This is a genomic window from Priestia sp. YIM B13486 (assembly GCF_042787865.1).
Taxonomy (GTDB): domain Bacteria; phylum Bacillota; class Bacilli; order Bacillales; family Bacillaceae_H; genus Priestia; species Priestia megaterium.
Genome location: NZ_JBHZOZ010000003.1, coordinates 109,312 through 221,363 on the forward strand (window position 1 = coordinate 109,312; position 112,052 = coordinate 221,363).

A 112,052-nucleotide genomic window follows, 5' to 3' on the forward strand; every position below is an offset into this window, starting at 1 on the left:
GGACTGTTAGGGCCAAACGGTGCTGGTAAAACGACCTTAATTCGTTTGTTGACGGGGTTGATTAAACCAACTGGGGGAGAAGTTTTTATTAATAGCAAAACCATTCTTTCACAAAGAAAAGAAGCGCTGCAAAGCGTTGGTGCGATTGTAGAGTCGCCCATCTTTTTTCCTTATATGACGGGAAAAGAAAACCTGACAAACTTAGCTCGACTGCATCCATTTTCGACAAAACAAGAAAGGCAGCAAAGAGTAAAAGAAGTGCTTGATATTGTGGGGTTAACCGGCAGAGAAAAAGATAAAGTTCGAACGTATTCTCTTGGGATGAAGCAAAGACTTGGCATTGCTCAAGCGCTTTTAGGCGACCCGGATTTGTTGATACTAGATGAGCCAGCCAACGGCTTAGATCCAATGGGCGTACGTGAACTGCGCGAGCTGCTTTTCACCTTAAAACGTGACTATAACAAAACGATTTTAATCTCTAGTCATTTGCTGGATGAATTACAGCGAGTATGTGATCAAATTGTTGTGATGAGAGAAGGAGAGTTAATATGGGACGGCGCTCTGGACCAGTTAGCATCTGGTAAAAATCTTGAAGATGCGTTTGTAGAGCTGGTGTCGCAATGAAGGAGCTCTTAGTAGCGGAGTGGGAAAGACTTTGGAAAAGAAAAGTGGCGTGGCTGACCTTTCTATTAGTGCCGGTGGTACTGTTAGCTGCTTCATCCTATCTCCAAAAAGAAAACGGAGCACTCACAGTCGATTTACCACAGTATACGTTTGCAGGAAACTTTCCTGTACTGAGCTTAGCTGAAATGTTATTTACCGTTTTTAATGCCATGTTCTTAGTTTTTATTACGCTCGTGGTTACCGGCGAATACCGGTCAGGACAGCTGCGAATGGTTATGATACGATCATATTCGTTTAAAGAAATCATCCTAGCAAAAGCCGCAGTGATTCTGCTGTTTAATTTACTGTTTTTTATTACGTATTTTTGTATGAGCTATGTGATAGGCTTTCTGATGTTTGAACAGCCTCAAAGCTACTTTGTGTTTTATCACAGTCATGCTTTTAACATAAAAGAAGCACTAGTATATAATCTTTCGTTTTATGGATATGCCTACTTAACGACTATTGCGATATGCTGTGTGCTGTTTTTTATCTCTGTTATCAGCAAAACGACCACTACGGCTGTTGGAATCGGCGTGGCTTTTATACTAATCTCGTTTTCGTACCCGACTTTATTAACGGGATTTAAGCAGTGGATGAGTGAAGAGCTTTTTGGACAGCTTTTCTTTACTTCTGTACCGATGATTCAATGGCAGGGGATCACAGTCATGATGGCAGAGAAACCGCAGTTTGTAGGCTGGAATTTCGGCGTGTTAGGTTTTTATGTTCTGGTTTTTAGCAGTTTAACATATGCAGCGATTCGAAAAAAAGAATCATTTTTATAAAAGGAGAGAAGACATGATGACAGGACTTTTTATCAGTGAATTAGAGCGAACGTTTAAACGGAAAAAGACAGCGGTGGTACTAGGTGTGTACATAGGATTACTTGCTTTTATTTGGTTCATTTTCTTTCAAAGGGGAGGCATTTCGTTTTTTGATGCAGACCATGACGTGAAAATTGATTCTTTAAATGCAGCACCGCTGCTTCTTCGAGACCTATCGTTTGTGATTACGTTTATTGTCATTCCTATGTTTGTGGCAGATAGCTTCAACGGTGAGTACACGTCGGGAGCGCTGCGCATGGTACTAATTCGGCCGCACGATCGTGTGAAGCTGTTTTTTGTAAAGTGGGCGGTTCAATGTTTACTAGTTTTTATTATTCTTTGTATTACGTGGGTAGCGGGGACTTGTCTTGGAAGAATGGTTATGCCTCATGTAAATGAAACAACGTTTTTAGGCGGACATACGCTAGGGACTTTAGGGGCGTTACTATATTCGCTGAAATTTTACGGCATTTGTTTTTGCATCTTTATAGCGGTTATTAGTATCGGGAGTATCCTGAGTGTTCTTATGCCTAATTCCATTTTATCTTATGTAGCAACTATTGGTGCTTTAATTGGAAGTGTGTATGTGTCAGATAAACTAAGCTTCTTTTTCTCGGTAACCGATTCTGTTTTTCATGAATTAAGCAGACCAAACTCTGAATTTTTAGTGAACCTATTATTTCCAATTTTGCTTATTAGCCTTATAATAAACCTATTCGTATGGAAAAAGAAAGAATGGGTAGGGTGAGCTGGAGATGAAGCAAACAATTTTACTAGTAGACGACGAAAAAGACATTATTTCGTTTATGAAAGATGCGCTGCAAGATGAAGGATATGAGGTGATGTTCGCTTACGAAGGTCAAGAAGCGTTAAAGAAGCTAAAAGTAAATCCAGACTTAATTGTGCTGGATGTGATGATGCCAGGCATGGACGGCTTTGCTCTTTGTGAATTGATCCGAAAAAGCATATCATGTCCCATCATCTTTTTAAGCGCCAAGCAAACGGAGCAGGACAGAGTAAAAGGACTATTAGTCGGTGGAGATGATTATTTAGTTAAGCCTTTTAGCATGAAAGAACTAAAAGCCCGGATTTACGCCCATCTGCGCCGGGAGCAAAGAATTAATAGTAACTCCTATAACAGGCTTCATTTTGGAGAGTTAACCATTGATTTAAACGGCTATCAAATTTTACATAACAATGAAGTGATTCCGTTTACTTCAAGAGAATTTGAGATTATTCATTTCCTCGCTCTTCATCCAGGTCAGGTTTTTACACGCGAGCAGCTGTATGAAAAAGTTTGGGGCTACGACGCGGAAGGGGATTCGTCTACGATTACAGAACACGTGAAAAAAATTAGAGCAAAACTATTAAAATATGACGAAACGCCTTACATTTCAACGGTTTGGGGAATTGGCTACAAATGGGTAAAATAAAAAAATGGATGAACCGGGCAACGTTAAAAGCGCAGTTTGTTTTATCTTTTCATTTGATTTTGCTGTATAGCCTGCTTGCGACACTTTTAACGTGGGGAATTGTCATCTCAGTGAACTGGTTTTTTATGCCCGGAGCACTGAATCCGGCGAATTATTATGAAAAGAAAATCCCAGAAATTATCCAGTTTGTGAACGAAAAGGAAGATGCGCTTCTTTCTAAAAGTGCTAAAAACCAAGTAGAATCGGTTATTCCGCTAGAAGGAATGGATTATCAAATTATGAATAAAGAAGGACAAATCGTGTATGGCTCCATGTCCACTTCATACATAAAAAATAAACGGAATCTTTATTCTCAGGTCAATACAAATATCCATTCAGGTAAATATATTATAAAAGTGTATCCGCTTTTTAATTCAAAAGACGAAGTAAACGGGGCCATTGCGCTGAGATATCAATTAAACATGGCTTCGACTAACCCAAATATTAAATGGATAGTTGCGCTTGTAACGTTTTTATCTCTAGCCAGTCCGTTTCTTTATTTTTATTTGTTTGCTTATTTATTTGGAAGACGATTTAGCAAAAAAATTGAACGGCCTTTTAACGAGCTGATGGCAGCCGCAAAGAATATTCAACATAATAATTTGGATTTTTCGCTGTCCGTGACTCAAGACGCCAAAGAATTAAGTCAGCTGCTTCATGCCTTTGAAGAAATGCGAAAAGAATTAAAGCAATCGCTAGCTAAACAGTGGCAGCTAGAAGAAGACCGTAAAGATATGACGGCTGCGATTGCGCATGATTTACGAACGCCTCTTACGATTATTCACGGTCATACCGAAATTTTAGTAGAAGGAAGCAAAAAGGACCCGGAGAGGCTTAATCGATATTTACATACGATCTACACGAATACACTTCGTTCTATTCAACTATTAAATCAGCTGCAAGAAGTATCAGTCATAGAAAATCCAGGCTTTTCCGTAAAGAGTGAGCCTATTGATATCAACACATTTGTTCATGAGAAAGCAGACGAGTTTCAGCTTTTATGTCAAAAAAAAGAGATTACATTTATATCTTCGATTAATGAAGTAGACGGATCAAATCAATTTTACGGAGATCCCCAGCGCATTTCTCAAGTGTTAGATAATATCATCACAAACTGTATTCGCTACACGCCTGAACGAGGAGAGATAGCTTGGAATACCGTGATTCATCACAACGAAGTAATCTTTGAAATACATGATACGGGTCCTGGGTTTACACTATCCAACAAAGAACAGCTGTTTAAAAAGTTTTACAGAGAAGATGCGTCGAGAACAAGCGGCCACGGAAACTTGGGGCTAGGTCTTTACATTGCTCATTCCATTGTGAAAAACCACGGGGGAAGCATCACGGCCGATAATAAGGAGACGGGAGGAGCAGTGTTTAAGATTGTTCTTCCAATGGGAAAGAAGTAAACGCGTAAAAAAAAGAACCCTCAAAAAAGAGAGTTCAAAAAAGGGTAAGTAAGAAAGAAATGTATATGTTCCTTTGGGGGACTGCATCTGTACAGTAAAATTTATACCCCATGTACACTTGTTGAAACGTTGAAAAATAATCTAATAATAGAAATGAATAGTTGATAATATGCTTTATAATCTATAAAAAAGACTGCAAAGCGGTTGTATACCGTACTTTGCAGTCTTTTTCGGTTCTATTTGCGTAAGAAGTCTCTTATAAATTCATTCACCTTTTGGGGCTGCTCATGCTGAGGGGCATGTCCTACACCGTCTAAGCGGTGGATCGTTACATTTGGAACGTACTCTTCAATGCCATCTAAATTACTGTTTTCAAACGCTTCGTCCGCATTTCCCCATACAATTAAAGTCGGAGACTGAAATACTTTATGCGGCAATGCTACGGGTTTATGAACACGCTCTTCAAATGGGTAAAGAGAAGACGCACGATAGTAGTTAAGCATGGATTTCATTGCATTTGGCTGATTCCAGGCCTCTACATATTTAGCTTCTTCTTCTTTAGTTAAATAGCCTTTTTTAATGCCGGGCTCCGTCAGCATATTTCTTAGCTTTTCACTATTATTGGCGAGTAGCTCATCTTGAGAATTTGGCTGTTGGAAAAAGCTCATATAGCTGCTTGCTTCTCGTTGAGCAGGATTTTCAGCAAGTTCTCTTATAAATGTGTAAGGGTGCGGTGCATCAAACATCACTAACTTTTTGACATACTGCGGATATGTATAAGCAAATGCCCATGCAACAGCGCCGCCCCAATCGTGTGCCACTAACACACATTCTTTTTCACCAAACGCTTCAATCAACTGTTTTACATCTTCCATGAGAAGGGGCATGCTGTAAGAAGAAATTTCTTCTGGCTTATCTGATAAGTTATAGCCTCGCATATCTACAGCTACCACGCGGTAATCTTTCGAAAACTCTTCTAACTGATGGTGCCACGTATACCAAAAGTAAGGGAATCCGTGTAAAAACAGTATAAGCTCGCCTTCACCTTTTGTCACGTAATGGAGGTTTACATTATTCACTTTTACATAACCGTCTTTAAACATGTTACTCATCCTTTCGCTTTTACTCCTTATTATAGAAAAACTTTACTCTTTATTAGTTGATGTATCAAATAATAAGGTTTCTTTACGCGATAAATGAGCTATAAAGCTCTTTTAAAACCCTTATTTTGGTTATTGTTTGTGAAATATAACACCGATATCCCCAGGTTATATGTGATGCTTCGCTTGACTTAGAAAAAGCGAATATGTACAAAACGTAAGGAGTAAAAACTTGAGCTTGTAATGAATACAGCAAAAAAAGCTCTCTAAAAGTACTTTTAGAGAGCTTTTCTAAAAATCACCGGCCTTGGCGATTCCTAAATTAGATTCAAAGTCGGTAATGTACACACAGGCATTGGTATACTTTTCAGATGCTTTATAGCTGAATTCTCTACTTACACTATAATCTTCACCTATAGGTTTATAAGCTTGAATAGATTTAATTTGGTTGTCTAAAGACAAATCAAAATTATGAGTGGCTTTTTTTAATTGTTCGAGCTGCAGCTTGGTGAAACTATCGCGATGCTTTTGGATTTCATCTTGCATGAGCTCTATTTTATATTTAGATACGGTGTTAATATGATCAATCGCAGGCCCCATATCTTTTTTTATTTGTGCTTCAGAAGAATGGAAGTGTTTATCATCAAATGAATCTGACACGTTATGGCTTCCTTCCGAAGTCTTGGTTGCATCTATAACATCATACATGTTGTTCATGAGCGTAACTTCATAGATAGTCTTGCTTGAATTAAATCTTTTATAGGATTTTACGTATTCTTTTTCTGTTAATGCATCTACATCTCTTTTTAATTGCGCTATGCTTTCTGTTAATTCCCTATCACTTTGTGTTTCTACTTTTGACGTACTATTAATAGACGCAGACAGCAGGTTAAAATCATTTTTGTAGCTTTGAAACGTTTTATCGTCTGATTTTCCATCTTTATTGATTAACCGTTCACACTCGTTTTGCAGAAATTTCAGCTCTATGGCCAGCTCTTTTTTTGCTTCGCTTCCATCTATGCTTTCATTGTTTGAACGTGCGTGACTGCACCCCATTAACCCCAGCGCTAAAGCGATTGTAATGGTTCCCGTTGTTATCTTGCTTATGTTCCTCATGTTGAAACTCCATTTCTATTTGTTTATTACTTACATATAAAAACTATATCATATAAATGGAATATTTATCTAATTATAGTTTTAGCAAATTCTAATTAGGTGTGAAATCCCCTTTAGATAAATCCAAAAAAGTATTATAATGGAATTTGTGAAAAAAATAGTATTAAATGGAGGAATCATCATGAAAGTAAGACTGCTGCTAGGAATACTCCTAGCATTCTTGTTCATTCTGGCTGGATGCAACAAGGAGACGGACACTGCCCAGCATAAGAAAGAGAAAACAAAGGATGAAAAAATAAAAATAGTAGAAGAAAAAAGTTATACACTTGCAGATTCGATCACTCATGATAACGTACTGAGCTATTCTGCGGTTATAAAAAATGAAAGTGACAAAACGCTTAATGTAAACGATACAACAATAAAATATGTAAACAAAACTGGAAAAGTCCTTGATCCGCATATTATTCCAAGTGCCCCCGACGTTCATCTTGCTCCCTATGTACTAAAGCCGGGCGAGGAAGGGTACATTTCAGCAGAAGGAATTATTAATAAAGAACCAGATACATATAATGTAAAGGTCAAGATTAATCCGATAAAGCCTGCAAGTAATGTACAGAGCTTGAAAATTAAAGGCGACGCAATGAGTCAGGAAAAAGAGAATCACATCCTACATATCAAAGGAACAGCTACAAACAATACCAAAGAACCTACTGAATACATTCTGGTTGGTGGAGCCTTATATGGAAAACAAAATGAGTTTATAGGAACTATATTTCAATCCGAAGAAGCGCAGCTGACTCCTGGAAAATCCATTCCTTTTGACGCTACTTCATCACAAATCCCTGATAAAGAACTAGCAAAAGTGAAAAAATATAAAGTAGTAGCTTCTACGTATCAAGAGTAAAAGAGTCTTCACATCAGACTCTTTTTGTTATTAATTTGACTTTATTTAAAGGAGGAAATCAATATGTCTGGAATTGCTAAAACCCCCGAACCGCCTTATTCTGCCGTTATTTTTGCTTCTGAAAGAACAGAAGGTGAGAAGGGTTATGGAATCATGGCAGACAAAATGGTAGAGCTTGCATCTAAACAAAAAGGCTTTCTAGGAATAGAAAGTGCCAGGGACAAAGACTTAGGCATTACCATTTCATATTGGGATTCCTTAAAATCAATCAAAATGTGGAAAGAAAACTCAGCCCACCGCGCAGCCCAGCACAAAGGAAAAAAAGAATGGTATCAAAAGTTTTCGCTTAGGATTTGTAAAGTGGAAAGACATAGCTTTTTTGAGATGTAGGGCGTATATGCTTAATTGTTTTAAAAAGGGGAGAAGCCGTTATGTTTTATGGCGTTATAGGATTTATAGCCGTTTTTATCACGTTGTGTTCATTAGAAGCAAAGCTAAAAACAATCGTTAAGCAAAATGATAGAATCATTGATTTACTTGAGAAACAGAATAGAAAGTAAGAAAACACTAATGAACTCAACGTTTATGATATCATCTCCTGACTTTAGCTACGGGAGATGTTTTATTTTAAGAGTGCATAAAAAAAACCTCAGTAGGAGGTCTAGTTATTACTTTTAAAAGCACTTATAACAAGCTCATTTACTGTCGGATGTCATCTAGAGGCTGTATTAAAAGCTAATTATAAAGTGAGGTTATATTTATCGTTTCATCAGAAAATATGAGCTCAATTTCTTTATTTCTTACTTGTGATCGTTCATTTAATCACCGTATTTTTTTCTGTACGCGAGAAACGTTATTAAATATATAACTGAAATCATCGTCAGAAATATTAGCGGCGAAATGCCAATGCCATCATAAGAACTTTTCCCTTGAAAAGTCCGATAAATGGACTCTATAACTTCTAAAATCAGCATACCTATAACTACCACAAATGCGTATGATTGAGCCTTCTTGCTGATAAACTTCTTCCTTTCATCACCTTTTGGAGAAGATGATGAAACAAAAATCAAAATTCCGCAAACTAACAGGATGAATGAATACACAATTTTAACCCAATCCATTCTTACTCCTCCTTGTTAAAAATGTAAAAAGTGTTTTACATTATCATTGTATCATCAGTTCCAAAAATGTCAAACTCTTTTTACATTTTTAGTTATTTGTATATAAGAACCGCTATAGAAGAGTGGATATCTTTAAATGGATTTTATAACACAAAGTCATGTTATGAAGTGACTTAAATCAACTCCATTGCTAAAATGGAAGTAACAGGAATTTTTGTGTTTCGCCAACTAAAAGTGAGGTGGGTTGTTTGGTTCTTCATAAAAAACCAGTTTCTTTTGTCGCTCTTTTCTTACTGCTGTTAGTAATAAGCTCAAATTACGTGTTGTATTATTCTTCTTTTGGACTTCAGTCTTTGCCTGCTAATCTAACCGGAGTGGTAGTAGGTTCTATTTTAGATTTAAGCCTTGTCGCTCCGCTCTTGTTTTTAGCCTGGCAACGTAAGTTTAGCGTGAAATATTTTATCGTATTAATGGCTACAGGCCTTATTGCTGCGCGTTTTATCATTTCAAGTGAATACTTGGCTTCTTTTCAGTCGGTTATGTGGCTAGGAGTTGGCATAGAAGGACTACTTATTTTGTTTGAACTTTCACTACTGTTTATGCTAGTTAAAAACGTACCGCCTATTTTGATAAGGATCAAATCAAGCTCTTTGCCGCTTTTATTTTCTTTTTCGCGGGCTGTAAACGAAAAGTTCCCCAAACAAACTTTTATACACATCCTTTGTTCAGAAATGCTGATGTTTTACTATGCGTTTGGAACGTGGAAGAAGCAGCCGAGTACTGAAGGGAATACATTTACTCTGTATAAACGCTCAAATTTTATTACGTTTCAAATTATGATTATTCATGGGATTGTCATTGAAACATTAGGTCTTCACTGGCTGCTGCACAATACGTCTATCATTCTTTCAATCGTTTTACTGATCCTTAATATTTATAGCATTGTTTTCTTTTTAGGAGACATTCAAGCATTAAGACTTAACCCTTAACCCTTTACGAGTCGATGATGATCATCTATACATTTCATTTGGTTTAGCTAAGCGTATGGAGCTACCATTTAGAGACATTGCTGAGATAGTAGAAGACGCTCACATTCTCGAGAAAAAAATACCTAACACCACGATTGAATTTATCGCACGCGATTTTGAAACCGTTCATCCTGATCTTTTACTAATACTAAAGTCTCCAATTGAAGCAACGCTTTTTATGGGAATCAAAAAGAAATACCAGCAGGTCGCTATTCGCGTAGATGATCCTCATGCGTTTAAAAAAATAGTTAAAGAGCATTTGGAGAAAGCTCAGAAGGGCTTAATCTAGGATTCTAGAAAGCCAGGACCTTATAGATATATAAGGTCTTTTTGTTGCTGATCAGCTATTGGACATAAATAGTGAAGTATTAGATGTATTTCAGTAAGATGGAAGTAATAGGTAATGTAGTAAAGGAGGATGAGGATAGGGTGTGGGAATTTTTTTTAGAGGAAAAGAGAAGTATTTAAACTCTGTGGAGTGGCTAGCTGAAAACTCAATCCAATTAAGAGAACCAACTGAATGTATGCCTGAAGAGTTTGAATTTCTCCGTCATATAGTAAAAAATAAAAGAATTGTGTGGTTAGGAGAAAACGGTCACAACATAAGAGAACATAATATGATGAAGTCAAAAATAATAGAATTTCTACATAAAGAAATGAATTTTACCGTACTGGCATTTGAAAGCGGATTAGCGGAATGCTTCAGCGCTAATGAGTTAAAAGAGGAGTTTACAGATGAAGACTTTTTAAAAAACGCGATTTATTCTTTATGGGCAACAAAAGAAAATCTGTCTTTGTTTCAGCTAATGAAAAAATCAGATTTAAGTTTAATAGGAATAGATATTAATCCCTCTTCTAATCCTGACCTTTTCCTGAAATTCGTTCAGCAGCTGAGTTCCGTAGTGTCTGAAGACATGATAGAAAAGATAGAATACATTGAAGCAGGCGTGTATAAATGGTATTACCAACTAGGGCAATATAAAGCGAGAAGAAAAAAAGTTCCAGCAGAAATGCTACGTGAGTTTGCAGAGTTTAAAGAAAAAGCAAGCGTAGTAATAGGAGATTTAGAAGCTTATCTACTTGAAGAATACGTTTTGCATCTTGAAAATCAAGAGCTTGTATGTAAAGTTAAAATAATTATTCGATGCCTGCAAAACCGTTTGTATTTTATCAATTATATTCACCATAATCACCGGACGTATAAAAAACTAAGAGAAAAACGAATGAAGGAAAATTTAGAATGGATTTGTCAAGAACTGTACCCTAATGAAAAGATTATTATCTGGGCACATAACCTTCATATTTTCAAACAATATAAAACGTTTACAGGCTTTGAACCACTAGGAGCAATCGTTTCTAATGAAATAAAAGAACAGTCTTATTACTTAGGGTTATTTATGTATGAAGGTGAAATACATACGGACACGGGACAGCCATATAAAATAGAGAAACCGCCTAAAAAAAGTCTGGAGGACTATATGCATCAAGTGCAGTCACCAGCTTTATTTACAGATTTTTCACAGCTTGAAAAAACTTCAGGAAACAAGTGGATATTCACTAAAACTATCTTTTTAGAAAGTGGTACCATGCCAACTTTATTTGTACCGCGTGATCAGCTAGACGGTGTTTTACTTGTTGAGTCTGTTTCTCCGCCCGAGTATCTTAAACGCAATAAAAATAAATAAGAAAACGTAATAAACAAAGAGGGTATGCACATTGAAAATCTACAAATTCAGTAAAGAACATGGCAAAAAAGTAGAAAAATATCAGTTGCATTTAGCCACTTACGTAAAAATGGCACGAACAAATGAAGCAGCTACGATCGGCTATATGTATATAGAAGGAGAAGAAACAGTAGGATATCACGAAGCGCCTATACCTCAGCTATTTATCGTAGTCGAAGGTGAAGGATGGGTAACAGGAGAGAATCAAAAACGAATACCCATTAAACGTGGAGAAGCAGTACTGTGGGAAAAAGGAGAGTGGCATACGTCGGGAAGTGAAACCGGCATGACAGCCATTGTCATTCAATCGGAGGAGCTACATCCTGAAACATTTATGGAAAGAAAAAAGCACGCTTAGATAAGTTGTCTAGGCGTGCCACTTTTCTATAGGACTTTAAATTTTTTAAGGGCAAACTCAATCCCGTCTTCACCCGATTTCTTCGTGACAAAATCAGCGGCGTTTTTTAACTTATCAGATCCGTTGCCCATCGCAATTCCAAGACCGGCTAATTCTATCATATCGATGTCATTTTCTCCGTCTCCGAATGCGATAGCCTCGGATTGATCGATGTTAAAATAGTCTAAGACCTTCAGGATAGCTACCGATTTTGTAATTTCTTCTTGAAGAACACTTACGACAAAAGGGTGCCATCTTTTAAATAGTAACTGAGGAAATCGCTGCGTATACTGCTCAAAGGTTTTGTCATCACCATACAGACACATTAAATAAATATCTTCATCATAAATACGCTCATTAATTTGAGGATAATCACTGAGCGATAATGTTTCCTTCAGGGCTTTTAAAATATTATCATCTTTAATTCCATTCATGCTGAGCTCTTTTGTATAAAATGAAAGACCGCGATTTTGCGAGGCTGCGTATTCAAAGACTTCGCGCGCGACGTGCTTGTCCATGGACAGCTTATGAATGACTTCTTCATTATGTACAGTAAACGATCCGTTTGCGGTAATAAGCGTATCTATGCCTAATTCTTTAATTTCTTCACAGAGAGACAAAGGTCTGCCTGTTGCGGCAACAACTTTTATTCCTTTATCTTTTAAGCTTTTTACAATCTCTCGAGTTTTGGTGGAAATAATCCCGTTTTCGTGATGAGTAAGAGTTCCGTCCACGTCAAAGAATACGATTTTATAGCTCATAGTAATCTCCTTGCTTAAACAGCTTTATCTCTTTTTACATTTACAAATAATAGCGCACAAATTAAAATAGCAGCTACATATAAAAACGCAGAAACAACCGGGTTATGTAAAAAAGCAGTATGATTGTATGAAGAGTCATACAAATAAAGAGCGGCTAGAAATAGAAAAGACAGTAGTTTCTTCATGTTGTCACCTCCTGGTTTTATTATACATATTTTTCTTGTATTTGTATGTAATCTTAATAAGAGTGATAGAATAATAGTATTTTACATAAGCAAAGAGAAAGCGAAGTGACCAATATGACGATACATCATTATATAGGTTCTCCTTATGAATTGCCTACAGGAAGCTTTGGCACAAAAGAAACGCGGGTGCCTTTATCCGAAGTTTCTCCTTTTAATCAAAATCAAAAGAAAGATAAGCTAATTACAATCTACGAGAAAGAAGAAGATGCGTACGGTATTAGTATCAATCACTTAACCGACGGGTACAGTGACATAGAGCACGCATTCACCTTGCCATATATCTACGAAGTATCTTGTGATGCACATTCTAAATCAATAAGAGAGTTGTTTACTTATATTGAAGAACACCTGATAGAGGGCTGTCACATTGAATTATATTCTTGCTTGGACGGTGATGAAGCGGAAGAAAAAGATTCAAGTCTAGATACGTTTATTAACTTAAAAACGCTTTATTTTGGAAAGCATTATAAATTAGATAAAAAGAAGTACATCTATGAATTAGGAGAAATGTTTACATTTGAAGATAAACAATTTGTAGTGGTGGTTAAGTGAGTTGGTTAGCCTGTAACTTTTGGGTAAGAATTACAGGCTAACCAGTTTAAGCAGACTGATATTTATAAAAAAGGCTTGATATATGGAAGGCTTAAACCGACGTAAATAACAAATGACATAAGCAAGTAGCAGCCGATAACACTTCTTCTAACTGGTTTAGAAGCTTTTTTTAGCCAGCCCCAATGCTTATCATCATGGTCAAAGATGAAGTAATCCAAAATGACGGATAACGTGATAATAGCAGCCATCATTAATAGGCCCATATGTATCCTCGCTTTCAGTTTATGAAGTAATTTCCTATTTATAACAATATACCTTGTTATCCAATTAATTACAAATAGATAAAAGTACTATGAATGGTTTATTGTAACTACTATATTATGGTAAAATTCACAGAGTATAGCATTATAGTATGATGATTTTTTTAAGAAAGATGTGAAGAAGTTGGACGTAGTAAAAGAAGTAAAGCTATTAAAATATCAAATGAGTTTGATGAAACATATGATTAACGCTGAGGAACATCCTTTTTTTATGTTTGCGATTGATCATGAGTTTGAAGAAAATCAAGTTCAGGCATTTTTAAAAATACTAGGTGTGTTTAGCTGCCGAATAAAAGGTGAAGATATTTCCGTCTGGTATCAAGATGATCAGCTGTTTTCTCCATTTAACCTTGCATTAGATAAACTATATGTGTCAGAACAACCAACTGTAGAAGAATTAAAATCGGTTGTTGCTAAGATCTTTTATCAGGAATTTGAATTAGAGTATTTATTGTGCAGTTTAAAGAAGCAGTTTATTCAAACTGCAGTTTGCGATTTTTTCTTGCAGTGTTTAAAGCCAGGTTCGAAATAAATGATTTAAGAATGTGTTTAAACGTGAAAGTTTCAAAAGTAGGGGAGGTTAGTTGAAGTGGCACGAGTTATCAATTTTTGGTCATTTATCTTGACACTACTGTGCGTTGCGTTCTTTTTCATCGCATTTTATCATTCATTATTATTGAATATAAATTTATGTTTAGCAATTATTCTATTTTTCATCGGCATCGCAGGTTTCTTCGGCATAAACAATTGGGCATCGGCTCTAAGAAGTATTCTAACAGTGGTAATTAGTGCTGGGTTAATTCTAGTGACAGGATTTATTATCTTCATCGGCAATCTTTTTTCATAGCACATACATAAGAAGTACAGCGAAAGGTTCTCGTGTAGAGAATCTTTTTTTATGTACATGCAATTATCCAGAAAATAAAAATGAAAATATAAAAACCTTTTGACAACAAGCTTCGTCTAAGAACAAGAAAGGAGAGGCAGAAGTGAAAGAACTGACCGTAGAATGGATACACGTACAAGACAAAGAATTAGTTATAGATGAAATCATGGATCGATATGGACAAGAAATTTTGCAGCTTGCTTACTCGTACGTAAACAGCGTAGCAGTTGCGGAGGATTTGACGCAGGAGATTTTTATTAAATGCTACAGAAATCTTTACAAGTACAGCGGTAGATCCAAGTTTCGGACGTGGTTATGGCAAATCGCAATTAACCACTGTAAAGACTTTCTGAAAAGCTGGTACAACAAAAACATCATACCGGCGACAGACTATTTTCCAAATCATATAAGTGAAAAAGAAAACATAGAGGAAGCTGTTATTCAAAACGAAGAAGACCACGAGCTGATGTCAGCTATTATGAAGCTGCCGACTAAATATAAAGAGGTGATTTACCTCTTTTATTATGAAGAATTATTGATTAAAGACATTGCGTTAGTAACCAAAACCGGAACAAATACAGTAAAAACGAGACTGAGACGGGCCAAATCACTTTTAAAAGAAATGCTGGAGGAATGAGTCATGGATAAACGTCTTAAAAACCTTAGAAAAACAATGGATCGTGAAGTGTTTGCTCAGCTGAAATTTACAGAAAATCATAAGAAAAGTATTCGAGAAAAAATAATGCAAGAGACTCATAGTGATGAAGAAATTTTGATTGCTATGATGCAGTTGCTCGTGCAGGAGAAAACAGGCTATCAGTTAGTCAGCTTACTGCAAAGCCGAGGAATTTTAAACTTTAAAGAAAACGAAGGTTCTTTATATGTCATCCTGCATCGACTAGAGCTAAAAGGTATATTGACGAGCAGTTGGCAAGAAGACGGAGCTAAGTTTTATCAATTAAATAAAAAGGGCTGCAGGCTACTTAAAAAAGTGGAGAAGCAGCCGTTATCTAATCATATGAGTTTTAAAGAAATATTAGAGGGGTGAAGAAGGGTATGAGTGAACAAAGAAATTCATTCTTGGAACAAGTAAAGGCACAAATAAAATCAAAAGAAGCCAAGGTATTTGTTTCCGCAGAATTGCACCATCATTTAAATGAAGTAAAAAGCTATTGGCTGCAAAAAGGGATAAGCAAAGACCAAGCAGAAGCCAAGGCCGTTACTCAAATGGGAAATCCCATCAGCATTGGTCAAAGCCTTAATCGTATTCATCGTCCAAAAGTAGACTGGATGACCTTAATTTTATTTGCTGCCGCTCTACTATTAGGGTTTTTGCCACTGTTGTCTCAAGGGTATATGAGTGGTAATCATTTTCCTATGTATAAGGCTATCTTTGTGGTTTTGGGTGGAGTTTTAGCTCTTGGCATGATGTTTATAGACTATAGAAAGATGGCCAACAAGGGATGGATATTCTATTTACTAGGTACCTTACTCTTATTATTTTTGACAAGATATTTTAATACGCTCGTAGAAGGACAAGCCGTTTTAAAGATAGGTTCTTTGAAGATAGAAGGTTTAATGGCCATTCCTTTTTTCCTTATGGCATGGGCAGGGTTCTTCCAAAGCAATCGCTTTAAAATGTGGCAATTCTTGCTTTTATTTGTTCTGTCATCGTATTTCTTTTTACAATTTAGCCTTACAACGCTCTTTATATATGTAGCCATGACGTTTACGATGATCTGGTGGAGTAAGCTAAATAAAAAGAAAATAGCCATTGTCCTAGGAGCTGGCTTTGCGTTAGTTGTTACTTGGGGAATAATTGGATGGATGACCGTTGCTTATTATCAAAAGCAAAGACTACTCTCATTTATAAACCCTTATAATTCAGAAGAGTACTTTGGTCTTTCAAAGGTTCATCAGTTATTTATGGATGCAGGATGGTTTGGAAAACATTTATTTGTTGATCAAATGATTCCTCAAGCGAATACGAACTTTGTATTCCTAAGCTTTACTTATTATTACGGGTGGCTATTTGCAACAATTCTTTTTCTAGTTCTTTCTTTAGTTGTTGTTAGAGTCATGTTTATTGCTAAAAGAATTGATGATTCGTATACTAAACTGCTGCTAGTGGGGGTTATAATAATTTATACGATACAACTTGTTGGACATGTAGGAATGATTGTCGGATTCTTTCCTATGACAAACATGTCGTTACCGTTTATTAGCTACGGATTGATGCCGGTTTTGTTAAATGCATTCTTAATAGGAATTGTGTTAAGCATTTATAGACGCAAAGATCTATTTGCTACAAACACCTTACAGGTTAATCAGCAATAGATTATAGATCGTGAGACTTTAAAATCTGTTGGTGTTATAAACTGATGATGAATGATTGATTTCATAAAGACAAGTAAAACAAACGCTGGAAAATGAATGCCAGGGTTTGTTTTATACCTAGAGTGGTTATAGGTCTCTTACTTAACCCGTTGGTGTAGCTGCTCTGTTCCCGTATCTCTTTTCAATAATTTTATACGTAACTCCAGTTAAAACGGACAGGGTTAGCACCTTTCCTATAAGGTTAAGACCATAGTTATATTTTAACGTATAGAAGAGGGCTAAATCGTTAGCCCTCTTTTAAGTAAGCTTGTTAAGTGACCAGCTGTTTTATAACTCAGTTATTTACATTCAAAAGAATAGTCATTGGTAATTGGATTATGTATTTCTACCATGGCTTCTCCGCCGTTATCATAACATCTTGAGGTCAAAGTTTGTATCTCTGTACTATTAAAATAGCTAGAACAGTTAATCAACACAGAGATTACTAGTAATAATGTAAGTAAAACAATTACTATTTCTTTTATTTTGGATTCAACGATGGGTTTAATTTTTTATTCTCCTTTGCAATTTACATTAAAAGCTATAGATGTAGTAACCATAAATCATAATAAATGTTTAGCTTTCAAGAGCTTGATCTTCGGATAGTGGAAAATCAAGCTTTTATTCTTTTATATAGAAATTTCAATAATCCTGTCTAAATCACGATTTTCTTACATTTTTTAATTTACCTGTTTTATTCATAGTCTACAGTCGTTCCCCCAAATACAAACGTAATAATCCCCAATACAAAGAACAGCTGAGAAATTACACCTACTATACTGCAAATCAGCCCGGCAATCGCGAGTCCTTTACCGCCTTGATTGGAAGCAGCTATTTCGTTTGATGCTTTTTTGTAGAGGATAATGCCGATAATACCTGTAATAAACCCGATGATTGGAATAAAAATGGATAGGATACCTAGAGTTAGAGAAACAATAGAGTTGGTGTTTACTTGAGGTTTTGTATTAGTTTCCAATAGTTTCACTCCCTATAAATGATATTTTTTGATTATAACATAAAAAGGAATAATATCCTTTTTACTAATAAAAATAGAAATTTTTAGAATTACATGTGTCCCGGTATATTTTCTATGTGCCGTTTCGTCAAACGTATGATGACATGTACAAAAAGAAACCTGTTCTTTGACTTCTATAAGGAAATCGATTTTGTGGGCTACCTTAGATTAAATCTGCTTCACAAAAATAACCTAAAATAAGGAAAATACGATACAATAATCCATAAGGATGTGAATAAATGGAATTGTTTACACCAGATGCTTTTCTGTATTTATCATTTGCGATTATGACGGCATTCTTTGTGCATGCTGCTATTAAATTAGCGCATCATCTTTTTTGTGGCTTGACTTAGGACATGCAGATCCGTATTTTATTCTTCCAATCGCGGCGGCAGTTACTACGTACTTACAGTCAAAAGTTATACAAAGTGATGTAGAAGGAATGAATCAATCGCACGTGGTGTTATCTCGAATTCTTTCGCCCCTCATGGTGCTTTCATTTGGAATATTTTCACCGTCCGGTCTCGTTTTATACTGGATGACGGGAAGTTTGTTTATGATTTTTCAGTCTCTTGTATTAAAGAAGTTTTTTCAAGAAAAGGCAGTGTTTGAAGTGGAATAAAGAAACTAAGAGGTTGCTCCGTTGGGATTAGCCTTTTAATGAAAGGAGGGGGTACAGTGAAGAAATACATCATTTCATTCGGCGTAACATTTGGCACGATAGCACTTTTGTTTTTTATCGGAAACACATTTCATATTTCGTTACTGTCAGTTCAGTGGATTTATGTAAATGAACCGGAAAATTTTCAAATGGAAGCAAAAGGCGGTTTAATACCGGTAGCCCTTGGACTTATTCTTGGTTTTATAACCGACTACGTATTAAGTGAAAAAGAAAAAAAGCAGGGTTATCAATTATAGTGAAGAAAAAAGGATCTTATATAGCAGATCCTTTTTTTTATTTGTGCTTTCAATAAGTGAATATAATAGTACAGGCAGATGTTGTCATACATATTACGGTCATCAAAAACAAACGAAGGGGCAGCAAACCTTTATGTTATCATCGACTTTTTATAGTTTACTAGCTATAATTGGTATTAAATAGTAATTTTTGTAAATAAAAGGTGATTTCGTGTGCCGTCAAAATGGCTAAATCAGTTACTTTCTATGATTACACCTAACTACTAATAGAGAAAGTGAAGTGAGCAAATGACAAATCTTTTAGAAGTTAGAAACATGGCAAAATCGTTTGGCCAAAATGAGGTTTTAAAAGATGTTTCATTTCATGTACCTCCTGGATCGATTGTGGGATTTATTGGTAATAACGGAGCGGGGAAATCTACGACGTTTAAAGCAGTACTAGGATTAATTTCGAGAGATAGCGGTACTGTCGAAATATTTGGTGAAGACAATTTGAATACAGATGCGACAATTAAAGAAGATATTGGCGTCGTGTTTGATGCGATTAATCTGCCGGTTTCTTTGACGATAAAACAGCTAAACAATGTTTTTAAGAAACTATTTAATTCTTGGGAAGAAGCTGATTTTCACCGGTTGATTCAATCTTTTTCACTGCCGGAAGATAAAAAAATACATACGTTTTCACGCGGCATGTCGATGAAATTATCTCTAGCGGTAGCGCTGTCTCATCGTGCTAAATTATTGCTGTTAGATGAAGCGACAGGAGGATTGGATCCTTCGTCTAGAGAGCAAATACTAGATGAATTAAAAGCATTTGTCAGCGATGGAAACAGCGGAATATTGCTTTCGTCTCACATTATGAGCGATGTCGAAAAAATAGCGAGCCACCTTGTTGTGATTAAAAACGGTGAGGTTTTATTAAATGAAGAAAAAGAGAAAGTTTTTCAGGAGTATGCAATTGCCGTTATGAATGAAGAACAGCTGAACTTACTTCCAGAAGATGTAATAGTGGCAAAAAGAACGTATGATACGTCTATCCGCGTATTAGTATCAGATAAGCATCAGCTGCCAGATGAAACTATAACTGAACCGATGTCTATGGAAGAACTAAGCGTGCTTTTAACGAGGAGTGAAACGTAAATGAGGGGTCTATTGTTAACGAACTACTACCTCATTCACCGAAGCTTTTTGACGTACACAGCGCTTGCGATAGTTATTTCTGCGGTCATCTTTTATTTTGCGGATCCTTCATTTTACCGTATTATAGCGATGTTAATTATTTTATTAATGGCAATGCCAGCGCTTGAAGTGATCAAATTAGAAAGTAAGACCGGCTATGACAAATACGTGCTTACTCTTCCGATTAGTCGAAAAAATGTGGTGCAAAGTCACTATGTTTTTTATTTTTTAATTGTCGTCAGCGGAACCATCTTATCCTATGGTGTTTTTTCAATGTATTCGCTTATTTCCCAGAGTGCAGTAGAGGATATCATAAATATCGTTTCGTTTGGTACATTTATCGTACTTTTCGCTGGTGCAATTGCTTATCCGCTTCTTTACCTATTCGGAGCAGAGAAATCTGACGGAATAGTACTTGGAGGGGGCATGGGAGGCCTTTTCGTTGCGATTGCTTTACAGGGAGCTGTTGGCTATTTCGTCGAGATATTAGCGGCATCAAGCTTACCGGTTGCTTCTTCTTTGTATGTTCCTATCTTATATACTCTTTTTGGGATGGTAATGTATATTGCTTCTTACTTTATTGCGCTGTCTATCTACCGGAAGAGAGAATTTTAGTATGAATTGATTTTGAAGTAAAGACTACGAAGCGTTCTTTAAGGCTATTTATCAACAAATAATTCAAACAAAAAAACAGCTAGAACATTTGATAAACTAAGTAAACAAGATCTCAAAAATATAACGGATATGATTGGTGATTAAGCTTAAGTGATAAGCACTTTTACAAAAGTTAATTGTGTCCTTTATGCACATGTATTATAGTAAAAGATGCAGTTTTAAAATGAGAAAGGAGATTATATGGGGAATTTGTTTAAACAGGCTTCAAACGTATCAAAAAACGCTTTTATTGCTACACTGATTTTGTATATCATTATTGTAGCATCTTTTATTCCGTCAATTGTATTTGCGGGAGCTTTCTTTGCTATAGTAATTAAAATAGCAGCAGCACTTTTAATCTTAGTAACAATCCTTGGAATGATTTATTCGCTCTTCATTAAAAAAGGCGGTCAAAAATTTCTTTTTTTACTGTTACATGCCGCTTCTTTATTTATTGTTTTGTTTAGTATCTCTGCTTTTATGCTCGCTAAAAGCGCTGAGTTGACATAGTGAAGAGGAATTACATATGCACAAAAGCAGGAGAAATCCTGCTTTTTTTATTTTCGTATGATTTCAAGAGGACTCGTAAGTTCTGGAGAGGCACTGTTGACTATTTGGCTAAACTTGTTTAAGAAGAATATAAGAAGGAAAAGGAAGGAAAAGAAGATGTGATAATTTGGAAATGATCATAGCTATGACAGCAGGCATGGGTTTTCTTTTCTCTTTTTTATTTTTATCCTGTTATAAGTGGAAGCAAGGGGAAACCCTTGAGTGAAAGGCAAATCTATATGATGAGAGGGCTAGCCGTAATTGTTCTTTTAGCTAGCTTTATTTTAGGAAGTCACTTTTTATAAAAGATGATTGATACATAATGTTGAGTGCATCTCTTGATCTAAAAAAATGCTGCCACTACCAAGCTAGGCGGGTTGAAAAAGAGAGGAGGATACTAGAATGAAATGGTACAAGCACGCGCTCATTCCTTTAGCTATAGGCTTTTTAAGCTTCGTATGTTTTATGATTTATAGTAAAGCAGTAGAAAATACGAGTTTTCAGCTGAACCAGGCGCTGTTTATTTCAATTGGTATATGTATTGGTGCAGTCCCAGTCTCATTTTTTGTAGAGCATCAAAAGAACAAAGAAAATAAAAAGTTTCATAGCTAAGTTGTTTACGGAATGGCCCCTAGTTCTTTATTTTGTTGGAAAAGGTGGCGTATTTTATATCTGTCTAGTCCTCATGAACTAACCTATTGATATGTTAGTATTAGATGAAACAACTTTTTTAGGTGTTAAAGTCTGTAATCTATGAAATTCATGTAACTAAGCATCCCATGGATTCGAATGTAATTAAATCAACGGGGATGGTCCTGGAGTTCACTCGTTAATTCTTCTACACTGTCAAATTATGTTGATGGAACTCTGCACACATCTCGGCTGAATCCTATTAAAGAGCTGAAAAGCCACTAATTACTATCAGTGGCCTAGAGAAATCCTTAATATCGCTGTTCTGATTCAACCAAAATTTTAACTTGGTTTTTTTCCTTAATCAGGCTTTCGAATCCTTCTTCAATTACATCGTCTAGAGCTATCTTTTTCGTTACTAACTTTTCGGCTGAGAAGTATCCTTTTTGCATAAGAGATAATACCGCTGGGAACACGTTACGATAGCCAATGATTCCTTTAACAGTTCGTTCTTTCATTACAATATCATTTGGTAGAATTTCTGCTCCTTTTTCCCATATGCTAACGATAATAGTTTCTCCACCAATTCCTGTAGATTGGATTGCTTGACGTAATACAATAGGTACGCCTGTTACTTCAAAAGATACATCTACGCCACCGTCAGTTAATCTACCAATTTCAGCTACCGTATCTTCAACTTCAGCAGGATTGATGATGATTGCTCCTAATTCTTCTGCTTTCGCTTGTCTTTCTGGAGATAATTCAACTGCATAAATATCGGTTGCACCTGCTGCTTTCAACGCTTCAATGACAAGAAGTCCAATGGGGCCACATCCAAATACAGCAACTTTGTCTCCTGCTTTCACTTTACTTGAACGTACTGCATAAAGAGCTACTGCCGCTGGTTCTACTAGAGCACCTTGTTCAAAAGATAAATCATCTGGAAGTTTGAATAAAAGTTCTTCGTCTACAGCAACATATTCACTAAGACCTCCACCGCCTCCGGCTAAACCTAAGAATCCCATTTGTTCATCTAGGTTATAAGCACCTTGGTGTCCATGTGTAGCAAAGATTGGCTCAACTACCACACGATCACCCACTTTATAACGAGTTACACCTTCTCCAATCTCTACTACTTCACCTGAGAATTCATGTCCAAGCGTCACTGGAGCAACCTCATTAGTGAGAGGGTGCGGTCTATCAACTGGAATAAAGATGGGACCGCCTAAGTATTCATGCAAATCACTACCGCAAATTCCACACCATTTAACTTTCATTTTTACCTGACCAGCCTGTACAACCGGTTCATTTATTTCTTCAAGACGAATATCTTTTTGATTATGCCATCTTAGCGCCTTCATATACTACATCTCCTTGTGTCATTTCTTTTACTATACCTATAAGTATACAATCAGATATCCTTATGGTAAATTTAGTTAATATTAACGATTGTTAAGTAATACTTAACTAAAAGAAAAAGAGGGCATTATGAATATTGAACAGTTAAAACATATGGTGGAAATAGATAAAACGGGTTCACTAAAAGAAGCAGCTAATAATCTGCATATTACGTTACCTGCACTAAGCCAATCTATAAAAAATTTAGAGAAAGAACTAAATATAATGATTTTTCATCGTTCTAGAAGAGGATCTATTCCAACTGAAGAAGGTCATAGGTTAATTGAAAAGGCCAATTCTGCTTTATTGAAAATTCAAGAATTTATGGATGAAGCAGAAGCGTATACAAATACAATGAATGGTGAAATAAAGATTGCAACCTACCCAGGACCAATGGAGATTCTCGTTCACTTAATAACAGAAATTAAAAGAGAATATCCGAACATAAAGGCTTCTGTCTATGAAAATAGCACCGAGTATATTATAGATAAAGTTCTAGAGGGGGAGGTAGATGTAGGTTTTATTACTTATACAGAAAAAGAAGAAACAAAGTATCGGAACTTGGTATTTAAAAAGTTATTAGATGGTCATATGGTAGCTGCAGTAAATAAGAAGTCGCCATTAGCCAAACAAACACTCATTACTGAAGAGATGTTGCACAACCAGCCAATTGTTTTATATAACGATAAATATATTCAGGAATTTATGAAAGGTTTTAGTTCATTACTATTTGATATCTTGTTTACTACCAATAATGTAGATACAATTCGTAATACATTGGAAAATAATACGGCAATAAATATAGGATTTGACTACGCATTTAAAACAGATGCCGGCTTATCTAGAAGTGATCAATATGTAGTCGTTAACTTTGCTCCTCCGCATTACAAAACTTATTCTTTTGGCTACTTTTATAACGCTAATAATGGTCTTTCTAGAATAATAAGAGAATTCTTAAAGCGGATTCATAGAACTATAGTAAATAACGAATTATAAAGAATGAAGGTTAAAAAAGAATTATTTCAGAGAGAGGGAAATGTGTGAAACGTCATTTAACCTTAATTTTATCGTTATGTAGTAGTTTACTTGTTTTTTTATTGTCACTGTTTCAATGGGATTTAGATGATTGTATAGGGAAATACGTAAGTCCGTATATATGGTTATTCTTTGTCATTCCTTTCTTTTTACTACTAACGCTGTGGACAGGAATTTATCTGTTTAGCAGTAGAAAGTGGCTGCCTTTAGTCATTCAAGTGATAACCGTTGTGCTGTGGTTCTTCATTCCGTTTGAGCAGCTTAATTTAGACATAAACTTTAAACTCCATCAGCAGAAGAGAGAAGAAGTGGCAGCTAATTTATCTAATTTCATCTAAAAAATAACTAAAAGAATAAATAACGCGAATTTTTAAGAAAATTTTAATAACTCGCTAAGAAACTTCTAATTTCCTCTTTATTTTTTTGTAAGTTGTCTCCTTTAAAATAAAAGTAATCGAGTAGCCCACCTTATTTTGAATGGTTGAAAGCTCAATAAGGTTGTATGACGAAAATACGAATGGGTAACCTCACTACTTAAAATGGAGGCTGATGTACACTTATGAATCTAGAGGTTTTTCGAAATTACTCCTTGCAGCATTTGAAGAAAGATATACTATCGGGTATTGTTGTTGGCATTATAGCTATACCTTTAGGGTTAGGATTTGCGATAGCTTCTGGAATATCGCCTGTTACAGGACTTTATACAACGATTGTAGCGGGCTTGCTAATTGCTATTTTAGGTGGATGTAGGTTTCAAATCGCGGGACCTACCGGTGCATTTGTTCCTGTTTTATTAGGGATTGTGTTGCAATATGGCTATGAAAACTTATTAATTGCCGGCTTTATGTCCGGAATTCTCCTCATTATCTTTGCGCTATGTAAAGTAGGAGCTTTAATCAAGTATTTTCCGTCCTCTATTATTGTAGGATTTCAGTCGGGAATTGCGCTGATTATCTTTAGCGGGCAGATACCAAACTTCCTTGGGCTGCACGCGATTGACAAATTTCAGTTTTTTCATTTGAATATAAAAGAGATCTTTGGTAATTTACACTTCATCAACATCTATAGTATCGCTACAGCAGGATTGTGCTTAGCTACGATTTTAATTGTTCTTTACTTTTCGCCTAAGTCGCTGGGAATGTCTTATTTACTCGGAATTATTGTATCAACGGGCTTAGCATCTTTTTTCTTTTCCAATCAGTTTGAAACCATTGGTTCCATTTACGGAGAGATACCTCGTCATTTTCCGGCGCCAGCGTTTCCAGATATAACAGTGGAGAGGGTGGTCACTCTTTTACCTTCTGCATTTGTCATTGCTATACTTGTAGGGTTACAATCTTTACTGACAGCTCGCGTTGCAGATGAAATGACAAAATCAAAGCACAGCAGCAAAAAAGAACTGATTGGCCAGGGAATCGTAAACATGGTAACGCCGATGTTTTCAGGTATTCCCGCAGCAGGAGAAATTGCAAGAACGGTTACCAATATTAAAAACGGCGCTTCCTCTCCAATTGCAGGAATCACGCACGCTATCTTTGTGTTGATTGTGCTGCTAGTGCTCGCTCCGTACGCTTCATACGTGGCGCTTGCCAGTCTCGCTCCAGTTTTGATGGTCGTAGCGTGGAATATAAGTAAAAAAGAACAGTTTGCAAAAGTGATAAAAGAAAGATCATTTCATTCGCTGGTTTTACTCACGACTTTTTTGTTAACGGTATTTACAAATTTGACAGTAGGAATAGCCGTTGGATTATGCCTGTCGGGTGTACACTTTATGGTGAAAAAGAGTCAAGAAAAACAAAAGCTATTAAGAAAAACTGGTTAATGTAAGCATATAAAATAATACGCGTAAAAACCCCCGCTGTAGGCTTAGACAGTGGGGGTTTTAGTAGTAATGAAAAAGACTATCTCAATTACTTTCCTTCAAACCAACAGCGGGCGTTATCAAAAAGCATGTGCTGAATCTGCTGTTCGGTTACGCCTTTTCTTTTTAATTCCGGCACGACTTCTTCTAACACAAAGCTCATTGACCATTTTGGAAAACGTTCTTCAATTACGCCTTCTGGAAACCAGTCCATTGTACAGCAGTAGTCTTGTGATAGAAACATGCGGTTTGAGTATCCTTGTTTGGCTAACTCAATGACCGTGTTATTTCTATTTTCAGTTGAACATTCTCTTGTCAAACCGTAGCGGTCCATTCCGATAAAAGCCCCTTGATTTAAAATGTTTGAAATATATTCAAGGTTATCCGTATCTCCCGTATGTCCAATCAGAATTTGATTCGGATTAGCGCCTTCATCCAGTAAGATATCAAGCTGCTTTAAGCCTGTGCCGCTTGCAGGGTGTGAATGGGTCATAATCGGCACGCCCGTTTTTTTATGAGCGCGTGCGACGGCACGCATTACTTTTTCTACATCGGCCGTTACGCCAGGTGCATCTGTAGCGCATTTTAAAAAGCCTGCTTTAATCGACGTGTTTTGAATGCCGACTTCGATATCTCGAACAAACAGATCTGCCATATAGTCAATGCTACGAGTTTGAAAATGGGTAGGGATGTAGTTATACGTATAAATTCCCGTAGCTGCGATGATTTGAGTGTCCGTTTCACGGGCAATTTTTTCAATAAAATGAATATCTCGCCCTTGTTCCATCACCGTAGGATCACAGATGGTTTTGACTCCGAGCTTCTTTGCGCGATTTACTTGTTCGACTGCTTTTGCGATTTCTTGTTTTTCATTATATAAATGAGGAAACTGTGCGTGAACAGATTCAGAACGAACGCGCATATGCTCATGGATTAACGTTAGCCCTAGTTCTGACGCGTTGACTGGGCCTGTTACAGAATTGATAAATGTCATAGTATGATTCCTTTCATAATCTACCTGTAAATCAAACAGTGGATGACCAGGTACATTTTTAATTTAATCTGTTTTATTTTTATATATAGACTACCGTTATAAAAAACACATATTGCATTATACAACATATTTATTGTCTTACACAACAGGCGGTACTTTTACTCCCTATGACAAAAAATCCTTCTTTCCAAGCAGAAAGAAGGACCATTCATATTGATGATTACCCAGCATTTACGCTGTAATTATCACCGTTTAATTTACGAAATTTTAGATAGCTGCCAACTCTCCAAATAACAATATATATAAAGGCTAGCGTCATCGTTAAGACCGCGAAGTCTATCGAATCTAACCCTTTAAAGTACTGGCTCAAAGCCATTCTTATGAAGATAATAGCAATAATCACATATTTAAAATTTTTATTTGGCTTTGAGTAAATGAAGCCGTCTTCTCTTACTTCATAGTCCGTTTGGCTAAGCATAATAAGTCCAAATATAACACCTAATACACCAGCAATCAGCATTTCCCAGTAGGGTGGTAAGTGAAAGGGCTGGCCCGGTATGTGCATCAGCTGACTTAGACTAAGGGAAAATGCAATCAATATGAAAAAAATAGGTGCTAATATACCAAGTCCATTCTTTTTAATGGGCTTATTTTTCTTTTTCATCTTTCTCCAAATAATGAGTCCAATAAGAGCCATAACAAATATATAAATAAGCAGCATTTCCATCGTTATTTTGCCTCCTTTTTTATTTCTACGTTCGTACAATCCACTATTTAGTATAAACAATAAAAGGATGGAGATAAAAGTGCATTCTTTCATTTTTTACACATGAGAATTCTCACTATTTTTTATTACCGGCATTTCAGGTTTTGGTATACGCCTTATTAACTGTTTCTTTCTTTTTTACCACAATATGTTAGAGTTGTAAGAAACGAGAAAATGTAGTGCAAGCAAATTTTGTTTACACGCTGCTATAGTCATAGAGGTGAATGAGTTGAGGTTAGGAAATCAGTTACAAAAACTAAGAGAAGGACAAAAAATGTCTCAAGAAGAGGTTGCTAAGCAAGTGGGGGTATCTGTACAAAACATACATAAGTGGGAAAATAATCAGGGCTATCCCGAAATTCAGCATCTTTTAAAGTTAGGGGACATCTATGGAACAACCATTGATGAATTTATTAAAAGTGATGCTGCATTACAAAGCAGAATAAATATTCGGGAAGAAGAAAAAGAAGACGACGATGAACTGCCTCACCCAGGTTTTTATATCGGAATAGGCATCATGTTTCTTGGTACTTTACTTAGCCTGATTATCGGCAATCTTACAATCACGATGGTAACCAACATGGCTGGAATGCTAATTGCTTGTTTTTATAAAGGTATCTTAAAACTTTTGCGAGATATCAAAAAGGACTTTTACGAACAAGGGTAAAAGAGTGAAAACATATAAAGTCCTTAAAACGAATAGTATAGGTTATCAATGAAACCTAAAGCAGAAAGGTGGCGTAGTGATGATCAAGTCAAAGCTTTTGTGGAAAGTTATTGGATTAGAAATCTTAGTTATCTTTTGGTTTGTGGTAAACGGTGCATACGTGAGCATGACGCATCCTGCTACACATTATCTTCAGTTTTTAGGAATCGTCCCTTTGGCGATTGGAATAGCATTTTATCTAACAAAAACAAAAAAGTGGCCGCATTTTTTCTCCTTTCAACAAAACATGTCGTTGAGAACGAGAATCCTGTTTCTTTCTCCGCTTCTTTTATATTTGCTTATTATCCTCATTGGCAACAAAGGTGTACACGGAAGTTCCATTGCTGATCTTATTCTTGTTTTGCTTACCCAAACTCTAGTCATAGCATTTGTAGAAGAGATGGTATTTAGAGGATTTATCCTTAATCTGCTGTTAGCAAAAAGCTATAAAGTGGCGGTTCTTCTATCATCGTTTCTATTTGCCTTTACGCACAGTTTGAATATACTAAGCGGTCAATCGGTAGCAAATACAATTTTTCAAATTTTATTTGCATTTGTTATTGGGTTGGTGCTGGCTTTGCTGATCGTTAACGGTCAATCGATTGGAATTACGATTGCATTCCACGGCTTAAATAATTTTCTCCAGTTTACAAGCCCTGTCGACGCTAACGATTCTTTCCTTGTTAATTACGCGCTGCTTTTATTTTTAAGCGGATATGCCTTTTATTTATGGAATCGAAAATCTACTTTATCAGTTTCGCAACATCAGATTAGTAGCTAATCAAAAGAGACTGCAACAACAGTATTTTAGTTAAAGAAAAATCTGAACGATGAATGGAGATTCTTGATGGAGAATCAAACTTGTTCGGATTTTTTGTTGTTGTGATGAACGTAGGTTTCGTTTATGTGGGTGGGTGCTTCTAGCGGTTGATTGGAGGGCAAGGCGAAGACTCCTGCGGGGAAAGTGGAATAGGTGAGACCCCGCAGGAACGTAAGTGACGAGGAGGCTCACCGGCCGCCCGCGGAAAGCGAAGCCTTGCACGGAAATCAACAGCGGTGTAGCAAGTGACCTATACTAGCTCCTTTCTCCAATTTGCTCGCCTGTAGATTGAATTGCTTTAGTTGTGTCTCACTCTCTTTTTAGAGTTCCGAAGCAGGTATTAATCTCTCCAAAACTGAATAACTCTTATGACTAATAATGCTGCTAAATTTAATTGGTTGAGATCTTATTAAACGCAAAAGGGGAGAAAGATATGTTTGAAGAAAAGGTAGGTATTATTACGGGTGGAACGTCGGGGATTGGTTTAGCAACAGCGGAATTACTCGCAAAAGAGGGCATGCATGTTGTGATCGCTTCTAGAAATAGTGAAAAAGGAGAAGAAGCTCTTTCTGGATTAAGAAAGTGGTCTCCTCGATCTCTTTTTATCAAAACCGATGTAACGAATAGTCAAGATGTTAAAAACCTTGTTAGCCAAACATACTCTACATTTGGAAAAATTGACGTGGGCTTTAACAATGCGGCTAACACTGAGGCTTCCTCTAGTGCTACACATGAATTCAAAGAAGAGGACTTTAATCATTTAATTAACGTTACGTTAAAAAGTGTATGGCTTTGTATGAAGTATCAGCTGCAGGTAATGACCAAACAAAACAGCGGTGTAATTGTAAATACATCATCAATGGACGCGATTTTATGCTCAGCGGGGACTGGCGTATATGCGGCTGGAAAAAGCGGTGTGATCGCTTTAACGAAGTCAGTTGCTCAAGAATATGGCCATCAACATATAAGAATTAACTCTTTTTGCCCAGGCGCATTTCGTACGCCTATGTTAGAAGAAAAATTTTCAAATCTATCTTCAGGTGAAAAAGCAAAGCTCAATGAATCCTATCAAAAGCTAAACGCGCTAGGCAGAATTGGTGAGCCGCTTGAAGCGGCAAAAGCAGTAAAGTGGCTTCTTTCGGATGACGCTTCTTTTGTTACGGGTCAAAACATTATTGTAGATGGTGGAATTGGGTTTAGGTTTGAGTAAGAATAATGAAATAAAAAGGTATTTAAGGGGGTGTTTATGTCTTTTATTCTAACTAATTGTATGGCCATTAGTATCGTATTTACGGTCTTCCTTTTTATAAGTATTGCGTTTAACAAAAGAATAGTTGCCCTTGTTATTTCCTTTGTTACGGTGTTGTTCGGTTTATTTTTACTTCTTTACGCTTTTGCCAAAATAAGCGGATTTGATGCTTTAGACATTCAAATAAAAGGTTTGATGATTATCGGAGAAGGTTTGATCTTACTCGTTATTACAAGTGCATTCATCTCCGTCCAAGAGGCAAAAAAGAAAACGCTGTAAAGTCAGAAATAAAATAGCTGCTAAAGGCGGTGATGAAATGGCAATTGGAGTTGCGTTAACGGTTTTAGTAGTAGGTCTGATGTTTGCAAGCGGACTAAGCCAAGGGAAAGGAGCTAAAAGAAAATATATAGTGTGGGGAACAACAACCATATTGATCATAGCTCCGTTCTTTTCATGGGTCGTTTCGATTTTGTTTGCGATTAGCCAGGAAGAAGGTTTTGCGGGAGTTGCATTAATGATGTTATTGTTTCCGTTTTTCTTTTTAATAGGACTTGTTACGTTGTTAATAGGAATCTTTAAGAAAGAAAGTATGAATAAATCTGTTTAGGAACAGGGAGAGAACTATCAAAAGTTCATATCCGCAGATGAGGTAATGATGGGGAAATCTAAAAAAGTAATATAAACAAAGTGGAAAGAAGCCTAAAAACCCTACTATAACAGGGGTTTTTAGGCTTTTATTAATATTCAATAAAATGATGGGTAAATCATACCTTACAATTCTGATAAAAATAATATAAATTATAATATACATAGGGTAGTATGTTTACAGAATTTAAAGGAGTGTGTATGATGCCGTTCAGTTATGTTTCTCACTTATATTGTCCTAAATGTAAAAGAGAATATAGTCCAAAAGAAAAACATCAATTATGTGAATGTGGCTCACCTTTATTAGTAGCGTATGATTTAGAGAGACTGAAAGACAATCTAAGTCCAGGAGATGTCCAAAGCAGAGAACCGAATCTATGGAGATATCATGAATTGCTTCCAGTAGAAGATCCAGAAAACGTCGTTTCCTTAGGAGAAGGGATGACTCCGCTTATAAAAATGCCTAAGCTAGGTAAAGAAATGGACATTCCAAACTTATATATGAAAGATGAAGGCATTATTCCAACGGGATCATTTAAAGCTAGAGGCGCCGCTGTAGGGGTGTCAAAAGCAAAAGAACTGGGCGTTGAACAGTTAGCGATGCCTACAAATGGGAACGCCGGAGCCGCTTGGTCGCTTTATTCGTCACGCGCTGACATAAAAGCAACTGTTGTGATGCCAAAAGATGCGCCTGTTATTACACGAAATGAGTGTGCTGTCGCTGGCGCTGACCTTTACTTAGTAGATGGACTCATCAGCGATGCCGGTAAAATTGTCGGTGAAGCTATTAAAGCCTGGGGTCTTTATGACGCTTCTACGCTTAAAGAGCCGTACCGAATTGAAGGTAAAAAAACAATGGGCCTGGAAATTGCTGAACAGTTTTCTTGGAATTTTCCTGATGTGATTTTATATCCAACAGGAGGAGGGGTTGGTTTAATCGGCATCTATAAAGCGTTAAATGAATTAAAAGAGCTTGGCTGGATTAAAGGTGATCTTCCTCGTTTAGTTGCGGTACAAGCTGAAAACTGTGCGCCTATTGTAAAAGCATGGAATGAAAGAAAACAAGAATCTGAATTTTGGCCGGATTCTTCAACCATTGCCTTTGGTATTAACGTACCAAAAGCAATTGGAGACTTCTTAGTTTTAGAAGCCGTATACAATACAAATGGATGTGCGATTGCGGTGGATGAAGATAAGATTGTGGAAGAACAAAAAAAGGTTGCGCAGCTTGAAGGTTCGTTTATTTGTCCTGAAGGCGCGGCTACATTTCTAGCTGCACGCCGTTTGCGAGAAGAAGGATGGATCAAAGAAAATGAAACGGTTGTTGCTTTAAATACAGGGCTTGGAGTTAAATATCCAAACACAGTAGATATTGAAGTCCCTGTTTTAGAGCGAAATGGCAGCCTTACTAAAAAATAAAGCGAGTAAAAAAATAGATCTTCTTCTAAGCGAAGGTCTATTTTTTTATGTTAACGCAGATAAAATGTTTACCTGATGTAAAAAAATGTAATAAGTGTGAATCTTTATGTTCAAAACTATATGGGTGTATTTAGGTTTAAAGTTCGTCTTATGGGGTATTTAAGAGAAGAAAGAGAGTATCTTTCTATCCGGAAAAACAGCGTGGTGAGGGAGTGGAGCTGGCATATTACGCAAGTTGAAGAATATGCCAAAAGTAGCACTGTAAACCAGCTTGCTTTTACATGTAGAAAACTTACTTGAAGCCACGAACGATTATACGGAGAAAGGAGTTGAATTTTTATCCCTCGACCCCAGCCAACTCTTAAAGTTTTATTCTATGGACCGAATCATCCATTGCTTCACTTGTTAGAACGAGCTTTATATTTATTTTTAAGGCTACATAATTTTTGTAATAGAAACAGTGTATCTATTACAAAATAAAGCTTATATCTAATGGGTTGTAACAATAATTGTCAGATAACCTGAGTGGAAATTGATACCAATAAAATTGTAAACCAGATGCGCTCTCTTTAACGACAAGTTACTATTTTAGCGACTGTAATTCCATCGAAAACGATCCCTATTTTAGGCGAAAATCGTTTTTTAAATAGCAATGAATTGTACGTTGAAATAAAAAAAGTTTATTTTGGTTTTAATTCATTTATTTGTTAGCGTTCCTTCCTCAGCATTTTTTGGCTTCAATCCCTTTAGCCATAACCTTTTTTAATATTTAACATCACATGAATAGTTTTTGTTTTTTACTTAAAAATAAAGAGAGTTACAACACATTTAAGTGTGAAATACAGTAAGTCAGATTTGACTTTACTACTCAGTCTTGTATAATCGTATACCGCGGAGGTGACGTAATGAAATGAAGTTTAATAAGAAAAAAATTAACGTCGTAGATATTGACAAAGCTAAAAAAAGCGTCTTTGCTACAGGAGTAGGAAACGCGATGGAATGGTTTGACTTTGGCTTGTATTCATATTTAGCCGTAATTATTAGTCAAAACTTTTTTAGTGCAGTTGAAAATGATCAGCTCAAATTAGTGTTCACATTTGCCACATTTGCGATTGCCTTTTTAATGCGTCCATTAGGCGGTGTTATATTCGGTAGAATTGGGGACAAGTTAGGAAGGAAAGTCGTTTTAACCACTACCATTATTTTAATGGCCTTTTCCACATTACTCATTGGGTTGTTACCTACATATGATCAAATCGGTATATGGGCACCCATCCTTTTATTAATTGCACGAATCATTCAAGGTTTTTCAACTGGTGGTGAATATGCTGGTGCGATGGTGTATATTGCAGAATCGTCTCCAGATAACAAGCGAAATGTGCTTGGAAGTGGACTAGAAATCGGTACACTTGTTGGTTATATTCTTGCTTCACTGCTAGCTAGCTTACTATTTTTTATTCTGTCGGATAAACAAATGGCCTCATGGGGCTGGAGAATTCCCTTCTTATTAGGATTGCCTTTAGGACTTATTGGTTTTTATTTACGAAGAAGTTTAGGGGAAACACCTATTTTTGAAAATGAACTTTCCAACGAAGACGAAGTTGAAGAAGAAAGCTTCCTCTCTATTTTAAAAAATCACAAAAAAGATGTGTTTGTTTGTTTCGTAGCCGTGGCTTTCTTTAACATTACAAACTATATGCTATTATCGTACATGCCTTCTTATTTGAATGAAATTATTGGTTTATCAAACACAGTTGGTACGGTATTAATTACGGCAGTTATGATTTTAATGGTGCCGCTTGCTCTTATGTTTGGAAAACTGAGCGACAAAATCGGAAACAAGAAAGTTTTCTTAATCGGTTTAGGCGGATTGAGCTTACTGTCAGCCTTTTCGTTCTATTTAATCAACTTAAATGGTTTAGTATTTGTTTCAATCGGTATTCTTATTCTAGGTGTTTTACTTGCTACGTATGAAGGAACAATGCCAGGAACGCTGCCAACAATGTTCTACACAGATATTCGCTACCGTACATTAGCGATCACGTTTAATGTTTCAGTTTCTATCTTTGGTGGAACGACGCCATTGGTTGCGACATGGTTAGTTCACGCAACGGGCAATCACTTGGCTCCAGCATTCTATTTAACGATTGTGAGCATCATCGGATTTTTCGTGATTTTATTCTTGTTTGCGAACACGGCAGGAAAATCACTCAAAGGTTCATACCCAACGGTTGCTTCTAAATCTGAATACAATGAAGCCGTTGAAAATCCAAAAGATTCATTATGGTGGCACACAGAGCAAACAGAAAAATAAAGTAAATAAACAGCAGCTGCATTAACTGCTGCGCAAAATATGAACACTTAAAAAGAGCCTTCTCCTTGTATCGCATAGAGAAGGCTCTTTTTATGATTCAATCATTTATCCCATTCCCTGTATTTGCTATCTTTGATTCTGTATGTTACGATTAAGTTAATTATTTTTGTTCGGTATAAGATTGAGAGAAGAGAAATGTCTTCCATAGAATTTTTTATCTTAAGATAGTATGGTTGGACAAGGGTAGTAATACAAGCGTGGAGTATTCCACACCAGGAGGCAACAATTATGGAACAAGGTACAGTGAAATGGTTTAATGCAGACAAAGGCTTCGGCTTTATCGAAATTGAAGGCGGAGACGATGTATTCGTACATTTCAGCTCTATTCAAGGTGAAGGCTTTAAATCATTAGAAGAAGGTCAAAAAGTAACGTTTGACATCGAACAAGGCCAACGTGGAGCACAAGCTGCTAACGTTCATAAAGTAGCATAATTAAAACTAAAAAAGACTCCACATAGGGGTCTTTTTGCTTTGGATTTTAATAATTTAAAAAGATTACGTAAAAAATAAGTAGAGACATTGGAGACAGAATGCTATCAAAGCAGAGCTACCTATATGTAAAATCCCGTGTCCCAAAAAATAGAAAAAACCCCCTTATGGTTATAGAACTGTATACTTTAGGAGTACATATACGCCTGAAGGTCTCAAAAATAACTATCCTTCGCTGGATTAACACATTATATTTCCCGATAAATAAAGTTAAAAATTTGATTATTTTTGATACGAGAGAGGATGAGGAATATGAGTATAAGCTTATTTTCCAATGGAGAAATTGTAAATATAAAAGCATCTAATGAAAAAGTGATCATCTTAAAAAGCCATTACGTAAAAAATATGAAAAGATACTCTTATACAGTGGATAAATATCCAAGTACGTTTTTCTTTGAAGAAGAATTAATGAAACATGAATAAATATTGATTTATAGTTTGGATTTTGCCTATACTGTGCTATACTGAATTTACCATTTGTATTACCGATTACTATTTTTGTATTAATAAGCCCTATTCCTCGGTGGATAGGGTTTTATTATGACCTTTTCAAGGAAATGAAAAAGACAGACTCCATGGAGTCTGTCTTTTTATATTTATGATGGCTTACGCTTTTTGAACGTTAGAAGCTTGAGGGCCGCGTTGACCTTGTTCTACGTCAAATGTAACTGCTTGACCTTCGTCTAAAGATTTGAAGCCTTCGCTTTGGATTGCTGAGAAATGTACAAATACATCGTCTCCGTTTTCGCGTTCGATGAATCCAAAACCTTTTTCTGCGTTAAACCATTTTACTTTACCTTGTTCCATAATTGTTGCCTCCTAGTGTGACACGCACACATTGTATTACTATCCTTGCTCAAATCTATAGACGAAAGTTATGTAACTTATCAATCTTTGCCGAACAAAAATAATTCTTCTTAAACTTAACAGAAATAGGGACTTATTGCAAGGATAGAGTCTGTACAGCTAGAAGTTCTCTTTTATCTATGTTTGCACTATGTGAGCTAAAAAACGATACGTAAGCCTCCTTAGTTCAAATAAAGAGAATGTTTGTGGTACACTTAAATAGTAAAAAACATTTAAAAGTGAGGAATTATATGAACACAACTAAAAAACATCACAGGCCTAAGCGGCTAAAAATTGCTTTCCGAGCATTAATGGTCATTATCGGAGGAATTATTGCAGCTTACGGCTTAGAAACTGTCTTAATTCCAAACCATGTTTCAGATGGAGGGGTAACAGGGATTAGCATCGTCGCTTCAAACCTATTTGGCTTGCCGCTTGGGGTTCTCATCGCCGTTATCAACATTCCTTTTGTATGGTTAGGATATCAACAAATTGGGAAAAGCTTTGCCATATTTTCCATCCTCGGAATTGTCTCATTAGCTGTCGGTACTAGCCTCATGCATCACACTCCAGCAATTATTGAAGGAGATACACTACTCGTAACCGTTGTTGGCGGTATTATCCTTGGGTTTGGAATGGGAATTGCACTTCGTAACGGCGGGGCCTTAGATGGCATCGATATGCTGGCCGTGCTGCTTTCTCGAAAACTGCCGTTTGGAACAAGTGATCTTATTTTGTTCTTAAATGCATTTGTATTTATTTTCGTTTCATTAGTATTTGGTCTGCAAGGCGCGATTCTTTCTGCAATTGCATACTTTATTGCATCCAAAGTTATTCACATCGTAGAAGTAGGGCTAAGCGGATCGAAAACCTTCCAGATTATCACTTCTCAGCCTGCGTTAATGGTAGAGACAATACGTGATCGTTTAGGTCGAAGCGCTACATACAAAGAAGCTTACGGCGGTTATTCTCATGAGAAATTTAAGGAAATCACATGCGTAATCAACCGCTTGGAAGAAAGCAAAATGAAAGAAATTATCAACGAAATTGACCCGACGGCTTTTGTTACGGTATATGATGTAGCGGAAGTTAAAGGCGGTAATTTCAGAAAGAATAATATTCACTAAGTACACGAATCACTATATTTGTACGAACACTCTACAATAATCCACTTTTAGGCGGGGGTGTAGAGATAAGAAAAGCAGCGTGATGTTTTACATCCGCTGCTTTTTCGTATCATAAAATCCATTTGCCACAAGCCGCCTGTTATATAGCTAACTTGCTCAGCGGAGGTTTTTAAAACGTGATACTTTGAAAAAGTGAAGCGGTCAGAATTAAAGTAGATAGGGTACCTGCAGACATTAATGTGAGGATTTTTCCTTTGTTTTTCTTCTTTGAAGATTTGAGCATTTTTTGTGATACAGCATTCCCTATTATAATAGAAGCAATTGCTACTAGTAAAAGCCACATATGATTTCCTTCTTTGTTAATGAATAAACAGAAAAAATCTCTGAACATAAAAGAACAGAGATTCAACAGAATGATGGTTCTTATATAATACAAAGGATGACTTTTCCTGTCTCAGAAAGGTCATCTTTATCGTACCATCACCAAGGACTCGGCGCTGTGCGTTTTCTCACAGCGGGGGAAGAAAAAATCTGCTATTGTATAGAGGTCGGAGTAAACTTTCTTGATTATGTACGCTTCTTTCATATGTATCGAACCTGCTGATCTCAGTCAGCAGTTTTTTTTTATGTTATCACTTAGTTTTCATCTTTAAGCGGAAAAGGCCGGTTAATCTTTATGGACAAATAGACTTTATACCATTTTACCTATACGTAAAATAGGTTAAAATAAAGAGGTGAGGCATGGAGAGAAAAGAGTTAAATAAGAGGTGCGTAACATTATAATCACAATTTATCTTACAGGGTTATGACGGTGATTATACTAAATGGTGAACGTTGAAAGGGGATACATAGTTTTGAACACAAAATATCTAGATTTACTTGCACAAAAGTATGATACGGAAGAAAAAGTGGTAACCGAAATTATTAACCTTGAAGCTATTCTTCATCTGCCAAAAGGGACCGAGCATTTTGTCAGCGATTTACACGGCGAGTATCAAGCCTTTCAGCACGTGCTGCGAAACGGTTCGGGGAATGTAAAAGAGAAAATTAAAGATCTTTTTAAAAACGTATTATCTGACAAAGAAATCAATGAATTTGCGACATTAGTCTATTACCCTGAAGAAAAATTACCGTTGATCAAAGCACAGTTTCGAAACAAAAAGGAACTCTATCAATGGTATACAGAAATCATTGATCGTATGCTTAATCTTATTTCGTACGCTTCTTCTAAATACACGCGTTCTAAACTGCGTAAAGCATTGCCAAATCAATTTGTGTACATTATTGAAGAACTGCTATATAAAACGGATGAATTTACAAATAAAGAGCAGTACTACACGAAGATTGTTCAGCAGATTATCTCTTTAGGACAGGCTGATAAGCTTATCGTAGGCCTTGCTTATACAACACAAAGGTTGGTTGTTGACCATCTGCACGTAGTAGGGGATATTTATGACCGTGGACCTGAACCGGATAAAATTATGGATACGCTGATTAACTATCACTCCGTTGATATTCAGTGGGGAAATCACGATGTGCTATGGCTAGGCGCTTTTGCGGGTTCGAAAGTGTGTCTTGCCAATATTATTCGTATCTGCGCAAGATACGACAATCTAGATATTATTGAAGATGTATATGGCATTAACTTGAGACCGTTGCTTAACCTGGCGGAGAAATACTATGATGATAATCCTGCTTTTAGACCAAAAGTAAGCTCGAGTGACAAACTATCCGATCACGAGCGACTACAAATTACGAAAATTCATCAGGCCATTGCGATGATTCAATTCAAGCTTGAAAGTCCGATTATAAAAAGACGTCCTTTCTTTAATATGTCGGAAAGGCTGTTGCTTGAAAAAATTGATTATGATAAAAATGAAATTACGATATACGGAAACACGTATCCGCTAGAAAACAGCTGCTTTGCAACGGTTAATCCGGCGCAGCCTGATCAGCTATTAGAAGAAGAAGAGCAGGTAATGGAAAGACTGCTGCTTTCTGTGCAGCATTCGGAAAAGCTGGCGAGACATATGAAGTTTCTTATGAAAAAAGGCAACCTTTATTTGAAATACAACGGAAACTTATTAATACACGGCTGCATTCCTTTAGATGAAGAAGGAAACATGGAAAAAATGACGATTGAAGATAAAACGTATGCAGGCCGCAACTTGCTTGATGTGTTTGAACATTATTTACAAGAGGCTTTTGCACATCCTGAAGAAACGGATGATTTGGCAACAGATATGGTCTGGTACCTATGGACAGGAGAATATTCATCACTCTTTGGGAAACGTGCAATGACCACGTTTGAAAGATATTTTATCAGTGATAAAACAACGCATAAAGAGAAGAAGAATCCGTATTATTACTTACGGGAAAATGAGGAAGTCTGCCGAAACATCCTGGAAGAATTTAATCTAAATCCTGATCATGGTCATATTATTAATGGTCATACGCCAGTCAAAGAAATTGAAGGAGAAAACCCGGTCAAAGCAAATGGAAAGATGATTGTCATTGACGGCGGTTTTTCAAAAGCGTATCAATCCACAACAGGTATCGCTGGCTACACGTTATTATATAATTCTTACGGCATGCAGCTAGTCGCTCATAAACACTTTAATTCAAAAGAAGAGATTTTATTAGAAGGAACGGACGTCTTATCCGTAAAGCGATTGGTTGACAAAGAACTAGAAAGAAAAATGGTTTTAGAAACAAATGTCGGAGAAGAATTGTTAAAAGAAATTTCTATTTTAAAAGATTTACGAAAATATCGCTATAGTTAAAGATAAAAAAAGAGCAGTATGCCTCTGGGGCTCCTGCTCTTTTCTTATTTAGTGGTACTACACCGTCATTTCCCAGCTTGACATTGCCAGCCAGTTCTCTTGTTCACGATAATCGGGCATAATTTTCCCGACAAGACGCCAAAACGACCGGTCGTGATTCATGTGAACCATGTGGCACATTTCATGAACGACTACGTAATCAATGACGTGCTGCGGTGCCATTGCCAGCCGCCAGTTAAAGGTTAGCTGACGCTTGGAATCACACGTGCCCCACGCTTTTTTGCTATCCGAAATCGAAATGGAGCGCGGCTTTGTTTTAAAATGTTTTTGATAGGAGGAGATACTCTTGGTTACTAGCGCTTTACATTGTTGATAGTAAAAGCGTTTGAGCGCTTGTTTTATCGCTTCATCGTCGTGCTGATTGACATAAATCTGAAGCGTGTTCGCTTCAAACACTACAGAATCCTTTGTAATGGTCGAATCGTGATGAATCTGTATCGGATAGTTTTTTCCTACATACAAAAAGCGTTCTCCGTGTTCATAGACTTTTTTCTTTGGTCCATGCGTTCTATCTTTCATTTCGTTTATTTTTTGCTGAATCAATGCCCAGTTGTTCTCTAATAACATCCGTACTTGTTCAGTAGACGTTCCTTTAGGAGCAAGGACTTCGACCGTTCCGTATCCGTCTACTTTAATCGCAAAAGAACTTCGATTTTTATATCGTATTTCATAATGGATACTCTGATTTGAAAAAGTGTGTATCATTTTATCCTCTATATTGTACGGTTAAGCCTCTTAGGAATTTTCGTGCAAAATTCTCTTTGCACGGTTTGTAATTTTTGTGGCCTTTTTTTCGTAATAAAGCACCTAATTCTGCTTTAGATACACGTATGCCACCGTCGTCGAATACTTCTAACATCTCTTCACTGGTTAGGGACAAAGCAATTTTTACTTTCTTTAATAAGACGTTATACATATTTTGATTGCTTTGAACCGGCGCTGGAGGTGCTTGCCCTGGTTTAGGGTCTTGTTCTCCTCTTTTAAAGGTAATAAAACCGTTTAAAAAAGAATCTAACATATTGTTACTGCACGTGATGTGTTCGTCCTCATGAACTGCATCCTCGTCTTCTTCGTCCGGCGTTCTCGTAAGGATCTTTAATACGTCTTCTTTTGTTACGTCTACTCCGCCAAGATTAAAGATCTCTACCATTTCTGTATTTTTTAAATCCAAGGCATATCGTAATCTAATTAAAATATCGTTATTATCCATTCTTGCTCCTCCTATAACTTGCTTGCTGTATGTAAAAATCATGACTGCCACAATCTGAACGAACTTGGTCAATATCAGTACAATTATAGTAACAGGTTCCGCTGGAATTCTAGGTTATTCCATTCATTTCTACAAACATATAACTTCTCATATTTATCAGCCTTCGTCAACTCTTGAAAAAGAACGATTTGCTCATATTATGCCCGAACAGACTCTTTACCATAACAAAAATTAGGCGCCGCAGTCTGCTAAAGGAAGCAGAAGCAGCTTTATTTTTTTAAGAACGGATAGGACAATTTTTGAAGTTGGCGGATCCCTTTGTGCTGCTAGAATGATATATCTTACTAAATAAATAGTTTTACGTATTTATTAAGTATGTAATTAGGAGTATGATAGTAGTAAAAAAAGAAAGAGGTCAACAGATGAATTCAACATACTCACCAAGAGAATCAACCAAAATCAAAGCTTTATCTATGCATGCACTTTTTATCGCACTGACGTTTGTAGCGACAATGTTTATCAACATCAAGCTTCCAATCATGGGTAACGGAGGCCTCATCCATTTAGGCAACGTTCCTCTTTTTATAGCAGCCTTTATTTACGGCAAAAAGACAGGAGCCATCGCCGGGGCTTTTGGAATGGGGTTATTCGACCTCATCTCCGGCTGGACAGCATGGGCGCCGTTTACGTTTATTATCGTAGGGGCAATGGGCTTTTTAGCAGGTCTTATCTCAGAAAAAGCACCTGGTAAAAGAGCACTTGTGAACACACTGGCAGTTGCTGCTGCGCTGATTGTAAAAATCGTAGGCTACTATTTTGCCGAAGTGATTCTTTATCATAACTGGATCCTTCCGCTTGGCTCTATACCGGGGAATGTGATGCAAGTTGTTATCGCTGGTATCATCGTCGTTCCGCTTGTAGGACGCTTAAAGAACAGAGCTGTACAGATTTAATCGCTTAATTGTAAGTCGTTTTACCATTATCCTATCCTTAAGTGATATACTTGATAGATATTCATCAAGTGAAAGGAGCGGAAAACACCATGAAATATTTAAAATCACAGATGAAACAGCTCATTAAAGACAATCAGGAACTGCAAGGTAAGCTGAATGGACTGATGAAAGAGCACAGCCTTGAAAAAAACTTTGCTCTTAAAGCTCTGTACCATGCAGAAGTGGCTGAAGGCGGGAAATATCAGCTTGCCTATCAAGCATTAGACGCACCGAAAAAGTAATGGCCTTGTTGCTCATTCGTATATTTCTTCATTATAAAAAGGCAGCCGAATCGCATATTTGGCTGTCTTTTTTAGCAAGTAGAATAACATAGTATTATGTTGGCTTTTGCACAACTTCTTTCTAACTGCTTAAATCTTGATAAATAGGGTATTAAAAAATAAATGCTACCGATCGTTCTAATTATATAAGAAAAGAGGAAAATAGCGATGACCGTATCTGTTTTAGAACAAGCAAAAGTAGAATTACCGAATGGAGAAACAGTAAATTACCGAATGAAAAAAGGCGGAAAAGAGGTACTTTTGTTAATTCACGGAAACATGAACTCTTCCCTTAACTGGGATGTGTTAATGAATGAACTTCCAGAACATATCACAGCTTATGCGATCGATTTAAGAGGATTTGGAGACTCCACTTATCATACACCTATCCACACAATCAAAGACTTATCAGATGATGTCAAACTGTTTGCGGATGCTTTAAAGTTGTCTGCTTTTACAATAAGCGGGTGGTCATTAGGAGGAGCAGTTGCTATGCAATATGTGATTGATCATCCGAATGATGCCAAAAATTTAATTCTCTTAAGCTCCGTCAACATTAAAGGCTACCCCATTCCAAGAAGAACGTTCCTAGAACTGCCTATTCCTAACAACTTTATACAAACCAAAGAAGAAGTAAAAGAAGCATTTAGAATGGTAGAAAACGCAAAAGAAACAAAAAACACATGGTTTTTAAAAATGATGCTGCGTCAATTTTTATATACAAAAAATAAGCCGTCTGCTGATCAATTTGAAACATATTTAGAAGGAACGATCAAGCAGCGAAATTTAATTGATATCAATTACGCACTCATGAGATTTAATATTTCAAACGATTTTAATGGTGTTGTGGAAGGGACAGGAGAGGTGGAAAAAATTACGATTCCTACTATGGTTATTCAAGGCGATGAAGATAAGATGGTTTCCACAAGAGATGCATCTGACATCGCGAAAGGCATAGGGGAAAACGCGACGTTAAAAATTATGAAAGGCGTAGGTCACTGCCCGTTGCTGGATGATTTAAGCAGTTTAATGGACTTATACAACGCTAATTTAAGCAGGGCTTAGAAAAAGTGAGATTTTTGCTGCTAACAGAAGTTTTATTATTGCTAGATGCAGCATGTTCTAAATTAACAATGAGAAAAGCCCTCTATTTTTTGAGAAGGCAGACAACTAGTAAGAAAACAATCAAAAAAACGTAAGGTCTTTTGAAGATGCTTACGTTTTTTATTGATGACACTTATCAAATTTAATGCTGTTTTTCAAAATAAAGAAACAGATTGGTAATCCATTTTGATAGCAGTATCACACCCAGATAAAATACAAATAAATAACCGTAAGTAGCCCATTCATGCAGCTGAAAAAAGCCAATCCCTGTTAATAGCGGTTTGAAAATAAAAGCAAAAAACAAACAAAGAACAGTTGCATATACATAGTAATTTTTATGATGGTTAATTGTCCATTGATAAAGAAGCATAAAAGAGACAGGAATAAGCGAAGCATCTAGGCTAAAGCTTACGGGTATGATTGTGTTGATTTGGTAAGGATACGTCCACAGCCCGTTATAAACTCCAGCGGTGTCACTATAGTGAAACCAAACGTGCACGTTAAATCCATAAAACCCTAAGTGAAAGGCTTTTTTTCGATCAATTAAAAAATAGAGAATGACTAAAGGTAAAATGAAAGCCCCCAAGGTAACCCAAAACTGCCAAGAGCCTGGAGTGGAGTATTGCTGCCAGTATTCAGCCCACGTTTTGGCTAGATTTTCTTGTATGCTATGTATTTTTTTAAGGTATTCCTGTTGGTTTGGTGTCAATGTAATCCATCCTTTTTAAGTAAGCAAAATTTCGTTACTTTTAAAATGCCCTTTTCTTAAGTTTTGGATACCTTTCCCTGTTGAGTTGTTTGTATTTTTCTGCACGTAAAACGATGTACGTATTTGGGGTGATCTGCATACTTACGTCAGTTTTGCTGCTCGGAGAGGCCGTTTATCAGCTCATCATCTAAAAATAAAAAGCAGTTACAGCGACTGATTTTTTCCATTTTTATGAAACTTTTAGCGCAGTTTTTACGTATAAAAGGTAGCAATAAAATAGTAGAAAAAAGGAGTGGTTTTTTGTCTGAAGAAAAGAAAAAGACAGATTATCTAGGAATGGGGTTAGGGATGGGCGTTGCGATGGGGGCTTCTCTCGGTATGCTTATGGATAATATTGGGTTCGGCATTGCGGTCGGCACGGCAATAAATCAAAGGAACAAAAAGGAATAAAGTTTTGAAAGAAGGAGTTCAGAATGAAGTATTTTGACGAAGCAAAAGAACTATGGTTAAACTATGTCCCGAGAAATGGGCAGTCGGATATCGTAGAAGGAGAAGTCATCCGGGCCATTGAAAAGCTTCGCTGTGAAGCTCAAGGCAACGGAAATGCCAATTGGGACGGCGGATTTAAGATGCTGGTGCTATATATACTAGACGTATTGAATGATCCGGACGTATTCAGCACAGCTATGTTAGCCGAAATAAAAGCCGATGTTCACACCTTGCTCACTTCGACAGAAGATCCGTATTTAGAAGACGACGTATACGATCGTTTGACGGACTGCGTCATTGAGTGGCATATAGCCAAAGGCGGACCTATCAAACGAGAAAAAAATCCTCAATTGTATAGATAAACGTGAGAAAGGAGCTGTTTTAAACAAGCTCTTCTTTTTTTGAGTTTCTGAAGCTTTATTTAACAAACATGTATCTAATTGCATTATGTGCTAAATAAATACATATAAAAAAGCAGCGGTTTACATCGCAGCAGTGTAGCATAAGCTTCTTAAAAAATCCATTCATAGATGGTTAAATGTTTGCTGACCTCCATAAAAAGTTTATAACTGACGCTGTTGCAAACACGTATAGTATTATATCTTTTACTAAATAAGAGATAAAGGAGAAGCGCCGATGTATATTCCAAAGTATTTTAAAGTGAATGAGGCACAAATAATGTATGAATTTATTGAAGACAATGGATTTGCCACTTTGTTTTCGTATCATAATGAAAAGCCTTATGCTACTCATTTGCCCCTGATGTTAAACCGGAAAGAAAAAGCTTTATATGGACATTTTGCTCGTCCGAATCTGCAGTGGAAAGATGCTGAAAATCAAGAAATTTTAGTTGTTTTTCAAGGGCCTCACTGTTATATTTCACCGTCTTGGTATGAAACGAATCAAGCTGTACCAACATGGAATTATGAAGCTGTTCACGTGTATGGCACCATGAAAGTGATTGAAGCACCAACAGAACTGCTTGGGCTGCTGAGGAAGATGGTGGAGAAATATGAAAGCCCGAGCAGTACATATACACTAAATGACGTTGATCCTGCTTATATGAATGGTTTAAGTAAAGGAATCATTGGGTTTAAAATCGACATCAGCAAAATGGAAGGCAAACAAAAGATAAGTCAAAATCATTCAGTCGAAAGACAGCAGTTAGTCATAGAAAAATTAGAGCAGACGTCTCGTGAAAATGAAACAAAAATTGCGGAGCTGATGAAGCAAAATGTGCAGCGCGTGCTTAAAAAGTAACCGCTGTTGGAAAAGATCAGCAGTTTGTTAAAGGGAAGATAAAGAGAAACTAACTATGTGTTTAGTTTCTTTTTATGTTCACAACATTTTCTTGTTATTGACAAACAGGCTGTATATCCTTTAATATTATCTTTAATTAAAGATAATTAAATTAAAGATAATTTTAGTGGAAGTTAAAAAATTTATATATTATGAAAAGAGGCGGAGCAGATGGAATTGTTAGGGTTGCATCATGTATCTATTTTGACGGGGAAAGCTGAGAAAAACTATCAGTTTTTCACCAAAGTTTTAGGCATGCGATTAGTAAAAAAAACGGTGAATCAAGATAACACTCAGTCTTACCACTTGTTTTATGCAGATGGAGAAGGGACGCCAGGAACGGAAGTAACGTTTTTTGATATTCCGGGGCTTGCAAGAACGCATCAAGGTGCATCTGACATTTCGACTGTTTCGCTTCGCGTTAAAAGTACGGATTCTTTACACTTTTGGAAAGAGCGCTTTGAGCAGTATGGAGTGGAATATGAAGAAATAGCTAAACGAGCTAATCGTGATACGTTAGCATTTAAAGATTATGAAGGTACACGTTTGCTTCTTGTCGCGGACAACGGTGAAAAAGGGGTAAGAGCAGGCGTGCCGTGGAAGCGCGAAGACATTCCATTAGAACATGCGATTATCGGCTTAGGACCGGTCACGCTAACGGTGGGTACGTCAGAACCAACTGTTGACGTACTGACAAATATTATGGGATTTCGCTACGTGGGTTCTTATCCATCTCTTGCAGGAGATCATAGAGATATTTTGGTTTATGCAACAGGTGAAGGCGGAAGCGGAGCCGAAGTCCATATTGAAACGAGACCTGATTTGCCGAAAGTTCGCTTAGGGCGCGGTGGCGTTCATCACGTTGCATTCCGTGTTCCAAATGAAGAAGAATACAATAAGTGGGCAGCTCGATTAAATGAAAACAGCCTGCCGAATTCCGGTAAAGTAGAACGATACTATTTCAAAGCACTTTATTTCAGAGAACCAAACGGCATTTTATTTGAATTATCAACGGACACACCTGGATTTGCGACCGATGAACCGCTTGAAACGATGGGCCAAACATTAGCCCTGCCGCCATTTTTAGAGCCGAAGCGCAAAGAAATCGAAGAAAAGCTGAGACCGCTAGATTTGGATGAAACGCTATAGAATTCTGAAGGTGCCTACCGCCTATTAAGACATGAAAAAACTCCAGTATTTATACTGGAGTTTTTTAGGTTAACACTCATTGTGCCAGAAACCGCAACCACATGCACCAATAATAATGAGTAAAATAAACAGTACGATGATAATGGCAAAACCATTACATCCGTGGTGAGGAACGCCATATCCACATTCAGGAACCATATATCCATAGTCCGGCATTGAATACCCGCAGTGTGGAATCATGTGCTCATAAGCAGGAGCTGTATAGGCGTGGTGAGCCATAGCAGGTGAGAATGGCATATTTTCATTAGAACTAAAAGGTGCGTTTACGTTATTATGCATTTTGATATCTTCCCTTCATTTATAAAACTTTTATAAAGCTTTGATAACTTATTCATATGTTCCAAGGTCCTTATATGAAGCTTATTCACAGCCCAATTATGGTTGATTAACTATATTTTATGGTGAATGGAAATGAAGCAGTGAGTTTTACGATGCTTGTGGTCTTATAAGTTATGTCAGAAGGGAAGGGGTTTACCTGTTTTTGATTGTATACTGCTGTTTATAGAACGGGTTATGATGAACGTTTTGATTTTCTTAATTCTATATCGTATACGTACCCAAGCTTTCGATGGTTCATAACGTCTTCAGGGGTTGTATTCCAAGGGTACATCGGATCTCTAAAGTTTTGACCAAATGGCCCGTTTTTCATCGGCTGATAGTTTTGATTACGATGAACAATTTGCCATACAGCCCAAATACGATCCACATTTGCGTGGTGTAAAAAGAAGACAGGATCATTCGGAGCAGTAGGTACAACGCCCATCTGTCCGCCAACCCAACGGTGTACGCGATTGTGAAGCTGTGGCCCGTTAATAAATCCTTCAAGCTGATTACGAAAGCTGTTTTGGCTGGTCATATCCCAAGGCGGCGTATCATACTGAGTTATTTTTAAAGCATTGAGAACATCATCTCGAGTAGGGAGTGTAGGTGCCTCTTTCGTTGCTCCAAAATTACGTTTTAGCCCGCCGGAAGGATTTCCTTGTTCATCGATCGGCGTCCAGCGCCCAGCTGCAAACGGACCGGTGTCGACGATAAAATCTTTTTTAGGATTTCCGTTTCCGCCCATAAAATCTGCACTCCAAATTTTTGATTGTGATGGATCTTGCATCTGTGCATCCGTTTCCCATTCCCAATAAGGAAGGGTTACTTCTGAATTGATTGACTGAAGGTCATGCTCGAATCGTAAAAGGTATTCACGATGCCATGGCAAAAAAGCAGAACTCATATGTGCTGCATTTCGATCGCTGCCCGGAGGCGTATGAAATTTACCCGCTGCACCATGCCACGCTATATAGCGGTCATATATCCCTTTTTCCTTTAGTATTAGCACGGTACGAACAAAATCTCTTTTTTCCATGTCGGTAAGATGTAATACGTTTTTTCTAACTCTGTACTTGTTACTCATTTGTAACCTCTTTCTAAAAAAAGAAGCAAGGGGCTGTTTCTTTTTTATATTTAGAATATGTCCAAGAGGTAAAAGTGCTACTGTAAATTTACAGAGACTTTTTTAAAGGTGTAAATCATAAATAGAGGTAAAATAAAAAAAGCAGGCATGCGCCTGCTTTTATTAACTGCATTATTATTAATGACCAATTGGATACATGGTCGTTACGCTGTAGTCGTAGTCTTTGCCTCTGTAGTCAGTATATACAACTCTAACTTCTTGGTTTAAAGAACTAATATACTTTTCTTTAACGTAGTTGCCAGATTTATTGTTGGTGCCGTCTTCGCCTTCGTTGATGACTTCTTCAGCAACAGACATCGCTTGTTTTTCATTTAAATACTTGCTGAATTGGCTTTTACCTTGATAATTGTTAACGCCTGGTTTTTGCATATGCGCGACAATGTGGCAATATCCATATTTATCATTTCCTTCTTGTAAGACAAGTTCTTTGCCGGTAAATAATCTGTCGCTTTGAGTCTCTGCAGAGCATTGGTTGCTTGATGTAGTGTCCGGTGTGCTACTCGATGTACTGCTTGAATTTTCATGCTGCTGAATGAGGGAAATGGGCGAATTGTTGGTAAATACAGCGATGAGGGCAATAACAAGTGCCACAATAGTGTATAGTATTTTGCTGTTTTTAAAAAAATCCATTCCTTTATGCGTCTCCTTTTTGAATCAACGTTAAAATCAAATCGACTTTCTTTTCTAGCTGATCAATTAAGTTTTGTTTTACTTGTTCTGATTGTAATAAAGCGCTTCTTAGTTCGTCCATATCTTTTTGCATATACGCACGGTTTTCTTTTTCTTGCTGCAGCTCCTTTTGAAGAGCGTGTATCGTGGACAGCAATTCTTTATCTTGGTTCATTTCTGCGTTCACCGCCTCTGTGTTGATAAAAAGCAACTTATGCCCACTATATAAAATACCACTATCTCCGCTGTAAATCGACTATTTGGATAGGAAATGAGTCCTCCCGGGTAAGGTTTTAGCAGGATATTGCTAGTTGAGAGGAGAATAGTATGGTTTACCGTAGATAGATAAGCTGCGCAGAAAAGAGGGAAGAAAATGTTTCCAGAATTAGAGACAAAACGGCTGATATTAAGAAAAATTGTAGAAGATGATGCCGGTGAGATTTTAAAATGCTTTTCTGATGAAGAGGTTCTGCGCTATTACGGGCAAAAACCTTTAGAATCGATCAACCAAGTGAAGGAGATCATTAAGAATTTTTCTAAAGGATACGAAGAAAAACAATTGATTAAATGGGGGATTCAGCTAAAAGGAAAAGAAAAGCTGATTGGAACAATAGGGTTTCAAGAGTGGTCTTCTGAGCATAAGAAAGCAAAAGTAAGCTATGCTCTTTTTCCGGAGTATTGGAACAAAGGATACGCAACAGAAGCCGTTCATGAAGCGATTTCTTATGGCTTCAACGAACTTCAATACAATCGTATAGGAGCGATTGTATTTACGCAAAATAGTGGATCTATCGCCTTGTTGAGCAAATTAGGATTTAAAAAGGAAGGGACGCTAAGAGAGTACCTGTTCCAAAACGGCATCCCGTTTGATACATATGTTTATTCGCTGCTGCGCGGGGACGCAAAGCTATAATGGCAAGCATAAAAAAAAGGAACACGGGGAGGTGTTCCTTTTTTTATGCTTATATTTGTTATTAGAACGTACGTGCAGCTTCTTTAGCGCGAGCAATGCCGTCTTCTTTAATTTCTTGTGCTTTATCTGGCATTGCAGCCTGTCCTTCTACAAATAGGCTTCCGATAGAAGGAACGCCGAAGAAGTTCATCATAATGCGCATATAGCGGTGACCCATCTCTAATTCACCAGCAGGGCCGCGAGAGTAGATACCGCCGTTTGCTTGAATATGATACGCTTTTTTATCTGTTAATAGACCTACAGAACCTTCTGCTGTATATTTGAATGATTTTCCAGCTACTGCTACAGCATCTAAGTATGCTTTCATCACTGGTGGGAATGAGAAGTTCCACATTGGTGTAACAAATACATATTTGTCCGCTTGAGCAAATTGGTCACTTAACTCGTTTAAACGAGCAACTTTGCGCTGTTCTTCAGGAGTAAGCGCGTCAAATTCTGCGCCGCTTCCAAGTTTGCCCCATCCGCTGAATACATCGCCGTCGATGTGAGGGATATGTTCTTGATATAAATTAACGTAAACAATCTCATCCGTTGGGTTCACTTCTTTATACTCATTAATAAATGCGTCTCCCGCAGCCATACTGAATGATTGCGTAGCATCGTTAGGGTTTGCTGTAATATATAATACTTTTGCCATAATTCTTTTCACCTTTCTGTCTTCAATATATAAATGTTGTTTCATGAATTAAAGATAATATGTTCGAAAACATCTACTACGTTATTAATAGTAACTTACGTAACAAATTTAGTCAAAGGTTTTTTATTGGGTTTTATCATATTCACAAACGTTTTTAAGAATATTACGCTTTTGGGTTTTGTAGCTAAACCCTTTAAAAACAAAGGTTTTTTTCATTTTAAAGCGTTATTTTAAACGTTATTCATTTAGAGGAACTATCTTTTTTGAACGTAGATAATTAAAAAATAAAAAAGAAAAATCGTGTATTTTTGCTTCGTGCGTTATTAATAGTAACAAAAAATAACAGCGTTTTATCTTTCCTTTAAATCTATTTTCAGCGTAAAACGAGCAGGAAGGTGATCATTATTTCAAGGGAAATATAAGGGAGGGAAGAGAAAAGAAAAAGACCTCGATCTGCTTCGAGGTCTTTTTCTTTTCTCTTGAATTTAAAACGTTTTGGCCATTGAATGGGCTTTTTGGAGTGCTTTTTCTTTAATTTGCGGAATTTGATCCGGGAATTTTACTTGCCCTTCGATAATAATGCTTTCAAACGCTTCGATTCCAAAGAAGTCCATCATAATTTCTAAATAGCGGTGGCCCATTTCTCTTGCCATTTCAGGGCCTTCTGAATACACGTCTCCGCGAGATTGAATGTGAATCGCTTTTTTTCCTTTAAGCAATCCCTGAGCGCCTTCTTTTGTATATGTAAAGGTTTTACCTGACACGGTAATCGCATCAATGTACGTTTTCATAATCGCAGGAACAGAGAAATTCCACATTGGCGTGACAAAAATATATTTGTCAGCGAGTACGAACTGTCCGCCTAGTTCGGCTAATCGTCCCACTTTTAATCGTTCATCCGTTGATAAATCCTGGATGGAAGAGTGAGAACGAAGCTTTTTCCAGCCGTTAAATACGTCTGCATCTAAGTATGGAATATCTGCTTGATATAAATCTAAATGAACCACATCATCTTCTGGATGTGTTTGCTTATATACGTCTATAAATTCTTTCCCCACAGCCATGCTAAGTGATTCGTCTTCACCTAAAGGGTGTGCAGTAATATAGAGAACATTTGCCATGATGCTCATCCTTTCTATGGAGTAGTTTTATTAATCTTGCACCCAGCTTTCTGCCCACTGGCTAATCGGCCCTAATATTTTACCTAACTCCGTTCCTTTTTGAGTCAGCGAATATTCAGAACGAATAGGGCGGTCCGGAATGACATTTCGGACAACAATTCCGTGGTCTTCAAGCTCTTTAATTCGTTCTGTCAAAAGCCTTCTGCTTAAGGCTGGTATACTTTCATTTAATTCACTAAAGCGTTTAGGACCGCTCATAAGCACATAAATGATTAATCCTGTCCACTTCTTGCCAATCAGTTCGAAACTTTTTTCTACTTTAGGTTGAATATCTTTTGGTTCGTCCATATTACGTATCCTCCTTCAAACAATATGGATGAAAAATAACTTATGCATTTATTGTAACAGAAAAAGCATAAAAACATGTGGAAACTTTGGGTGAAGCAGGGTGAAATGAATAATTTCACTAGTATTTGTACCTTGCTTTTCACTTCTTGAAAACTTTTCACACATAGGCTTGTCACAGCATACGATGTACGAATTCATTTTAAGAAAAGGTGGTATGGTCATGGCAGGAGTTATTAACATCTGTAACACGAGAATTAATGGTATGGCGAGAAACGGATCGATGAATTTTGGAGAAGTTCTGCACAACGGACACACAGCGGATGTTAAATCTGTTGGAATCAACTCAACATATGGAGACATTTCAGCTGCTTGTGCGCGAATGAAAAATACAAATATGGATGCAGATATATTTGATCAAACCGCTGTTGCGAATATTGATGGGGTATATGGAAATCAGCTATAAAAGGGAGCTGCTTATAACGTATGAAGTTGTAAGCAGCTTTTTTATGCTGAGAAGTAGAACACTTATTTATGATAAGAGAATGTGTTTCTAATTCAATAGAATGATCTACTAAAGTTCCCGAATCTATTATATACGCCTTTTCTAAAAAAAATTATGTATTGTACAAGCACCCGGTCATTTATTGAATAGTATATAGAGGAAAAACAAAGAAAGGATGATTAAAATAAACTTATACGATTCCTATTACAACCGTTCCGATGGAAAATACTATATTAAAAAGAAAAAAAAGAGTCCAAATCCCTTAAAAGAGACCAAAAATAAAATAAATAAAGCAGACCATTCATTATATAGTATGAGTATAAAAAATAATCATAAACAACCTATTAAAGTGAGTATTATTATGCCTACTTATAATAAATACCACCAAACCTCTCTTTCGCTTTACGGTTTATCTAAACAAACGTTTCCCCACGCTCAGTATGAAGTCATTCTAGTGGATGACGCTTCTTCTGACAACACACCTAACATTGTAAAAGAAGCTGATGTCCCGTTTAAATTTAAATATATTCGCATGAAAAAAAATAAAGGGCGCTCATCTGTGCGCAATATAGGAATTAACCATGCTGAAGGAGATCTTTTAATCTTTTTAGATGGGGAGATGCTAGCTCCTCCTGCTTTTATTGAAAATCACTATAAACATCATGTGCATGAATCCGATTTTGTGGTTACCGGAGCTATGCATTATGAAGGAGTCTACACGTTTATTATGCCAGACTATAATGAAGATCAAATGGCGCACTTAAAAGAACTGGTCGGAAGGGATCCTGAGTATAGAAGATTGTATGAAAACTATGAACAAACGAAGCAGCATTCAAACGTTCCTTGTCCTCTTGTAACAAAAGAAGATATTGATACAAACCGTTTTCAACGTTTATCATTTCCTAATCGTTATTTCCTTAACAGCGGGCTAAAACATTTCGGAGAGCGACTTGAGGGATTTACGCTACCTTATATCGCATTTTTAAGTGGAAATGTATCAGTAAGAAAAGCGCAATTAAAGAAATCCGGCTATTTTGATGAGACTTTTGTCGGCTACGGGGCAGAAGACTGGGAGCTTGGATATCGTTTATATAAGAATGGTGCACAATTTGTTTTAGATTCCTCTACGGTTGCTTATCACCAAGAACACGGTATGTCTAAGCGAAAAGTAAAAGAACAGTGGGGAAATCACTATCGCTTCGTTAAAAAACATCCCAATATAGACGTTCTTATCCTCTCTCTTGAATGGAAAGAGCTTCCGTTTATGCATATGCATCAAACATTAGTTGAATATAAAGCGCTGGAGAAGCGTTTTCCTGATGAATATAAGGAATTTAAACATGCTTTTCGCGTCATGCTGTTTAGAATCATTGAATATTTAAATAGTGGCCAGCCCGTGACGAAACTTTACGATCTCCCAGGAGGATCAGAGGAAAGAATAAAAATTATTCAGCAGTTCGAAACACTGCGGCCTCGCGGATTTGACTACTTGGCGAGTTCTTTTGAACAAATCTATTACCTATAGCAGCATTGTATGCAGAAAAAGATATAACATCATCTCTTAAAAATTATCTCACCGTAAAAGCCCCTCAGCTTACACCCACAAAGTGAGGGGTTTATTTCTATATCTATTTTATATAAGGAGAGAACATATGAATCAAAATTCACCAAAATATGTGGCGTTAACGTTTGATGATGGACCCTCAGCCTACACGGCTGCTATTTTAAAAATTCTAAAAAGATATAATGTACGTGCGACATTTTTTGTCGTAGGTGCAGAAGCGGAAAAATTTCCGAAGCTGATCCGACGTATTCATAGAGCAAAGCACGTAATTGGCAATCATACGTGGAGTCATCCTGATATTACAACTCTTTCTAAACGTGAATTATGGAAAGAAATTACTTCTACAAATGCTCAAATAGAGAAAATAATAGGTCATTCGCCCAAGCTATTTCGTCCACCTTACAGTTCAATAAATGATACAGCTCTTGCTGCTATTAAGGAATTGGGAATGACGTCTGTTCTATGGAATGTAGATAGCCAGGATTGGCGTGAAGAAGATCCATTGGCCATATGCAAATATACGATTCAAAATTTACAAGAAAAGAATCTTATTGTTATGCATGATGGGGATCGATACGGCAGCGGAGCGCGGGATCAAATTGTTACTTCATTGCCGAAACTTATTAAGTATTTAATAAAAAACGACTATCAATTTGTAACGGTTCCTGAATTTCACCGAGTCGCATACAAAATTGAAGGATGGTCTTAAGCCAAAAAAGGAATAGCCAAGAGGTATTCCTTTTTTTCTATTGTGAAACAAGATAAAATCGAGAAGGTTACAAGTGCTAATTGATAGAAAGAATAGGTAGAGAAAAGTATTTCACCTTATAGAAGGATTGAATGCTAGGAGACGTCTTACTTATACGTTCAACATAAAAAATTGGTAAAAAATGAATCTTTTTAGAGGGTGATTCGTACTAGTAAGTAGATACATAATTTTGATGAAGAAAAGAGGTAGTATATTGAAGAACAAAGGCTTGATCGCTACGCTCATTGGGATAGCGATTGTTGTGATTTTAGGGTTAGGAATTGTTGTGATTTACGGAGTGAGCTCTTACAATAGTCTCGTTAGCGCACAGGAAGATGTAGATAATAAATTTTCCCAAATAGATAATCAACTAAAAAGAAGATCTGATTTAATTCCGAACTTAGTGGAAACGGTCAAAGGCTATGCTAAGCATGAGCAGGAAGCAATTGATTCAGTCACTCAGGCAAGAGCACAGCTAGCGGGAGCTAAAACTCCTGAAGACAAAGCTGATGCTAATCAACAGTTAAGCGGCGCATTAAACCGCCTGCTCGTAGTGGTTGAAAAATATCCGGATTTAAAAGCGAATGAAAACTTTAGAAGCTTAATGGACAGTTTAGAAGGAACGGAAAATCGACTCGCTGTAGCGCGTAAAGACTATAACGATGAAGTTGCAAAATACAATAAATCAGTTAAGAGATTTCCTAAAAGCATGTTAGCGGGTATGTTCGGCTTTGAAAAAAAGCCATATTTTGAAGTAACAAATGAAGAAAAAGAAGCGCCGAAAGTTGATTTTGGGAGCGATAAGTGATGAAATTTCTTGCTTCGTTTGCTTTATTATTGTCTCTTTTATGTAATACGGTAAGCGTTGCTTTTGCTGCACCTGATATTCCAAATCCGGTAGGCGATATTTACGTTCAAGATTTTGCCCATCTATTAAACGATCAGGAAAAAGCTGAAATAAATCAAATGGGCAGAAAATTGGATGATGAAACGAAAGCTCAAGTAGCGATTCTTACCGTGAATTCATTAGGTGATGCGGATGTAGAAGAGTACGCGAATGAAGCGTTTCGAAAGTACAAACTCGGTGATAAAAAGCTGAACAATGGCGTTCTTATTTTACTCGCTAAAAAAGAACGAAAAATTCGAATCGAAGTAGGATACGGGTTAGAAGGAGCTATCACCGATATCAAATCGGGAGAAATTTTAGATTCTTATGCTATTCCTAACTTAAAAAATGGCAAATACGATACGGCGCTAGAAAGCACATACAAAGCTGTTTATAACCAAGTCGTGAAAGAGTATGATTTAGGAACAGACTTTGAACAAAAAGTGCCAAAAGCATCTCCGCCTTCCGATAGCGGTGTTCATTTCTCAACCCTTCAAACGCTGCTGATTGCAGCTGTTATTGTGGGCTTTCTTATTCTCGACTTCGTCTTTTTTAAAGGAGCGATTACACAATTTCTGCTAAACTTCCTTGTGATGTTTGGAGGAAGAGGCGGTGGCGGTGGCAACGGCGGCAGCGGTCCTCGCGGAGGGGGAGGCGGCAGCTCTGGAGGCGGTGGAGCGAGCCGAGGCTGGTAAAACGATAAGAGTAAAAAGAGGCTGGGATAAAAGTAGGTTAGTTGAAGGAAGATCCGAACGAGATGGATTCTTAGTTGAGAATCCATCTCGTTCGGATTTTTTATTTGTATGGTGAACATAGCTTTTATATATTCATTCAACTCATGTATCCTATTTGTGCATCTTTAGATTAAATTAATGAGGTATGTGTCAATTTCATTTTTGCTTTGTGTACCTATATTTTAAAAAATAGATTTTTTTCCATTGTATAAGCATAACCAAAAAAAATTAGGGAACTAAGAAAAAAGTTAGAGATTTACAAATAAAAAGGAGAGTTTTGTATGAATACATTTAGATGGATAGCGGCAAGGAAGCAGCTCTCTCCTCGTGCTTTTAAAGATGAGCTAAATAGCCAAATATGGTTTAGTCCCTTAATTTATGCTCTTTTTTCTGTCCTTTTAGCTGCATTGACGCTGTTTCTGGACTATTATTGCAAAGTAGGAGAGAAGGTTCCTTCATTTTTTTCAATCAACATGGATTTAACCAATACGTTAGTGAGTACGATTATGCCCGGAATTTTATCGATTACGACCTTTACCTTTAATTTAATGCTTGTTGTGTTTACATCATTTGCAGCTCAGTTTTCTCCTCGCGTGTTAAAAAACTTTGCTTCTTCGAAATCGACTCAGCGAATTCTCGGGATTTTTATGGGGAGTTTCTTATATACACTTTTTGTCTTTCTCTTTTTAAACAGTTCACAAGTAGATGGCTACTTTGCTATCCCATTTGCGACCACGGCGCTATCAGTTTTTAGTGCAGGCACGTTTGTCTACTTTATTAATCATTCCGTTAAATGGCTGCAAGTTAATCATATGACTCAATCGATGAAGACGGAATCTATAAAAGCTATTGAAACGACGATACGTGAAGAGCTAGAGGTTCATCGAACGCAATCTGCTCATAACGAACCATTTTCCTTTCCTGAAGGAGATAAAAATCCAGTATATATTCAAACATCCGGCTATATTCAGACCGTTAATTACAGCCGATTAATTCACTATGCCAAAGAGCATAACTTAGTGATCAAAATGGAGAGGGAAGTAGGGGACTACGTACTCGACGGAACGATATTGTTTTATTATTGGAACCGAGATTTTACAGAGCAGGATGAAATCGATCAAACTATTTTTCATCGATATGTTCATATAGGAAAATCTCAAACCGATATTCAAGACACAACTCATATTATTACCAAGTTTGTCGAGATGGCGATTAAATCATTAGGAAGTGATGACTTCAAAACGGCGATTAACTCCATTCACCAAATTAGCGATATTCTTCGGAAAATTTGTGATGTTAGTCAGTTTTCTTCGTATTTAGTTGATGACAGCGGCGTTGTACGAATGGTCATTCCTGATAAAAAATTTGAAGACTTTTTGTATGATGGATTTGCTAATATCCGGCACTATGCTAGACGTAATATTATCATTACAATGGAGCTGCTTAAAACGCTTGGAAATCTCGCCGAGGCCATTGGGCCAGCTTATTACGACGACATTTGGGAGTTTGCCGTCTACACGTCTCAAGGCTTTGAAGAAGAATATTTATTTGTTCAAGATAAAAAATATTTTTTGCATATTCTTTATGATTTAGCTATTTCTACAGAAAAGGAAGAGCAATATGAACAGATAACTAAACAAATGAAGAAGTAAAAAAGCCGAAGTCAACGCGTGACTTCGGCTTTTCTTTTTAATTATTTATTTGAACGTTTTAAGATGCTTTTAGCGTGTGAAAATGTATCAAAGCTTGCTTTTCCGTGATACGCACCCATTCCGCTGTCACCAACGCCGCCAAATGGAAGATAGTGAGACGTCATATGATTAATCGTATCATTGATAGAACCGCCGCCGAATGACACGCTATTTAAGATGTGATCTTGGACTGCTTCATCTTCAGAGAAAAGATAAAGTGCTAATGGTTTTGGACGTTTTACGATTGCTTCAATTACTTCTGAGATTTCATCGTATACGATGACTGGAAGAATTGGCCCAAAGATTTCATCTTGCATCACATTGTCTTCCCATGAGATGTTGTCAAGAACAGTTGGCTCAATAAACAGACGAGAACGATCCGTTTTGCCTCCAAAAACAATATCTCCGTTTGTTAAGAAGCTGCTAAGGCGATCAAAATGCTTTTCGCTCACTACGTGAGGGAAGTCTAGGTTTTGTGAAACATCTTCGCCGTACGTGTTTGTTACGACTTGTTTTAGGTTAGCTAGCAGCTCGTCTTTTACATTTCGCTGAACAAGAATGTAGTCTGGCGCTACGCAAGTTTGGCCAGCATTTGCAAATTTACCGCGCGCAATGCGTTTTGCTGCTTCTTCAATATTTGCATCTTCGTGTACAATTGTAGGACTTTTTCCGCCTAGCTCTAGCGTAACAGGTGTTAAATGTTTAGCAGCCGCTTCTGCCACAATTTTGCCGACCATTGTACTTCCTGTAAAGAAGATGTAATCAAAGTTTTCTTTTAGTAAAGCTGTGCTTGTTTCCACTTCACCTTCGACTACCGTCAAGTATTCTTCAGGGAAGTTTTCATTAAACATCTTAGCAAGAAGGCTTGACGTATGAGGTGTTAATTCAGAAGGCTTTAACACCACGCAGTTACCTGCAGCAATCGCGCCTACTACTGGTGATACAGCAAGTTGGAACGGATAGTTCCAAGGTGCAATCACTAGAGCTAAACCGTATGGATCTTGATAAATGTAGCTTTTTGCTCCAGCATGAGTAGATGGTGTTTCTACTTCTTTTGGCGCTGCCCATTCTGCAAGATTTTCAACTGCAAAGTCGATTTCGCTTAGCACAAGACCAACTTCTGCACGTTTTGCTTCAAATTCTGGTTTGTTAAGGTCAGCTTTTACTGCTTTTAAAATGTCGTCTTCATGACGTACAACAAGTTCTCTTAATTTCTTTAGCGTTTCGATACGGAACCCAACGTCTTTTGTTTTACCGCTATTAAAGAATGAAAGCTGTTTTTCTGTAAGTTCTTGATAGTTATTCATCAGAAAATCTCCTTTTACTTCACATTTTTAACTCTTTATTCAATGAACAGAAATAGCTGCTGCTTATTTCCAAGTTGTAACCGTATTGACCGGTAAACGGTAAGAAGCATGGCCTTCGCTCGCTGCTTTACCGATTGAGATAAGCATAATTGGAAGATAACGTTCTTTATCTAAACCGAATTCTTCTGCGATTAAGTGTTTTTCGTATCCGCCGATTGGATTTGTATCATATCCGTGAGCGCGAGCAACAAGCATAAGCTGCATAGATACAAGACCTGAATCAATTAGCACGATGTCTTTCATATCTGCTTTTGGCATGTTTTCGTAAATCGGCTTAAAGAAATTTAGCTGCTGTTCTTTAATGTCCTGAGGCATATAGCCAAGCTCTACTGCTTTTCCGAAAATTTCGTCTGCATATTCGACGTTGTTCATGTCACCAAACACGGCAATAACAGCTGAAGATGTATGAACTTGTTCACTGTTAAATTTCGCAAGTTTAGCTAATTTTTCTTTGCCTTCCGGCGTTTCAATTACAACAAAGCGCCACGGCTGCATATTAACAGAAGAAGGAGCACGCATAGCTTCTGTAAGAATTTCTTCCATTTCCTCACGGCTGATTTTTACTGAAGGATCATATTTTTTAATTGAACGGCGTTTTAAAGCAATTTCGTTAAAATCTTTTATAGTCATAGTCATTATTCCTTTCTTTTTAGGCGTTAAACTTATTTATTGTCATTCCCATATTTTTTGGTTGTGGACAATTATTTGACATATCAATAATTGATACATCAACAATATAATACATTGATTTAAGAATTGCAAGGGAAAAAGTTTAAACTTTTGAAGTGGGGTTAGTTGGAAGTGTGAAGTTATATTCTACTGGGAACAAATATGAAGAAAGTGAGAGATAAAAATAAATTATAAAAGTGATCAAACAAAAAGTTTGACTACTTTATTTCTATTAGTTACGATAAGTAACAAAAAGAGACAAAAGTGAATTTGTTACTTTTTAAATGAATGACAGTTTGAGAAAGAAGAGATAGAGAAATGTTTATTCTCTTTTTAAAACCTAAACTGTATTTGTAATTAGTACAGTATAACAAGACATATCACGCAGGAAAAGTAGGAGGACTTCAAGATGTATACAGATTTAAAAGATAAAGTAGTAGTTGTAACAGGCGGATCAAAAGGATTGGGGCGCGCAATGGCCGTTCGTTTTGGTCAAGAGCAGTCAAAAGTGGTTGTAAACTACCGCAGCAATGAAGATGAAGCGCTAGAAGTGAAAAAAGAAATTGAACAAGCTGGCGGTCAAGCAATTATTGTTCGAGGCGACGTAACAAAAGAAGAAGATGTTGTGAACCTTGTAGAGACAGCTGTTAAAGAGTTTGGCACATTAGACGTTATGGTTAATAATGCTGGTGTTGAAAACCCGGTTCCTTCACATGAATTATCATTAGAAAACTGGAATCAAGTAATCGATACAAACTTAACAGGCGCGTTTTTAGGAAGCCGCGAAGCGATTAAATATTTTGTTGAAAATGACATTAAAGGAAACGTTATTAACATGTCCAGCGTTCACGAAATGATTCCTTGGCCACTATTTGTTCACTATGCAGCAAGTAAAGGCGGTATGAAGCTAATGACGGAAACATTGGCTCTTGAATATGCGCCAAAAGGTATCCGCGTAAATAACATTGGACCAGGCGCGATCGATACGCCAATCAACGCTGAAAAATTCGCAGATCCGGAACAGCGTGCAGACGTAGAAAGCATGATTCCAATGGGCTACATCGGCAATCCGGAAGAAATTGCATCAGTTGCAGCATTCTTAGCATCGTCACAAGCAAGCTATGTAACAGGTATTACACTATTTGCTGATGGCGGTATGACAAAATATCCTTCTTTCCAAGCGGGAAGAGGTTAATAGGTAGAACTGAATGAAAAAGACCTCGGAATATTCCGGGGTCTTTTTCGTATTGTCATAAATGTACGGCGTATTTACCAAATATTGAAACTTTTATTGAAGTGTTACGTATATAAGCTAACGACGAATAAAGGACGTGTTGATATGCTACCGGAAACGATTCAACAAAAAGTAGATCAGTATAGAGGTTTTTATATCAGCTTAAAAAATGAACTCAAATGGAAAGTGGCAGATCCGAAGCAGTTTATGGCTATCGCTTCTATGTATGCAGTGAAAGGCAAATCGCTTCAGCTTCAGCCTTATATTGAGTTAAGTGACTATATTAAAAATCAAGTAGGAATGTTTTCTACATTAAAATCATCGCAGCGGTTTACGATTGCAGCCATGCTGGATACCCGCTATGAGAATCCAAAAGAAACGTTTTATGAATTTCTGGATGTATATGATCAATTGGTACATGGCGGGTTTACTAGAGGCGCATTTACGTATATCGCGGCTTCCGCTATGCTGTCGAATGAGTCAAGTCGAAGCCATAAAGAAATGGTTCGAAGGTCAGTAGAAATTTATCAAGGCATGAAAAAAAAGCATCTCTTCCTTACATCAAGCGGTGATGTACCTCTTGCCGTTTTATTAGCTGAAACGAGCGAGTCTGTTGATGATTTGATGCATGAAATTGAACACTTCTATACCACATTGGGGCAGCATGGATTTAAAAGAGGGAATGACCTTCAATTTTTAAGTCATATTCTCGCAATCGATAAAAACTTACATGGGGATACACTTATTGAAAGATGCCTAGCAGTAAAAGAAATCTGTGAATCGGCAGGTATGAAAGTAAAAGCAATGCATTACCCGGTTCTTGGCTTATTAGCACTGTTTGAAAAACCGGAAGCTGAAATTGAAATTATTTATGACGTGGTGAAACAGTTAAATACAGACAAACTTTTCAAGTGGCAGAAAGACATCAATGTTATGCTGGCGGTTAATTTGGTTATCAGTGAAAAGCTAAAGGATTCTAGACTGGTCGAAACAGGTATCTATACAACGATTGAAACGATTATTCAAGCCCAGCAAGCGGCTATGCTAGCGGTTATTGCGAGCACTTCAGCGGTTGCTACTACGACTACTACTTGATAAATGAAACGACTATAAAAAGAGGCTGGGACATAACTACATGAATCTAACCTAAAGATGAACCAATGGAATAAATGAGCTGAACCGCTTATAATACCGCGGTTGATTTCCCTGCAAGGCTTCGCTTTCCGCGGGCGACCGCTGAGCCTCCTCGTCACTTACGCTCCTGCGGGGTCTCACCTGTTCCGCTTTTCCCGCAGGAGTCTTCGCCTTGCCCTCCAATCAACCGCTAGAAGTACCCATATACATGAAACCTACGTTCACCATACCGATGAAAAAATCCGAACGAAGTTGATTCTCCATCAAGAATCTTGATTCCTCGTTCGGATTCACATTCAACTAGAATACTTTTATCTCAGCTTTTCTCTTAAAAAGTATAAACCTCGCCATCATCTGGAACAAAGACGTGAGACGTCATGTCTTTTTCGTTGATAAAGCCTTTTAATTCTTCTCTTGATAGCGTCCAGTGATTTACAGCTTCCATATGGACAGAAATAATCGTAGCACGAGGGGCCGCTTTAAAAACTTCGTAAATATCTTCTTTCCCCATCACAAGAGAACCGCCTTCTAAAAATTGATTATCTCCGCCGTTTACGACAATGACATCCGGTTGATATGTGTTGATTTCTTCTCCAACAGCGGAATACCATACCGTATCTCCAGCTATATAAAGCGTTTTTTCATTCTTATATTTAAAAACAACACCGCATACTAAACCAGTACGCTTTAAAATTTCTCCTCTTCCGTGCTCGCCTTTTGTTTTGATTAATTCAACGCCTTCAAAAACCGTGTTTTGCGTAAGTACTTCTACATTTTTAAAACCAGCTTCTTTTACTGCTGCGGCATCTTCTTCATTTTGAACGAACATTTTGATATTGTTTGGCAACGCCTGTTTAGCGGCATCGTCAAAATGGTCTAAATGGAGGTGAGTGACAATAACCGCATCTACATCAGCAATAATTTCTTCAACGGATATTGGTAAGTTCACTAAAGGGTTGTTTTGATCTTGTCTGATCGAATTTGGAAAAGGAGGGTACGTACCTTTTTCTGCTAACATAGGATCAATTAAAAACGTTTTTCCTCCGTATTCAACAATTAGAGTAGCGTTACGAATATGTGTAATCTTCATCTGTATCTCTCCTTTTTTTGATCTACATATAGTTTATAGGATGCTCTAGTTGCAAATACATAGATAAAATCAAGTCTTTTACCACTTAAATGAAAGAATAGTAATCAAAAGCAAAAAGAACCGAAACAGTGCTGTTTAGGTTCTTTTTAGGGTTTCTTTTATCTCTTTATATATACGTACTTGGTTGCGTCCATGTTGTTTGGCAGCGTACAGAGCGATATCTGCTTTATTCAACAGCTCATCTAACGTTTCATTTTCTTGTTTTTCCGCTTGTGCTACTCCAAGACTCAGCGTAACAGAAATGGTTTTTTCATTAATCAGTAAGGGCTGAGCTTCGACGTAACGGCGAATTTGATCAGCAAGCGTTTCGCCTTCGGATAAAGTATAGCCCTTTAGCGCGAGTACAAATTCTTCACCGCCGTACCGAGCAAAAAGGGCTCCTTTCGGTAATACGGACTGGCAGGATTTTACAACATATACAAGCACCTGATCGCCGGTATAATGACCATACGTATCGTTCACTTTTTTAAAATAATCAATATCAAGTAAAAGAAGCGTAAAAGAAGAAGCGGACTTTTTTGCTTCATAGAACGCTTGCTTGCTGTGCTGAAAAAATGCTCTGCGATTATAAATTTGCGTCAGCTCATCGTAATAAGTTTGATTTTCAAGCTTTAGCTGAAGTCTTTTTAGCTCCGTGATATCTGTGAAAATAAGCAGCAAGCCGTGACTGTTGTTAGCATACTGCAAAGGAGAGGTGCGAACTTGATACGTATACTGAGATTGATCCGCAGAAAAAAGCTGCAGCTCTTGACTGCTGTTGTTATTTTCGAATGTAAAAGGAAATGAACTGCCCGATAGCGTGAACTAAATATCAGCAAACCGTTTTCCAAACATCGCTTTTTTCAGCTGCGGAAACATGTTCTTCGACGCTAAGTTAAATTCAATTAATCTGTAAGCTTCATCAAGCACGATAACACCGTCATTGATGCTGTTAAATATGGCGTCTTTCGCAACGGGCATGACTGTAAACATACGCGATGAGTTAATGGACCATAAATATAAAAAGGAAGAAATCCATAAAACCATCGGAACTGGATCAATTCCCTGCGGCGTAAATCCCATTAAATAGACAAAAGCTGTGAAGATAGGGACTAATTGCCCGACCATTAATGCAATCAACTGCAGGCGGTAAGCTTTGGCTGTTTCCTTCCATCGGTAAACGGCGAGTAAAAAAGCAACGAACATAGACGAAAAAATGAACATGCCGTGAATCGTGTACCATGGTCCAATTTCTTGATGAACGTAAGGAGCACCTAAAACTGGGTCAATTTCAAACACTCGGTAATGAAGGTGATGCCAGTCATTTGTTGCGACCATGATCAAACTAATAAAAGGAATGACAAAAAGCGCAAAAATATGTTTTTTCCTTACCTTTATGCCGACATACTGCATAACAAACAGCAGTCCTGCAGGAGGTGAAAAAGGCATGCCCACGTATTGAATACCGGTCCAAAATTTCATTTCCTCAAGGTTAACGGATAGTAAGCTAAAGGCCGCACCCATACAATAAATAGCGGTGAAACCTGTATGAAGAATAAATAAATGCGCAATATTGCTGTAGTGGTGACGCTTAATAAATACGTAAAAACACAAGTATAAATTAAGAACACCAGACGTACAGATAAGCGTTATACAAGCGGTTAAATCTAAATTCACAATTGTATCCCTCATTAAGAAAGCATTTTTAGTTAAATGTAGCACAGTTGAAATAAAATGTGGATGTTTTATTAGGGATTTAGTAGCAGCGAAGGAAGTAGATGGATAGTCTATAAGAATTATTTCTCTTTCACTAGTAAATTATTAAAAATTCAGTATTTTATATATTGACATCGCTTTCATAGTAGAATATAATTTCAGTAATAACTTAAAACTGGATTGTTACTGATTCGATCAGGCATTACCTGTGTTAAAAATACGTGATGTGTTCATGTGTTTTTAAGATGGGATTTTTACGTTTGTTCTGATGTGGGGGAAGCATCTATGAAATTTGTTAAAGTATTTAATAATAACGTAGCATTGGTCAAAGACTCCTCTAATGTAGAATGGGTCATCATGGGAACAGGCGTCGGTTTCCAAAAGAAAAAAGGTGATCCAGTTGATAAGGCTGTCATTCGACGAAAGTTTGTGGCGGAGTCGTCCAATATTCGTAGACCGCTGGCTCAAATTCTAGAGAGCATCAAACCAGAAATTCTCGAGGTTTCTGTAGAGTTAATCAAGCAAGCAGAAAAAGAAATAGGTGAGCCTTTTCGCACCAATATTCACTTGACTCTTGCGGATCACTTGAATTTTGCGATTGAGCGAAGCCATAATGGCCTTGAATACGCGCAGCCAAGCCGCTGGGAAGTCAAGAAGCTTTATCCGAAAGAGTATAATGCTGCGGTTAACGCGATTCGACTAGTGTATGACCGGCTTGATGTGCTGCTTCCTAAAAGTGAAGAAACGTTTCTCACCTATCATTTTGTAAACGCACAGAATGTACAAGCAAAAGTGGAAGAAACGATGAAGATGACTGAAGTGATTAATCGAATTATCGATGTTGTTCAATATCATTTTCAGCTCAAACTTGACGAAGAATCCATGAACTATTCTCGCTTTGTCACGCATCTACGATTTTTTGTTTTACGTCAGCTGGATCAGAACCCACATGTTTCTCCGGAAGTTGATGCTACGCTGCTGGATGTTGTAAAAACAAAGTATGAAAAAGCATATAAAGCTGTTGAAAAAGTGGCTAATTTACTTCATAAACAGCATGGTTGGTCTTTAACTTCAGATGAAAAGCTTTACTTAACGCTACACATTTGGCGAGTGACGAATCTAGTAGAAACTGAATAATTGTTCTTCTTTGGAGGATTGTTACTGACTCGATCAGGCATTACCCAAGCAGACATTTGCATGTTACAAACATGCGGTGATCTGTTTGGGTTTTTTTATTGAAAAAAGGAGGGATATAAATGACTTCATATAAAGAAACGGCTAAACAAGTAGTAGATAAAATCGGTGGAGCACAAAATGTTAACCAGGCTTGGCACTGCGTGACAAGACTTCGCTTTAATCTTCATAACAAGAATAAGGTGCAGGTGGAGGAAATTAAGCAAATAAAAGGAGTGATGGGCGCTCAATTTTCCGGGGATCAGTTTCAAGTCATTATTGGAAACAGAGTTGCTGAAGTTTTTGAAGAAGTTGAACCATTGCTGGGCAGTGGAAGAGCTACCGAGGAGAAAAGCAGCCAAAAACAAGGCGTTGTTTCACTTCTAATGGATAGTATTTCAGGAATTTTCACTCCTATCTTACCAGCTCTTATTGGTGCGGGTATGCTAAAAGCTTTTATCGCTTTATTTGCTACGCTAGGATGGCTGAGCATAGAAAGTGATACGTACGCAGTGCTGAATGCAATTGGGGACGGAGTCTTTTACTTTCTGCCATTTTTCTTAGCCGTTTCAGCAGCTCGCAAGTTTAAAACAAATGAATACTTAGCCCTTGCTTTAGCAGCTGCCATGCTGTATCCGACCTTTATAGACGCAGCGAGAGGCATTACGAAAATAAAAGAATTCACGTTATTTGGAATCGATTTTATATCCATTCCAGTCGTGAACTACACGTCTAGTGTAATACCGATTATTTTAGGTGTACTTTTATTGAAATATATATACAAATTTGTTCGTTCATGGATGCCGGCTACCGTTACGGTCATGTTTTCACCACTCCTTGCACTTCTAATCGCTGCACCTATTACGCTATGGTTAATCGGTCCGCTTGGAACGTATATGGGAGACGGATTAGCAAGTATATTCTCATGGATGTTTGAAACAGCGGGTCCGCTGGCAGGGCTTTTACTGGCAGGGCTTATGCCTCTTATTATTATGACAGGTATGCACTATGCAATAGGCCCAATTGCGATACAAAACCTAAAAGTATATGGGTTTGACAATGTTTTGATGCCGATGATGTATATCAGCAACCTTGCTCAAGGAGGAGCGGCTTTTGGAGTAGCGTTGAAGACAAAAAATAAAGATTTAAAACAAGTTGCGTTTTCATCAGCTATTTCAGCTGTTATCGGAATTACAGAGCCTGCCATGTACGGAGTAAACATGAAGTTGAAAAAGCCTTTTTATTACGCTATTGCCTCTAGTGCACTGCTCGGTGGCTTTGCCGGGTGGTATGGGTTTAAAGCATTTACATTAGGAGGATTAGTCGGAATCTTTGCTATTCCTACGTTTGCAGATCCAAGCGGAGCAGCAGGCAATTTGATTGTCGCTGTGGCGCTGCTGGCAGGGGCCGTTATTTTACCAGCCGTCTTGGTCCTTACTCTTGGGTTTAAAGATATTGCTTCAGAAGAACCAGAAAAAAATACAATAAAACTTGAAGAACATCCTGTCAAAGAAGAAGCACCACTGCAAAATGTTTCTCTAGCAGTAGAGGAGAAAAAAAGTGGTAAAACAAAAAGCGTATTCTCTCCGTTGCACGGTGAACTTGTACCGCTGCATCAAGTGTCAGATCCAACATTTGCTCAAGAAATTATGGGCAAAGGAATTGCGATTAAACCTAGTGAAAACCGCGTAGTCTCGCCTATCGCTGGAACGATTATGGTGCTGCCTGATTCTCAACACGCAATTGGCATTAAAGGAGAGGACGGAGCCGAAATTTTAATTCATATTGGAATTGATACCGTTTCTTTAAAAGGAGAGCATTTTAAAGCACTTGTAAAAGAAAAAGATTATGTAAATGCAGGGCAGCCGCTCATTGAATTTGACCGACATGCGATTGCAGAAGCTGGATTTGAAACTGTTACGATGGTTATCATCACAAACACAACGGAGTATTTAGATGTGCTGTCTGTCAATGAAATAGGTCCAATTTTTGAAGGGGAACAGCTACTTTCTGTAGTGAAATAAATGCTATTTTTAATAAAAATATGAGAAAAGGACGTGGGGACTATGTTAACAAATGATACTGTATTTAAAAAGGGATTTTTATGGGGAGGAGCAACAGCTGCTAATCAAATTGAAGGAGCTTATGACGTTGATGGAAAAGGGCTGTCTACTGCAGATATGATTCGATTTGTCCCAAAAGACGAGCGAACTGGTTATTCAATGGATGTAAAAGCAGATTATATTGAAGATGTGCTTAACAACAAAGTAAACGATCGTTTTCCAAAGCGTACGGCCATCGACTTTTATCATCGCTATAAAGAAGATATCGCACTGTTCGCAGAAATGGGGTTTAAAACGCTTCGCATTTCGATCAACTGGGCGAGAATTTTTCCAAATGGAGATGATGTGAATCCAAACGAAGCAGGGTTGCAATTTTACGATAACCTATTTGATGAAATGTTAAAGTACGGAATTGAGCCGCTAGTGACCCTTTCGCATTATGAAACGCCGCTTGAGCTTACCCGTAAATACAACGGCTGGTACAGCCGCAAGCTAATTGGCTTTTATACACGCTACGCGGAAACGGTATTTACACGCTATAAAAATAAAGTCAAATATTGGCTCACGTTTAACGAAATCAATGTGATTACGCATAGCCCTTATACAGGCGGCGGTATTTTAGTTGAAAATGTTCCAAATCAGTCAGCGGAGCAAATTGCGTATCAAGGGGCGCATCATCAGTTTGTTGCGAGTGCACTTGCCACTAAGTTAGCTCACGAGATTATTCCTGATGTAAAAGTAGGATGTATGCTTGCGCGTATGACAACGTATCCTGTGACGAATCATCCGGATGATATTTTACTAGCTCAGCATAAAAATGACTTGAACTTATTTTTTACAGATGTTCAAGTTCGCGGAGAATATCCAAAGGTAATGGAACGTTACTTTAAAGAAAACAACATTCAAATCGTAAAAGAAGTAAGGGATGACGAGATTATCAAACAATATCCCGTTGACTTTATTTCATTTAGCTACTATATGTCTCTTTCTGTCACAACTCAAAGTGAAGAAGAAAATGTCCTAGGAAATATGATTGCAGGAAGTGTAAAAAACCCTCATCTTCAAACGTCTGATTGGGGATGGCAAATCGATCCGAAAGGACTGCGCTATACGTTACAAGATTTTCATAACCGCTACGGCAAACCGCTGTTTATCGTTGAAAATGGGTTAGGAGCTCATGACAAAGTAGAAGAAGATGGCTCAATTCATGATCCGTATCGTGTAGATTACTTAAGACAGCATATTGAACAGATGAAAGAAGCGGTCAAAGATGGTATAGACTTAATGGGTTATACCGCGTGGGGACCTATTGATTTAATCAGTGTATCAACAAACGAAATGTCAAAACGATACGGCTTTATTTACGTAGATCAAGATGATGAAGGAAATGGTACGCTTGAACGATCTAAAAAAGATTCTTTTTACTGGTATAAGCAAGTAATTGAAACGAACGGAGAAGATTTATCTTCAACTACAAAAGTCAAAGTTTCTCAGTAAAAAACACATGCCTGAAAACACGCGATGTTCCTTCATCTGCGTGTCTTCAGGCATATTTGTATTTACAGTCTATTTAAGTTTACCGTTTTACAAAGAAGCTACCTGCATTTTTTTCTGTCTAAAAAAGACCCAATCCTTAAAGCCGATTTCTTTAAGGCGCTTTTTTACTAGTTCAAAGTCGTCGCCAATGCGCTCCGGGTCATGGGCATCGGAACCAAATGTAATGCGTACCCCGTAGTGCAGGGCTCTTTCCAAAATATCATCTGCAGGATACCAGCCTCCGCAGTCTTTGGTTTTGCCTGATGTATTAACTTCTATGGCAATGTCATGTGCTGAAATCACTTTTAGCGTTTGATCAATAACAGCTGTCTGAATAGAAGAAAAAGAAGGATAGAATCCTTTCATGGCATCAATATGTCCAAGAATCTGAAACATTCTGCTCCGGGCAGATTCTTCGATCAATTGATAATACGTTTCTTTCGTGCGCTGCTTTTCTTGCTGAGAAAGGCCTTCCCAGCGCGTTTTATGAAAGATGCTGACTTCATCAACTTGATGGACAGAGCCGATTATGTAGTCAAACGGATATTTTTCATAGTAGCTACGATATATCTCCGCATGCTCAGGAAAGAAATCAGACTCTACGCCTAACAGCACTTCAATTTTTTCTTTATAGTCTTCTTTTAGTTTCAAAATCTCAGCTACATATCCGGAGAATGCGCTTTTTCCCATCGCAATGTGAGGATGCGGCTGGTCTTCTTCGCTCCCAAAATAAGGAGAATGATCCGAAATCCCAATGATATCAAAGCCTTTATCAATAGATGCCTCTATATAATCTCGAATCGTTCCGCGAGCATGTCCGCATCGGTCGTGATGGGTATGAAAATCAAATTTTAAATCAGCGTTCATTTTTCATCACCTCTGTTACCTTTTTATGTAGTGTATAAAATATTCTACAAAGAAACAAAGTATCCCCCGTAGAAATGGATGAAGAGAATATTTCTTGGCTTGCTGGTGAGTCATCTACTAAAAAGATTGTACAGAAAGAGGTTATTTTATTTAATTTGCTGCAAAAATTGACATGGAATTCATACCAAAAGTTACATTTGATTCGGCAAGCTAAAACGCATATACTACTCATACACGATCTGAAATAACGTTCAGGTAATCGCTGCATCATTTGATGTAGAGGAAAGTCCATGCTCGCACGGTGCTGAGATGTCCGTAGTGTTCGTGCCTAGTGAAAAAATAAGCTAGGGCAGCTTGGCTTATAGCTTAGCTGACGGCGGGAAAAACCACCTAAGTCTTCGGATATGGTCGAGTATCCCTGAAAGTGCCACAGTGACGAAGCTTTGCTGGAAACAGCAAAGGTGGAACGCGGTAAACCCCACGAGCGAGAAACCCAAACAATGGTAGGGGAACTGTCTCTAAGGAATCAAACGGAGAGACGGACGGTTACATGTGTAATCGTAGATAGATGATTACCGCCTGAGTACGAGAGTAAAATCGTTTGCAGTACAAAGGTACAAAACATGGCTTATCGAACGTTGTTGAAACAGAGACTGATTATAAAATACGTAACCAAAACAAACCAATGAGGTTTGTTTTTTTATTTGTTATTTTTCAAATCATAGCCGATTCATTGATAGAGTGCTTGAATTTTCCTAACTATAGTATGAGAATTCAAGGTATATGGAAATACATATTGTCTAAATTGCGCTATAGTTTACTTGTACTTACTAAATACGGGGAAAGGGAGAATATTCATGATTAAAAAAATGGAGCATACAGCAATTATTGTTGGAAATATGGATGAGACGATTCACTACTACGGAGATATGTTTGGCTTTAAAGTTCGCCTTCAAGGATCTAACGAGAAAAGAGAGATGGCTTTTTTGTATCTTGAAGAACAGCCGGGTATGGAAATTGAGCTCATTCGAGATATTGACCCGATTGGCGAGTATAACAAAAGCGGGATTGTTAACCACCTTGCCTTTACGGTAGAGGATATAAATAAGGCGATTCAACATTATAAGAGCAAAGGAATTGAATTTTTATCATCTGAGCCTCAGCCAACGCTTGAAGGCGGCCGTATGATTTTATTTCACGGACCTAATGATGAGTTGCTGCAGTTAGTAGAACGGGTTAAACTCTAAAAAAGTTTACTTTAAGGGGTACATACAAGAAAGAATGTGTGTTAGATTCTCAAAAAAGACCTTTCTTTTATGGTGAGAGAAAGGTCTTTTTGATGTGTAGTTACTATGATATCTTAGTTAGCTTTTTAATAACTTTCCTTACGTTTCATACCAAATCCTTCTTTCTGCTAGAAAATGATGAGTATAAAATTTTAATAAGTGCCGTATACAGCAATCGTCAAGATGAACTAAAAACATCCTCGAGTATGTTTTCATTTTTTATAGTAACACCCTCTATTTATAATGTATAATTCATTATAATCATATTTTTCATACATCTGTGTAATGAATAGAACGGTTTGATAAGGAGATGGTACGGAGTGGAGTGGCAGCAGTTTAAATATTTTCAAACGCTAGCACGTACGCAGCATATGACGCGAGCAGCAGAAGAACTGTTAATTACGCAGCCTGCGCTCAGTCGTTCAATTGCTCGTTTTGAAGAAGAAGTAGGAGCGTCTCTATTTGACCGGCAAGGGCGTTCCATTCAATTAAACCAATATGGCAAAGTTTTTTTAAAGCGTGTAGATAACATAATGAAAGAATTTGATAAAGGACAAGAGGAAATTCAAGCGCTGCTAGATCCTGAAAAAGGGCAGGTGTCACTTGGGTTTTTACATACGCTCAGCACAGATTTGATTCCAGATTTAATCGCGTCGTTTCGCCGCTTATATCCTAAGGTGAATTTTCAGCTGAGGCAAAGTCCTTCTCACGTTCTTCTTGAGCAGCTGCAGCTCGGTGAACTGGATCTTTGTTTGATTGCGCCTATGGAAGAGAAATCGGTCATTAAGTGGCAGCATCTTTGGAATGAAGAGTTGTTTGTGATCGTACCGAAAAATCATCAGTATGCTGATCGTGAAAGTATCCCACTAGAAGAAATTGCTGAAGAATCATTTATTCACTTAAAAGAAGGTTTTTCTCTTCGTCTTACGTTTGAGCAGTTATTTGAAGAGACAGGGGTAAAGCCTCACATCATGTTTGAAGGAGAGGAAGCTGATACCGTAGCGGGACTTGTAGGAGCCGGCTTAGGAATTTCTATCCTTCCAGATTTACACGGAATCGATCAAAGTAAAATAGTGAAAATCCCATTAGCTAAAGCCAACTGCCACCGAGTAATTGGACTAGCATGGATTGAAGGAAGATATCTATCACCGGCTGTTAAACAGTTTAGAAACTTTGTTTTACATAAATTTAATGACCACAAATAAAGGTGTTTCTTAGCCTAGATTTGTTTACAAACTTAGTTCTTTTTTCGTTGGAATAATCGTTTTAAAATCGATCTCTTTTTACCTACTACGCTGCTTTCTTTTGAAGCTTCTACTAATTCTGAAATGGCCTGCTGTTCACGCAAGCTTTTACGCAAAGATTGAATGAGCTGCTTATCTTTTTCCTGAAGAATTTGTTTTGTATCAGGCTCTTGTTGGGGTGAAGGCTGTACCGGCTGTTCGGGAGGTGTCGGCTGCTGGTCGTCGGCCTCGGGCTGGTCAGCTGCTTCTGCTGTGTTCTCTGTGTCCTCTTTGTCTTCGGCTTCTTCTAGAGACACGGCAGCTTGATCCTCGCTTGTAGTCAAAGAGAATTCTTTTTGCAGCGCTTCATGGATTTCTTCTGCTTGACAGCCCTCATCATAAAGCTGCTTAATTTTCAGTAAAACGGTCGCAGCCGCAGCTTCATATTGTTTTGGTCGATGATCCTCTTTTTGTATAAAGAAATATTGGAATTTATCTATATATCTTCTGATGGTTGAAGTAGGAATACTCGTTTCTTCAGATAATTCTTTTACACTAAGCCATTTTGTCATTTTCTCACCACTTTTTAAATGATTACTTATTCGTCAGCATCAATTTGAAATTGTACTAGTATCTACTGTTTATCTTATCATGTAACGCTTCTACGTACCTTGCTGTGTTGGTTTCTGTAACGTTTTTATAATCACAGTGTCATAAATGAGGTATAAGCTGCCACTCGCACAAAGATTTGTTAGTTGAAGAATAGGAAATAATCAGTAAGCATTTGTTTGGAGTATGTTGAACAATGATGAGCGTACTTCTTATTATTATCTTATAATGTTGCTGAAGAAAAATCGAGTGATTCCTTCACTGTTTATTTAATATGGTAATGTTGTACTAAAGAAGAAACGAAAGGAGGAGCGACTTGAGTTTTACAGAACGAGCAGTAGCACTTATTAAACAAATACCATCCGGGAAAGTAATGACATACGGACAAATCGCCCGCCTGGCTGGTAGTCCGCGAGGTGCAAGGCAGGTTGTACGAGTCCTGCATTCGATGAGTAAGAAACATAATCTCCCCTGGCACAGAGTCATTAATTCTAAAGGAGAAATTGGGTTTAAAGACGAAGAAATGTACGTTGTTCAAAAACTTTCACTCGAAGCGGAAGGAATACTCGTTTCTTCGGATGGAAAGCTTGATCTTAAAGTCCATCTCTATGAACCTGACGTGTATAAATAATAAAAGAAATTGAGACATAGCGAAATTAATTCCAGCTAAAGATGAACAAACGAGATAGAGGAACTGAACCGCTTGTGACACCGCCATTAATTTCCGTGCAAGACTTCGCTTTCCGCGGGCGGGCGGTGAGCCTCCTCGTCGCGTATGCTCCTGCGGGGTCTCACCATTCCCGCTTTTCCCACAGGAGTCTTCGTCTTGCCCTCCAATCAATAGCTAGAAGCACCTGATTAGACCTACGTTCACTATCACAATAAAAAAATCCAAATGAGTTTAATTCTCCATCAAGAATCAAACTCGTTTGGAACTTTCTTCAACTAACATACTTTTGTTATTTATGTTTTTCAAAAGCAAGCTTTAATCCAAACCCAATTAACACGACGCCCGTTGCTTTATCCATAAAGCGCTGAACGCTAGGTGTTGTGAGCCATTTTCGTAAATAGTTAATAAAAAAGACGAATACGAAAAACCACGTGATAGCAAGGATCGTATAGGTTATTCCCATCAGAAGTAATTGAAGCGTTACGTTTTGATCACTTTGAACAAATTGAGGTAAAAAAGTTAAGAAAAACACCGCCACTTTTGGATTAAGGACGTTTGAGACAAGACCTTGACGAAAAGCGGATGTTTCTTTTGACTTCTCCTCTTTTATAGGAGAAACTGTATCGGTTTTTTTAGAAAGAAAAGCAGAGATTCCTAAGTACATTAAGTACAGGGCTCCTGCATATTTTACGATTTCAAATGCCAGAGCTGACTGAAGAAGAAGAGCTGATAAACCAAACGTAGCGGCAAGTGTATGAACTAAAGAGCCGCTCGCTAATCCTAATGCCATTTTATAGCCGCCCGTTTGTCCATCTGACATCGTTCGTTTGGTAATAAGAGCAGTATCAATACCAGGACTCATAATAACAAATAGTGTGAGAATCAAAAAGGTGAAGATGTCGTTCATTTTTTTCTTCCTCCTTACTGTGATAGTATTAAACTGTATTTTATTTATTAAATATAATTTAACATAAGTAACGCTATTTATTAAGTTTAATTTAATAAAATTAAATGTAATTAAACGTTTTTTTATGGAGGAATCATCATGGAAAACATAGATATTGGAAAAAAAGTAGAGAAATTTCGAAAAGCAAAGGGGCTAAGCAGTCGAGAATTAGCCGAATTAGCGGAGATTACGCCGTCTATGTTAAGTCAAATTGAGCGAGGATTAGCTAATCCGTCCATTTCCACGCTTAAAATTTTAGCTAAATGCCTCGATGTTCCTACTTTCAGTTTTTTACTTGAAGAAATAAATACCTCTCATTTAGTCGTACGGTCGAACGAGCGTACAACGATGAAAGTAAAAGAGTTAACGTATTCGCTAGTATCACCAGACTTTACGGGAAATCTAGCTACGGCGATTATGGAAATACCGCCGATGAAGTCTTCATCAGAATCTCCTTTAGCGCATAAAGGGGAGGAAGTGGCATATGTCTTAGAAGGAAAAATTAAGGTATCTTTGGAAGAGGAAGTATACGTGCTAGAAAAAGGAGACAGCGTCAAAATCCCTTCGCATCTGAAGCACAAATGGGACAATCCCTTTGAGGAGAAAGCAGTGATTTTATTCTCAGTCACACCGCCTGTTTTTTAAAATACTTACGATTTTTATACTGCTCATCTTCAGTGTGAGACACTTTTATTATACAAATGTGATAAAGCTATCATGTTTGTAAGGATAAACAATTGATAAAATAGAATTGTTGGTAATCTCTACCTAAGAGAATACATACTAAATACTTTTTTGAAAGGTGTTGAAGGGTAATGAAGACATGGAAAGAGATGTTTCGTACTTCAAAGCTTAAAAAAATGATGCCTGTAATCGCTCTGTCGTGCGCGGCGGCTGTAAGCTTTTCAAGCAGCGAGGTACATGCTGAAACGGTAAATTGTCAAAGGCAAGAAACTAAGAGTGATCGAGAGTTTGCTAAGCTTGAAGAAAAATATGATGCGAATCTTGGCGTTTTTGCATTAGATACGGGCACCAATAAAACGGTAACGTATCACTCGGACGAGCGTTTTGCTTATGCGTCTACTCATAAAGCTCTCGCTGTCGGTGCACTTTTACAGCAGAAGTCAATTGAAGATCTCAACGAACGAATCTTTTATACGCGCGATGACCTTGTAAACTATAATCCAATTACAGAAAAGCACGTGGATACAGGCATGACTCTTCGAGAACTCGCGGATGCATCGCTTCGCTACAGCGACAATACGGCAGGGAACTTAATTCTGCAGCAGCTGGGCGGACCGGATGGATTTAAAGAAGCTTTAGAAAACATAGGAGACGATGTGACGCTGCCTGAGCGCTTTGAACCGGATTTAAATGAAGTGAATCCAGGAGAAACCCACGATACAAGTACACCAAGAGCACTCGCTGCAAGTCTTCAAAAATATGTACTTGGACAGGCACTTCCTGAAGACAAACGTGCACTTTTAACAGATTGGATGAAGCGAAACACAACAGGGGATGCGTTAATACGAGCGGGCGTGCCGAAAAGCTGGGAAGTAGCCGATAAGACAGGCGCAGGCTCATACGCGACGCGAAATGATATTGCTATCCTTTGGCCGCCAAAAGGAGATCCAATTGTTCTTGCGATCCTTTCCAATCGTGCGGAAAAAGATGCGGAGTATAATGATAAACTAATTGCAGAAGCGGCTAAACAAGCGGTGAAGACTCTTAAAGTTACTCGTAAATAAAATTGGATAGTAGTAGTTTAAATGTAAAAAAAAGATTGAAAAGATCGATAGAACATTCTATTATTAATTAGAAAAAATATAGGAAGGAAGTATCTCTTATGAAAAAGATTTTTCCAATTGTTCTATCTTTCGGTTTATTAACGAGCGTATCTTTTAGCACAGTTTCAAACGTAGATGCGGCAGCTAAATCTTACAAAAACTGTACGGAATTAAACAAAGACTACAAAGGCGGCGTAGCTCGTGCGGCTAATGTAACAAATAAAGGCGGCAAAACAAAGTACAAACCGTATGTGTCAAAATCACTGTATGATGCCAATACAAAGCTAGATCGAGATAAAGACTACATTGCCTGTGAAAAATAAATACTAGCTGACTCATCCAAGCGCTTATTGTAAGCGCTTGGATTTTTTATTATCATCAACTCCTGTATGTTGTGAGTTGAGGTCAAAAATTAGTCAAACCGCACAAAATAATATCAGAAAATTCACAAAAATAATAATGAACTTGCGCTGGAATTCGTATACACTATGTACATGTTAAGTTAACTTACATCTAATGTTAGAAATTAGGGTGGAAACATCACACAAAAGGAGTTGAGTGTATAGTGTCTACAAATGCAACAAGTTCCGTTATAGAAGAGGTGCATTCTCATCAAGATGCAGGTCTTGATCCGTCACTGAAGCCAAAAGCGGAAAGTGATCGAAAGCTAACTCCGATGTCTTATATGTTTATGTGGATTGGAGACGGCGTTAATTTAGGAAATATGACGCTTGGCGCAAGCTTAGTAGTAGCAGGTACTGCGGTATTAAATCTTTTTCAAACGTTTGTGGCAGCGATTATTGCCATTGGTATTATTTCTACTTTTTTTGTGTTAAACGATCGAATTGGCTATAAGACGGGCATACCGTATGTGATGCAGCTTCGAATGTCTTTTGGAATAAAAGGATCCGTCATATCGTCTCTTTTACGAGGTATTCCAGCTATCATTTGGTATGGTTTCCAAAGCTGGACAGGCGGTACCGCTTTAAACGAAATCGGGAAAATTGTGAGTAAAGGGTCTTTTGACAATCTTGTTCTTTGCTTTATTATCATTCAGCTGCTGCAAATCGTGCTTTCCCTGTACAGCTTCCACGCGGTTAAATGGGTAGAGATGCTTGCTTCAATCATCATATTGCTTGGCCTTGTTTACGTATTTGGTGTTCTTTTAACTTCTCATAGTGAGGTAGTAGGGGAGAAGTGGGTACATACAAAAGGTTCATGGGGACTTCCGTTCTTTTCTTTCATTATGATGTTCATGGGGAATTATGCAGCGATTTTTCTAAGCGCAGCCGATTACTCTAGAGAACTGAAGCCAGGAATTAGCGACACAAAGCGTGGGTTCTTATACTTTACACCAATTCTAGTAGCCTATGGATTCGTTCTTACAATCGGGGCAATGCTTGCTTCTGCTACGGGTATTTCCAATCCAGTTAAAGCGTTCGCGGTTGTAGTGGATAATTCGTATATCACCGTCGCTGTATCGGCTTTTATTGTGATTGGCGTTATTGCCGTAAACATGGTGGCGAACATTATTCCACCTACGTATGTGATTACGCTGCTGACAAAAGCAAATTATAAAGTGGCGGTGACCATTACTGGACTCCTTGCCTTTTGCTCGTTCCCTTGGGTGCTTGTTCAAGATTCGTCAGCTGCAGGTCTTGGGCTGTTCATTTTGATTTACTCTGCTTTTTTAGGTCCAATTGTTTCTATTTTACTGGTTGATTACTATATTTTACGAAAACAAAGAGTAAACGTAGAAGAATTGTATCAAGAAAAAGGGCCGTTTTCCGGCTACAATCCATGCGCCATGCTTGCGATGCTCATCGGCGCAGGTGCTGCATTTATCGAAGTCGATTTAGGCTGGATTATAGGAGTGGTAGTTGCAGGAGTTGCGTATATTCTTTTAACGAAATTTGCTTTTAAACATTCAAAATTTAAAAAAGGAACCATCTTTGAATACTAACATTCCATCGATAAAAGCCTTTGCTTGCTGCAAAGGCTTTTATCGCGTCAGATTAAATCTCTTTGTCTAGTTTCCTAAAAAGTGGGTAAAGTAAAGAAGAGAAAAAAGTTACCTCTATTGTGAGTTGCTTTTACAGGAGCGCATCTAATGTATCGCATCAATCATAGCTTAAAGGAGAGGGTAGAGTATGTATGAATTTAGAGTGTATACTCTTCGGGATGGAAGCGAAAAGGTCATCAAAACGCTGAAATATGAATCGTTTGCTGATGAAATTCAACGAGCGGGAATTAAGCAAACGGAAATTGCGCAAACACAGTTAGTAGATAAACCGAGATAACGTATTTGCCTTTATTTTTACACGTTTTAAAAAAGCCGGATTCCTATGTTTTTACGCAGGAGTCCGGCTTTTTCTAATTTCTTATAGTTCTTCACCATTTGTTTCAATTACATGTTTGTACCAGTTAAAGGAATCTTTTTTGTAGCGCTTCATTGATCCGTTTCCTTCGTTGTCACGGTCGACATAAATCATGCCGTATCGCTTTTTCATTTCGCCTGTTGTAAAGGAAACAATATCAATAATTCCCCATGGCGTATAGCCCATTAAATCAACACCATCGTACATCACAGCTTTTTCTAACGCTTCGATGTGCGATTTTAAATATTCAATTCGTGATGCGTCATGAATGGATCCGTCTTCTTCAACCGTATCAATGGCACCAAATCCGTTTTCTACGATGAACAGCGGAATTTGATAGCGGTCGTAGAAGCGGTTTAACGTATAGCGCAAGCCCGTTGGATCAATTGACCAGCCCCAATCGCTTGATTTGATATAAGGATTTGCTACGCCGTTTGGCAATCCGCCGTTTACGATATCGCCCGTGTTATCAGCTTCAACGTCGCTTTTAACCGTTGTGGACATGTAATAGCTGAAGCCTAAATAATCAACTTTTCCGTTTCGTAAAATTTCTTCGTCGCCTTCTTCAAACGGAATATGATAGCCTTCTCGTTCGAATTCTTTTAACGCATAGCTTGGGTAATAGCCGCGAACTTGAACGTCAGGGAAGAAGTAGCGCTGTCTCATTGTTTCTTCTGCTAACATCACATCTTCAGGATTTGAAGAATAAGGATAGATTGGCACATGTGAAACCATCGCTCCGATTTGGAAATTCGGATTAATTTCTTTTCCTTTTGATACGGCAAGAGCGCTTGCAAGCAGTTCATGATGTCCTGCTTGATACATCACTTCTTTTGCGTTTTCACCCGGCTTTACAGAAACACCTGAGTTCGTCCATAAGAATAGCGGGTTGTGTACGTCCATTTTATTGTTAATTTCATTAAACGTCATCCAGTACGTGACTTTGTCTTTATAGCGGTCGAAACAAACTTCAGCGAACTTCACAAAGCAGTCCACCGTTTTTCGACTTCTAAATCCGCCGTATTCTCGAGCTAAATGCAGGGGCATTTCAAAGTGAGACAGCGTAATAACCGGTTCAATTCCATGCTTTAACAGTTCATCAAATACATCGTCGTAGAATTTTACTCCTTCTTCGTTTGGCTCAGCTTCATCGCCTTTAGGGAAAATACGGCTCCAGCCAATCGACGTACGCAAACATTTTAAGCCCATTTCTGCAAACAGCGCGATATCTTCTTTGTAGCGGTGGTAAAAATCAATCGCTTCGTGATTCGGATAAAATTTATCTTCTTCCACTGTTTCAGTGATTTGTCGCGCTACACCGTGCGCTCCTGCAGTCATAACGTCTACTACGCTCGGTCCTTTTCCGCCTTGGTTCCATCCACCTTCAAATTGATGAGCTGCTAATGCGCCGCCCCATAAAAAATTCTTTGGCATCTTTGTCATTGTTAGTTCCTCCTTATTTCACTACGGTAAATAATGTTTGATTCAGCCCGCTATTTTCAATATCTTCAACAATCACTTCTCGATAAGCGCTTAAATTGGTGATAATAACCGGCGTGATTGTTAACCTCTTTGTTGATTATACGCTTTCAGTATAATTGTACCGATACAATTTATCAATACCCTAATAAAATAATAATTAATGAATAATTAAAGTTTATGGTATGGAGTTAGATTATGGTATAATCGTGTTATTCTTGAGACAAATTCAGTAAAGAGGTATAGCTATGATCAAATACCAACAAATTGCAATTGAAATTGAAACCTATATTGAAGACCATAAGCTTCAGCAAGGAGATAAGCTGCCGGTATTAGAAACGCTGATGGCGCAGTTTAAGGCAAGCAAAAGTACGGTAACAAAAGCTCTAGATCTGCTGGAGAAAAAAGGCGTGGTTTTTCAAGTAAGAGGAAGCGGCATTTTTGTCCGTCGCCATAAACGAACAGGCTATATTGGCTTGCTTTCCAATCAAGGATTTACGAGTGAACTTGAAGATTTTCAGCTAACGTCGGAAGTGATTGAGTTAGATGTACGAAAGCCGACGCAAGAAGCCGCGTTAAATTTAAACATAGAAGAAAATAGTGATGTCTATTATGTAAAAAGAGTACGGTATATCAACGGCCAGACGCTTTGTCTAGAAGAATCGTTTTATAATAAATCCATCGTTACGTACTTGAATAACGAAATTGTTTCTCAGTCTATTTTTCATTACATTAAAGAAGGACTTGGCTTAAAAATCGGGTTTTCTGATCTATATCTTCACGTTGGCAAGCTGAACAAAGAAGAAGCCACGTACTTAGGGTTAAAAGAAGGGGATCCTAAATTGTTTATTGAAACGCTTTTTCACTTAGCCAACGGCCAGCCGTTTGACTTTTCAAAAGTAACGTACAACTACGAACAATCTCAGTTCTTTTTACAAGCAACTAGTCATGTTTTATAAAAAAAGTGTCTGTCTCTCAATTAGTAAGGAACGAGAGGCAGGCACTTTATTTCATTTTTTCGATAAAAATATGAAATAAGATAATGATTGTAATAAATAGGAAATTACTATACGATAAAATGGTTACAGGGTTTATAAAGATAAGGAAATGAGGTGCGAAGTTGAAAAAGATGCTGAGTTATCTTATTCCCATGCTTTTTATGTTCGGTTTGCTTTCCATGAATTTATTTCAGCCGACTAAAGGCGATTTTATCGCTGTAGGTGCGATATCGATTCTTGCAGGTGCTGTGATTGGTTTTATAATGAACATAAGCTGTGCAGTATTAAAAATAGTCAAAAGTAAGATGGAATAAACTGATTAGAGGTGGTGGAGGTTTTGAGTGAAAGTATCATTATTCAGCCATATGCTAGCAAGTATCAACAGCAAGTAGTGGATTTAATTCTTCATATTCAGCAGCAAGAATACCAAATTCCAATAACGGAAAAAGATCAGCCTGATTTGTTTGAAATCGAAAGCTTTTATCAACATGGAAACGGAAACTTCTGGGTTGCTGTTTGCAACGAAAGAGTAGTAGGAAGCGTAGCTTTAATAGACATTGGCAGCCGTCAAGTAGCGCTGCGGAAAATGTTTGTAGCAAAGTCTTATAGAGGAGCAACCTTGAAAACAGCTCACCAGTTATTGCATACAGCCATCGCGTGGGCAAAAGAGAGAGAAGTGGAAAGAATATATTTAGGAACCACGTTACAATATAGAGCTGCTCATCGATTTTATGAGAAAAATGGGTTTCAACATATAGAGAAAGAAAAGCTGCCTGAGAATTTCCCGGTGATGAACGTAGATAAAAAGTTTTATACATATAAGGTATAAAGTGAGCCGCTAGGTTAAGGAATCTAGCGGCTTTTACTTTGGCAATGTCTCTTGATAATGAACTCTTTTTTTAAGTAGCAAATTGTCTAACTGAGCAATTAAAATCCCCGCAACCACAATAACAGAACCAATCAGTTCTTTAAGCGTAAACAGCTCATGCAAAAAAAGAACGGCAAACAGCGCAGCAAAAATAGGCTCCGTTGCAAAAATAAGTCCTGTGTGAGTAGGAGTTGTGTAGCGCTGAGCAATGGCTTGACAAATGAATCCAATCGCGCTGCAAAAAACGCCAAGACCTAAAATCGCAATCCATGATGACAAAGTAGTGGGGATGCTAGGGTGTTCAAATAAAAAGCTGCAAATCAGTGCAAATAATCCAGCAAAGCCCAGCTGTAAAATGCCGAGAGCAATTGGATTTTCATTTTTTGTAAACGTGCCAGTTAACGTAATATGAATGGCATAACATAGTGCGGTCCCAATGCAAAGTAAATCACCAGCATTCATATGAAAGGAGTGTTTTAAAGTTAAAACACCTATACCGGTTAGGGTAGTGATAACACCAAGCCCAATCGGCCAAGAAGGAAGCTTCTTCATTAACAAGCAGTGGAGCAACGGAACAAAAATGACCGTTAAACTGACAAGAAATCCGGCGTTTGAAGCAGACGTCATGCTGACGCCAAACGTGACAAATGCAAAAACGGAAAACAGTAAAAAGCCTAAAATAGCGGATGATAAAATCGTTTTGCGCGTGATTTGCCGTAAAGGCTTATGAAAAAATAGCCCGGCAATGAAAAAAGCAATCAAACATCTAAGCGCAATAATGGTAAATGATCCGAGTGAACTCAGCCCCATTTTCATAAATACGTACGACATACCCCAAAATACGTTTACCCCAATCATCATCATATTTGCTCGTGTGCGGTAACTCACGTTCAACCCTCCATTGTTTATCATGTACTCACAGTATACAAAGGAATTTGATATTAATAAAATGAATCTTTATAATGATGAACATGAATTAAATTCATGTTGAGGCGGGGTAAAATGAGCTTAGTAAAATACGAAATTTTAAACAAAGTAGCGGAATTGCAAAGCTTTACAAAAGCGGCAGATGCGATGGCGCTCACGCAGTCAGCGGTCAGTCATGCCATTACAAATCTTGAATCGGAATTTGGCTTTCCGCTTGTAAATCGAAACAGGGCGGGGATTACCTTAACAACAGAAGGCGAAACGATGCTGCTTGCTATTCGGAAAGTGCTGCAAGAAAATGAAAAAGTTCATCAAGAAGCAGCCAGCATATTGGGTCTTGCAAAAGGAACGATTAAAATCGGTATTTTTAAAAGCGTGTCGACCAAATGGCTTCCTGAAATTATTCGGCTGATGGAGAAAAACTACCCTGACATTCAAATTCAGCTCAAGGAAGGCGACTACCTTGAAATTGAACAGTGGCTGCTGAGCGGAGAAATAGACTGCGGCTTTATCAACATTACGCATTCAAGTCAATTTCATATTATTTCTTTAAAAAAAGACCGGCTGCTGTGCGTCGTATCGAATCAAAGTGCTCTATACCATCAGAAAACCGTTTCTTTTGAAGATCTAGAGAAAGAACCGTTTATTATGCCGACATACGGCGGTTATCATGATATTAAGCAACTGTTTGAGGAACGTGGCATTCAGCCTGACATTCGTTTTGAATTAATGGATGAAAGTGCTATTTTATCGATGGTTACGCATCACTTAGGAATTAGCATTTTACCTGAAATGCTTTTGGATTCGATCCCGCAAGAGCTGCGTGCGATTCCGTTTCAAGTAGACAGCTACCGTTCAATTGGTCTAGCTACTCGTTATCATCTTTCACCTGCAGCCAAAAAATTTGCTGAAACAACGCAAGCATGGCTGCAGGATTCGGATAAGTAGGAGATTATTTATAGAGCAAAATCGGTTAATTCATAAGACTCTTAGGAACTAAGCGCATCTTTGTGCTATAATAAAGCTATACAATTACCTATTAGTCATCATTGATGACTAATTTTTTTTGGAGGATAATATGGAAGATTTATTACAATTAAAGAACAAGAACATTGTGATCATGGGAGTTGCCAACGACAGAAGTATTGCTTGGGGTGTTGCAAAAGCCCTTCACCAAGTAGGAGCAAACTTAATTTTTACATACCGTAAAGAACGTTCACTAGGAAAATTGAACAAGCTGCTAGAAAAAAATGAAATTCAAGCATCACTAATTGCTGAATGTGACGTGAACAGCGATGAAAGCATTGAAGCAGCGTTCAAGAAAATCGGAGAAGAAGCAGGCACAGTTCACGGAGTGATTCACTCTGTTGCGTTTGCTCACTCAGAGGATTTAAACGGTGAGTTCATCAATACATCAAGAAGCGGATATGCATTTGCTCAAGATACAAGCGCTTATTCATTGATCGCGGTAGCAAAAGCAGCAAAACCTCTTATGACAGAAGGCGGTTCTCTTGTAGCGATGAGCTATCTTGGTGCAGAGCGCGCAGTTGAAGGCTATAACGTAATGGGCGTAGCGAAAGCAGCGCTTGAGTCTTCAGTAAAATACTTAGCATTAGACTTAGGAAAAGACAATATCCGCGTAAATGCTATTTCAGCAGGTCCAATTCGTACGCTTGCAGCAAAAGGCATTTCTGACTTTAACCAAATTCTTCACCATGTTGAAGAAAAAGCACCTCTTAAGCGTAACGTAACGCAAGCAGAAGTTGGCGACATGACGGTTGTATTACTGAGCCACCTTTCACGCGGCGTAACGGGAGAAATCGTACACGTGGACGCTGGTTACAATATTGTAGGTTAATTCCTAAACACCTTCTCGAATGAGAAGGTGTTTTTTTCATGGGAAGACAAATGCATCCCAAAAAACACAGACCTCTTAAAGAAGTATTATTAGCAATAAGGTGAATCATAAGAAATATTCATTCTATACTTCTAGATAAATACGTGCTTCCACTTGTAAACCAAAAGCTCATGCCTATAAGTAAAGAGAAAAAATACGTAATTTAATTCACAATTAATCAAACGCCTATATTTTAAAATAGATAAGCTCTAAATCCTAAAAAGAACATATGATGTGGCAAAGGAAAAGGAGTTGACGAAATATGCATCAAGGACAGCAACATTATATTCCATGGGAACAATGGCATCATCAGCATCCTCAAGGCACGTGGAATCAATGGCATCAGCAACATCCTCATGTACCTTGGGAGCAGTGGCATCATCAGTATCCGCACGGTACGTGGAATCAATGGCATCAACAACATCCATATACACCATGGAATCAGTGGCATCAGCAGTATCCGCACGGTACGTGGAATCAGTGGCATCAGCAAAATCCATATGTGCCATGGAATCAGTGGCACCAGCAGCATCCACACAGTTCATGGAATCAATGGCATAATATTTATCATCAAAGCTAATCAGCTTTTTACCATGAAAGGTCCGGTTCTCCTTAAGAACTGGACCTTTTGTGTGTAGACGTGAATGGTGCAGTGAGCTTGATTTTTAGCGCTGTATACGAGCGACGATGATGAAAAATATGTTTGGTCGATAGGGTAGGGGGTACATATATAAAGCGAGTGAAAGACCAACATTCATAATGCCTAAGCTGTATAAAAGGGACTAGTTCGAGGTAAAACAACTATGTAAATGAGCAAAATTAAATATAATTTTCCCGCTTGACAATATACCTGTAGGGGTATAATATAGAGCGTGTAAACAACATTAATTCAATAGTAAGGCGGTGATGGTTATGCTCTATATAGCAGTGTTGTTGCTTGCTATTTTATTTATTGCATACAGACGTTATTATCCCGTTAAAAGAATACAGTGCATACGTGAATCTGAAGCAAAAGAACTTGGACGAACGGTTGTAGATATTCGTCATTATCATGAAGTTCGCGATTCTATTGTTATAGTTATTCCGTATGCGTACCTCAAACGCTTTTATTCAGAAATTCCACAGGGCAGCGTTCATCTGATTGCCGGGGATAGAGTGGAGTTAAATTTAGGCGTACGGTTCTTACGAAAAAAAGGTTTTGAAGTACGCAGCTATGAGCTAGCAGCGTGTAAGTGTAAAAGTAAAGGAAAGAAAGGGGTATTTGATTATGGAGTATAACCAACAGGTGAAAAATCGCCTGCGCCGAATTGAAGGGCAGCTAAAAGGCGTGCTTAGTATGATGGAGCAAGGAAAAGACTGCCGAGACGTCGTGACTCAATTATCTGCTGCAAGAAGTGCCATTGATCGCACAATGGGAGTCATTGTGAGCAGCAATCTTGAACACTGCGTCAGAGAAAGCCTGAAGCAAGGAGAGCCAACGGAAGGTTTAGTGAAAGAAGCTGTACAGCTGTTAGTGAAAAGCCGTTAATCATTGTCACCTTGTTTAAGGTTGACGAATATCATTATTTAGTATAGTATACCCTTACAGGTATATGTATATAAAAAGGAGAGAGAAATACGATGAAAATTGATCAAGTTTTAGATGCAAAAGGATTAGCGTGTCCAATGCCAATCGTAAAAACAAAAAAAGCAATGGATACTTTAACAACAGGCCAAGTATTAGAAGTGCAAACGACAGATAAAGGTGCTAAAAGTGATTTAACAGCGTGGGCAAAATCAACAGGACACGAACTTATTGATTTTAAAGAAGAAGGCAGTACATTTATCTTTTACATTCAAAAAGCCTAATTTTTTTTAAAAACAAATATACCCCATAGGGTAATAGGAGGAACAACATGACTGAACAAAAGAAACGAACAACAATTGTATTATTTAGCGGTGATTATGACAAAGCGATGGCAGCTTATATTATTGCCAACGGAGCGGCTGCTTATGACCATGAAGTGACGATATTCCATACGTTTTGGGGATTGAATGCGCTTCGTAAAGAAGAAATGGTGCCGGTGAAAAAAGGATTTTCAGAAAAGATGTTTGGCAAAATGATGCCGCGCGGTGCGGATAAAATGGGCTTATCTAAAATGAACTTTGCAGGTATGGGACCTAAAATGATTAAAAACGTAATGAAAAAGCATAATGCTCTAACGCTGCCGCAGCTTATCGAAATGGCACAAGAACAAGATGTGAAGCTAGTGGCTTGTACGATGACGATGGATCTTCTAGGATTACAGGAAAAAGAACTGCTAGATAATATTGAATATGCGGGCGTAGCGGCGTATTTAGCCGACGCAGAAGACGGAAACGTAAACTTATTCATCTAAAAGATAACTCAATGAAGCGAGGGTTAATATGATTATCAATGCGCTTATTATCGTCTTTCTTTTGTGGTTTTTGTATCAGCGTTTTGCACCAGTAAAAGGAATACAGCAAATATCGACGATGGAATTAAAAGCAGAGTTAAAAAATAAACATAAACAGTTTATCGATGTGCGAACACCGCATGAATTTCGGACTAAACACATTAAAGGATTTCGAAACATTCCTTTACCAGAACTGCCTGCGCAAACAGGCCAGCTTTCAAAAGACAGAGAAGTAGTCGTTATTTGTCAAAGCGGAATGAGAAGTATGAAAGCAAGTAAGCTTTTGAAAAAGCAAGGTTTTACATCTATCACCAACATTAAAGGCGGCATGAATACGTGGAGATAAATCAAGAAGGAGGAGACGTAGCGTGAAGACAATAGCGGCACAAGAAGTAGAACAATTAGTAAAAAAACAAGAACAAATTCACATTTTAGATGTGCGTGAAGTAGAGGAAGTAAAAATAGGTAAAATTCCAAACGCGTTAAATATCCCGCTTCCTTTATTAGAATTCCGTATGCATGAGTTAGACAAAACAAACCACTACATTGTTGTCTGTCGTTCTGGAGGCAGAAGCGGAATGGCAGCTCGTTTTCTTGAGCAGCAAGGCTACAATGTAACGAATATGACAGGCGGAATGATGGAATGGAAAGGGGAAACGGTCTAATTTTTTTAGATAAAAATATACCCCTACTAGTATTTAAACCAAGGAGGAAAAAGAAATGATGCAAGCAAACTTCGTATTAGATGCAAAAGGGTTAGCATGCCCAATGCCAATCGTAAGAACAAAGAAGAAAATGAATGAATTAGAAGCAGGTCAAGTACTAGAAATTCAAGCAACGGATAAAGGCTCTACGGCTGACTTACAAGCGTGGGCAAAAAGCACAGGTCATGAGTATTTAGGTACCGAGGCAGCAGGTGACGTTCTTCACCACTTTCTTCGTAAAGGCGGCGCTGAAGAAAACGTAACGCCAATTCCTGAAATTTCATTAGAAGAATTTGCGAAAAAAGTAGAGAATGATGAACATCTTCATATTTTAGACGTTCGTGAAGTAGAAGAATACGATGAAGCTCATATTCCAGGCGTAGTTCATATTCCGCTTGGTGAAGTAGAAAAACGTTCGAATGAGCTAAATAAAGAGAATGAAATTTACATTATTTGCCACTCTGGAAGACGAAGTGAAATGGCAGGGCAAACGATGAAAAAGCAAGGGTTTAAAAACTTAATTAATGTGGTTCCTGGTATGCGTGACTGGACAGGTAAAACAGAGTAAATAACCAAATAAAGGAGGAACTAAATATGAGTTCAAAAGTAGCAATTATCGCAGCAAACGGTGGATTATTTGATGCATATAAAGTATTTAACATTGCCACTGCGGCGGCAGCAAGCGATCAAGAAGTATCGATTTTCTTTACATTTGAAGGGTTAAATCTTATTCATAAAGAGGGACATAAACAATTAACTATGCCTGCAGGGAAAGAGCATTTCGCTGAAGGTTTTCAAAAAGCAAATGTTCCGTCTATTCCGGAGCTTGTTGAAATGGCGCAAGAAATGGGTGTTAAATTCATTGGCTGTCAAATGACAATGGATGTAATGGGATTAACAAAAGAAGATTTTGTAGACGGTATTGAAGTAGGCGGAGCTGTTACGTTTTTAGATTTCGCCAAAGATGCAAATGTGTCATTAACCTTTTAATTTTAACGAATGACTATAACTGAAAAAATACTATAGGAGGTATTTTAATATGACAGTACATGTACTTACTGCAAAAGAAGTTACATCTAAAATTATCAATAAAGAAGCGTTATTTATCTTGGACGTTCGTAACGAAAGTGATTTTAGCGATTGGAAAATTGAAGGTCATCAATTTCAGCATTTAAATGTTCCATACTTCGATCTTTTAGACGGAGTAGAAGAAATCTTAGAAAAAATCCCTTCTGATAAAGAAGTATTAGTTGTCTGCGCCAAAGAAGGTTCATCCGTGATGGTAGCTGACATGCTTTCAGAAGAGGGGCTTACCGTATCGTACCTTAAAGGCGGTATGAAAGCGTGGAGTGAATATTTAGAGCCTGTTAAAGTCGGAGATTTAAAAGACGGCGGAGAGATCTATCAGTTTGTTCGTATCGGTAAAGGATGCTTATCTTATATGATCGTATCAAACGGTGAAGCGGCTATTATTGATGCGACGCGTATGGCGGATGTGTATATTAACTTTGCCAAAGAACTTGGTGTCACTGTTAAGCATGTGTTTGATACGCACCTTCATGCAGATCACATTTCAGGAGGAAGAGTTATTGCTGAAGCAACAAATGCAGCGTACTGGCTGCCTCCAAAAGATGCAGAAGAAGTGATTTTTGACTACAAGGCGTTAGAAGAAGGCAGTGATGTCGTGATTGGTAACACAATGATTACGATTCAGCCTCTTTATTCACCGGGTCATACGATTGGATCAACTTCTTTTATCGTAGACGATCAATACTTACTTTCAGGTGATATTTTGTTCATCGATTCAATTGGACGTCCTGATTTAGCTGGTATGGCTGAAGACTGGGTAGGCGATCTTCGCGAGACGCTTTATAAACGCTATAAAGCATTATCAGATGAGTTAATCGTATTGCCAGCTCATTTTATGATTATTGATGAGCTAAATGATAACGGCAGCGTAGCTGAAAAGTTAGGTACTTTGTTTGCGAAAAATCATGGATTAAACATCAAAGACGAAGCAGAGTTCAGACACTTAGTAACAGATAATTTACCGCCGCAGCCAAATGCATATCAAGAAATCCGTGAAACCAATATGGGGAAAGTAAGTCCAGATGAAGAAAAACAGCGTGAAATGGAAATTGGACCAAACCGCTGTGCGATTCGCTAAGTAAAAAGTTTAACTTAAACAAAGGAGAGAGAGAAATGGAATCAACTAAAGTACTAGATGCAAAAGGGCTGGCATGTCCAATGCCGATTGTTAAAACAAAAAAAGCAATGAATGAACTTGAAGCAGGTCAAGTGTTAGAAATTCATGCAACGGATAAAGGGGCAAAAAACGATCTTGCAGCCTGGGCAAAATCTGGCGGTCACGAGCTTCTTCATACAGAAGAAGGCGACGTTTTTAAGTTTTGGATTAAAAAAGGATAAGAAATAATGGACGAAAAGGGTATCTCTTGTAAAAGGTACCCTTTCCTTATATGAAACGGAGCGACTATAGATGGATCTTACATTTATCATCACGCTTTTTCTTATTGGATTTATTGGGTCGTTTATTTCCGGTATGGTCGGTATTGGCGGGTCTGTTATTAATTATCCGATGCTGTTATATATTCCTCCATTAGTAGGAGTAGGAGCATTAACGGCTCATCAAGTCTCAGGTGCAGGAGCTGTTCAAGTGTTCTTTGCGACAATAGGCGGCGTATGGGCGTATCGAAAAAGCGGATTTTTAAACAAATCATTAATTTTATATATGGGCAGCAATATTCTAATCGGAAGCATGCTTGGAAGCTACAGCTCACATTATATGAATGAACAAGGATTAAATGTTGTATATGGAGTTTTAGCTCTTATTGCGGTTGTTATGATGTTTATTCCAAAGAAAAATTTAGATGAGATAAAAGAAGGCGAACTTCAATTCAATAAAGGGTTAGCTTCTATTTTATCACTGCTTATCGGAGCCGTAGCAGGCGTGTTAGGAGCAGGAGGAGCCTTTATTTTAGTTCCTGTGATGCTCGTAGTGCTTAAAATCCCAACTCGAATTACCATCGCAACTTCACTAGCCGTTACCTTTATTTCTTCCATTGGTTCGACGGTTGGAAAGCTGATAACGCATCAAATCCCATTTATACCTGCACTTATTTTAGTGGCGGCAAGCCTGATTGCCTCTCCAATCGGTGCAAAAGCGGGGCAGAATATGAATACAAAAGTGCTTCAATGGATCCTTGCCGGTTTAATCTTAACAACGGCAATTAAGATTTGGTGGGGGCTGCTATAAAAAAAGCTAAAGCTATGGGTTCCCATAGCTTTAGCTTTTTTATAGTACTTCATCACTTTCCACAAACGTTTCAAGCGCAGGATGAAATTCTTTTTGATAGTGGTTCGACGGACATACTTTTACAATAGTAGAGCGAAGCGCATTGGATTTTGATGTATTTAACACTTGCTTGCATTTAGGACATCGTTCATTAAACAGCAAATGAAGCCATTTCACTTTTCATCACTCCTGTACTAAAACCTTTAAATCTTATCGAGTTAATAAGGATTATAAAGGGTTTTGCACGGTAGGTCAATGAAAAGGGAAGAGATCTTACAAAATAGTTTACTAAGATAAATATATTTGCATAAAAAATTAAGAATTTATAGAATTTATTGTTTATTTATTTGATTTTTATGTTATCCTTTTTAACATACATTAAATACAAGGCCATATTTATCGTACGACCTTTGATTTGTATTACAAATAGTGAATAAGAAAAATATGTACGGAAAGGAGAATGTGATATCAAGAAGAAATGAAGAGTCAGAGAGCAAGCAGATGCTGGTTGTCTATTAAAAAGGCATCTTCCAAGGCTTAAAAGAAGCCTGAGCTCATAGGGAAGGCTTTCGTTTTAATTTTTCTGACTATTCGAATAATTAACTCGTTATTAAAAGTTTAAAATCTAGAAAAGGAATGATCATCAATGAAAGATAAATTTGCCCAACGAGCTAGTCTTGTAAAATCCTCTGAAACGCGTGAAATCTTAAAAGTAACGGAACGACCAGAAGTCATTTCGTTTGCAGGAGGACTTCCAGCACCGGAGCTATTTCCCGTTGAAGCAATGAACGATGCGTGCCGCGCCGTATTAAATGAAGACGGAGCCGCTTCGCTTCAATATAGTACAACAGAGGGGTATATCCCTTTACGAGAAGCAATTTCTAAACGAATGCAGGACATCGGCATTGAGTCCACGGTTTCGAACATTTTAATTACGTCCGGATCTCAGCAGGCAATCGATCTGACCGGAAGACTGTTTCTTAATGACGGAGACGTGGTAATCTGTGAAAGCCCAACGTACCTAGCAGCCATTAACGTATTTAAATCCTACAATGCGACGTTTGTAGAAGTAGACATGGACGAAGACGGAATGATTATGGAAGAGCTAGAGAAAAAGCTTCAGGAAAATCCACAGGCTAAATTTATTTATACGATTCCTGATTTTCAAAATCCTACAGGGCGCACCTTAACGCGAGAAAGACGTCAGCGAATGATCGAACTTGCGAACGCATACGACGTGCTGATTGTAGAAGATAATCCGTACGGAGGAGTCCGATTTGCAGGAGAAGCGCTGCCCCCGGTTAAGCATTTTGATACAGAAAACAGAGTGATTTACATCAGCACATTCTCTAAAATTTTTGCACCAGGTCTTCGAATCGGCTGGGTATGTGCAGACGAAGCTTTCATTGATAAGTACGTAGCGTTTAAGCAAGTGGCTGACTTGCATACGGACAGCTTTGCTCAGCGCGTAACGGCTAAGTACATGGAGCTTTATGATATCGAAGAGCACATTCAAAAAATTAAAGCCGTATACAAAGAGCGATGTACCCAAATGCTATCGTGCATCGAAGAATTTTTCCCGGAGAATTTGTCTTACAGTAAGCCAGAAGGCGGATTGTTTATTTGGGTGGAACTGCCCCAAGGAATCGATTCAGCACATATCTTTTCAGAATGTCTAAAAAATAACGTAGCCTGTGTGCCTGGAACGCCATTCTTTCCAAACGGCACAAGAAACAATGCGCTGCGCTTGAATTATTCTAATATGTCTGCTGAACAAATCGTTGAAGGCATGAAGCGCATGGGAGACGTATTGCATCGTGAATTGACAAGGGAAACGACTGTTTTATAAAAGTAATGGAAAAATCAAATAAAGCGATTTTATTAATTCATGAAATATACGGTGTGAATGATCATATGAAGTGGATGAAAGAGAAATTGTCTAAGTTAGAGGCAGATATTATCTGTCCTAACTTATTATCTAAAGACGCTCCTTATAGCTATGAAGAAGAAGGAATGGCTTATCAAAACTTTGTTCAAAACATTGGTATTGATGAGGGTTCAAGACAAATTACTAACATGTTAATTCAACTAAAACAAGAATATGAAGAAGTAGGAGTTATAGGCTTCAGTGTAGGAGCGACAATGTCGTGGCTATGCAGTGAAAGCAATTTGTGTAACTTTGTGATTGGCTGTTACGGATCACGCATTAGAGATTATGTAAATAGAAGTCCTGTTTGCCCAACTCTTCTTATTTTTCCTGCTGAAGAGCAAACATTTAATGTAGACTCTTTAATAAATTCATTAGAGCAAAAAAGAGAGCCGCTTTTGGAAATCAAAAAGTTTTATGGCGTTCATGGTTTTATGAATCCTTTTTCACAAACCTTTAATAAAGAATCAGCAGACCAAGCCTTGCAAACAATAAGTGATTTTCTCGAAAAACAATTAGCTGATCACTAGCTATGTATTCTGAAAGTGATACCTTACAATAAGCAGAAACTGACTCTTTTTCAGTACATATACATGTATTAACATTTACTTTAAATGTACCGAAAAGGAGCGAGATTATGTTACAGTCAGTTGAGCTTGCAGGAACAGCGGTAAAACTAGTGCCGCTTGAAAAAACACATGAACAAGAATTATATGAAGCTGCAAAACCGAAAGAAATTTGGGAGCATCTCCCCGTAAAAGTTCATAGTCTAAGTGATATGAAACGGCTGATTGAAAGTGCTTTAAAAGCAAAGCAAGAGGGAAGAGAGCTGCCTTTTGCTGTGTTTGATATAGAGTCACATTCAATTGTAGGAAGCACGAGATTTTTAGATATATCACTTCCCAACAAAAGCGTAGAAATAGGTTGGACGTGGTACCATCCGTCCGTGTGGCGCACCCGGGTTAATACGGAGTGTAAGTATTTATTGTTAAAATACTGTTTTGAAGAGCTGAAGCTTCACCGCGTTCAATTCAAAACGGATGTACGAAACAATAGGTCCAGAGCTGCTATTAAACGGTTAGGGGCTACCCAGGAAGGCATCAGCAGAAAACATATGGTTTTACCTGATGGATACGTACGAGATTCGGTTATCTTCAGTATAATTGACGACGAGTGGCCGTTTGTCAAAAAGCGACTAGAAGGGTTTTTACATGCAGCCAGTCAAGGAAATAAAGAAAATGCCAGCAATTAATGGCATTTAAAGATAAAAAGCACAAGCTCTAGCTTGTGCCTTTTGATCGTTAAAGAGCCTCTTTAATAATTTTTTTATAGTAAAGAACAGATAAAATACCAAAAATAGAGTACAGGGCAGTATAGACAATCATCACGATAATCATAGGCATCCAAAGTTCAGTTCCAAATAAGAACCAGCCGGACTGTACGGCAAAATAGCTGTGAAGCAAGCCTAGGGTTAACGGGATGCCGAAGTTAAAAAGCTGCTTAATCATTATGCCAGTTAGTAAGTCTTTTTCGGTAAAGCCTAATTTTCTAAGAATCGTATAGTTTGGCTTTTCATCTTCACTTTCGTCCATTTGCTTAAAGTAAAGAATGCAGCCTGATGTAATTAGAAATGCCAGTCCTAGAAAAGCAACAATGAACATGATTAGACCCATATTTTGTTTTTGACTCGCTGCCATTTCTATACGCGAGTTATTTAAGCTATTATCGCTAAATTTTATCTCTCCGAAAAGCTCATTTGCTTTTGGTAAGTTATCTTCATTTAATATGTCTATCCCAGTGTAGACAGAAGATTCTTTTTGAATAGAAGGATCCGCATCCTTTTTTAGCTCATTAAATACAGCATCATCTACAATGGCAGCAGGCATACCGCTTGTAAAATAGGTAGATAAGATAAATTTTCGGTTTAAACCTATAAACTTTTGCGGGACGACTTTTTTCTTTCCTTTTAGCTCAATTTGTCCGGAGTCTTTAAATGCCATTGCTTGTTGAAGCATATCATTAGAGCCGGTAAATAAAGTTTCATTTTGAGCTATGGTTACACCACTAACGGATGTTTCACTAACCATCGGAAAAATCATAGCGGACGAATCCACCATCGGGCTTTCCAAATCATTTTCTAAGATGTTTTTTACGTTTGCTTTTACTTGGATGACGTCGATCTTTTTTTCCGTGTAAACTATTTTCTTTCGATCCAGTGCGGCTTTAAATGAAGCAGCGTCTTTTGAATTATTGATAGCAAAATCGTTAGGTACATAGTCTCCAGCCGACTTTTCAGCAGAGTAATAGGAAATGTAGCTCAAGCATAAAAAACCGATAGCAAGAGCGGATACGGTTGTAATAACCGTTAGTAATAACGCGTTTGATTTCATCCGAAACATAATGGAAGAAAGAGATAATACGTCGTTAATCGTCAAGTAGCCATTTTTGCTTTTTCGCATGAGATTTAATAAAAAGCGAACTGAGCCTTTATAAAACAAATAGGTTCCGATGATAACCGAAGCTAAAATGGATACCATTGCGATAGACAAAGCATTCATGCTTGTAAAAGATCCGTCAAACAATTTAGCAGAAATATAGTAGCCGGAAGCAATAAAGATCATGCCAAGAATTCCAATAATAATTTCAAGAATACTGATTTTTTTTGTTTTGCTTTCTGTTGATGACGTAACGCGGAATAGTGCTAAAATGGTCTGTCTTTTAATAAAAAGATAGTTCATCGTCATAATTAACAAATAGATGACTCCGAATACAATCAGCGTTTGAATCAAGGCTTCTTCTGAAAAGTGAAGCTTGGCAATGCCTTTGGTGTCCGTAATTTTAAATAAAATCATAATGATTACTTTAGAAAACGAAAATCCAATTAAAATGCCGACAATCAGCGAGCTAAAGTACAACATAAAATTTTCAACGGTCAAAATACGGAAAATTTTTGTTTTGGTCATGCCAATTAGCTGAAATAAGCCAATTTCTTTACTGCGCCGCTTAATAAAAATCGTATTTGCATATAATAGAAAGATAGAAACAATAGCTACAAGTAAAACAGAAGCGGCCCGAACCGCTGCGCCTCCTTTAATTGAACCTTTGGTTGCATCAAGAGCGGGGTCATACTGCAGCGTGACAAAAGCAAAATATAAAGCTGCGCTGAAAATTAGTGCAAAAACGTATAAATAATAGTTTTTTACATTCTTTTTGAAGTTGCGGAAAATCAGCTGATTAATGTTCATGTTGAACTCCGCCTAGCACGCCTTGCGTTTTCATAATATCGTCAAAAAAGGCTTTTTGCGTTTGATCGCCTTTGTACAGCTGCGTATAAATTTGTCCGTCTTTTATAAAAATGACTTTGCTGCAATAGCTGGCTGCCACTGGGTCATGCGTTACCATCACAATACTTGCGCTTCTTTTGTCATTAAGCTCGGTCAGTTTGTTTAGCAAATCGCTGGCCGCTTTTGAATCAAGAGCACCTGTGGGTTCATCAGCAAAAATCATGCTTGGCTCATGAATAAAGGCTCTTGCAGCGGAAGTACGCTGTTTTTGTCCCCCGGAAATTTCACTTGGATATTTGTCTTTCAGCTCATAGATGCCGAGTTGTTTGGCAAGCGCATCAAATTTTTTGTGAGCTACTGCTGAAGGAGTTTTTGCAACGGAAAGAGGCAAGAGAATATTTTCTTTTACTGTCAGCGTATCGAGCAAGTTATAGTCTTGAAAAATAAAGCCTAAATGCGTTTTTCGGAAGTTTGCTAACTGCTTTTCTTTCATTCTGCTAATTTCATTTCCTTCGATTTTGATGGTTCCTCCGTTGATTTTGTCAATGGAGGAAAGCACGTTCAGAAGAGTCGTCTTGCCTGATCCTGAAGCGCCCATAATTCCTACAAATTCTCCTTTCATAATCGTAATGTCTACGCCTTTTAATACTTCTTGTCTATTAAATTTATTTCCGTAGCTTTTATGAATATTAGTTGCTTCTAATATGTTCATATGTACTCACTCCTTTGATCTGATACGTTCATTATAGAAAAAGGGCTTTAGCTTTTCCTTTGATTCACCGAACAAATAACGAAAGCATGTGACATTTTTGTCACATGCTTTTCAAATCCACAAAATCATTTGATTTAGGAAAGGCAAGTGTAAACGTTGTGCCTTCATTAAGGGCAGACTGCACGCCAATGTGAATAGAAAGAGCGTGCGCAGCTTTTTGAGCGAGATATAAGCCCATGCCTGTAGCGCGGCTGTCTTCATGCTGCGTAGTTGAGGTGAAACCTTTCTCAAAAATGCGCGGCATATCTTGAGGAGAAATGCCCCGTCCGTTATCTTTTACCTCGATGTATACTTGACCGCGGTGCTCGTAGCTTCTAATCATCACATCAGATTCTTCACTGTACTTGACTGCGTTTGTTAACAGCTGTCTCATAATAAACGAAAGCCACTTTGCGTCACACAGTACACGTTCTGCCTGTAGGTCCACATCAAACCCAATATTTTTTTGCATGCACCAAGCTTGCAGCGTTTTGATTTCAGTGAAAATAAGGGACTCTAAATCAAGATGTTCAATATACATATCATTTTCGATAAAGAAAATGCGCTTTTGATGCAGCTGTTGATCAAGCAAAAAGTGAATGCGTAGCCACTCGAACTTCAAGTTTGCTTTAACTTCTCGATTTTCTAAGCGTTCAATTATTAAATGCATCGCAGTTAACGGCGTTTTAATTTCGTGAATCCAAGCTAACAGTTCATCTTTTTCCTGCGTCACGTGCAGCAGAGTTTGCACGCCATCTTTTTTCGCTTGTTCTAATTGTTGCATCAGATTTCGCTGAACAATCTTTTCAAACGGACGCAGCGGATGAGAAAGAGTAGAAGAATCAAAGAAGTCTTCTTCATCTTTTAGCTTTTGATAAAATTTCGTTTCTTTGTGATAGCGGAAGACGCAGAAAATAAGAAAGATAATCGATGATAAAAACACGATATAGAGAATCGAAGACAGAGGAATGGATTCATCAATATACGCGATAAAAAGCATAAAAAAATGCATGATGAAAAAGAAAAAGATCCAGCTTAAACGCTCGCGAATAAAGAGTTTAATCATAGCGTTCCTCTTCAATGGCTACGTAGCCTTGGCCGACTTTTGTTTCAATAAAAGCTCCAAGTCCAATTTCATCTAATTTTTTTCGCAGGCGATTGACGTTTACCGTCAGCGTATTGTCACTGATAAACCGTTTATCTTCCCACAAACTATTAATCAGTTCATCTCGGCTTACAATCATATTCTTTTTTTGTATTAAACATTTTAAAATAAAGATTTCATTTTTGGTTAAATCGATAGCTGTAGATCCTGCTGATACTTTATTTTTTTCATAATCAATCGTAGCTCCTTGCCACGAAAGAAGGTTTACTTGTTCAACGCTGTAATTATACACGCGACGGAGAAGGGCCTGTATTTTTGCTACAAGCACATCAAAATGAAACGGCTTTTGCACAAAGTCGTCTGCGCCAAACTGCATAGACATTACCATATCAGAAGGATGATCACGTGAAGATAGAAAAATGATAGGGATTTTTGAGTGAGAACGAATCATTCTGCACCAGTGAAATCCGTCATACTTCGGCAGCTGAATATCCATAATAACTAAATCAGGTTTTACCTCGCTAAACTCCTGCATAACGTTACTGAAATCACGGATGCCGTAAACATCATAAGACCATTGCTCCAACCGTTCTTTCAGTTCGTTAAACAGCGTTACATCGTCTTCAATTAAAAGAAGTTTAAACAATAACACGTACCACGCTTTCTGTTTTTATACTTATTTTATAGCAATATCCTTTTATTTACCATATGTGATAGTAGATTCACCAGCGTTCTTTATAAAATGTGAAAGAATAGCTTTCGACGAGCATAGTTTATAAACATATATTGAACTCTAGTGAAAAAAGGAGAGCTGTTATGAAAGCGATGTGCGTAAAATAGGAAATGTAGCTATAGTTTTAAAGAAATAAAAGCACATATTTAAAAAGCTAATTTGACTTACCTGGATAGCAGGTATAACATGCAGATAAGTCAACTAAACATCTATTAAAAACCGATCGACCAGACGACTGGAGATGCTTTGAACAATCAAAGCATCTCTTTTTATTTGTCATAAAAAGGAGGAAGTATATGTTGAGTGAAAAAAGAAAGCTAAAGCTAGGAGCAAATATTAAAGGCCTTGGAAGTACGACGGATGGATGGAGACATTCGGACGCAGAGCCTGATGCAAGCATTAACATTGAGTTTTATAAGAAACAAGCGCGTATATTGGAAAAAGGACTGTTCAGCTTTATCTTTATTGCGGACGGATTAGCCATATCTGAAAAGTCTATTCCTCACTTTTTAAATCGTTTTGAGCCCATTACGCTGCTGTCAGCTCTCGCTGCTTCTACGAGTCACATCGGACTGGTTGGGACGGTTTCAACAAGTTTCAGTGAGCCTTTTACAATCGCTCGTCAGCTGATGTCTCTTGATCATATAAGCGGCGGGAGAGCGGGGTGGAACGTAGTTACTTCTCCGCAAGAAGGGGCAGCGCGCAATCACAGGAGAGGGTATCTGCCTCTTCACAGCGAACGATACGAAATTGCAAAAGAGCATCTCGACGTAGTAAAAGGACTGTGGGATTCATGGGAAGACGCTGCTTTTATCTACAAAAAAGAAACCGGTCAGTTTTTTGATCCAAAGAAAATGCATACGCTTGGATTTAAAGGCAAGCATTTTCAAGTTCAAGGGCCGTTAAATATTGCTCGTTCAAAGCAGGGACATCCGGTTGTGTTTCAAGCAGGTTCGTCAGAAAGAGGAAAAGGATTCGGAGCAGAGAATGCCGATGCGATTTATACAAATGCACATACACTAGAAGAAGCGCAGGCATTCTATCAAGATATGAAAAATAGAGCAAGAAATCACGGGAGAAATCCCGAGGAGCTTCTCATTTTTCCAAGTATTGATTTAATTATAGGAGATAGCAAGGAAGATGTCGAAAGAAGATATGGAGAGCTTGCTGCGCTAATTCCAATTGATCACGCCATTACATATTTAGCTCGTTTTTTTGATGACTACGACTTTCAGCAATTTGACCTAGACGCCCCGTTTCCAGAGTTAGGGGATATCGGAGCAAATGCCTTTCAAAGTACAACAAATAAAATTAAACAAGCGGCGGCTGCTCGAAAGTTAACGTTAAGACAAGTGGCGCTTGAAACAATTTTGCCGCGTTCGCCGTTTTCAGGAACACCTGAACACGTAGCGGATGAAATGCAAAAATGGCATGGGCAGGAAGCAGCGGATGGATTTGTACTTCGTCCGTTTATGAGCGATACGTTTCATCAATTTGTGGAAAAAGTAGTGCCTATTTTACAAGAGCGTGGGCTTTACGACACTTCATATGAAAGCAGTACGCTGCGAGGAAATTTGAACCTTTCCGTTCCAGCCAATCAATATAGTCAAACAAAGGAGGAGTATGTGTATGACAGTCAAATTAATCAGTGACTACAGCGTCATAGAAAGCTTGAAAAAGCAGGTAATTGAGTGGAGAAGGCATTTTCATCGCTACCCTGAATTATCGTTTCAAGAACATCGAACGTCTCAGTTTGTTGAAGATACGCTTCGTTCGTTTGGAAGCTTTATCATTACTCGTCCTACCCCAACAAGCGTGGTGGCTAGATTAATAGGAAAAGAAGAGGGAAAAGTGGTTGCGATCCGGGCGGATATGGACGCGCTGCCGATTGAAGAAGAAAACAAGTTTGCATTTGCCTCGGTTCATAAAGGCGTGATGCATGCATGCGGACATGACGGTCATACGGCTATTTTATTAGGAGTAGCTTCTGTTCTTTCTCAGTTAGGAGATGAATTTAAAGGAGAAATCCGCTTGATTTTTCAACACGCGGAAGAGCTGCTGCCAGGAGGGGCACAGGAGCTTGTTAAAGAAGGCGCGATGGAAGGGGTGGATTACGTAATTGGCACGCATTTGAATTCTGGTCTTCCCGTCGGAGAAATCGGCGTGCTTGCAGGTCCTATGATGGCTTCGCCTGACACGTTTAATATATCGATTAAAGGAAAAGGAGGACACGCCGCAGCGCCTCACGAAGCAATTGATGCTATTGTTGTAGGAGCGCAAATTGTGACGAACCTTCAAACGATTGTTTCAAGAACGACCAATCCAATTGATAAATTAGTCGTATCGGTTACACAATTTCACGGAGGAACTACGCACAATGTACTTCCTGATAAAGTGGAGCTTAACGGTACCGTTCGCAGCTTTGACGCAGCTCTGCGAGAAAAAGTTCCGGCACAAATTGACCGAATTGTAAAAGGACTAACAGAGGCCTACGGTGCAGAGTACACGTTTACGTATGAAAAAGGGTATCATCCCGTCATTAATTCTGAAGAAATTACAAGGTTAATTGAAGAAACAGCTATCGAAGAATATGGAGAAGAACGTGTAAAGACGCTGTCTCCTAAAATGGGAGGAGAAGATTTTTCAGCTTATCTGCAGGAAACGGAAGGAGCATTTTTTAACATCGGAGCACGAAATGAAGAACAAGGCATCGTATACCCTCATCATCATCCGAAGTTTACGGTAGATGAAGACTCGCTTGAAATTGGAGTAAAGATGTTTTTGCGCATAACAGAAAAGCTATTGGCTCGTTAAAAAAAGAACAAGAACCAAATAGGTTCTTGTTCTTTTTTATGTATTTTTACTTCGTATCCTTATAATTCGTCGCAAATCCTGCTGCAATTAAACCAATTAGACCCAGCACTCCTACAATAACGGTTATAATCACTATACTCACCTCAGTCGCTCTTACGCTCTTAATAATACGCTTTCATTTGTTTAATTTTACCATGAGTCTTCATATGAAAGAAGCTTTTCTTTTAAAGGCTCTAGCTTTTTAAATTTTTGATCATAGCTTTGCCGTTTTAACATGTCGTTGGTTATTATCAGCGCATCTTCTTTACGCCCCGCATACAAGTAGGCTTCAATGACTTCGTCAAATCCTTCTGAGTAAGGGAATTCTTCATATTTTGCTAGTTTAAATGATGCGTCGTAGTGTTTTGTTGCTTTTTCGTATTGCTTTAGTTTTAAAAGCATACGCCCGTTTGCTAAATGTAAATCTGCTCGTTCTAAATCGGTAAGGGTATGGAGTTCAATCCCTTGGTTGCGTATATCAAGGGCATCTTCATAGCGCTTTTTTTCTTCTAGTTCAAACGCTTTCTCATAAAAATGGTCAAACTTCGTTAGCGGTCTTCTTGATTTATAGAACTTGTAAATGCCGTATAGGATCAAAAGCAGTAACCAGAGCAATTTGTTCAACTCTCTTTCATCTCTGTATGTATAATATTTATATTAAAGGAAATTAAATTAAATTAATAGATTTAATGAAATAAAGACATTTGAGGGGGATACGATGGTCATCAGCCAGCAAATTTACTATGTAAAAGGACTTCAGTACATCATTCGTTCAGCTGACATTAGCGATGCACACGAACTGTCTCACCTTAGAGTTCAGCTAGACGGAGAAACGGAAAACTTAGATCGTGAACCAGGAGAAGGGTATATGGACGAATGCGATTTTGAAAAACTTATTCAACGTGACACAGAAAGTAAACGAAACTTATTTTTAGTAGCAAGTGTACATAATGAAATTGTCGGGTTTTCAAGATGCGAAGGTCATGACTTGAAACGATTTGCCCACAAAGTAGAGTTTGGCGTATGCATCGCAAAAGAATGGTGGGGATATGGAATTGGCAAAGAGCTTTTACAGCAGTCCATACGATGGGCAGATAGCGCGGGCATGAAGAAAATAACGCTGAATGTGCTAGAGACCAATAAACAAGCGATTGATTTATATACAAAATTCGGGTTTGAAATGGAAGGAGTATTAAAAAATGACAAGATGCTGTCTGACGGCAAGTACTATAGTACGGTTGTAATGGGCAGGTTTAATGAATAAGAGAACAAGGCGCTGATAAAACAGCGCCTTGTTTCTTTACTTTTGTGTTTCACGAACCCATTTGACAATATCATCAATGACATAAGAAGGAATGTTGGCTGAAACAGCATATTCATCGGGCGTGCTTTTTTCACCAGTTCCTTCTGTGAAAAAGTGGTTGAGCTTTGGATAAAGCTTAAAAGAAGTGTTGGAACGCTGAGATAAGCTTTGTTTCCAGCCTTCAAAATCTTCGGTCGTTACTTGATAATCACGTGCTCCTTGTAAAAGAAGCAGAGGCGTGTCCTGAGATTTTGCGACTTCTGCAGGGTGCCAGTGAGCTACGTCATACCAAAAATAAGGCGTGCCAAGCAGAAATTCTTTTGGCGGCTGAGCTGGTGAAAAGCTTGGGTCTTGTAAAATGGCAAACTGCTGCTGGAAAAAAGCAAGCTGCTCTTTCGGAAGCTGATTCAGCGATACAAGATAGGCAAATTGTTCAAGCATTAACTCTGGAAGTGTGCGGCTCGGTGCAGCAAGTAAAATAGAGCCGCGCACGCTTTTATCCGGCGTGTGATTTAAAATCCTGGGCATCATCATGCCGCCTTGACTGTGTCCTAGTATGAAAATATTGCGGCTGTCGATGCCTTTTTGTTTCGCCATTGCTTCCACTGCGAGTATGGCATCATCCGTTGTTTCATCGTCGACGTTTATTTTATTTTCACCGGACATTTTAGCTGTATGTTCGTATGTACGCTTGTTGTAGCGTAAAACGGCGATTCCTTGAGAAGCCAGTCCAGAAGCCAGATCTCGAAACGGCTTTAAGCTCATAAACGTTTCATCTTGATCAGAAGGTCCTGATCCGTGAACGAATATGACAACGGGTACATTTTGATGTTTTGAACGTGTTGGAAGAGTAAGCGTTGCTGGAAGTTCGTAAGGTGCTTTGCCGATTGAAAGCTGTTTTTCACTGTAGTTCTTAGGGGTGTCATAAGGCGGTGTGGAAAACGAAAACTGGCGCTCCTCCGGTACGATTCGCCAATCATCAATTTGACGATTTTGACTAAATCGAACGGTTAAAGTAGCTGATACGTGTTCAAATTCAATTGGGATTTCTATATTTCGATGAACCGTATTGACTTCACCTTGTACAGCTGTCCCAATCTTTTTTACAGCACCAAGCTGAGCCGTTAGAGCTGACCACCATGTTTTTAGGTTGTCTTCACTCATTTTTAACTGCAGGCCGCGGGAAAAATGGCGCTTAGCTTCTTTGGTTTTGCCGTTGGCGACATTCGTTAAAAATGCGTTTGCTCGTTTGACTTCAACTTTTGCTGAGTGATGAGCAGCATTTGCCGCTGCTTCAGCTTGAACAGGTGAAGTGGACATAGGAAGTACTTGAAGCCCGAGTGCTAAAGAAACAGCGAGTGGAAGGGCAGCTTTTACTTTTTTCATACATCATCCTCCTTGGCGATTCTTCTACTCTATCAGTATACCAATTTTAGGTAAAAGGAGTCATGTCATTTTAAGATAAAAAAAGCCGATGCGTTATGAATATGGTAAAATAAAGGAGTTATATTATTCTGAAAATTAAAATATCTAAAAAAGGAGGCGCTTTTATGACCTATGATCCGCATTATCATCCATATCCATCTTACCGAGTTCCCGTTTATGCAAAAAAAGGAATGGTATCTACATCTCAGCCGCTCGCAGCGCAGGCAGGCCTTGATATTTTAAAAAAAGGAGGCAATGCCATTGATGCAGCAATCGCCACAGCAGCGAGCCTTACTGTATTAGAGCCTGCGTCAAATGGAATCGGAGGAGACGCGTTTGCGCTTGTTTGGACAAATAATCAGCTGTATGGACTAAACGCTAGCGGACCTTCTCCGCGGTCTATTTCCATTGATGCGCTAAAGGAAAAAGGATACAGAGATATTCCTAAGTACGGAATGATTCCCGTTACGGTTCCCGGGGCTCCGGCATCTTGGGCTGCTTTATCGAAGCGATTTGGCAAACTGCCTCTTTCTCAAGTACTGCAGCCTGCTATTCAGTACGCCAAAGAAGGATTTCCGCTAGCGCCTACTCTCGCGAAACAATGGAAACAAGCGTACGATACGTTCAAACGACTACATACAAGCGGAGAATTTGAGTCATGGTTTCAAACGTTTGCCCCAAATGGACAAGCACCAAAAGCAGGAGAAATGTGGTCATCCATCCATCACGCCCATACGCTTCAGCTCATTGGCGAAACAGATGCAGAAGCGTTTTATAAAGGTGAGCTTGCGGATCGTATTGATGCATTCAGCAAAAAATATAGCGGCTTTTTATCCAAGGAAGATTTGGCTGCTTATGAGCCTGAGTGGGTGAACCCGATTTCCGCTCACTACCGTGGATATGATGTGTGGGAAATTCCTCCGAACGGTCAGGGGCTTATTGCGTTAATGGCATTAAATATCGTCAAAGGCTTTGAGCTTCAAGAAAAAGATGCCGTGAATACGTATCATAAACAAATAGAAGCGATAAAGCTTGCGTTTGCGGACGGAGAAAAATACATTACGGAAGAAGCAAAAATGAGCGTATCTGTTAGTGAGCTGCTGTCTGATACATATGCAGGCTATCGCCGCAGTCTTATAAAAGAACATGCTCTTCAGCCTGAAGCGGGAGAACCTGTCGGAAGCGGAACGGTGTATTTAGCAACGGCTGATGAAGCAGGAAACATGGTTTCGCTTATTCAAAGTAATTATATGGGCTTTGGTTCTGGAATCGTTGTGCCAGAAACGGGAATTGCCTTGCAAAACCGCGGCCATAATTTTTCAATGGACCCTAATCACGATAACTGCCTTGCTCCTAATAAAAAAACGTTTCATACCATTATTCCAGGCTTTCTCACTAAAAATAAGGAGCCCGTAGGACCGTTCGGCGTGATGGGAGGTTTTATGCAGCCGCAGGGACATATGCAAGTTGTCATGAATACGATTGACTTTCAGCTTCATCCTCAAGCCGCTTTAGACGCGCCAAGATGGCAGTGGAAAAAAGATAAAACGGTGCTTGTGGAGCCAGCTTTTCCCTCACACGTAGCACAAGCGCTTGAACGAAAAGGACATAAAATTGAAGTAGCCGTGGATTCAATGGCATTTGGGCGCGGACAGATTATTTGGAGAGATCCTGAAAGCGGCGTGCTATGCGGAGGAAGTGAATCACGAACGGATGGATTTGTAGCTGGATGGTAACGTTAAAAAAACACAATAAGTGGAGGAAGAAGCCCGTACTGATTAAAGTTGGGCTTTTTTCATGTCTCAACCACACGTATAAATCTCTTCAAAGAACTTAAAACTAAAACAAACATTTACGTATGTATGGATAACGTGAACTTAGGGGTTATGTACGGAAAATTTACATTAGACGCTGCTGCGTATCTTTATAAATTAATATAAGCAATAATTGAGCGTGGTGAGAACAGCCGTCTCAAGCTGCCAATTGACATGAGGGTAGGCTAACAACACTTGGTGAAAGGAGCGAAAAGGTGATGAGAAATAAAAAGTTTGAAGTGAAATTTTTACGTGTAATGCTACTTATCGACCTGGGAATTCTCCCTTTTTTATTTAGAAAACCACCGATTAAAGACTGGCTGCTGGCCTATGTATTTAACGCCTTAACAAATGGTATTATTGATAAATTTATTGTAACTCACGGCCTTCTTCGATATCCAACTCGCTTATTGAAAAAACAGTTTAGAATTAACGTGTTGTTCGACTTTTTGCTGTATCCTATGATATCCGTCATGATTAATCAAGCTACGTATTACGATAAAGGGTTAAAAGTTTTATATAAAATTGTGCTTTTTACGATTCCAATGTTTTTTATTGAATTATGGGCTGAAAAACGAACGAAGCTCATCGAGTGGAAAACAGGCTGGATGTGGTATCACACTTTTACTAGCGTAACGTTAAAATCGTATCTTAACCGAATGCTGATTGGATGGATTCGAAAAATTGAAAAGAAGCAGGAAGAAACAAAAATACAATAGCAGAGATTCTAAAAACGACGTTAGAGAGGTGAACAAAGGTGCATATTTCTATCCTTCTATGGCTGATTTTTCAAAATATCCAAAAGAAAACATGGAAAAAAATTCACGAGCTTTATGCTGGGGGATTATACGTGAGCTTTTTTAATATTCTCTACTACTTTTTATGTAATGATAAATTGCTTTGGGATTTTAAATCTTCCCACCTTTCACTAAAAGGACTGCGCGTGCTGCATCTTATATTCATTACCCCTCTTATGATTTGGTCGTTCTTAGCTACTTATCCGCCTACACTGGCTAAGCAGGTGAAATATATTACAAAATGGGTATGTACAGCTTCCTTTGTAGAATGGATTGGACTCAGGTGTAAAGCCATTACCTTTAGGCACGGCTGGCATTTAGGGTGGTCAGCACTTATTTACGTAATGATGCTTATCTTCTCGAGATGGTTTCAAAAAAAGCCTTTTGCCGTCTTGCTGCTCTCGGTTCTAGCAACAGTGGTTCTCAGCGTTATCTTTAAAGTTCCCGTGAGTAAACGGATGCTAAAACATCCGCTGAAACGAATATTGACGCGGCCTTTGAAAGATCATGTGACTCAAGCTGTTGCGAATAAAGTAAAGCGAAAATGCCTGCTTCTCAAGCTGTTCTCGTAAGTTCCTGCTCTCTGTGAAGAGCAGGTTTTTTAGCTTACTGGAGGAATAATGTCGGTCAGCAGCAGAATGAAAAAAATCAGGCCCACTCCCGTAAAGCTTAAAGAAGCAAGAAAATAAGCCGTCCAGCGCAAACGAAACGGATTGTGTTCGATATTGGCCCCAGACATTAACCTCATGGAATGAGTTTTATAGTGAGAATGAGCGCTGTTGCTTCCGCTGCTTGAAAACCAAAAAGTCAAAACTGAAAACAAAAGTCCGCTAAAAAACATAAGCTCAATAAAGCGGATAGACAAAAAGGATGAGCACGCATAGGTTAATCCAGCTTCCATAAGCAGTGTAATAACAAAAATAAGCTGAGTTCTTTTCAAAAAATCCTCCCCCTTTTTCTCTATGTCTACTTTTTATTATACAATAATTTACATGTATAAAAAGTCTTAAAAATGCTTTTATCATGATATAATGGTAATAAATGTATGGTTGAAAAAGTATTCAAAACCCGCACGCATCACGATATAAGCTCTTTTATAATGATGAGATTTACTATATACGCTGTGCTTAGCTTCAAGTGCGCAGAATGAAAGCGAGGAGTATGTATGGAGGTAGGAGAGACTGTGATTGCGATATTAGCAGCGGGAGCACTGCTATTATACGGCACGTTAGAGCTTTGGTTTGCGCCTCGTAATGCTTCTTTTTTTAAAGGGTGGAAGCAAAAACTGGCCGTCATTTTACCGTTATATGCGGTTACATTCGGCATATGGTTCGCGTTTTTTTCGTAATACAAAGTCTTAAAAAAAGGAGGAATGAAAAATGGAAATCAATTCATACCTCATTCGGTTTTCATGTATGCTGATGCTGATGTTTGGAGGATTATTTATTATACGGTATGTAAAAACAGGTGACTTTTATTTAGATCAGCTTCTTGTCTTTGGAGCGGGTTTTGTTCTGTTTATCGGCTCACTTATTTGGAAAAGAAAACATCAGCAGCAAGGAAATAGAAAAGCTTGTTAATCTCATGAAATTGTGACAGTATAAAACAGATAAAAAATGTAATCTCGTGATCATACCATTGGTTACGAGCTGCTGCTGGAGGAAAAGAAAATGAATGTACCTAATTGCCCAAGCTGTCAATCACAGTATACATATGAAGATGGAAACCTGTTCGTCTGCCCGGAGTGTGGGCATGAATGGGGACAAGATGAAAAAACAGAAAGCACGGAAGAACAGCTGACTGTAAAAGATGCAAACGGGAACCTTTTAAAAGACGGAGATTCAGTTACCGTCATCAAAGACTTAAAAGTAAAAGGAAGCTCATCGGTTGTCAAAATCGGAACAAAAGTAAAAAGCATTCGTTTAGTAGAAGGCGATCATAACATCGACTGCAAAATTGACGGATTTGGAGCCATGAGCTTAAAATCTCAGTTTGTTAAAAAAGCATAAGAATTAAAAAAGCCAGGATGAAGAACAACTTCACTCTGGCTTTTTTCTATGTGTTTTAACTGATAAAGCGAAATATATAGACCAATTTGTCTATTTTAGAAGGAATCTAGTTAAATGTCCCGAACTTACTTAAAGTGTCTCAAGATTTGGATATTAATGGAATGAATGTCCGTTTCATGAAGACAAAAGGGAGGGAGAAATGTGAAAAAGTTTTTAGCGTTTCAAATTTTAATTGCATTAGTAATCGGAGCTTTTATCGGGCACTTTTTTCCGGACTTTGGGATGGCTTTAAGACCGGTAGGAGACGGGTTTATCCGTCTCATTAAAATGATTGTGGTGCCGATTGTCTTTTCAACCATCGTCATAGGTGCTGCGGGAAGCGGCAGTATGAAACAAATGGGGAGTCTAGGGTTAAAGACGATTATTTGGTTTGAAATCATTACTACCATCGTATTAGGAATCGGTCTGCTGTTAGTGAATTTGCTAAAGCCCGGAGTAGGCCTCGATCTTTCTCATCTTGTAAAAAAAGATATCGGTGAATTGTCTCAGTACACCGACAAAGTCGTAGACTTTAAACAAATGATTTTAAACATCATTCCAACGAATATCGTA

133 protein-coding genes and 1 other RNA gene (2 of these 134 only partly in view) are annotated in these 112,052 nt (G+C 38.0%); 95 read left to right on the top strand and 39 right to left on the bottom strand.

The window, feature by feature from the left end; all coding sequences use genetic code 11:
* The 5 genes in view from ACFX4G_RS08645 to ACFX4G_RS08665 are tightly spaced (at most 13 nt apart) and all read left to right on the top strand, a layout consistent with a single transcriptional unit that may run on beyond the window.
* A protein-coding gene (locus tag ACFX4G_RS08645; RefSeq protein ID WP_377574044.1) for an ABC transporter ATP-binding protein crosses the window boundary here: on the top strand, positions 1–624 show its 3' portion. Its footprint begins 102 nt before the window's first position; the window shows 624 of its 726 coding nt (coding positions 103–726); the start codon falls outside the window, past its left edge; it ends in the stop codon at positions 622–624.
* Positions 621–1,448 (top strand): ABC transporter permease, encoded by an 828-nt coding sequence (locus tag ACFX4G_RS08650; RefSeq protein WP_377574047.1) that lies wholly within the window; start codon positions 621–623, stop codon positions 1,446–1,448. Before ACFX4G_RS08645 ends, ACFX4G_RS08650 begins: the two co-directional genes overlap by 4 nt.
* A 13-nt stretch (positions 1,449–1,461) precedes the next feature.
* Entirely contained in the window at positions 1,462–2,235 is a 774-nt protein-coding gene (locus ACFX4G_RS08655; RefSeq protein WP_377574050.1) for an ABC transporter permease, read from the top strand.
* Between the two features lie 7 nt (positions 2,236–2,242).
* Positions 2,243–2,920: a response regulator transcription factor gene (locus tag ACFX4G_RS08660; RefSeq protein ID WP_097822903.1), complete on the top strand. Its 678-nt coding sequence runs from the start codon at positions 2,243–2,245 to the stop codon at positions 2,918–2,920.
* On the top strand, positions 2,908–4,371 hold the full coding sequence (locus tag ACFX4G_RS08665) for a sensor histidine kinase (protein WP_377574055.1): 1,464 nt from the start codon (positions 2,908–2,910) through the stop codon (positions 4,369–4,371). Before ACFX4G_RS08660 ends, ACFX4G_RS08665 begins: the two co-directional genes overlap by 13 nt.
* Before the next feature lie 236 nt (positions 4,372–4,607).
* Here ACFX4G_RS08665 and ACFX4G_RS08670 read toward each other — a convergent pair whose 3' ends face one another.
* The gene (locus ACFX4G_RS08670; protein WP_377574058.1) at positions 4,608–5,483 is read right to left on the bottom strand and encodes an alpha/beta fold hydrolase; all 876 of its coding nucleotides are present in this window, start codon (positions 5,481–5,483) and stop codon (positions 4,608–4,610) included.
* Between the two features lie 279 nt (positions 5,484–5,762).
* Positions 5,763–6,587 (bottom strand): hypothetical protein, encoded by an 825-nt coding sequence (locus tag ACFX4G_RS08675; protein WP_377574061.1) that lies wholly within the window; start codon positions 6,585–6,587, stop codon positions 5,763–5,765.
* A gap of 181 nt (positions 6,588–6,768) precedes the next feature.
* Between ACFX4G_RS08675 and ACFX4G_RS08680 the strand changes: the two genes are divergently transcribed.
* Both ACFX4G_RS08680 and ACFX4G_RS08685 read left to right on the top strand, forming a co-directional pair.
* Positions 6,769–7,491: an FxLYD domain-containing protein gene (locus ACFX4G_RS08680; RefSeq protein ID WP_377574064.1), complete on the top strand. Its 723-nt coding sequence runs from the start codon at positions 6,769–6,771 to the stop codon at positions 7,489–7,491.
* A gap of 63 nt (positions 7,492–7,554) precedes the next feature.
* On the top strand, positions 7,555–7,881 hold the full coding sequence (locus ACFX4G_RS08685) for an antibiotic biosynthesis monooxygenase family protein (protein ID WP_377574067.1): 327 nt from the start codon (positions 7,555–7,557) through the stop codon (positions 7,879–7,881).
* A gap of 428 nt (positions 7,882–8,309) precedes the next feature.
* Here the strand turns inward: ACFX4G_RS08685 and ACFX4G_RS08690 are convergent, their stop codons facing one another.
* Positions 8,310–8,612 carry a hypothetical protein gene (locus ACFX4G_RS08690; RefSeq protein WP_043981238.1) on the bottom strand — a complete coding sequence of 101 codons (303 nt, stop codon included), beginning with the start codon at positions 8,610–8,612 and terminating at the stop codon, positions 8,310–8,312.
* A 248-nt stretch (positions 8,613–8,860) separates the two neighbouring features.
* On the opposite strand from ACFX4G_RS08690, the gene ACFX4G_RS08695 reads away from it, so the two are divergent.
* The 4 genes from ACFX4G_RS08695 (at position 8,861) to ACFX4G_RS08710 (ending at position 11,722) form a co-directional block, all read left to right on the top strand.
* Complete coding sequence (locus ACFX4G_RS08695) at positions 8,861–9,601, top strand: beta-carotene 15,15'-monooxygenase (RefSeq protein WP_377574070.1); 741 nt, start codon at positions 8,861–8,863, stop codon at positions 9,599–9,601.
* Positions 9,602–9,656: 55 nt separating this feature from the next.
* Entirely contained in the window at positions 9,657–9,929 is a 273-nt protein-coding gene (locus ACFX4G_RS08700; protein ID WP_377574073.1) for a hypothetical protein, read from the top strand.
* Positions 9,930–10,071: 142 nt separating this feature from the next.
* The gene (locus tag ACFX4G_RS08705) at positions 10,072–11,325 is read left to right on the top strand and encodes an erythromycin esterase family protein (RefSeq protein WP_377574076.1); all 1,254 of its coding nucleotides are present in this window, start codon (positions 10,072–10,074) and stop codon (positions 11,323–11,325) included.
* 31 nt (positions 11,326–11,356) lie between these two features.
* Positions 11,357–11,722 (top strand): cupin domain-containing protein, encoded by a 366-nt coding sequence (locus tag ACFX4G_RS08710; protein WP_377574079.1) that lies wholly within the window; start codon positions 11,357–11,359, stop codon positions 11,720–11,722.
* A gap of 26 nt (positions 11,723–11,748) precedes the next feature.
* Here the strand turns inward: ACFX4G_RS08710 and ACFX4G_RS08715 are convergent, their stop codons facing one another.
* Positions 11,749–12,522: a Cof-type HAD-IIB family hydrolase gene (locus ACFX4G_RS08715; RefSeq protein WP_377574082.1), complete on the bottom strand. Its 774-nt coding sequence runs from the start codon at positions 12,520–12,522 to the stop codon at positions 11,749–11,751.
* Between the two features lie 14 nt (positions 12,523–12,536).
* Positions 12,537–12,707 carry a hypothetical protein gene (locus ACFX4G_RS08720; protein ID WP_176521195.1) on the bottom strand — a complete coding sequence of 57 codons (171 nt, stop codon included), beginning with the start codon at positions 12,705–12,707 and terminating at the stop codon, positions 12,537–12,539.
* Positions 12,708–12,821: 114 nt separating this feature from the next.
* Here ACFX4G_RS08720 and ACFX4G_RS08725 point away from each other — a divergent pair, with 114 nt between their 5' ends.
* Positions 12,822–13,319 (top strand): hypothetical protein, encoded by a 498-nt coding sequence (locus ACFX4G_RS08725; protein WP_097823073.1) that lies wholly within the window; start codon positions 12,822–12,824, stop codon positions 13,317–13,319.
* 62 nt (positions 13,320–13,381) lie between these two features.
* Here the strand turns inward: ACFX4G_RS08725 and ACFX4G_RS08730 are convergent, their stop codons facing one another.
* Positions 13,382–13,582, bottom strand: a complete 201-nt coding sequence (locus ACFX4G_RS08730) for a hypothetical protein (RefSeq protein WP_377574085.1) — start codon at positions 13,580–13,582, stop codon at positions 13,382–13,384.
* A 181-nt stretch (positions 13,583–13,763) separates the two neighbouring features.
* On the opposite strand from ACFX4G_RS08730, the gene ACFX4G_RS08735 reads away from it, so the two are divergent.
* The 5 genes from ACFX4G_RS08735 to ACFX4G_RS08755 all read left to right on the top strand — a co-directional run bounded on the left by ACFX4G_RS08735 (position 13,764) and on the right by ACFX4G_RS08755 (position 16,862).
* Positions 13,764–14,171, top strand: coding sequence for a DUF1878 family protein (locus ACFX4G_RS08735; protein ID WP_043981250.1), 408 nt, complete (start codon positions 13,764–13,766; stop codon positions 14,169–14,171).
* A 57-nt stretch (positions 14,172–14,228) separates the two neighbouring features.
* On the top strand, positions 14,229–14,486 hold the full coding sequence (locus ACFX4G_RS08740) for a hypothetical protein (RefSeq protein ID WP_377574088.1): 258 nt from the start codon (positions 14,229–14,231) through the stop codon (positions 14,484–14,486).
* A gap of 142 nt (positions 14,487–14,628) precedes the next feature.
* Positions 14,629–15,162: a sigma-70 family RNA polymerase sigma factor gene (locus tag ACFX4G_RS08745; RefSeq protein WP_377574091.1), complete on the top strand. Its 534-nt coding sequence runs from the start codon at positions 14,629–14,631 to the stop codon at positions 15,160–15,162.
* Between the two features lie 3 nt (positions 15,163–15,165).
* Entirely contained in the window at positions 15,166–15,573 is a 408-nt protein-coding gene (locus ACFX4G_RS08750) for a PadR family transcriptional regulator (protein ID WP_377574093.1), read from the top strand.
* Positions 15,574–15,581: 8 nt separating this feature from the next.
* Positions 15,582–16,862 carry an FtsW/RodA/SpoVE family cell cycle protein gene (locus ACFX4G_RS08755; RefSeq protein ID WP_377574096.1) on the top strand — a complete coding sequence of 427 codons (1,281 nt, stop codon included), beginning with the start codon at positions 15,582–15,584 and terminating at the stop codon, positions 16,860–16,862.
* A gap of 733 nt (positions 16,863–17,595) precedes the next feature.
* Here ACFX4G_RS08755 and ACFX4G_RS08760 read toward each other — a convergent pair.
* Complete coding sequence (locus ACFX4G_RS08760) at positions 17,596–17,877, bottom strand: DUF4190 domain-containing protein (protein WP_162214652.1); 282 nt, start codon at positions 17,875–17,877, stop codon at positions 17,596–17,598.
* 376 nt (positions 17,878–18,253) lie between these two features.
* Here ACFX4G_RS08760 and ACFX4G_RS08765 point away from each other — a divergent pair, with 376 nt between their 5' ends.
* From ACFX4G_RS08765 to ACFX4G_RS08790, 6 genes are all read left to right on the top strand, one after another.
* Positions 18,254–18,538 (top strand): YidC/Oxa1 family membrane protein insertase, encoded by a 285-nt coding sequence (locus ACFX4G_RS08765; protein WP_377574099.1) that lies wholly within the window; start codon positions 18,254–18,256, stop codon positions 18,536–18,538.
* Between the two features lie 56 nt (positions 18,539–18,594).
* Positions 18,595–18,834 carry a hypothetical protein gene (locus tag ACFX4G_RS08770; RefSeq protein WP_377574102.1) on the top strand — a complete coding sequence of 80 codons (240 nt, stop codon included), beginning with the start codon at positions 18,595–18,597 and terminating at the stop codon, positions 18,832–18,834.
* Between the two features lie 288 nt (positions 18,835–19,122).
* On the top strand, positions 19,123–19,974 hold the full coding sequence (locus tag ACFX4G_RS08775) for an ABC transporter ATP-binding protein (protein WP_377574105.1): 852 nt from the start codon (positions 19,123–19,125) through the stop codon (positions 19,972–19,974).
* On the top strand, positions 19,975–20,628 hold the full coding sequence (locus ACFX4G_RS08780; RefSeq protein WP_097822887.1) for an ABC-2 transporter permease: 654 nt from the start codon (positions 19,975–19,977) through the stop codon (positions 20,626–20,628).
* Between the two features lie 240 nt (positions 20,629–20,868).
* Entirely contained in the window at positions 20,869–21,177 is a 309-nt protein-coding gene (locus ACFX4G_RS08785) for a hypothetical protein (protein WP_377574108.1), read from the top strand.
* Between the two features lie 441 nt (positions 21,178–21,618).
* Positions 21,619–21,828, top strand: coding sequence for a hypothetical protein (locus ACFX4G_RS08790; RefSeq protein WP_097822885.1), 210 nt, complete (start codon positions 21,619–21,621; stop codon positions 21,826–21,828).
* 329 nt (positions 21,829–22,157) lie between these two features.
* On the opposite strand, the gene ACFX4G_RS08795 is transcribed toward ACFX4G_RS08790, so the two are convergent.
* Positions 22,158–23,207, bottom strand: a complete 1,050-nt coding sequence (locus tag ACFX4G_RS08795) for a 2,3-butanediol dehydrogenase (protein ID WP_377574111.1) — start codon at positions 23,205–23,207, stop codon at positions 22,158–22,160.
* A 127-nt stretch (positions 23,208–23,334) separates the two neighbouring features.
* Here ACFX4G_RS08795 and ACFX4G_RS08800 point away from each other — a divergent pair, with 127 nt between their 5' ends.
* The 3 genes from ACFX4G_RS08800 to ACFX4G_RS08810 all read left to right on the top strand — a co-directional run bounded on the left by ACFX4G_RS08800 (position 23,335) and on the right by ACFX4G_RS08810 (position 26,101).
* Positions 23,335–24,240, top strand: a complete 906-nt coding sequence (locus tag ACFX4G_RS08800) for a LysR family transcriptional regulator (protein WP_377574114.1) — start codon at positions 23,335–23,337, stop codon at positions 24,238–24,240.
* A 44-nt stretch (positions 24,241–24,284) separates the two neighbouring features.
* A complete protein-coding gene (locus tag ACFX4G_RS08805; RefSeq protein ID WP_377574117.1) occupies positions 24,285–24,617 on the top strand; it encodes a hypothetical protein in 333 nt (110 codons plus the stop codon).
* A 221-nt stretch (positions 24,618–24,838) separates the two neighbouring features.
* Positions 24,839–26,101: a SulP family inorganic anion transporter gene (locus ACFX4G_RS08810; protein WP_328262474.1), complete on the top strand. Its 1,263-nt coding sequence runs from the start codon at positions 24,839–24,841 to the stop codon at positions 26,099–26,101.
* Between the two features lie 88 nt (positions 26,102–26,189).
* Here the strand turns inward: ACFX4G_RS08810 and ACFX4G_RS08815 are convergent, their stop codons facing one another.
* Positions 26,190–27,134 (bottom strand): phosphotriesterase family protein, encoded by a 945-nt coding sequence (locus tag ACFX4G_RS08815; RefSeq protein ID WP_377574120.1) that lies wholly within the window; start codon positions 27,132–27,134, stop codon positions 26,190–26,192.
* Between the two features lie 220 nt (positions 27,135–27,354).
* On the bottom strand, positions 27,355–27,861 hold the full coding sequence (locus ACFX4G_RS08820; RefSeq protein WP_043981270.1) for a CcdC protein domain-containing protein: 507 nt from the start codon (positions 27,859–27,861) through the stop codon (positions 27,355–27,357).
* A 259-nt stretch (positions 27,862–28,120) separates the two neighbouring features.
* Here ACFX4G_RS08820 and ACFX4G_RS08825 point away from each other — a divergent pair, with 259 nt between their 5' ends.
* The 9 genes from ACFX4G_RS08825 to ACFX4G_RS08865 all read left to right on the top strand — a co-directional run bounded on the left by ACFX4G_RS08825 (position 28,121) and on the right by ACFX4G_RS08865 (position 36,025).
* Entirely contained in the window at positions 28,121–28,567 is a 447-nt protein-coding gene (locus tag ACFX4G_RS08825; protein ID WP_377574123.1) for a helix-turn-helix domain-containing protein, read from the top strand.
* Positions 28,568–28,646: 79 nt separating this feature from the next.
* Positions 28,647–29,387 carry a CPBP family intramembrane glutamic endopeptidase gene (locus tag ACFX4G_RS08830; RefSeq protein WP_377574126.1) on the top strand — a complete coding sequence of 247 codons (741 nt, stop codon included), beginning with the start codon at positions 28,647–28,649 and terminating at the stop codon, positions 29,385–29,387.
* Between the two features lie 472 nt (positions 29,388–29,859).
* On the top strand, positions 29,860–30,636 hold the full coding sequence (locus ACFX4G_RS08835; RefSeq protein WP_097822877.1) for an SDR family NAD(P)-dependent oxidoreductase: 777 nt from the start codon (positions 29,860–29,862) through the stop codon (positions 30,634–30,636).
* Between the two features lie 36 nt (positions 30,637–30,672).
* Positions 30,673–30,954, top strand: a complete 282-nt coding sequence (locus ACFX4G_RS08840) for a hypothetical protein (protein ID WP_097822876.1) — start codon at positions 30,673–30,675, stop codon at positions 30,952–30,954.
* Between the two features lie 37 nt (positions 30,955–30,991).
* Positions 30,992–31,282, top strand: coding sequence for a hypothetical protein (locus tag ACFX4G_RS08845; protein WP_097822875.1), 291 nt, complete (start codon positions 30,992–30,994; stop codon positions 31,280–31,282).
* A gap of 242 nt (positions 31,283–31,524) precedes the next feature.
* Positions 31,525–32,739: a threonine synthase gene (locus ACFX4G_RS08850; protein WP_377574131.1), complete on the top strand. Its 1,215-nt coding sequence runs from the start codon at positions 31,525–31,527 to the stop codon at positions 32,737–32,739.
* Positions 32,740–33,649: 910 nt separating this feature from the next.
* Positions 33,650–35,053 (top strand): MFS transporter, encoded by a 1,404-nt coding sequence (locus tag ACFX4G_RS08855; protein WP_013084113.1) that lies wholly within the window; start codon positions 33,650–33,652, stop codon positions 35,051–35,053.
* Positions 35,054–35,341: 288 nt separating this feature from the next.
* Positions 35,342–35,545, top strand: coding sequence for a cold-shock protein (locus tag ACFX4G_RS08860; RefSeq protein ID WP_013056405.1), 204 nt, complete (start codon positions 35,342–35,344; stop codon positions 35,543–35,545).
* A gap of 309 nt (positions 35,546–35,854) precedes the next feature.
* Entirely contained in the window at positions 35,855–36,025 is a 171-nt protein-coding gene (locus tag ACFX4G_RS08865; RefSeq protein WP_169305199.1) for a hypothetical protein, read from the top strand.
* A 183-nt stretch (positions 36,026–36,208) separates the two neighbouring features.
* Here ACFX4G_RS08865 and ACFX4G_RS08870 read toward each other — a convergent pair whose 3' ends face one another.
* Positions 36,209–36,409, bottom strand: coding sequence for a cold-shock protein (locus ACFX4G_RS08870; RefSeq protein WP_013058096.1), 201 nt, complete (start codon positions 36,407–36,409; stop codon positions 36,209–36,211).
* Between the two features lie 290 nt (positions 36,410–36,699).
* On the opposite strand from ACFX4G_RS08870, the gene ACFX4G_RS08875 reads away from it, so the two are divergent.
* Together ACFX4G_RS08875 and fbp are read left to right on the top strand one after the other, a co-directional pair.
* Positions 36,700–37,575, top strand: a complete 876-nt coding sequence (locus ACFX4G_RS08875) for a YitT family protein (protein ID WP_013058095.1) — start codon at positions 36,700–36,702, stop codon at positions 37,573–37,575.
* Between the two features lie 854 nt (positions 37,576–38,429).
* Positions 38,430–40,358 carry a fructose-1,6-bisphosphatase gene (gene fbp, locus ACFX4G_RS08880; RefSeq protein ID WP_013058093.1) on the top strand — a complete coding sequence of 643 codons (1,929 nt, stop codon included), beginning with the start codon at positions 38,430–38,432 and terminating at the stop codon, positions 40,356–40,358.
* 57 nt (positions 40,359–40,415) lie between these two features.
* Here the strand turns inward: fbp and ACFX4G_RS08885 are convergent, their stop codons facing one another.
* Both ACFX4G_RS08885 and ACFX4G_RS08890 read right to left on the bottom strand, forming a co-directional pair.
* Positions 40,416–41,123: a M48 family metallopeptidase gene (locus ACFX4G_RS08885; protein WP_043981286.1), complete on the bottom strand. Its 708-nt coding sequence runs from the start codon at positions 41,121–41,123 to the stop codon at positions 40,416–40,418.
* 1 nt (position 41,124) lies between these two features.
* A complete protein-coding gene (locus tag ACFX4G_RS08890; protein ID WP_043981287.1) occupies positions 41,125–41,628 on the bottom strand; it encodes a YehS family protein in 504 nt (167 codons plus the stop codon).
* 422 nt (positions 41,629–42,050) lie between these two features.
* On the opposite strand from ACFX4G_RS08890, the gene ACFX4G_RS08895 reads away from it, so the two are divergent.
* The 3 genes from ACFX4G_RS08895 (at position 42,051) to phaZ (ending at position 43,966) form a co-directional block, all read left to right on the top strand.
* Positions 42,051–42,581, top strand: coding sequence for an ECF transporter S component (locus ACFX4G_RS08895; RefSeq protein WP_097822870.1), 531 nt, complete (start codon positions 42,051–42,053; stop codon positions 42,579–42,581).
* Positions 42,582–42,670: 89 nt separating this feature from the next.
* Positions 42,671–42,862: a hypothetical protein gene (locus ACFX4G_RS08900; protein WP_013058089.1), complete on the top strand. Its 192-nt coding sequence runs from the start codon at positions 42,671–42,673 to the stop codon at positions 42,860–42,862.
* 207 nt (positions 42,863–43,069) lie between these two features.
* Positions 43,070–43,966: an intracellular short-chain-length polyhydroxyalkanoate depolymerase gene (gene phaZ, locus ACFX4G_RS08905; protein ID WP_043981288.1), complete on the top strand. Its 897-nt coding sequence runs from the start codon at positions 43,070–43,072 to the stop codon at positions 43,964–43,966.
* Between the two features lie 181 nt (positions 43,967–44,147).
* On the opposite strand, the gene ACFX4G_RS08910 is transcribed toward phaZ, so the two are convergent.
* Positions 44,148–44,714 carry a CBO0543 family protein gene (locus ACFX4G_RS08910; RefSeq protein WP_013084105.1) on the bottom strand — a complete coding sequence of 189 codons (567 nt, stop codon included), beginning with the start codon at positions 44,712–44,714 and terminating at the stop codon, positions 44,148–44,150.
* A gap of 300 nt (positions 44,715–45,014) precedes the next feature.
* Between ACFX4G_RS08910 and ACFX4G_RS08915 the strand changes: the two genes are divergently transcribed.
* The 4 genes from ACFX4G_RS08915 (at position 45,015) to ACFX4G_RS08930 (ending at position 47,651) form a co-directional block, all read left to right on the top strand.
* Positions 45,015–45,164 (top strand): glycine zipper domain-containing protein, encoded by a 150-nt coding sequence (locus ACFX4G_RS08915; RefSeq protein WP_377574134.1) that lies wholly within the window; start codon positions 45,015–45,017, stop codon positions 45,162–45,164.
* A 23-nt stretch (positions 45,165–45,187) separates the two neighbouring features.
* Entirely contained in the window at positions 45,188–45,565 is a 378-nt protein-coding gene (locus ACFX4G_RS08920; RefSeq protein WP_097822867.1) for a hypothetical protein, read from the top strand.
* A 274-nt stretch (positions 45,566–45,839) separates the two neighbouring features.
* Positions 45,840–46,463, top strand: coding sequence for an FMN-binding negative transcriptional regulator (locus tag ACFX4G_RS08925; RefSeq protein ID WP_377574138.1), 624 nt, complete (start codon positions 45,840–45,842; stop codon positions 46,461–46,463).
* Between the two features lie 210 nt (positions 46,464–46,673).
* A complete protein-coding gene (locus ACFX4G_RS08930; RefSeq protein WP_377574141.1) occupies positions 46,674–47,651 on the top strand; it encodes a ring-cleaving dioxygenase in 978 nt (325 codons plus the stop codon).
* Between the two features lie 69 nt (positions 47,652–47,720).
* On the opposite strand, the gene ACFX4G_RS08935 is transcribed toward ACFX4G_RS08930, so the two are convergent.
* The 4 genes from ACFX4G_RS08935 to ACFX4G_RS08950 all read right to left on the bottom strand — a co-directional run bounded on the left by ACFX4G_RS08935 (position 47,721) and on the right by ACFX4G_RS08950 (position 50,020).
* Positions 47,721–47,990, bottom strand: coding sequence for a YjcZ family sporulation protein (locus tag ACFX4G_RS08935; RefSeq protein ID WP_043981292.1), 270 nt, complete (start codon positions 47,988–47,990; stop codon positions 47,721–47,723).
* 232 nt (positions 47,991–48,222) lie between these two features.
* Complete coding sequence (locus ACFX4G_RS08940; protein WP_377574144.1) at positions 48,223–49,116, bottom strand: tyrosinase family protein; 894 nt, start codon at positions 49,114–49,116, stop codon at positions 48,223–48,225.
* Between the two features lie 177 nt (positions 49,117–49,293).
* Positions 49,294–49,806, bottom strand: coding sequence for a hypothetical protein (locus tag ACFX4G_RS08945; protein ID WP_097822863.1), 513 nt, complete (start codon positions 49,804–49,806; stop codon positions 49,294–49,296).
* A 4-nt stretch (positions 49,807–49,810) separates the two neighbouring features.
* The gene (locus ACFX4G_RS08950; protein ID WP_014459119.1) at positions 49,811–50,020 is read right to left on the bottom strand and encodes a hypothetical protein; all 210 of its coding nucleotides are present in this window, start codon (positions 50,018–50,020) and stop codon (positions 49,811–49,813) included.
* Positions 50,021–50,218: 198 nt separating this feature from the next.
* On the opposite strand from ACFX4G_RS08950, the gene ACFX4G_RS08955 reads away from it, so the two are divergent.
* A complete protein-coding gene (locus tag ACFX4G_RS08955; RefSeq protein WP_097822862.1) occupies positions 50,219–50,758 on the top strand; it encodes a GNAT family N-acetyltransferase in 540 nt (179 codons plus the stop codon).
* Between the two features lie 61 nt (positions 50,759–50,819).
* Here ACFX4G_RS08955 and ACFX4G_RS08960 read toward each other — a convergent pair whose 3' ends face one another.
* The 3 genes from ACFX4G_RS08960 to ACFX4G_RS08970 all read right to left on the bottom strand — a co-directional run bounded on the left by ACFX4G_RS08960 (position 50,820) and on the right by ACFX4G_RS08970 (position 52,924).
* Positions 50,820–51,455 carry an FMN-dependent NADH-azoreductase gene (locus tag ACFX4G_RS08960; RefSeq protein WP_377574147.1) on the bottom strand — a complete coding sequence of 212 codons (636 nt, stop codon included), beginning with the start codon at positions 51,453–51,455 and terminating at the stop codon, positions 50,820–50,822.
* 485 nt (positions 51,456–51,940) lie between these two features.
* Entirely contained in the window at positions 51,941–52,576 is a 636-nt protein-coding gene (locus ACFX4G_RS08965) for an FMN-dependent NADH-azoreductase (RefSeq protein WP_377574150.1), read from the bottom strand.
* Between the two features lie 30 nt (positions 52,577–52,606).
* Positions 52,607–52,924: a winged helix-turn-helix transcriptional regulator gene (locus ACFX4G_RS08970; RefSeq protein ID WP_013058076.1), complete on the bottom strand. Its 318-nt coding sequence runs from the start codon at positions 52,922–52,924 to the stop codon at positions 52,607–52,609.
* A gap of 220 nt (positions 52,925–53,144) precedes the next feature.
* On the opposite strand from ACFX4G_RS08970, the gene ACFX4G_RS08975 reads away from it, so the two are divergent.
* From ACFX4G_RS08975 to ACFX4G_RS09000, 6 genes are all read left to right on the top strand, one after another.
* Positions 53,145–53,387 (top strand): spore germination protein, encoded by a 243-nt coding sequence (locus tag ACFX4G_RS08975; protein ID WP_013084095.1) that lies wholly within the window; start codon positions 53,145–53,147, stop codon positions 53,385–53,387.
* A 214-nt stretch (positions 53,388–53,601) separates the two neighbouring features.
* The gene (locus tag ACFX4G_RS08980) at positions 53,602–54,951 is read left to right on the top strand and encodes a glycosyltransferase family 2 protein (protein ID WP_377574153.1); all 1,350 of its coding nucleotides are present in this window, start codon (positions 53,602–53,604) and stop codon (positions 54,949–54,951) included.
* Between the two features lie 127 nt (positions 54,952–55,078).
* Positions 55,079–55,699, top strand: coding sequence for a polysaccharide deacetylase family protein (locus tag ACFX4G_RS08985; protein ID WP_377574155.1), 621 nt, complete (start codon positions 55,079–55,081; stop codon positions 55,697–55,699).
* Positions 55,700–55,952: 253 nt separating this feature from the next.
* Positions 55,953–56,546, top strand: coding sequence for a LemA family protein (locus ACFX4G_RS08990; protein ID WP_230183321.1), 594 nt, complete (start codon positions 55,953–55,955; stop codon positions 56,544–56,546).
* Positions 56,546–57,319, top strand: a complete 774-nt coding sequence (locus tag ACFX4G_RS08995) for a TPM domain-containing protein (RefSeq protein WP_377574158.1) — start codon at positions 56,546–56,548, stop codon at positions 57,317–57,319. Before ACFX4G_RS08990 ends, ACFX4G_RS08995 begins: the two co-directional genes overlap by 1 nt.
* Positions 57,320–57,639: 320 nt before the next feature.
* Positions 57,640–59,010 carry a DUF2254 domain-containing protein gene (locus tag ACFX4G_RS09000; RefSeq protein ID WP_043981300.1) on the top strand — a complete coding sequence of 457 codons (1,371 nt, stop codon included), beginning with the start codon at positions 57,640–57,642 and terminating at the stop codon, positions 59,008–59,010.
* A 41-nt stretch (positions 59,011–59,051) separates the two neighbouring features.
* Here ACFX4G_RS09000 and ACFX4G_RS09005 read toward each other — a convergent pair whose 3' ends face one another.
* Both ACFX4G_RS09005 and ACFX4G_RS09010 read right to left on the bottom strand, forming a co-directional pair.
* A complete protein-coding gene (locus ACFX4G_RS09005; protein WP_377574161.1) occupies positions 59,052–60,356 on the bottom strand; it encodes an aldehyde dehydrogenase in 1,305 nt (434 codons plus the stop codon).
* A 63-nt stretch (positions 60,357–60,419) separates the two neighbouring features.
* Positions 60,420–61,046 (bottom strand): nitroreductase family protein, encoded by a 627-nt coding sequence (locus tag ACFX4G_RS09010; RefSeq protein WP_080781659.1) that lies wholly within the window; start codon positions 61,044–61,046, stop codon positions 60,420–60,422.
* A gap of 448 nt (positions 61,047–61,494) precedes the next feature.
* Here ACFX4G_RS09010 and gdh point away from each other — a divergent pair, with 448 nt between their 5' ends.
* Positions 61,495–62,280: a glucose 1-dehydrogenase gene (gene gdh / locus ACFX4G_RS09015; protein WP_025750943.1), complete on the top strand. Its 786-nt coding sequence runs from the start codon at positions 61,495–61,497 to the stop codon at positions 62,278–62,280.
* A gap of 144 nt (positions 62,281–62,424) precedes the next feature.
* A complete protein-coding gene (locus ACFX4G_RS09020; RefSeq protein ID WP_377574164.1) occupies positions 62,425–63,414 on the top strand; it encodes a DUF4003 family protein in 990 nt (329 codons plus the stop codon).
* 367 nt (positions 63,415–63,781) lie between these two features.
* Here ACFX4G_RS09020 and ACFX4G_RS09025 read toward each other — a convergent pair whose 3' ends face one another.
* The 3 genes from ACFX4G_RS09025 to ACFX4G_RS09035 form a co-directional block, all read right to left on the bottom strand.
* Positions 63,782–64,543 carry an MBL fold metallo-hydrolase gene (locus ACFX4G_RS09025; protein WP_377574167.1) on the bottom strand — a complete coding sequence of 254 codons (762 nt, stop codon included), beginning with the start codon at positions 64,541–64,543 and terminating at the stop codon, positions 63,782–63,784.
* 135 nt (positions 64,544–64,678) lie between these two features.
* The gene (locus ACFX4G_RS09030) at positions 64,679–65,290 is read right to left on the bottom strand and encodes a GGDEF domain-containing protein (RefSeq protein ID WP_377574170.1); all 612 of its coding nucleotides are present in this window, start codon (positions 65,288–65,290) and stop codon (positions 64,679–64,681) included.
* Positions 65,291–65,407: 117 nt separating this feature from the next.
* Positions 65,408–66,259: a histidine kinase N-terminal 7TM domain-containing protein gene (locus tag ACFX4G_RS09035; RefSeq protein WP_377574173.1), complete on the bottom strand. Its 852-nt coding sequence runs from the start codon at positions 66,257–66,259 to the stop codon at positions 65,408–65,410.
* 324 nt (positions 66,260–66,583) lie between these two features.
* Between ACFX4G_RS09035 and ACFX4G_RS09040 the strand changes: the two genes are divergently transcribed.
* The 3 genes from ACFX4G_RS09040 (at position 66,584) to ACFX4G_RS09050 (ending at position 71,031) form a co-directional block, all read left to right on the top strand.
* The gene (locus ACFX4G_RS09040) at positions 66,584–67,435 is read left to right on the top strand and encodes a PRD domain-containing protein (RefSeq protein WP_025750947.1); all 852 of its coding nucleotides are present in this window, start codon (positions 66,584–66,586) and stop codon (positions 67,433–67,435) included.
* A 119-nt stretch (positions 67,436–67,554) separates the two neighbouring features.
* Positions 67,555–69,495 (top strand): beta-glucoside-specific PTS transporter subunit IIABC, encoded by a 1,941-nt coding sequence (locus ACFX4G_RS09045; protein WP_162214633.1) that lies wholly within the window; start codon positions 67,555–67,557, stop codon positions 69,493–69,495.
* A 42-nt stretch (positions 69,496–69,537) separates the two neighbouring features.
* The gene (locus tag ACFX4G_RS09050) at positions 69,538–71,031 is read left to right on the top strand and encodes a glycoside hydrolase family 1 protein (protein WP_377574176.1); all 1,494 of its coding nucleotides are present in this window, start codon (positions 69,538–69,540) and stop codon (positions 71,029–71,031) included.
* Between the two features lie 87 nt (positions 71,032–71,118).
* Here the strand turns inward: ACFX4G_RS09050 and ACFX4G_RS09055 are convergent, their stop codons facing one another.
* Positions 71,119–71,937, bottom strand: coding sequence for a histidinol-phosphatase (locus ACFX4G_RS09055; protein ID WP_097822851.1), 819 nt, complete (start codon positions 71,935–71,937; stop codon positions 71,119–71,121).
* Positions 71,938–72,184: 247 nt separating this feature from the next.
* Here ACFX4G_RS09055 and rnpB point away from each other — a divergent pair.
* From rnpB to ACFX4G_RS09070, 3 genes are all read left to right on the top strand, one after another.
* Positions 72,185–72,573: RNase P RNA component class B (rnpB, locus tag ACFX4G_RS09060), an RNA gene on the top strand.
* A gap of 221 nt (positions 72,574–72,794) precedes the next feature.
* Entirely contained in the window at positions 72,795–73,184 is a 390-nt protein-coding gene (locus ACFX4G_RS09065) for a VOC family protein (RefSeq protein WP_043981309.1), read from the top strand.
* A 359-nt stretch (positions 73,185–73,543) separates the two neighbouring features.
* Positions 73,544–74,428 (top strand): LysR family transcriptional regulator, encoded by an 885-nt coding sequence (locus tag ACFX4G_RS09070; protein ID WP_377574180.1) that lies wholly within the window; start codon positions 73,544–73,546, stop codon positions 74,426–74,428.
* A gap of 32 nt (positions 74,429–74,460) precedes the next feature.
* On the opposite strand, the gene ACFX4G_RS09075 is transcribed toward ACFX4G_RS09070, so the two are convergent.
* Positions 74,461–75,018, bottom strand: a complete 558-nt coding sequence (locus ACFX4G_RS09075; RefSeq protein ID WP_377574183.1) for a MerR family transcriptional regulator — start codon at positions 75,016–75,018, stop codon at positions 74,461–74,463.
* A gap of 353 nt (positions 75,019–75,371) precedes the next feature.
* On the opposite strand from ACFX4G_RS09075, the gene ACFX4G_RS09080 reads away from it, so the two are divergent.
* Positions 75,372–75,686, top strand: a complete 315-nt coding sequence (locus ACFX4G_RS09080) for an MGMT family protein (protein WP_043981312.1) — start codon at positions 75,372–75,374, stop codon at positions 75,684–75,686.
* Between the two features lie 328 nt (positions 75,687–76,014).
* Here the strand turns inward: ACFX4G_RS09080 and ACFX4G_RS09085 are convergent, their stop codons facing one another.
* Complete coding sequence (locus tag ACFX4G_RS09085; RefSeq protein ID WP_162214628.1) at positions 76,015–76,632, bottom strand: LysE family transporter; 618 nt, start codon at positions 76,630–76,632, stop codon at positions 76,015–76,017.
* A 138-nt stretch (positions 76,633–76,770) separates the two neighbouring features.
* Here ACFX4G_RS09085 and ACFX4G_RS09090 point away from each other — a divergent pair, with 138 nt between their 5' ends.
* The 5 genes from ACFX4G_RS09090 (at position 76,771) to ACFX4G_RS09110 (ending at position 80,758) form a co-directional block, all read left to right on the top strand.
* A complete protein-coding gene (locus ACFX4G_RS09090) occupies positions 76,771–77,316 on the top strand; it encodes a cupin domain-containing protein (RefSeq protein ID WP_377574186.1) in 546 nt (181 codons plus the stop codon).
* 170 nt (positions 77,317–77,486) lie between these two features.
* Positions 77,487–78,419: a class A beta-lactamase gene (gene bla, locus ACFX4G_RS09095; protein ID WP_165574899.1), complete on the top strand. Its 933-nt coding sequence runs from the start codon at positions 77,487–77,489 to the stop codon at positions 78,417–78,419.
* 98 nt (positions 78,420–78,517) lie between these two features.
* Positions 78,518–78,781 carry an excalibur calcium-binding domain-containing protein gene (locus ACFX4G_RS09100; RefSeq protein WP_013058054.1) on the top strand — a complete coding sequence of 88 codons (264 nt, stop codon included), beginning with the start codon at positions 78,518–78,520 and terminating at the stop codon, positions 78,779–78,781.
* Between the two features lie 242 nt (positions 78,782–79,023).
* Complete coding sequence (locus ACFX4G_RS09105) at positions 79,024–80,421, top strand: NCS1 family transporter (protein WP_274155317.1); 1,398 nt, start codon at positions 79,024–79,026, stop codon at positions 80,419–80,421.
* Positions 80,422–80,608: 187 nt separating this feature from the next.
* Positions 80,609–80,758, top strand: a complete 150-nt coding sequence (locus ACFX4G_RS09110; protein ID WP_165574900.1) for a hypothetical protein — start codon at positions 80,609–80,611, stop codon at positions 80,756–80,758.
* A gap of 81 nt (positions 80,759–80,839) precedes the next feature.
* Here ACFX4G_RS09110 and bglA read toward each other — a convergent pair whose 3' ends face one another.
* Positions 80,840–82,279 (bottom strand): 6-phospho-beta-glucosidase BglA, encoded by a 1,440-nt coding sequence (gene bglA / locus ACFX4G_RS09115; RefSeq protein ID WP_377574190.1) that lies wholly within the window; start codon positions 82,277–82,279, stop codon positions 80,840–80,842.
* Positions 82,280–82,563: 284 nt separating this feature from the next.
* On the opposite strand from bglA, the gene ACFX4G_RS09120 reads away from it, so the two are divergent.
* The 3 genes from ACFX4G_RS09120 (at position 82,564) to ACFX4G_RS09130 (ending at position 84,142) form a co-directional block, all read left to right on the top strand.
* Complete coding sequence (locus tag ACFX4G_RS09120) at positions 82,564–83,274, top strand: GntR family transcriptional regulator (protein ID WP_043981319.1); 711 nt, start codon at positions 82,564–82,566, stop codon at positions 83,272–83,274.
* A gap of 170 nt (positions 83,275–83,444) precedes the next feature.
* Complete coding sequence (locus ACFX4G_RS09125; protein ID WP_377574867.1) at positions 83,445–83,627, top strand: hypothetical protein; 183 nt, start codon at positions 83,445–83,447, stop codon at positions 83,625–83,627.
* A gap of 23 nt (positions 83,628–83,650) precedes the next feature.
* On the top strand, positions 83,651–84,142 hold the full coding sequence (locus ACFX4G_RS09130; RefSeq protein WP_230183335.1) for a GNAT family N-acetyltransferase: 492 nt from the start codon (positions 83,651–83,653) through the stop codon (positions 84,140–84,142).
* Between the two features lie 33 nt (positions 84,143–84,175).
* Here the strand turns inward: ACFX4G_RS09130 and ACFX4G_RS09135 are convergent, their stop codons facing one another.
* The gene (locus tag ACFX4G_RS09135; protein WP_230183336.1) at positions 84,176–85,069 is read right to left on the bottom strand and encodes a DMT family transporter; all 894 of its coding nucleotides are present in this window, start codon (positions 85,067–85,069) and stop codon (positions 84,176–84,178) included.
* Between the two features lie 114 nt (positions 85,070–85,183).
* Here ACFX4G_RS09135 and ACFX4G_RS09140 point away from each other — a divergent pair, with 114 nt between their 5' ends.
* The 14 genes from ACFX4G_RS09140 (at position 85,184) to ACFX4G_RS09205 (ending at position 93,400) form a co-directional block, all read left to right on the top strand.
* Positions 85,184–86,056 (top strand): LysR family transcriptional regulator, encoded by an 873-nt coding sequence (locus ACFX4G_RS09140; protein WP_377574195.1) that lies wholly within the window; start codon positions 85,184–85,186, stop codon positions 86,054–86,056.
* 130 nt (positions 86,057–86,186) lie between these two features.
* Positions 86,187–86,966: an enoyl-ACP reductase FabI gene (gene fabI, locus ACFX4G_RS09145; protein ID WP_074679795.1), complete on the top strand. Its 780-nt coding sequence runs from the start codon at positions 86,187–86,189 to the stop codon at positions 86,964–86,966.
* Between the two features lie 301 nt (positions 86,967–87,267).
* Complete coding sequence (locus ACFX4G_RS09150; RefSeq protein WP_377574199.1) at positions 87,268–87,585, top strand: hypothetical protein; 318 nt, start codon at positions 87,268–87,270, stop codon at positions 87,583–87,585.
* Between the two features lie 332 nt (positions 87,586–87,917).
* Positions 87,918–88,283 (top strand): sulfurtransferase, encoded by a 366-nt coding sequence (locus tag ACFX4G_RS09155; protein WP_377574202.1) that lies wholly within the window; start codon positions 87,918–87,920, stop codon positions 88,281–88,283.
* Positions 88,273–88,533 (top strand): metal-sensitive transcriptional regulator, encoded by a 261-nt coding sequence (locus tag ACFX4G_RS09160; protein WP_230183338.1) that lies wholly within the window; start codon positions 88,273–88,275, stop codon positions 88,531–88,533. Before ACFX4G_RS09155 ends, ACFX4G_RS09160 begins: the two co-directional genes overlap by 11 nt.
* 92 nt (positions 88,534–88,625) lie before the next feature.
* On the top strand, positions 88,626–88,853 hold the full coding sequence (locus ACFX4G_RS09165; protein ID WP_102813581.1) for a sulfurtransferase TusA family protein: 228 nt from the start codon (positions 88,626–88,628) through the stop codon (positions 88,851–88,853).
* Positions 88,854–88,900: 47 nt separating this feature from the next.
* On the top strand, positions 88,901–89,383 hold the full coding sequence (locus ACFX4G_RS09170) for a DsrE/DsrF/DrsH-like family protein (protein ID WP_211077756.1): 483 nt from the start codon (positions 88,901–88,903) through the stop codon (positions 89,381–89,383).
* Positions 89,384–89,411: 28 nt separating this feature from the next.
* Positions 89,412–89,768, top strand: coding sequence for a rhodanese-like domain-containing protein (locus tag ACFX4G_RS09175; RefSeq protein ID WP_043981326.1), 357 nt, complete (start codon positions 89,412–89,414; stop codon positions 89,766–89,768).
* A 22-nt stretch (positions 89,769–89,790) separates the two neighbouring features.
* Positions 89,791–90,087 (top strand): rhodanese-like domain-containing protein, encoded by a 297-nt coding sequence (locus ACFX4G_RS09180; RefSeq protein WP_043981327.1) that lies wholly within the window; start codon positions 89,791–89,793, stop codon positions 90,085–90,087.
* A gap of 55 nt (positions 90,088–90,142) precedes the next feature.
* Positions 90,143–90,694 (top strand): sulfurtransferase TusA family protein, encoded by a 552-nt coding sequence (locus ACFX4G_RS09185; protein WP_097822839.1) that lies wholly within the window; start codon positions 90,143–90,145, stop codon positions 90,692–90,694.
* 26 nt (positions 90,695–90,720) lie between these two features.
* On the top strand, positions 90,721–91,116 hold the full coding sequence (locus ACFX4G_RS09190; RefSeq protein WP_097822838.1) for a DsrE/DsrF/DrsH-like family protein: 396 nt from the start codon (positions 90,721–90,723) through the stop codon (positions 91,114–91,116).
* Positions 91,117–91,165: 49 nt separating this feature from the next.
* Entirely contained in the window at positions 91,166–92,293 is a 1,128-nt protein-coding gene (locus ACFX4G_RS09195; RefSeq protein ID WP_043981330.1) for an MBL fold metallo-hydrolase, read from the top strand.
* A gap of 35 nt (positions 92,294–92,328) precedes the next feature.
* The gene (locus ACFX4G_RS09200; protein ID WP_013058035.1) at positions 92,329–92,553 is read left to right on the top strand and encodes a sulfurtransferase TusA family protein; all 225 of its coding nucleotides are present in this window, start codon (positions 92,329–92,331) and stop codon (positions 92,551–92,553) included.
* A gap of 70 nt (positions 92,554–92,623) precedes the next feature.
* Positions 92,624–93,400 (top strand): sulfite exporter TauE/SafE family protein, encoded by a 777-nt coding sequence (locus tag ACFX4G_RS09205; RefSeq protein WP_322552278.1) that lies wholly within the window; start codon positions 92,624–92,626, stop codon positions 93,398–93,400.
* 39 nt (positions 93,401–93,439) lie between these two features.
* Here ACFX4G_RS09205 and ACFX4G_RS09210 read toward each other — a convergent pair whose 3' ends face one another.
* Positions 93,440–93,616, bottom strand: coding sequence for a hypothetical protein (locus ACFX4G_RS09210; protein WP_230183342.1), 177 nt, complete (start codon positions 93,614–93,616; stop codon positions 93,440–93,442).
* Between the two features lie 469 nt (positions 93,617–94,085).
* On the opposite strand from ACFX4G_RS09210, the gene ACFX4G_RS09215 reads away from it, so the two are divergent.
* The 3 genes from ACFX4G_RS09215 (at position 94,086) to ACFX4G_RS09225 (ending at position 96,618) form a co-directional block, all read left to right on the top strand.
* Positions 94,086–95,288: an aminotransferase-like domain-containing protein gene (locus ACFX4G_RS09215; RefSeq protein ID WP_043981332.1), complete on the top strand. Its 1,203-nt coding sequence runs from the start codon at positions 94,086–94,088 to the stop codon at positions 95,286–95,288.
* 5 nt (positions 95,289–95,293) lie between these two features.
* Positions 95,294–95,896 (top strand): dienelactone hydrolase family protein, encoded by a 603-nt coding sequence (locus ACFX4G_RS09220; protein ID WP_237074354.1) that lies wholly within the window; start codon positions 95,294–95,296, stop codon positions 95,894–95,896.
* A 107-nt stretch (positions 95,897–96,003) separates the two neighbouring features.
* The gene (locus tag ACFX4G_RS09225; protein WP_162214616.1) at positions 96,004–96,618 is read left to right on the top strand and encodes a GNAT family N-acetyltransferase; all 615 of its coding nucleotides are present in this window, start codon (positions 96,004–96,006) and stop codon (positions 96,616–96,618) included.
* 49 nt (positions 96,619–96,667) lie between these two features.
* Here the strand turns inward: ACFX4G_RS09225 and ACFX4G_RS09230 are convergent, their stop codons facing one another.
* The 4 genes from ACFX4G_RS09230 to ACFX4G_RS09245 form a co-directional block, all read right to left on the bottom strand.
* A complete protein-coding gene (locus tag ACFX4G_RS09230; protein WP_377574211.1) occupies positions 96,668–98,611 on the bottom strand; it encodes an FtsX-like permease family protein in 1,944 nt (647 codons plus the stop codon).
* On the bottom strand, positions 98,601–99,362 hold the full coding sequence (locus tag ACFX4G_RS09235; RefSeq protein WP_029323043.1) for an ABC transporter ATP-binding protein: 762 nt from the start codon (positions 99,360–99,362) through the stop codon (positions 98,601–98,603). Before ACFX4G_RS09235 ends, ACFX4G_RS09230 begins: the two co-directional genes overlap by 11 nt.
* 100 nt (positions 99,363–99,462) lie before the next feature.
* On the bottom strand, positions 99,463–100,467 hold the full coding sequence (locus ACFX4G_RS09240; protein WP_377574214.1) for a sensor histidine kinase: 1,005 nt from the start codon (positions 100,465–100,467) through the stop codon (positions 99,463–99,465).
* Positions 100,460–101,152 (bottom strand): response regulator transcription factor, encoded by a 693-nt coding sequence (locus tag ACFX4G_RS09245; RefSeq protein ID WP_057244713.1) that lies wholly within the window; start codon positions 101,150–101,152, stop codon positions 100,460–100,462. The genes ACFX4G_RS09240 and ACFX4G_RS09245 overlap by 8 nt, the downstream gene beginning before the upstream one ends.
* Before the next feature lie 386 nt (positions 101,153–101,538).
* Between ACFX4G_RS09245 and ACFX4G_RS09250 the strand changes: the two genes are divergently transcribed.
* Both ACFX4G_RS09250 and ACFX4G_RS09255 read left to right on the top strand, forming a co-directional pair.
* Positions 101,539–102,891, top strand: coding sequence for an LLM class flavin-dependent oxidoreductase (locus ACFX4G_RS09250; RefSeq protein WP_377574217.1), 1,353 nt, complete (start codon positions 101,539–101,541; stop codon positions 102,889–102,891).
* Positions 102,869–104,053 (top strand): M20 family metallopeptidase, encoded by a 1,185-nt coding sequence (locus ACFX4G_RS09255; RefSeq protein ID WP_340448047.1) that lies wholly within the window; start codon positions 102,869–102,871, stop codon positions 104,051–104,053. Before ACFX4G_RS09250 ends, ACFX4G_RS09255 begins: the two co-directional genes overlap by 23 nt.
* Before the next feature lie 189 nt (positions 104,054–104,242).
* Here the strand turns inward: ACFX4G_RS09255 and ACFX4G_RS09260 are convergent, their stop codons facing one another.
* Entirely contained in the window at positions 104,243–104,716 is a 474-nt protein-coding gene (locus ACFX4G_RS09260; protein ID WP_237074359.1) for a hypothetical protein, read from the bottom strand.
* Between the two features lie 94 nt (positions 104,717–104,810).
* On the opposite strand from ACFX4G_RS09260, the gene ACFX4G_RS09265 reads away from it, so the two are divergent.
* Complete coding sequence (locus ACFX4G_RS09265) at positions 104,811–105,356, top strand: GNAT family N-acetyltransferase (RefSeq protein WP_162214611.1); 546 nt, start codon at positions 104,811–104,813, stop codon at positions 105,354–105,356.
* A 36-nt stretch (positions 105,357–105,392) separates the two neighbouring features.
* Here the strand turns inward: ACFX4G_RS09265 and ACFX4G_RS09270 are convergent, their stop codons facing one another.
* The gene (locus ACFX4G_RS09270) at positions 105,393–106,781 is read right to left on the bottom strand and encodes an alpha/beta fold hydrolase (RefSeq protein WP_377574221.1); all 1,389 of its coding nucleotides are present in this window, start codon (positions 106,779–106,781) and stop codon (positions 105,393–105,395) included.
* Positions 106,782–106,945: 164 nt separating this feature from the next.
* Between ACFX4G_RS09270 and ggt the strand changes: the two genes are divergently transcribed.
* The 3 genes from ggt to ACFX4G_RS09285 all read left to right on the top strand — a co-directional run bounded on the left by ggt (position 106,946) and on the right by ACFX4G_RS09285 (position 110,003).
* Positions 106,946–108,556, top strand: a complete 1,611-nt coding sequence (gene ggt / locus ACFX4G_RS09275; RefSeq protein WP_377574224.1) for a gamma-glutamyltransferase — start codon at positions 106,946–106,948, stop codon at positions 108,554–108,556.
* 296 nt (positions 108,557–108,852) lie between these two features.
* The gene (locus ACFX4G_RS09280; RefSeq protein WP_377574227.1) at positions 108,853–109,353 is read left to right on the top strand and encodes a CBO0543 family protein; all 501 of its coding nucleotides are present in this window, start codon (positions 108,853–108,855) and stop codon (positions 109,351–109,353) included.
* Between the two features lie 131 nt (positions 109,354–109,484).
* The gene (locus ACFX4G_RS09285) at positions 109,485–110,003 is read left to right on the top strand and encodes a hypothetical protein (protein WP_377574231.1); all 519 of its coding nucleotides are present in this window, start codon (positions 109,485–109,487) and stop codon (positions 110,001–110,003) included.
* Positions 110,004–110,032: 29 nt separating this feature from the next.
* On the opposite strand, the gene ACFX4G_RS09290 is transcribed toward ACFX4G_RS09285, so the two are convergent.
* A complete protein-coding gene (locus tag ACFX4G_RS09290; protein WP_097822825.1) occupies positions 110,033–110,371 on the bottom strand; it encodes a hypothetical protein in 339 nt (112 codons plus the stop codon).
* Positions 110,372–110,596: 225 nt separating this feature from the next.
* On the opposite strand from ACFX4G_RS09290, the gene ACFX4G_RS09295 reads away from it, so the two are divergent.
* From ACFX4G_RS09295 to gltP, 4 genes are all read left to right on the top strand, one after another.
* Entirely contained in the window at positions 110,597–110,779 is a 183-nt protein-coding gene (locus ACFX4G_RS09295; protein WP_097822824.1) for a hypothetical protein, read from the top strand.
* Positions 110,780–110,810: 31 nt separating this feature from the next.
* Positions 110,811–111,011, top strand: coding sequence for a hypothetical protein (locus ACFX4G_RS09300; RefSeq protein ID WP_014459191.1), 201 nt, complete (start codon positions 110,811–110,813; stop codon positions 111,009–111,011).
* Between the two features lie 90 nt (positions 111,012–111,101).
* Entirely contained in the window at positions 111,102–111,440 is a 339-nt protein-coding gene (locus ACFX4G_RS09305; RefSeq protein WP_016764918.1) for a zinc ribbon domain-containing protein YjdM, read from the top strand.
* A gap of 201 nt (positions 111,441–111,641) precedes the next feature.
* On the top strand, positions 111,642–112,052 hold the beginning of the coding sequence (gltP, locus tag ACFX4G_RS09310) for a glutamate-aspartate/proton symporter GltP (protein WP_377574236.1). It continues 834 nt past the right edge of the window; only the first 411 of its 1,245 coding nucleotides appear in the window; the start codon lies at positions 111,642–111,644; the stop codon falls past the right edge of the window.

Excerpts from the sequence above, each read along its gene's own strand:
- ACFX4G_RS09090 (WP_377574186.1), top strand. The coding sequence starts at position 76,771 with ATGGAAAACATAGATATTGGAAAAAAAGTAGAGAAATTTCGAAAAGCA.
- ACFX4G_RS09235 (WP_029323043.1), bottom strand. The coding sequence starts at position 99,362 with ATGAACATATTAGAAGCAACTAATATTCATAAAAGCTACGGAAATAAA.
- ACFX4G_RS08965 (WP_377574150.1), bottom strand. The coding sequence starts at position 52,576 with ATGGCAAATGTTCTCTATATTACTGCACACCCTTTAGGTGAAGACGAA.
- ACFX4G_RS08925 (WP_377574138.1), top strand. The coding sequence starts at position 45,840 with ATGTATATTCCAAAGTATTTTAAAGTGAATGAGGCACAAATAATGTAT.
- gdh (WP_025750943.1), top strand. The coding sequence starts at position 61,495 with ATGTATACAGATTTAAAAGATAAAGTAGTAGTTGTAACAGGCGGATCA.
- ACFX4G_RS09225 (WP_162214616.1), top strand. The coding sequence starts at position 96,004 with ATGTTACAGTCAGTTGAGCTTGCAGGAACAGCGGTAAAACTAGTGCCG.
- ACFX4G_RS08835 (WP_097822877.1), top strand. The coding sequence starts at position 29,860 with ATGTTTGAAGAAAAGGTAGGTATTATTACGGGTGGAACGTCGGGGATT.
- ACFX4G_RS08840 (WP_097822876.1), top strand. The coding sequence starts at position 30,673 with ATGTCTTTTATTCTAACTAATTGTATGGCCATTAGTATCGTATTTACG.
- ACFX4G_RS08920 (WP_097822867.1), top strand. The coding sequence starts at position 45,188 with ATGAAGTATTTTGACGAAGCAAAAGAACTATGGTTAAACTATGTCCCG.
- ACFX4G_RS09240 (WP_377574214.1), bottom strand. The coding sequence starts at position 100,467 with ATGATTAAACTCTTTATTCGCGAGCGTTTAAGCTGGATCTTTTTCTTT.
- ACFX4G_RS08750 (WP_377574093.1), top strand. The coding sequence starts at position 15,166 with ATGGATAAACGTCTTAAAAACCTTAGAAAAACAATGGATCGTGAAGTG.
- bglA (WP_377574190.1), bottom strand. The coding sequence starts at position 82,279 with ATGACAAAGATGCCAAAGAATTTTTTATGGGGCGGCGCATTAGCAGCT.
- ACFX4G_RS09190 (WP_097822838.1), top strand. The coding sequence starts at position 90,721 with ATGAGTTCAAAAGTAGCAATTATCGCAGCAAACGGTGGATTATTTGAT.
- ACFX4G_RS08975 (WP_013084095.1), top strand. The coding sequence starts at position 53,145 with ATGGCAGGAGTTATTAACATCTGTAACACGAGAATTAATGGTATGGCG.
- ACFX4G_RS09160 (WP_230183338.1), top strand. The coding sequence starts at position 88,273 with ATGGAGTATAACCAACAGGTGAAAAATCGCCTGCGCCGAATTGAAGGG.
- ACFX4G_RS08885 (WP_043981286.1), bottom strand. The coding sequence starts at position 41,123 with ATGATACACACTTTTTCAAATCAGAGTATCCATTATGAAATACGATAT.
- ACFX4G_RS09125 (WP_377574867.1), top strand. The coding sequence starts at position 83,445 with ATGCTGAGTTATCTTATTCCCATGCTTTTTATGTTCGGTTTGCTTTCC.
- ACFX4G_RS09150 (WP_377574199.1), top strand. The coding sequence starts at position 87,268 with ATGCATCAAGGACAGCAACATTATATTCCATGGGAACAATGGCATCAT.
- ACFX4G_RS09215 (WP_043981332.1), top strand. The coding sequence starts at position 94,086 with ATGAAAGATAAATTTGCCCAACGAGCTAGTCTTGTAAAATCCTCTGAA.
- ACFX4G_RS09085 (WP_162214628.1), bottom strand. The coding sequence starts at position 76,632 with ATGAACGACATCTTCACCTTTTTGATTCTCACACTATTTGTTATTATG.
- ACFX4G_RS09005 (WP_377574161.1), bottom strand. The coding sequence starts at position 60,356 with ATGAATAACTATCAAGAACTTACAGAAAAACAGCTTTCATTCTTTAAT.
- ACFX4G_RS09045 (WP_162214633.1), top strand. The coding sequence starts at position 67,555 with ATGACTTCATATAAAGAAACGGCTAAACAAGTAGTAGATAAAATCGGT.
- ACFX4G_RS09255 (WP_340448047.1), top strand. The coding sequence starts at position 102,869 with ATGACAGTCAAATTAATCAGTGACTACAGCGTCATAGAAAGCTTGAAA.
- ACFX4G_RS08850 (WP_377574131.1), top strand. The coding sequence starts at position 31,525 with ATGCCGTTCAGTTATGTTTCTCACTTATATTGTCCTAAATGTAAAAGA.
- ACFX4G_RS08650 (WP_377574047.1), top strand. The coding sequence starts at position 621 with ATGAAGGAGCTCTTAGTAGCGGAGTGGGAAAGACTTTGGAAAAGAAAA.
- ACFX4G_RS08810 (WP_328262474.1), top strand. The coding sequence starts at position 24,839 with ATGAATCTAGAGGTTTTTCGAAATTACTCCTTGCAGCATTTGAAGAAA.
- ACFX4G_RS09025 (WP_377574167.1), bottom strand. The coding sequence starts at position 64,543 with ATGAAGATTACACATATTCGTAACGCTACTCTAATTGTTGAATACGGA.
- ACFX4G_RS08725 (WP_097823073.1), top strand. The coding sequence starts at position 12,822 with ATGACGATACATCATTATATAGGTTCTCCTTATGAATTGCCTACAGGA.
- ACFX4G_RS08960 (WP_377574147.1), bottom strand. The coding sequence starts at position 51,455 with ATGGCAAAAGTATTATATATTACAGCAAACCCTAACGATGCTACGCAA.
- ACFX4G_RS08955 (WP_097822862.1), top strand. The coding sequence starts at position 50,219 with ATGTTTCCAGAATTAGAGACAAAACGGCTGATATTAAGAAAAATTGTA.
- ACFX4G_RS08690 (WP_043981238.1), bottom strand. The coding sequence starts at position 8,612 with ATGGATTGGGTTAAAATTGTGTATTCATTCATCCTGTTAGTTTGCGGA.
- ACFX4G_RS09000 (WP_043981300.1), top strand. The coding sequence starts at position 57,640 with ATGAATACATTTAGATGGATAGCGGCAAGGAAGCAGCTCTCTCCTCGT.
- ACFX4G_RS08870 (WP_013058096.1), bottom strand. The coding sequence starts at position 36,409 with ATGGAACAAGGTAAAGTAAAATGGTTTAACGCAGAAAAAGGTTTTGGA.
- ACFX4G_RS09040 (WP_025750947.1), top strand. The coding sequence starts at position 66,584 with ATGAAATTTGTTAAAGTATTTAATAATAACGTAGCATTGGTCAAAGAC.
- ACFX4G_RS08830 (WP_377574126.1), top strand. The coding sequence starts at position 28,647 with ATGATCAAGTCAAAGCTTTTGTGGAAAGTTATTGGATTAGAAATCTTA.
- ACFX4G_RS09155 (WP_377574202.1), top strand. The coding sequence starts at position 87,918 with ATGCTCTATATAGCAGTGTTGTTGCTTGCTATTTTATTTATTGCATAC.
- ACFX4G_RS08780 (WP_097822887.1), top strand. The coding sequence starts at position 19,975 with ATGAGGGGTCTATTGTTAACGAACTACTACCTCATTCACCGAAGCTTT.
- ACFX4G_RS08685 (WP_377574067.1), top strand. The coding sequence starts at position 7,555 with ATGTCTGGAATTGCTAAAACCCCCGAACCGCCTTATTCTGCCGTTATT.
- ACFX4G_RS08985 (WP_377574155.1), top strand. The coding sequence starts at position 55,079 with ATGAATCAAAATTCACCAAAATATGTGGCGTTAACGTTTGATGATGGA.
- ACFX4G_RS09075 (WP_377574183.1), bottom strand. The coding sequence starts at position 75,018 with ATGACAAAATGGCTTAGTGTAAAAGAATTATCTGAAGAAACGAGTATT.
- ACFX4G_RS08980 (WP_377574153.1), top strand. The coding sequence starts at position 53,602 with ATGATTAAAATAAACTTATACGATTCCTATTACAACCGTTCCGATGGA.
- ACFX4G_RS08950 (WP_014459119.1), bottom strand. The coding sequence starts at position 50,020 with ATGAACCAAGATAAAGAATTGCTGTCCACGATACACGCTCTTCAAAAG.
- ACFX4G_RS09230 (WP_377574211.1), bottom strand. The coding sequence starts at position 98,611 with ATGAACATTAATCAGCTGATTTTCCGCAACTTCAAAAAGAATGTAAAA.
- ggt (WP_377574224.1), top strand. The coding sequence starts at position 106,946 with ATGACCTATGATCCGCATTATCATCCATATCCATCTTACCGAGTTCCC.
- ACFX4G_RS09220 (WP_237074354.1), top strand. The coding sequence starts at position 95,294 with ATGGAAAAATCAAATAAAGCGATTTTATTAATTCATGAAATATACGGT.
- ACFX4G_RS08670 (WP_377574058.1), bottom strand. The coding sequence starts at position 5,483 with ATGAGTAACATGTTTAAAGACGGTTATGTAAAAGTGAATAATGTAAAC.
- ACFX4G_RS08855 (WP_013084113.1), top strand. The coding sequence starts at position 33,650 with ATGAAGTTTAATAAGAAAAAAATTAACGTCGTAGATATTGACAAAGCT.
- ACFX4G_RS08890 (WP_043981287.1), bottom strand. The coding sequence starts at position 41,628 with ATGGATAATAACGATATTTTAATTAGATTACGATATGCCTTGGATTTA.
- ACFX4G_RS08815 (WP_377574120.1), bottom strand. The coding sequence starts at position 27,134 with ATGACATTTATCAATTCTGTAACAGGCCCAGTCAACGCGTCAGAACTA.
- ACFX4G_RS08730 (WP_377574085.1), bottom strand. The coding sequence starts at position 13,582 with ATGGGCCTATTAATGATGGCTGCTATTATCACGTTATCCGTCATTTTG.
- ACFX4G_RS09265 (WP_162214611.1), top strand. The coding sequence starts at position 104,811 with ATGGTCATCAGCCAGCAAATTTACTATGTAAAAGGACTTCAGTACATC.
- ACFX4G_RS09280 (WP_377574227.1), top strand. The coding sequence starts at position 108,853 with ATGAGAAATAAAAAGTTTGAAGTGAAATTTTTACGTGTAATGCTACTT.
- bla (WP_165574899.1), top strand. The coding sequence starts at position 77,487 with ATGAAGACATGGAAAGAGATGTTTCGTACTTCAAAGCTTAAAAAAATG.
- ACFX4G_RS08715 (WP_377574082.1), bottom strand. The coding sequence starts at position 12,522 with ATGAGCTATAAAATCGTATTCTTTGACGTGGACGGAACTCTTACTCAT.
- ACFX4G_RS08865 (WP_169305199.1), top strand. The coding sequence starts at position 35,855 with ATGAGTATAAGCTTATTTTCCAATGGAGAAATTGTAAATATAAAAGCA.
- ACFX4G_RS09185 (WP_097822839.1), top strand. The coding sequence starts at position 90,143 with ATGATGCAAGCAAACTTCGTATTAGATGCAAAAGGGTTAGCATGCCCA.
- ACFX4G_RS08790 (WP_097822885.1), top strand. The coding sequence starts at position 21,619 with ATGAAATGGTACAAGCACGCGCTCATTCCTTTAGCTATAGGCTTTTTA.
- ACFX4G_RS09055 (WP_097822851.1), bottom strand. The coding sequence starts at position 71,937 with ATGAACGCTGATTTAAAATTTGATTTTCATACCCATCACGACCGATGC.
- ACFX4G_RS08775 (WP_377574105.1), top strand. The coding sequence starts at position 19,123 with ATGACAAATCTTTTAGAAGTTAGAAACATGGCAAAATCGTTTGGCCAA.
- ACFX4G_RS09120 (WP_043981319.1), top strand. The coding sequence starts at position 82,564 with ATGATCAAATACCAACAAATTGCAATTGAAATTGAAACCTATATTGAA.
- fabI (WP_074679795.1), top strand. The coding sequence starts at position 86,187 with ATGGAAGATTTATTACAATTAAAGAACAAGAACATTGTGATCATGGGA.
- ACFX4G_RS08935 (WP_043981292.1), bottom strand. The coding sequence starts at position 47,990 with ATGCATAATAACGTAAACGCACCTTTTAGTTCTAATGAAAATATGCCA.
- ACFX4G_RS08720 (WP_176521195.1), bottom strand. The coding sequence starts at position 12,707 with ATGAAGAAACTACTGTCTTTTCTATTTCTAGCCGCTCTTTATTTGTAT.
- ACFX4G_RS09170 (WP_211077756.1), top strand. The coding sequence starts at position 88,901 with ATGACTGAACAAAAGAAACGAACAACAATTGTATTATTTAGCGGTGAT.
- ACFX4G_RS08675 (WP_377574061.1), bottom strand. The coding sequence starts at position 6,587 with ATGAGGAACATAAGCAAGATAACAACGGGAACCATTACAATCGCTTTA.
- ACFX4G_RS09110 (WP_165574900.1), top strand. The coding sequence starts at position 80,609 with ATGTATGAATTTAGAGTGTATACTCTTCGGGATGGAAGCGAAAAGGTC.
- ACFX4G_RS08875 (WP_013058095.1), top strand. The coding sequence starts at position 36,700 with ATGAACACAACTAAAAAACATCACAGGCCTAAGCGGCTAAAAATTGCT.
- ACFX4G_RS09305 (WP_016764918.1), top strand. The coding sequence starts at position 111,102 with ATGAATGTACCTAATTGCCCAAGCTGTCAATCACAGTATACATATGAA.
- ACFX4G_RS09270 (WP_377574221.1), bottom strand. The coding sequence starts at position 106,781 with ATGAAAAAAGTAAAAGCTGCCCTTCCACTCGCTGTTTCTTTAGCACTC.
- ACFX4G_RS08845 (WP_097822875.1), top strand. The coding sequence starts at position 30,992 with ATGGCAATTGGAGTTGCGTTAACGGTTTTAGTAGTAGGTCTGATGTTT.
- ACFX4G_RS08820 (WP_043981270.1), bottom strand. The coding sequence starts at position 27,861 with ATGGAAATGCTGCTTATTTATATATTTGTTATGGCTCTTATTGGACTC.
- ACFX4G_RS09295 (WP_097822824.1), top strand. The coding sequence starts at position 110,597 with ATGGAGGTAGGAGAGACTGTGATTGCGATATTAGCAGCGGGAGCACTG.
- ACFX4G_RS09165 (WP_102813581.1), top strand. The coding sequence starts at position 88,626 with ATGAAAATTGATCAAGTTTTAGATGCAAAAGGATTAGCGTGTCCAATG.
- ACFX4G_RS09020 (WP_377574164.1), top strand. The coding sequence starts at position 62,425 with ATGCTACCGGAAACGATTCAACAAAAAGTAGATCAGTATAGAGGTTTT.
- ACFX4G_RS08860 (WP_013056405.1), top strand. The coding sequence starts at position 35,342 with ATGGAACAAGGTACAGTGAAATGGTTTAATGCAGACAAAGGCTTCGGC.
- ACFX4G_RS08700 (WP_377574073.1), top strand. The coding sequence starts at position 9,657 with ATGGAGCTACCATTTAGAGACATTGCTGAGATAGTAGAAGACGCTCAC.
- ACFX4G_RS08660 (WP_097822903.1), top strand. The coding sequence starts at position 2,243 with ATGAAGCAAACAATTTTACTAGTAGACGACGAAAAAGACATTATTTCG.
- ACFX4G_RS09195 (WP_043981330.1), top strand. The coding sequence starts at position 91,166 with ATGACAGTACATGTACTTACTGCAAAAGAAGTTACATCTAAAATTATC.
- phaZ (WP_043981288.1), top strand. The coding sequence starts at position 43,070 with ATGACCGTATCTGTTTTAGAACAAGCAAAAGTAGAATTACCGAATGGA.
- ACFX4G_RS08945 (WP_097822863.1), bottom strand. The coding sequence starts at position 49,806 with ATGGATTTTTTTAAAAACAGCAAAATACTATACACTATTGTGGCACTT.
- ACFX4G_RS08895 (WP_097822870.1), top strand. The coding sequence starts at position 42,051 with ATGAATTCAACATACTCACCAAGAGAATCAACCAAAATCAAAGCTTTA.
- ACFX4G_RS08755 (WP_377574096.1), top strand. The coding sequence starts at position 15,582 with ATGAGTGAACAAAGAAATTCATTCTTGGAACAAGTAAAGGCACAAATA.
- ACFX4G_RS08940 (WP_377574144.1), bottom strand. The coding sequence starts at position 49,116 with ATGAGTAACAAGTACAGAGTTAGAAAAAACGTATTACATCTTACCGAC.
- ACFX4G_RS08680 (WP_377574064.1), top strand. The coding sequence starts at position 6,769 with ATGAAAGTAAGACTGCTGCTAGGAATACTCCTAGCATTCTTGTTCATT.
- ACFX4G_RS09050 (WP_377574176.1), top strand. The coding sequence starts at position 69,538 with ATGTTAACAAATGATACTGTATTTAAAAAGGGATTTTTATGGGGAGGA.
- ACFX4G_RS09010 (WP_080781659.1), bottom strand. The coding sequence starts at position 61,046 with ATGACTATAAAAGATTTTAACGAAATTGCTTTAAAACGCCGTTCAATT.
- ACFX4G_RS08785 (WP_377574108.1), top strand. The coding sequence starts at position 20,869 with ATGGGGAATTTGTTTAAACAGGCTTCAAACGTATCAAAAAACGCTTTT.
- ACFX4G_RS08900 (WP_013058089.1), top strand. The coding sequence starts at position 42,671 with ATGAAATATTTAAAATCACAGATGAAACAGCTCATTAAAGACAATCAG.
- ACFX4G_RS08665 (WP_377574055.1), top strand. The coding sequence starts at position 2,908 with ATGGGTAAAATAAAAAAATGGATGAACCGGGCAACGTTAAAAGCGCAG.
- ACFX4G_RS08795 (WP_377574111.1), bottom strand. The coding sequence starts at position 23,207 with ATGAAGGCGCTAAGATGGCATAATCAAAAAGATATTCGTCTTGAAGAA.
- ACFX4G_RS08800 (WP_377574114.1), top strand. The coding sequence starts at position 23,335 with ATGAATATTGAACAGTTAAAACATATGGTGGAAATAGATAAAACGGGT.
- ACFX4G_RS08995 (WP_377574158.1), top strand. The coding sequence starts at position 56,546 with ATGAAATTTCTTGCTTCGTTTGCTTTATTATTGTCTCTTTTATGTAAT.
- ACFX4G_RS09175 (WP_043981326.1), top strand. The coding sequence starts at position 89,412 with ATGATTATCAATGCGCTTATTATCGTCTTTCTTTTGTGGTTTTTGTAT.
- ACFX4G_RS08970 (WP_013058076.1), bottom strand. The coding sequence starts at position 52,924 with ATGGACGAACCAAAAGATATTCAACCTAAAGTAGAAAAAAGTTTCGAA.
- ACFX4G_RS09100 (WP_013058054.1), top strand. The coding sequence starts at position 78,518 with ATGAAAAAGATTTTTCCAATTGTTCTATCTTTCGGTTTATTAACGAGC.
- ACFX4G_RS09205 (WP_322552278.1), top strand. The coding sequence starts at position 92,624 with ATGGATCTTACATTTATCATCACGCTTTTTCTTATTGGATTTATTGGG.
- ACFX4G_RS09065 (WP_043981309.1), top strand. The coding sequence starts at position 72,795 with ATGATTAAAAAAATGGAGCATACAGCAATTATTGTTGGAAATATGGAT.
- ACFX4G_RS09300 (WP_014459191.1), top strand. The coding sequence starts at position 110,811 with ATGGAAATCAATTCATACCTCATTCGGTTTTCATGTATGCTGATGCTG.
- ACFX4G_RS08655 (WP_377574050.1), top strand. The coding sequence starts at position 1,462 with ATGATGACAGGACTTTTTATCAGTGAATTAGAGCGAACGTTTAAACGG.
- ACFX4G_RS08930 (WP_377574141.1), top strand. The coding sequence starts at position 46,674 with ATGGAATTGTTAGGGTTGCATCATGTATCTATTTTGACGGGGAAAGCT.
- ACFX4G_RS09140 (WP_377574195.1), top strand. The coding sequence starts at position 85,184 with ATGAGCTTAGTAAAATACGAAATTTTAAACAAAGTAGCGGAATTGCAA.
- ACFX4G_RS09200 (WP_013058035.1), top strand. The coding sequence starts at position 92,329 with ATGGAATCAACTAAAGTACTAGATGCAAAAGGGCTGGCATGTCCAATG.